This is a genomic window from Paeniglutamicibacter gangotriensis Lz1y, assembly GCF_000348945.1.
In the GTDB taxonomy this organism is placed as follows: Bacteria; Actinomycetota; Actinomycetes; order Actinomycetales; family Micrococcaceae; genus Paeniglutamicibacter; species Paeniglutamicibacter gangotriensis.
In genome coordinates this window covers 229,720-345,062 of record NZ_AOCK01000003.1, presented here as the reverse complement: position 1 = coordinate 345,062, position 115,343 = coordinate 229,720, and the positions used below count along the sequence as shown (strand labels likewise).

Sequence of the window (115,343 nt, the reverse complement as noted above, 5' to 3'; positions counted from 1 at the left end):
AGACTGTGTGTTCGGCAGCGCAAGTTCCGGTGCTCCGTGGGCACACAGCGAACGGACCGCAGGGCAAAGTTTTGAGGGAGAAGCATGGCTGAGCAGGACAAAGTGCAGACCGGCGCGCCGGATGCCCCGGCGAGTGCGCCGACAGCACCCGCCGCCAAGGCCGGGGCCAAGCCGGCAGAGGGCTCATTGAGCGCCGCAGCGGAAGCCGCCGCAGCCAAGATCGAAGCCTCGTTGGCGGCCTCCCGGGCCGCCGCGGCGGCCAAGCATTCCGCTCCAGCAGCGCCTGCCGCCTCTCCAGCCAAGCCGGAGGAAGCAACGGCGGCTACACCGGCTGCCGTGCAGCCCGCGGAAGCCAAGCCTGCCACGGCAACCACGCCAGCAGCTGCCACGAAGCCCACGGAAGCCAAGCCTGCAGAGGCAACCACACCAGCGGCCGCCACCAAGCCTGCCGCGGCCAAGGCGCCAGCACCGGCCAAGGCCCCTGCCGCGAAGCCGGACGCAACCAAAACTCCGGCTGCCGCGAAGTCGGCCCCTGCCACCACACCAGCGGCCGCCACCAAACCTGCCGCCACCAAACCTGCCGCGGCCAAGGCGCCAGCACCAGCCATGGCCCCTGCCGCGAAACCGTCCGCAACCAAGACTCCGGCGGCTTCGCCCGCTAAACCAGCAGCAAAACCGGTGAAGGACGAGTCCGAGGAGATCGAGGACATCATTGCCCAGATCCCCGTCGAACCCTTACCCCAGACCACCAAGGTCTCGGTCACCGAGGCACCTGCTGCTGCGGCGCCCGATGCGACCGCGGCCATGCAGCGTCCGGCCGCAACGGCACCCGGTGCCGGAACCCCGCCGCAAACCGCCTCGGCCATCGCCGAAGCACGCAGCCGGGTCTTCGGCGCCTACACCCCGGTCCCAGAACCAACCCCCGCAGCCCGTGAACGCCGGGCCGCACGGGAAGCGGCACTGGAGGCCAAGCCGCCGCTGGCACGCACCTTGCAGCTGCTGCTGGCCATCGCCTACCCCTTCCTCCTGCTGATCGCTGCCATCCGGCTGATCGCCAGCCCGATCTTCCTCTGGGCCGTCTACCAGCGCCCCGGTTTTCCCGCCGACGGGTTCGGGTTCAGCACCGCGGACCGCATGACCTACGGTTCCTACGGTGTCGACTTCCTGAACAACATCGCCGACAACCGGTACCTGGGCGAACTACGCGACCCCAACGGCGACCCCTTGTTCCTGGGCACCGAGGTCCAGCACATGGCCGACGTCAAAAACGTCATGTCCTTCACCTACCTCGGTGGCGTCATCTTGGCCGTCATCGTCATCATTGCGCTGGCCCACCTGGGCAAGCGCTACGCCGGAGGGATCCGCCGCGGCCTCTTTGCCGGTTCGGTGGCCACGGTGGTGCTGCTGGCCGGGCTGACGACCCTGGCGATCCTGGGCTGGGAGACCTTCTTCACCAAGTTCCACGAGATCTTCTTTTCCCAGGGCAACTGGACGTTCAACTACTCGGATACGCTCATCCGGCTCTACCCGCCGCAATTCTGGGTTGACGCGGCCATCGCCATAGGCGCCCTGGTGCTGATCACCTCGCTGCTGACCTTGCTCTTCACCTGGCCCACACGCAAGCGCCGCGAGGTCGCACGCCTACGCCAGGAAAAGCGGGTCTTCGGACTCTAACGCCTGCCCACGGCGGCAACAATAGCAATTCCTCCGGCCCTGCCCCTTGGGTGGCAGCAGTCGGGGGAATTGCTGTTTCCGGGAGGCTGCACCGAGGTGCGGGCAGCGTCCTCGATCCGCACCGGCACAGTCCTTCAGCACCGCTGCGCAGTTGAGCGGCCGCGACCTTCCGTATCGGTGCCATACAACGCGTCGACACCTGGCACTACAGCGCCGAACCGGTAGGTGCCGCGTCCCTTCAAGGCCAGCGGCTTCGCCAGCGGGCCACGGGGATTCATGCCCGACGGGCAGTTCCTTGAAGGGGCCGTGGCTCCTGCATCATCCCCAGCTGGGGATCCACAGGTGGTTCCGCCAATTTTCGTAGGTGATCATCTCGCCGGTCCAGACCGGTAGGAAGAACGCCGACACCGCGACGACCAACGCCAAGAAGAGTCCGGCAATCCACAATACGCGGCGCGAATGCCACGGAACGTGGCCGTCAGTGGGCAGGAACCTGCCCAGCACATAGACCAGCGAGAGGATCATGAACGGGGCAAAAGGCAGGGTGTAGAAGAAGAACATGGTGCGTTCCGGGTAAGCGAACCACGGCAGGAACCCTGCGGCCAAGGCCGTGAGGATCGCCCCGGCACGCCAGTCGCGGGCCCCGATCCAGTAGAAGAGCACCACCAACAGGCTCAACGTGGCGGCCCACCACATGATCGGGTTGGGCAGGTCGGTGATCGCCTGGACACAGTTCTCCGAGGCGCACCCGTACTCACCATTGCTGCGCGACTCGTAGAAGAAGAGCACCGGGCGCCCGGCAAAGAGCCAGCTCCACGGCGAGGACTCCCACCCGTGCGAGGAACCCAACCCCTCGTGGAAGGTGAAGGCCGCCCGGTGGTACTCGCCCAGCGAGCGGAAGACATTCGGGATCCATCCCCAAGTCTCCGAGGGGTTATCCACTGCCCACTGGCGGTACCTGGCATCGGTGGAGAGCAACCAGCCGGTCCAGCTCGCCAGGTAGGTCACCGCGGCGGTGGGAATGATCAGCAGGAACGCCGGGACCCCGTCACGTAGGATCCCGGCGATAAACCAATGCCGGATCCCGGCCCGGCGCCGGGCGGAAATATCCCACAGCACCGTCATCAGCCCAAAGATCGCGATGAACGAGAGCGCCGACCATTTGACTCCGGCGGCGGCCCCCAGCATCAGCCCTGCCATCAGTCGCCACGGCCGCCACCACAGCCACGGCCCGTAGGCCAACAGGTGAGCCGCGGGGCGTAAACCGTCGGCGGTGGCCAGGGCGCGAGCGAGCTTGGCCCGCCCGTGGAACCGGTCCAGGAGCAGGGCATAGAACCCGGCCAGCAGGAAGAACATCAAGAAGATATCGAGCAGCCCGGTGCGCGACATCACGATCTGGTGGCCGTCAACGGCGGCCAGCAGGCCCGCGACGCCACCGAGCAGCACCGAGGAGAACATTTTTTGCGCCACCAGTGCGCACAACAGGACGGCCAGGGTGCCAAAGAGTGCGGCGGAGAATCGCCAGCCCAGTCCGTTCTCGGTTCCAAAGAGCCACATGCCACCGGCGATCAACCACTTGCCCAGCGGGGGATGGACCACAAACGAGGCAGAATCCTCGGGTTCGGGGTGCCCGTCCACAAAAGCCTGGTTGGGATCATCTCCCCATTCCAGCTCGTAGCCGGAGTGCATCATGGTGTAGGCGTCCTTGACGTAGTACGTCTCGTCAAAGATCAACAGTTGCGGGTGGGACAGATGCGTGAATCGCAGCACGCCGCCCAGCACCATCATCACCAGCGGGACGATCAATCCCCAGATCCCTCTCCGGTGCACCGAGCCAACTAAACGGTCCATGAGGACCCGGATCCCGAAGGCGCCCTGCGGGGGCAGGATCCAGCGGCGTTGTTTCTGCGCGGAAGCTGTCGTCACCCGCAACACTCTACCGGCGAGCCAGCGCCGGAGCGGTGAGGCACACGCTGGGCAGTAGGCTTGGGGCGTGGAAACTCAACAAACCCCCGGCCAGATCGTGTTGGCGGCAACGCCCATCGGCAACCTGTCAGACGCGTCCCCCCGATTGATCGAGCTGATGACCAGCGCCGACATCGTGGCGGCCGAAGACACCCGCCGATTCCTGCACCTGGCCACGTCCTTGGGCGTGCGTGTGCCCGGGCGGCTGATCAGCTACCACGAACACAACGAGACCCACCGGCTGACCGAACTCCTTGAACTGGTCGCCGGCGGTGCCACGATCCTGGTGGTTTCCGATGCCGGGATGCCCGCGGTGTCTGACCCGGGGTTCAAATTGGTCGAGGCAGCGGTCGCTGCAGGGGTCACGGTCACCGCCGTCCCGGGGCCCTCGGCGGTGCTGACCGCGCTGGCCCTCTCCGGGCTCCCCACCGACAGGTTCACCTTCGAAGGATTTTTGCCGCGCAAGGCCGGGGAGCGCACCAAGCGCCTCGAAGATTTGGCGACCGAGCAGCGCACCATGGTCTTCTTCGAAGCCCCACACCGCCTCGAGGCCATGATCCGGGCAGTGCGCGATGTCTTTGGTACCGAGCGCAAGGGCGCCATCGCGCGGGAACTAACCAAAATGTATGAAGAGGTCATCCGCGGGGACTTGGGCGAACTGCTCGAATGGGCCGAGGGCGAAGTCCGCGGGGAAATCGCCGTGGTCATCGCCGGTGCGCCGGTGGGGGAACCTGCCCGCGCCACCGACCACGTGGCCCAGGTCCAGCAATTGGTCTCCGAGGGATTGCGCCTGAAGGAAGCCGTCGCCGCGGTGGCGGAAACCGAGCGGGTCTCCAAACGCGAGCTCTACGCCGCGGTGCTCGCAGCACGCAGTTAGCTGCGCCTGTGGCGCAGGAACCTCGGGCTTTGGGATACCTGCACAACACCACCCGGACGTCATAGTGCAGATGGAAATTTACAGCTCACCGGCCACGGCACTAGCGTTGGCAGCGAAGAGCAGCACCGTTCCCGAAGACCTTCTCCTAGCGATCAAGGAAGACCGCCGATATGACTATTACACCCACGCGTGAATCCGAACTACTTGCCTCCGTCCCCACCGGCCTATTGATCAACGGGCAGTGGCGCGACGCCTCCGATGGCGGGACCTTCGACGTCCTGGATCCGGCTACCGGCCAGAAGCTGGCGACCCTGGCCTCGGCCACCTCCGAAGACGCGATGGCTGCCCTGGACGCCGCCGACGCCGTACAGAAGACCTGGGCACTGACCGCTCCGCGGGAACGCGCCGAGATCCTGCGCCGCGCCTTTGATTTGGTCACCGCGCGTGCCGAGGACTTCGCGCTGCTGATGAGCCTGGAAATGGGCAAGCCGCTTCCCGAGGCCCGCGGCGAGGTCACCTATGGTGCCGAGTTCCTGCGCTGGTTCTCCGAGGAGACGGTGCGCGACTACGGCCGCTACCTCACCACCCCCGAGGGCAAGAACAAGATGATCGTGCAGACCAAGCCGGTCGGACCGTGCCTGCTGATCACCCCGTGGAACTTCCCGCTGGCGATGGCCACCCGCAAGGTGGCCCCGGCCATCGCTGCAGGCTGCACCATGGTGCTCAAGCCCGCCAAGCTCACCCCGCTGACCTCCCAGCTCTTCGCCGCAACCATGATGGAAGCCGGCCTGCCGGCCGGCGTGCTCAACGTCGTGTCCTCGCAGAGCGCCTCGAAGATCTCCGGGCCGCTGATGCAGGACGACCGTCTGCGCAAGGTCTCCTTCACCGGTTCCACCGCCGTGGGCAAGATGCTGATGAAGGACGCCGCGGACAAGGTGCTGCGCACCTCCATGGAACTGGGCGGCAACGCACCGTTCCTGGTCTTCGAGGACGCCGACCTGGACGCAGCAGTTGAGGGCGCCATGGCGGCCAAGATGCGCAACATGGGCGAGGCCTGCACCGCAGCGAACCGCTTCCTGGTCCACGAGTCGGTGGCCAAGGAGTTCACCACCAAGTTCGCCGCGGCCATGGGAGAACTGAAGACCGGACGCGGCACCGAACCGGATAGCACCGTCGGGCCGATCATTGATGCAGGTGCGCGCGATGACATCCATGCACTGGTCACCCAGGCCATCGAGGCAGGTGCCACGGTCGTGACCGGCGGCGCCCCCATCGAGGGGCCGGGCTACTTCTACGCACCGACGGTGCTGTCCAACGTTGCCAACGATGCCGAGATCCTGCGTCAGGAAATCTTCGGACCCGTCGCACCGGTGACCACCTTCCGCGACGAAGCGCACGCCATTGAACTGGCGAACGCCTCCGAGTACGGGCTGGCCTCCTACATCTACACCACGGATCACAACCGTCTCTTCCGCGTGGCGGAGCAAATCGAATTCGGTCTGGTCGGCTTCAACGCCGGGGTCATCTCCAACGCGGCGGCACCGTTTGGCGGAGTGAAGCAATCGGGTCTGGGCCGCGAGGGCGGCGCCGAGGGCCTGGCCGAATACACCACCACCCAGTACATCGGCATCGCCGACCCGTACGCGGCACGCTAGGCACCACACGGCACCAATTACTGCGGCGTTCCCCTGATGACCGCCTTCGCGCCCCCTTTCAAACGGATGCGCGTTGGACGGTCATCCGGGGGAGCGCCGCAGTTTGCGTTTAACCGAAGGCGACAGGATCGGCACCCTCGGGGCTACCCGGAAGCACATCAAGGATCCGCCTACGTACTCCGGTCTCCGGTGCCGTAGGAGATCTCATCTAGTGGACGCGGGGCAAAGACCGAGCGCGGCCACACCATACGGCCCAGGCGAGCCCCGAACCCCAGCCGAGCGGTCAACTCGTGTTTGACCTCGCCCAGTGCGGCCTCCATGGCTGCGGGCTCGGTGCTGGCGGGCTGTCCCGGGGCGTATCGCATCCGCTCGTAGGCGCCGGCCAGCAGCGCGACCGAATCCCAGGTCCGCGGAAGCGTGCGGCCCAGCCGCCGGGCATAGTCTCCGGCCGATTCGTCTTGGCGCATGGGCAGGGCATAGTCCAGGCCCAGGGCGACCAGTTCCGCCCACGCGGCCCCCGCCCCGGTTTCCTTGTCCTGGCGCGCCTCGGTGTCGGTGTCCCGGCGCAGGCGCGAGAACCGGGAGGCACGCTGGAAGCGGCGCAGCCCCCAGGGCACCGCCCCGGCGAGCACCACCATGAGCAAGACACGCATCGCCTCGGCCACCGGAGGCCCGGATTCCGGTCCGTTGCCGGCCGCGGAGGACCCTGCACTGGACGAAGACTCCGATGCGGATGATTCGGACGCGGAATTCGTGAGGTTTTCCAGCCGTGGGTCCTCGGCCGCGCTCGCGCTGGGCGCCGGCAGGGCCGGGGCATAGACCGGCGGGACACCGCGACCGGGGGTCGGCTCGAAACCGACCCACCCGGCACCGGCGAAGTAGAGTTCCGGCCAGGCATGCGCGTTACGGGAATTGACCTCGTACTCGTTGAGTTCGACTCCGTCCTGGCCTGTAATCGACACCCCCGTGGCGGTGCCGGGGGAGTAGCCGGTCACCAGCCGGCTGGGGATGCCCAGATCGCGGGCCATCAGGGCCATGGTGGAGGCGAAGTGGATGCAGTAGCCGGCTTTTTCCTTCAAAAATGCATCGATGACACTCATCCCACTGCCGTCGTAGCCGTCCTGCACCGGGGTGCTCTCCGAGTAGGTGAACTCGGTCGAGCGCAGGTAGTCCTGGATGGCTACTGCCTGCCGGTACGGGTCTTCCTCCGCCCCGTCAACGGCCTTCTCGGTGGCCTTGGCCAGCGAACCGGGGGTGTCTTCGGGAAGATCCAGATACACCGATTCAACCTCCCCAAAGAACCCCTGCGGCAACTGTGAGCCCAGCGAGTCCAAGGTGCCCTCGGTGATGTGGGGATTCACGCTCATCACCGTGTAGTCCTCGGCCGTCGGGCGTTGGCCCTCGGACGCGCGCAGCGTCCCGGTTTCAGGATTCCAGCCCCAGCCGGTGCCCACTCCGTTGAGCGTGACGGCGTGTGCCGGCAGCGGCATCCACTGACCGCGGTACTTGTCGGTCACCACGCGGGTGAACACCGGTTCTGCTGATTCGTTGACCGTGGGGAAGGAAAGTATCGGCAGGGACTCGGTGGCAGGGACGCGGTAGGCATCCGGGTCAGGTTCCCACCGGTTGGCGGTGAGGTCGCCGATGACCGAGGTGCGCAGGTAGGTGGGTGTCCTGGAATCGGTGAAGTAGTGCAGCACGGTCCCCGAGGCCCGGGAGCGCAGGTCGTTGCCCAACGCGATCATCGGGTCAATGTTGGTGGCCAGCTGGCCCCAGGAGGGCCGGGTGCCCTCGGTGAGCATGCCCTTGGAGAAACCAGGGATCGCGGCCGGCAGCACCAGCAGTGCGGCCAACGCACCGGCCATCAGCGCGGCGGACTGCACCACGGCACCGCTCGGGCGACGAGCGGCAAGCGTTCCGGAATCCGGCCTCTGCCCGCTTCCCGCCACCTCGACGGCACGCCGCGGGGCCCCGCGGGAGCTGGCCGGCCGGAACCTGGAGGCGGCCAGGATCAGCAGGTAGCCCACGGCCGTCACCGCCACGGCGGCCAGGCCCGCCCCGTTGGCCTCGAAGAGCGAGGCAATGACCAGCAGCATGGCCAACGGCAGCCCGGCCAGGGCCGCGGCGCGCAGCTCGAAGGCCAAGATGTCCACCGCGAGGGCAACCACCGCTGCCCAGAGACAGACGGAGAACACGATGACCCCGGTGGACTGCACCGGTGGCACCTGGGAGCCCATCTGTTCGTTGGCCAGGGCCCAGACCTTCAACAGCGCCCGGTACGTTTCCCCGGTGGGCAGCACGCCCAGGAGTGCGGTGTTGGAGAAGAACAGCACCGTCAGTCCCAGCACCGCGGCCAACGCACCGGCCACGGTGCTGAGATAGCGCCGGGCACCCAGGGCCCGGGTCAGGTTGGTGGCCAGCACGATGCCGATGACCACCACCGAGATCTGAAGCATCCAGGCCCAGCCGCTGATGACCCCGTGCAGTGCGGCTGCAGCCCCGAGCACCGCGATGATGGTGGAAACCGCGGCGAAGGACGCCGTGGCAAGAACCGTGCCGCGTGCGCTGCGGGCGGGCGCCTGCGGCTCCTCGGGTGCGGTGGGCGCGGCGGGCGAGGCCGTGGTGGTGGCGCTCATGACGCTCTGCCCAGATCGGCCCAGGCATGGGCCAGGGAGGTCTTCGGGTTCACCGCGACGGCGGCCCAACCGGCCTGCCGGAAGCGGGCGATGACCGGGGCTAGGCGTTTTTCGTGGTTCGCGACGCAGAGCACCGTGACCTTGCTGCGCACCCCGACCACCTCCAGCCAGGTATCGGCCTGGGATTCGGTGATCTCGCCCAGGATCAACACCAGTCGGTCCCCGCGCTCGCGCATGCGTTCCTTCAGGGACGTGGCCAGCGTGGCGGTGGTGCTCGCGTGCCGGGGATCAACGGCATCCTCCAAAGACAGTGCGGCCAGCGCCTGTTGCATCCGGGTTCTCGCGTGCGGGCCGGTAAAGAGCTCGGCAGCATCTTCGGTGCCCGAGGCGGAAATGCCGTTGATGGCCTTGCCCCGGTGATCGATCAGGTCGATGCCGAAACCGGTATTGGCCAGGAACGCACCAATGCCCAGTGCCGCATGCAACCCCCATTCGAAGCTCCTGCTGGACTCCCCGGCCGGCGCGGTGAACTGCGGGATGGACAGCACCGGTTCGGAGCCCACACCCTGGCCCAGGAAAGCGGCGCGGGAGCGGTCCAAGACCAGGACGGCGCGCGGGGTGGCGCGATAGTCTTCCTGCCGCACCATCAGCGTTCCTTTTTTGGCGGTGGCCGGCCAATGGATGCGCCGCACGGTGTCTCCGGGATGATACTCGCGAGTCATCACCTCGAAGGAATCGGGGGTCAGCCGGCGGTTGGATGACGCCTGCCCGTGGGCACCGTGTTCGCCGGGGATCCCGAGGGGATCCAGATCCTCGCACACCGGAACGGCCAGCAGCGCACTGGCGGAGTCGACGGCCGCGGGACGGGCGGCCAGACCGAAGACATCCGAGACCCGAGCCCGAACCGGGCCGATGGCATAGATCCCACGCATGGCCGGGCGCAGCCGGTATTCGTAGAAGCTTTCGCTGCCCTCGGGACCCTGGGTTGCGGTGCGTGAGGGGTAGACGAACTCCGGCCCGGGCCCGAAGTCCTCCGGCAGGGTGTCGCTGAGCTGGATCGTGGCAGGGCCCCGCCCGGCCGCGGAAATGTGCAGGCGCACACGCACCGAGGACCCGGTGGTGGCCTGTTGCGGGTTAAAAGACCTGGTGATCCGGAGCGCCGAGTTCCCAAAGCGCAACAGGAAGGCCGCCAGCAAAGGGGTGAGTATCAAGAAGAGTGAGATGGCCAGCAGCTCGCGCCGTCCCATGAGGAAGGCCAGGACCAAGGCCAGCACCCCGGCGGAAAACAGCCCCCAGCCGCGGGCGGTGAGGAATCCCAGGTGCACCTTTTCACGCAGCGTCGCGGGCTGATCGTCGGTGACCCACCGGGTGTGGGAGGGGGATTCACGGAATTCGTTGGCTTCCGCGGATTCGCTGATCATGGACTCGCGCCTTGCTCAAAAGGGGGTGGAAGGTGGATGCCTAGCCGCGTGCCCCGGCCCGCACCGGTATCGCGTTAAGGATGGAGCCCAGGATCGATTCGGTGTTCAGGCCTGCGGCTTCGGCCCGCCGGTGCAGGATCAACCGGTGGCCCAGTACCTTGGCGGCAATGTTGCGTACGTCTTCGGGCAGCACATAGTCCCGGCCGTTCAGGGCAGCCTCGGCCTTGGCCGCGCGTAAGAGCTGCAGCAGCGAGCGCGGGGAAGCCCCCAACCGGATGTCCGCGTGTTCCCGGGTGGCTCGGCCCAAAGCCACCACGTACTCCTTGACGGGCTCGGAGACGAAAACTGCTGCCACGGTGTTGATCAGCGTGTGCAGTGCGGCCAAGTCCAACACCGGGCGTAGGCCATCGAGCGGGGAGGAGGACTGGTGGGTTTCGAGCATCGACATTTCCGCTGCGGCGTCGGGATAACCCATGGAGATCTTTGCCATAAACCTGTCGCGTTGGGCCTCGGGCAACGGGAAGGTGCCCTCTAGCTCGATGGGGTTCTGGGTGGCGACCACCATGAACGGGCGTTCGAGCATGTACGTGGTGCCATCGACGGTGACCTGGCCTTCCTCCATGCATTCGAGCAGGGCGGACTGGGTCTTGGCGTTGGCCCGGTTGATTTCGTCCCCGATGACGATGTGGGCGAACACCGGCCCCGGGCGGAACTGGAACTCGTGGGTGTTCTGGTTGAAGATCGACACGCCCGTCACATCCGAGGGCAACAGGTCCGGGGTGAACTGGATGCGGTGCACCGTGCAGTCCACCGATTTGGCCAGGGTCTTGGCTAGCATCGTCTTGCCGACCCCCGGCACATCCTCCAGCAACAGGTGGCCCTGTGCCAGCAGGACGATCAGCGCGGTGCGTGCCACCTCCGCCTTGCCATCGATCACCGTGGCGATCCCGGCAAGCACTTTCTCGCAGACCCTGCCGAACTCATCGGCAGGAAGAATCTGGGACTCGGTGGAAAGCGACATGCAATGACCTCCTGGAAGGCATCCATACGGTGGAAGGTAGATGTTTCTCCAATCCAACGATACCGTCATTGGAGTGTTGCGCGTCACGTCAACAACGCGCGAGTGTTCCGAGCCGCGTACGCTGGGTGGGCCGCCGGGCAATGCCCCGCGCGGCGAGCAGACCACCAAGAAGGGGAACGCGGCACCCATGTCATCGTCAAACCAGCACCTGGACACCGGTCAGACCTTCGGGGTTCCGCAGGCCTACCTGCCGGCCGAGGCCGCCGCAGAAGCCGGGCCGTTGAGCCGCAGCACCAAGGACGACGCGGGCAAAAAACGCAATACCTCCTACCCGCCGGCACCCGAGCCGCTGCCGTACGGCGTGCCGGATAACCATACGCACCTGGATTTCCGCGACGGATCGGTTCACGTGACGGTCGCGGCGGCGCTGGATGCGGCAAATGCCGTCGGGGTTCCCGGTGTCATCCAGGTCGGCTGCGACGTCGAGTCCTCCGAGTTTGCTGTGCGCGCCGCCTCCGAAGACCCCCGTGTCCTCGCGGCCGTGTCCATCCACCCCAACGACGCGCCGCGCCTGGCCGAGTCCGACGATCTGGATGCGGCGATCGCGCGTATCGATGAACTGGCCGCACACGAGCGGGTGCGTGCCATCGGCGAGACGGGACTGGACTATTTCCGTACCCAGGAGCCGGGGCGTCCCGCCCAGGAGTACTCGTTCCGTGAGCACATCCGCATCGCCCGCAAGCATTCAAAAGCCCTGCAAATTCACGATCGTGACGCACATCTCGATGTGGTCCGTGTCCTCAAGGACGAGCAGCTTCCCGAGCGCGTGGTCTTCCACTGTTTTTCCGGTGACGCCGACCTGGCACGGATCTGCAACGAAAACGGCTGGTACCTCTCCTTCTCCGGCACCGTGACGTTCAAGAATTCAACCGACCTGCGCGAGGCATTGTTGGTAGCCAAGCCCGAATTAGTGCTGGTGGAGACCGATGCTCCGTTCCTCACCCCGCACCCCTACCGGGGCCGTCCCAACGCTAGCTACCTGATCCCGCAGACCGTGCGCTTCATGGCCGAAACCCTGGGGGTGGGGCTCGAGGAATATTGCCGCACTCTGGCCGATAACACCGAGCGTGTCTACGGAGCGTTCTAGTGCATTCTGTGCACAAAGCAAGCACGAGGTGCTTGCGGCATTATTACGGTTCGGTTACGGTTAGTTTCTAGTAGCCGGGATCGGGGAAGGTTCCCGGGTGCATTCGATTCTGCATGTAGCAAAGAATTCTTCGCCGCATGCACCACATCGATGAGATGAAACAGAATTGAAGTGTGCTCGCACCAACCAATGAGCACGCGGTGGGCTGTGCCAGGTCTTCTCCTGGGACAACCGTTCACCCACTGCGTGGCATTGCTGCCCCCGTGCCCGGAATCGATCTAAGTTTGGAATCCTGTGCAGAATGCCCTCAAGAATCGCTGGGTGAAGATCGGCGCGCAAGCAGCCGTATTAACCGCGTTGATCCTCGGTCTCGTGATGTTCGTTGGCTCCGGCAAGACCATCGCCGTGGCCGTCGATGGTCAAAGCGAATCCGTATCCACACGCGGTGCCACCGTGGCCGATGTCTTGAAGGACTCAGAAATCACCGTGGGCGACCTCGACGAGGTCACCCCGGCACTTGAGGCACCGGTTGCCGATGGCGCCCTGATCGACATCAAGCGCAATAAGGTCGTGAACGTGAGCATCGATGGCGTGGACCGCGTCGTGCACACCACCGGTCTGACCGTGGCAGATGTCATCGACCAGCTCGACCTGTCGGAAAAGGCACAGATTGCCCAGGGCCCCGCCCTCTCGTTGGCAGCCCTCTCCACCCCGATCGACATTTCCACTCCCAAGGACATCTCGATCAAGGCCGACGGCAAGACCAAGAAGCTGAGCACCACGGCCGAGACCGTGGCAGATGCACTCACCGAAGCCAAGCTCACGGTGGGCAAGGACGACGAACTGAGCGTCAAGCCCGGTGAAGAGATCACCGATGGCATGAAGCTGAAGATCGTGCGCATCGAAACCAAGACCATCACGGAGACCAAGAAGGTCGACCATGGCACCGATACCGTCAAGGATTCCGACGCTACGGTCGGCACCAAAAAGACCCTGACCAAGGGCGAAGACGGCGAACGCACCCTGACCTACACCCTCACCCTGCGCGACGGCAAGGAATCGGATCGCGAGTTGGCCAGCGACAAGATCACCACCAAGCCCGTTGAGGAAGAAATCTCCATCGGCACCAAGCCGAAACCAAAGCCGAAGGCTGAGTCGAAGCCGAAGACCACCAAGACACCGAAGAGCGTTTCGGGTTCATGGTCCGCCTTGGCCAAGTGCGAGTCCGGCGGAAACTGGTCGATCAACTCCGGCAACGGTTACTACGGCGGCCTGCAGTTCTCCGCCAGCAGCTGGCGCGGAGCCGGTGGCGGCAAGTACGCGGCCCTGCCGCACCAGGCCACCCCCGCCGAGCAGGTTGCCACCGCCGAGGTGCTGCGTCGCAACGGCGGCTGGGGCCACTGGCCGGCGTGCTCCAGCAAGCTGGGCCTGCGCTAGAAACCACATTGGGCGTCCACGCCCGATGCGCACCGAGCTGGCCTCGGTGCACACAACTTCACCATGGACCAGGGGTCCCGCCATCAGGCGGGGCCCCTGCTCCGTCCACCCGGCCAAACCGCATTTCCCAAGCCCCGTACAAGCGCCCCGGTTCGCGGGCGTCGGGCCCTGAACTAGGATTGAGACGTGACTTCCGTAGAATCGACCCCACCCCCGCTCCTTGGTGCCACCGAGATCCGTCGCCTCGCCGACGAACTCGACGTGCGCCCCACCAAGACCCTGGGGCAGAACTTCGTCATCGACGGAAATACCATCCGACGCATTGTGGCCTCCGCCAAACTCGATCCAGATGAGACGGTGCTCGAGGTCGGACCGGGCTTGGGCTCGCTGACTTTGGGCCTGCTCGATGCCGCAGCCCGCGTCGTCGCGGTGGAAATTGATCCAAAGCTGGCTGCCAGACTGCCGCAGACGGTCTCAGAGTTCCGCCCCGAAAAGGCCCAGAACCTCACGGTGATCCTCTCCGACGCGCTGAAGATCACCGAGCTTCCGCATGCGCCCACAGCGCTGGTGGCCAACCTGCCCTACAACGTCGCGGTGCCGGTGGTGCTGCACCTGCTCGAGCACTTCCCCTCGCTGCAACACGGCCTGGTCATGGTCCAGGATGAGGTCGCCGACCGCATGGTCGCAGGCCCGGGCAACAAAACCTACGGGGTCCCCTCGGTCAAGGGCGCCTGGTACGGGACTATGCGCAAGGCCGGGGTCATCGGAATGAACGTGTTCTGGCCCGCGCCCAAGATCAACTCCGGGCTCGTGCGCTTCGAACGAGGCCCCGAGCCCGTGACCACCGCAAGCCGCAAGGAGGTCTTCGCCGTGATCGATGCCGCCTTCGCCCAACGACGCAAGACGCTGCGGGCCGCCTTGGCCGGCTGGGCCGGTTCCCCGGCGTTGGCCGAGGTCGCCCTGCTGGCCGCCGGAGTCGATCCGCAGGCCCGCGGCGAGAAGCTGGGCATCGAGTCCTTCATTGCCATCGCCGAGGCAAAGGCCTTGGCCGAGCCCGGCACCCCATGATCCAGACCGTCACCGCCCGGGCTCCGGGAAAAATCAACGCCTACTTCAGGGTCGGACCGCCGCGAGAAGACGGCTACCACTCGGTGGCAAGCCTCTACTTGGCCGTTTCGCTCTACGAGGATGTCTCGGCCACCGGACGGGACGACGAAGAAATCCATGTTTCCCTGCACCAGAATTCCACTGCCGTGGCCGACCGGGATTCCTTCCCGCTGGGGCCAGAGAACCTGGTGGTCAAGGCCGCCACGATGCTGCGTGAACACACCGGACACTATGCCGGGGTGGATCTGTGCATCACCAAGCGAGTGCCGATCGCCGGTGGCATGGGCGGCGGATCCGCCGACGCCGCAGCCACGCTCGTGGCCTGCAACGCGCTGTGGGGCACCGGGCTGAACCGCGAGGAACTCGCCCGGCTGGGCGCCCGCCTGGGAGCCGATGTGCCCTTCGCCTTGTACGGGGGCGCCGCCGTGGGCCTGGGCGTCGGGGACGACCTGGCTCCGTTGCTGCTGCGCACCCGCACCGACTGGGTGCTGGTCCCGGCCTCCTACGGACTGTCCACCCCGCGGGTCTACGGCATGCTCGATCGGCTGCGCGCCAACGAGTCCGTCACCACCCCCACCGAGGTGGACCCCGCGATGATCGGGGCCCTGCTCGAAGGGGACCTGGACAAACTGGCACCGCTGCTGGCCAACGACATGACCCGCGCCGCCCTGGCCTTGGCTCCGGAACTCGGCGTGGTACGCGACCTCGGCGAGGCCGCCGGCGCTCTGCACGCGCTGGTCTCCGGCTCCGGCCCCACCCTCGCGCTGCTGGCCCGCAACCAGGAGCACGGCGCGCAGATCATCACCCAACTTTCCGACGAGGCGGGTGTGGCAACACTCCAGGTCCACGGTCCGGTCCCCGGCACCGTGATCCTGCCCGCATTCACCGATTCCCTCTAAACAAGGAGCACCAAACCGTGGCCCATCTGCTCGGCGCCGAAAACGTTTCCATGTCCTTCGGCACCCGTACCGTCCTTGACGCGCTTTCCCTGGGTCTCGAGGACGGGGACCGCATCGGCATGGTCGGGCGCAACGGCGACGGAAAATCCACGCTCATGCGCCTGCTGGCCGGACGCATCACCCCCGACGAGGGCCGGGTGACCAAGCGCGGTGATGTGCGGGTTGCCTACCTGGACCAGACCGACGTGCTCGACGGGGCGCTGAGCGTCGGCGAAGCCATCGTGGGGGAGGCCGCCGACTACGAGTGGGCCTCGAACCCGCTGGTGCGCGAGGTCATGGGCGGGTTGGTCGGCGAGGTCGACTGGCACGCGGAGGTTGCCTCGCTCTCGGGCGGGCAGAAGCGCCGCGTCGCCCTGGCCAAGTTGCTCATCGGTGACCACGAAGTGATCATGCTCGACGAGCCCACCAACCACCTCGACGTCGAGGGCGTCGCCTGGCTGGCGGCGCACCTGAAGAACCGCTGGCGCGCCAACGCCAACGGCCTGCTCGTGGTCACCCACGATAGGTGGTTCCTCGACGAGATCTGCACGCAGACCTGGGAGGTCCACGACGGCACCGTCGACGCGTTCGACGGGGGCTACGCCGCCTACGTGCTGGCCCGTGCCGAGCGCGACCGGACCGCCTCGGTGGTGGAGTCCAAGCGCCAGCAGCTGGTCAAGAAGGAACTGGCCTGGCTGCGCCGCGGCGCCCCGGCCCGCACCGCCAAGCCCAAGTTCCGTATCGAGGCAGCCAACACGCTCATCGCCGACGTGCCGGCCGCCCGCGACACCGTGGAACTGAACAAGATGGCCACAGCCCGTCTGGGCAAGGACGTGCTTGACCTCGAAAACGTCTCCCTGGACTTCGGCACCGGCAAACCGATTTTCAACAACATCACCTTCCGCCTGGCCCCGGGCGAGCGCGTGGGCATCGTGGGAGTCAATGGCTCCGGCAAGTCCACGCTGCTGCGCCTGCTCAACGGCGAGATCGAAGCCACCTCCGGAGTGACCAAGCGCGGCAAGACCGTGAAGACCGCGATCCTCACCCAGGAAGTCAAGGAGCTCGAGGAGGTGGCAGACATGCGCCTGCTCGAGGTCATCAAGGCCGAGCGGATGTCCTTCGAAGTGGGAGGCAAGGAAGTCTCCGCCGGAGCACTGGCCGAACAGCTGGGTTTCGGCACCGACAAGCAGTGGACCCCGGTCAAGGAGCTTTCCGGTGGCGAACGCCGGCGCCTGCAGCTGCTGCGCCTGCTCATAGGTGAGCCCAATGTGTTGATGCTCGATGAGCCGACCAACGACCTGGACACCGACACCCTGGCCGCGATCGAAGACATGCTCGACAGCTGGCCAGGCACCCTCGTGGTCGTCTCGCACGACCGCTACCTGCTCGAACGGGTCACCGACCACCAGATCGCCCTGCTGGGCGACGGCAAGATCCGGGGACTGCCCGGCGGCGTCGACCAGTACCTGGAACTGCGCTCCGGCGCACAGGGTGGCGGCAACACCGGTGCCCCCACGGATAAGACCGGATCCGGTGCGACGCCCGAATCCAGCGGACCGTCCGAAGCAGAAAAGCGTGAGGCCCGCAAGGAACTGAACCGTGTCGAGCGTCAGATGGGCAAGCTTGAAACCCTGATCAAGAAACTCCATGCCGAAATGGCCACCGCCTCCGAGGCCTTGAAGTATGACCAGGTCGCTACGCTGAACGCCACCTTGCAGGGCGTGCAAAGTGAGAAGGACGAACTGGAAATGGCCTGGCTCGAGGCAGCAGAGACACTGGGAGAATAAGTGACCGGCCACGAGGACCTCTGGTTGGACGGTAGCAGTGAGTCCGTTGTGGTGGTCACTTCGGACTGCCATCTGCTCTGAGTCCGAGGCGGTGCCTGGAGCCGGAAAACCTGTCGCGTGATGAATTTGAGCCGTTATAAGCCGAGTTCTTCTGACTCAGGGTAGGTACCAGGCCTCGCTACTCTTTTCGATGGATGGTGGTAGTGAGTTCGAATAAACCTGGCTCTCAGTGCCAGGGTGTACCGAACAAGCACCACTGGATCTCCGAACGCATCGTCGCTCCGAGAACACAATGCTTCGAAAAGTGACGGCAACGATCATCGTTAGCGGTTCCTAAAGCCTGCCCCCATTTCGCTCGCACTGCAGGTGAGCGTGGCCGCCGCCGGATGGCTCACCGCTCTCGTTTTCAGGGAAATATACGGGTAGTGTGTGCTCTAATACCTACCGGGCCTCATTGGGGATGGCCCGATATTATCCAAATCTTTGGGGGGATAGGGTAAATGGGCGTCAAATCTTCATCAATACTATGGTTGAGCCATTGGGACGGTCTGCCTTTGCATTGCTTGCAAGCCAGAAACGAACCAAGTTTGGCACGACAAGAAGTTCGGGTTCGGCTGAAAGAGCTCGTGGAGCATTCATCTCCGAATGGTTACGTAGTCAAAGGCCCGTACGGCACAGGCAAGCGTGAACTCGTCCGTGCTGCGTTCCAACAGAAAAGTCGTGGGCTAGAAGCAGTCTGGATATCTGGAAGCCTATATGGAAACGATATCCCCTATGGTGCCATCCATTTTCTGCTGACTGATCTGGACAACGACAGACTCGATTCTCCACTTTCTGTCTACAGCTGCCTGAGGCAACACTTCCAAACTTCGAATTCACCGCCTGTGGTTATTTTGGAGCAGGTGGAATTGATCGACGGATTAACCATTGCCGTGTTCTGTCAGCTGGTAAGTAACAACATCATCAAGTTAGTCGTCCTCGATGACGCGGTAGATGAACTGTCCGAGGATCTCTCGGCGTTGGTTCGGAGCGGGTCCATGGAAGTTCTCCGGCTCAATGCACTGACACTCGCAGAAGCACGAACCCAGATTTCAGAGATGCTCGGTTTGGACGTGTCCTCCTTGACTGCAGCCCGGCTCTGGGTGCACACAGCAGGAAGCCCAGAAACGTTGCGCGCCGTAGTTTTGGACTGCGAACAAGCCGGGATGTTCGAAATTTTGGGTGATGTGACAGCTCTTCAGAATGCTTCCATTCCATATGGATTCCACATGGAGCAGCACATCGCCGAGTGGCTCGGGCGATTGAGCGTCAGCCAACGGGGAACCTTAGATCGCGTGGCGCTGACCGGCGATTTGCTTGAAAACCAGGAAAAACCAAAGCATGATTCCGACAGCGACTTCCTCGCAGGCCGCGGTTTGCTCTTTGAAACAGGCGGAGCGTGGAAGCTAGCAAATCCTGCGCTCGCACAAATTCTCGTCGGTGAGCAATATCGGCTTTATCCACAGCCGCATACCGATGACACATCCGCGGTACAAAATAGCACTTTAGAACAACATGTACACATGGATAGTTGGTTTGATAGTGGTGAGGCGTGTCCCGTTGGAACAGGGGAGCGGTGGCATTCCGCAAAAATCCATGCTCTGCGGCTTAGCCAGGCTGGATCAATTGACACGGCCATAGAAACGATCAATAAGTTCCGCTCGAAACTCCCCGGAACTGAAGAATCTCGGATGGATGAAGTTCAGATAGATCGGGCCGATTCACTCCTAGTACTCATGCGGCTATTTCTTACGGACAGTCGCTTAGACGAGGTTGCAACCCTTATTACGTCGTTGGATCCCGAGGATCCTACGGGGGAGTGGGCAAGGCTCGAGCTATGCCAGAAGCATCAGGCGTTGGCCATGGTCGCGGAATATCATTCGCGGACTAACGACCATGTTGTTGCAGTTGAGCTGGTAGAAGCGTTGCTGGAGGACTTGAGTGTAAGCAGAGCAGATTCTACGGAATACAGGTTGTCTGTGTGCATGCATTCCACGGTACAGTCCCTGCTTAATACGTGTCTTGGGCTCGGGGACTGGGAACACAGTCGCAGCCTCATCAAGCTGATCCTCGCAGGCGCAATACCGAACCTTGCACTCATCGCCTACACGGAATCAGTACAGGCGGCAATGCTCGCCACGGCAGGGAATGCCGCGGAAGCCCGAAAAATCGTGGTCCCACTCCAACAGCAGCTCCGTCTGAGCGGAACATTGATGGAACAGAGACTTATTGACGCGATTGCCCAGTATGCAGCGGTAGGTAACGAACAACTTCATGATCCAGTCACCCGTGGCATCAATCGTCATCGTTTCGGCCAAAAACATGATCTGGTGCCGTTAACTGACATTCAGAGCCTTTGGGTGTCAATACACGCCGCCGTAGAATTTTCCTCCCAGCAAACGTGGAACAGTGTAGAAACCGTTGAAAGCGTGGCAAGAAGGGCCGAAGCGAAAGGGGAGAATCTGGTTGCCTCGCATTTATGGGCACTGCTCATTCGCAGCGGGAACTTTCACGTGGCGTCACGGCTACGCGCATTGCAGGAAGGCCGAGACCACGCACTCGCCAATGCCTTCAGGTTACTCAGCGATGGTGCTCAGTCGCTTGATTCTCAGACCCTGGCTACAGCAGCGGGAGACTTGGCAGCTTTGGGGTTCGTTTCCTTTGCGACTGACGATGGCGCTGAAATTTTTCGCTATATGAATGCCGCACAACGTCGACAGGCTTCCCGCAAAGCGAACAACTTCATGAATTCACAGCAGTCAAGCCGAATTCGACACGACATATACGCCGATCTTGGACGGATGACGGAACTGACTGAACGTGAGCGGTTCGTTGCCTCGGCGGCGGCGAGTGGGCTGTCCAACCAAGAAATTGCGGGACAAGCGAGTGTATCGGTACGCACCGTGGAAGGCCATCTTTATCAGGTCTATTCAAAACTCGGGATTAAAAAGCGTGCGGAGCTCAGCTCGTTGACTGAATTCCAAAACGACTTCGATATTGCCCGCTAGCATGGGGAAAGCGATTTGGAACCGACGGGAATACTCCATCATGCTTGGAGTTTTGAGATCGGATAGAAAGACCGGGGCACTACTTAGCGGAGAATTTGGTACCGGAAAATCCATGATGGTGCGAAGACTGTTGGACTCCGGTGACGTTGAGATGCCAGTCATACGCCTAATTTGTAGCTCTGCGCTCACTGGATCGCAGTATGGGGCCCTGGCTCCATTGCTCGCTGAAACTGCTGAAGAGATCAATGATGTGGTGGCGATTCGTGTCGCACTGAGTGTCGTTGCCCATGAACTGACTCACGCTGAGACTCAGTCTCAAGTGCTGATTATTGTTGAGGAAGCCCAAAGCATCGATTCGGCCAGTGCGTTTGTTTTGGGACAAATGGTACGTTCGGGCCGAATCAAACTATTGGTGCTGAGCAATGAAGAGCATCAGGACCCCAGTTCATTAGAAGCGCTGATGTCAGTGGCTCAATTAACTCGCATCGTCCTTGATCCGTGGACAGCGGAAGAAATTGCTGAGTATTGCGGTTCAATGGTTGGCAGCCGGGTATCGTCTGGTGCCGCATCACTGATCCACCAGGCGACAGCAGGTATTCAGAGCTTGGTGCAGGAATTTGTGGAGTTAGCGGTCCGCCGGGATCTCCTCGTGGACGTAGAGCGTACTTGCGTCATGAGAACTTCCTATCTGGAGCTCGACGAACACGCTGTAGAACACATCCGTGAGCTGGGGCACCGTTACAGCCCGCAAGTACTCGAGTTACTACAAATGCTTAGCTTGGCGGGCCCTCTGACGCATCCACAGTTAGAGGCACTTGGCTTGTTGAAAGTCTTGCACCGGTATCCAACGGCATTGGTGCGGGTACAGCTCGATATCGTCTCTATTTCGAGCGATTTTTTTGCTGATGGTTTAAGGAAAAGCATCCCCTCAGGACGACGCACTTCTTTGTATAAAAAATTCAGTTCGGTGTTAGGCAACGCAGTTGGCGTTGGACCTGAGATCGCCCAGTGGACATTGGAGTGTGGAGGGACACTTTCTGTTGATGATCTATGCCAGGCCGCTAGCAGGGCTCTGCAGAATCACGATCATGCCCTCGTCTTGGGGCTGCTATCGCGGACCGACACCGAACAGGGCACCGCTGTGCTGCCCCTTCGGATACAAGCACTTATTGGCTTGGGACAACTTCATACTGCAGGGACCTTGCTGGCTACGATTCCAACGAATCAATATGCCGACCATACGTCACTGATCGAAAACCTCCGATGCGTTTTGACCTGGCAACAACCCTCACCGCAAAGCCCAATTCCCGATATTCACGACGACTTTCAGTCTGTATCGTACCGACAACAGGGAAAATCAAGTGTGAATGACAATGTGCAGAAATTTGACGATTGCCAGGTCATTACGCGTATCCGACAGGCGAGGGCTCTTTATCAAAGTGGGAAAGTTAGCGAAGCGCTGAGGTTTGTCGAACCTGCTACGGCGGAATGTACTTTTGTGGCTCCCGCTTGCGGATACCGGTTGTCCTTGCTCGTTGTGGCAGTCCGCTCTCTGGTTGCCTCCACACGCTATGACAGTGCTTTTGAGCTCATTGGTGACTTCGAGCTGTCCGGTAGCTACGAGATATTCGTTTGCCATGGGACATTACAGGTGTTGCGTGCTTTGGTGCGTGTACGTCAAGGACAAATGAAATCGGCCCATGAGTACCTCACGGATGCAAGGCCAGAGCTGTCGCTCATTGACCCCGAAGGACTGGGAGCGCTTTGTATAGCTCTGGGCCTTCTCACAGGTACGCGAGATCGTGGTTTAGAAGATATTGAAGACGACACGCGTGTACATCGCGAAATACGGTCTTTCAACGATGAGGGATTGCCTCGAGGGCCCGCCAGCGATGCTTGGTGGAATGAAGACCAAGTGGAAGCCAATTTGCTCAGAGAACTGCTGGAACCTAGGCATTCCGACGCAGCAGTTGTCCAACTTCTCAACCACACCGCGGCCTATGGATTGATAGTTGAGGGGGCACTGAACTTCCATGTATGGACCCATACGCGGGCCGAAGCGTTGAGCCGTAGAAGTTCCAGTTTTTTTGCGGATCTTGTAGCACCAGAAGAATGTACGGTACTCCAACGACAGATACTGGCAATCCGTGCTGTCGAGAGCGGAAGCGTCGAGCAAATGGAGGACTACGCATTCACGGTTTATCAAGCAGGAGATCCTGTGCTTGCGTTGGAGATGATGACGCGAATTGTGGATTACTGGACGTCGAACAACAGCCAGAGGAATCGGGGATTCGCTATCCGGAAGATCCACGAATGGTTGTATCAAATGCGACAAGAACCGTGGGGGATCGTTGCTCAATCATTGGGCGAAAGCGAGCTTACGGCACGAGAAAACGAGATCGTAGAGTTGGTGCGTCAGGGATTAAGCAACCGCGAAATCGCTCGTACGTTGACGGTTTCTCAGCGGACTGTTGAAGGTCATCTCTATCGCATTTTTGCCAAACTAGGGATCTCGCAGAGAACGGAACTGAACTTTGGCGAAGAATAACCACACAAGTTTTCTGCGGTGAGATAGTGCGGCCTTGAGCATTCTGCGCGTCAGCTGCATATGGCGTGGAAGGAGCAAGATCTGAACAAACAAGCACCGCTTACAGACACGTGCTCATGTTATAAGGAAAATCGATTAATCGATCGTTCCCGCCGAGCTGGCGGTCGCATGCCAACCTCTCGGAGAGAACCCATTGTGTTGAACGCTTCTGACCTACGATAGTGAGCCAATATTCGTTACTGAACGCAGCAAGCGTAGATAGAAAGACTTGAAGTAGGCCAAATATGTAAGACGATGCCTGCTACCTGTTTCGGCCGGATCGGTTGCTTGAGTATTAGACGGTCTGGGAACCACCCCTTATGGCCGTCGGGAGCCATCGATATTGCCCTTGGGAAGCCAGTACCACCTGGAGTGGGATCCACCGGCTTCCAAGGGACCTAAGTATTCCTAGACGGCAACGAACATCTCGCGCGGGTCGAGGCGTCCGGTCGTGATCCAGATGATGGTGTGGATGCGACGGACCATGATTGCGTCGGCCCCGCGTTGTTCCCCGTCCGAGACAATTGCGTCAGTCCTTCTGCTGATACTGCGCGTAGAGCGCCGGCGAGGCCGGGCCGTGGCGGCGCTACATGAGAAAGAGTAGCCCGCGCGAAAACCTCCTGGTGGTGTGCTCCAGCAACCAGTCGTTGATCGCCAGCCGGAGGGAATCCCCGATGCACGCCAGGAACTTCACATTACCGGCGGCTTGTCTCGGGTCTGGACTCGATCCATCTCCACGATCGAGGTGGTTCACGCAGCGGGGTCGATTCCTACCTACGACAAGATAGGTCCAAACGATGCCACTGATGGTTCCCACGGAGAATATTCACGTTTTCCCAGAATGGTCCCCAAGCCGAACACTGATGGCTCCAACAGACGTAAGTAGTCGGTTGCTTGCGAACTCATTCAAGCTGTTCCATCAATGCGCCGATGCGATTGAGTATTGACTACTTAGGCATTCCTCTCAAACCGAGTAGGCGTTCCGGGTATTGGCGATTGGCTGCCAGAAACTAGGGTGACCGTTTACGCGTGAGTACTGTTCAGCGAATTCATAGACTTTCTTATAGACCAGCTTCAGCGCTGGTGAACACAATTGGGAAAATTATTGGGGAAATTCTAGGCAATTGGGGAGCCGAAGTTATTCGTGAATATTATTTTAGGTAATTGTCTATGACAAATGCCTAGTTTCACGTTTTCGACACCGCCAACAAGGGGGACGGCGTGACGCATGCTTTTGAGTCGCTGGGGAACCGGGGACTTGTAGGAAATTGGGGAAGTAGTGTTGCGGATCTTCGCAATCATTCATTAACAGATCATCGAAAGATCTCGAGTACTGGCTTTTCTGCCAGTAAGTGGAGAAAGAAATACACACGAATTCTGGTGTTTTCTGATACCGCAATCCTGCTTATGGCAAGTGGAGCAGTCCTAGGAATCTTTTCAGCCACCGCCACCACGAATCTCTGGGTGGCTGGGTGCTCAATTCTTGTATGGGCTTCCTACCTGTCACTAGCGCGTACGCGTTCACCACAGCAGATCGGCGTCGGAGCTAGAGAATATAAGAGAGTGGTTGATTCCAGCGCTTTTGCCGCGGGGACGATGGCTGTGGCGACGCTTTTGCTCGATATTGAGGGTGTACGGGAACAGATATTGGTGACCTTTCCTGCGGGGATGATGCTGCTCTTGGCTGGTCGTTGGTTATGGCGGCGCTGGTTATCGGCAAAGTCTGAAGCTGGCTATGCGTTGTCGCAAGTTGTCGTTGTTGGCCAAAGCCAAGACGTTGACTACGTGGTCCGTCAGCTACAAAAAAATGCGGGACCTGCTTACAAGATATGCGGCTTGCTCTTCGACGGTTCACAAGGTGATCCCCGGATTGAAGAGTCTGTACCTACGTTCCATGGAATTGATAACCTGGAACAGGCCGTCCAATTTGCGGGTGCCGATTCGGTGATTATTGCTGGCTCCCTGCGCGGGGGCACCGGCGCGTTGAAAGAGCTGAGTTGGCGGCTGGAGAAGACACAGACGAATATCATCGTCGTATCTTCATTGACCAATGTTGCTGGACCTCGAATTAGCATGCGACCTGTTGAAGGTTTGCCTCTGATGCATGTGGACGTGCCAAGCTTTGCCGGCGGCCACCATGTGATTAAAAGAGCGATAGATATCGTACTGTCGACTGTCGCATTGCTTGTGCTGATGCCGGTTTTCTTGATCATCAGTATTCTGGTTCGCCAGGACAGCAAAGGTCCTGCGTTCTTCAGTCAAGAACGTGTTGGACGAAACGGTCGCACCTTTAGGATGTACAAATTTCGTTCGATGGTTGTTAACGCTGAAGACGAACTGGAACAACTTAAGAACCAAAATGAGGGTAGCGGTCCGCTGTTCAAAATGAAACATGACCCACGTGTCACCAAGGTTGGAATCTGGCTGCGCAAATACTCGCTCGACGAATTGCCACAAATCTACAACGTATTACGCGGGAATATGTCTCTGGTAGGACCTCGGCCACCACTTCAATCTGAAGTAGCCAGCTATGAAGGTCATACTGGTCGACGGTTGTTCATCAAACCAGGTTTGACAGGTTTATGGCAGATAAATGGTCGCTCAGATCTGGATTGGGAAGAAAGCGTCAGACTAGATCTTTACTACGTTGAGAATTGGTCGCTAACGGGTGATCTGATGATTATGTGGCGGACTTTTAAAGTGATGGTCCAACCCACGGGAGCATATTGAGACCTCGGCGTTGTGGCGTGACAAAAAACTGAAAGACGACAAACTTGTACGGGGCGTCCACCTATGTGGGAGGACGCCCCGTATTAGTGCCTACCGCGACACAGATTCCATTTTGCCCTAGCAGCGCGATTCGGCCACCGGAACTGGTCTTGGGCCGCCACCGCGGGTTCAGAGGGTTACCTCGGGTGAAGAGTTTGAAGAGGGTTCAGGACGGCTGCTCGAGCCCCTTCCGGCGACGGTGTGCCAGTGTGGCACCAGCCAACAAAGCCAGGCTCCAGCCGAGCAGGCTCGGCCACGGTTTGGGACGGATCAAGATGCCGGGGTGAGGCGGAACGCCCTCTGCACCGTCTGCTCGGACAACTAAGGGTGTGCGATTGCGGCATCTGACGCAGCCAGCGGCACACAGCTGAGGCGGACTGGCCCAGTCGGGAAGCGATCGTGCGAAGGCCGCTGCCGACAGGCACTCATCGCCCAGACAACGCCCGGTGCGGTCGTAAAACGGCTGCCGCCAATGAATGCTCGACCGGAACAATTTCGGTGTGTCCCACAATGACCAACACATCACCGGGCATACGCCGCTGAACAGAAGATGAACCACCTAGTGATTCTTGGCGGATCAAGTACGGACTACGCGTGCGCGTCCATGTAGAGCTTTGTAGCGTGTTGATAGGTGGAGGTATGGAATTCCATCTTCGAAAGGGAACAGTGCGGGAACTGGGTGCTGAAACCGTTCAAGGTGGCAGTTCAACGATCATGAGCGTTCCCCAGACGCGATCCATTCCTTCGTCTCTTTGAACGGGACCGGCGACGAGAATCCTCCGCAATCGGAGGATTTGCCCCCCAGCCGTCGTCGGTCCCCCTTTGGCCAAATTTCACGCTATTGCAGCGAACCACAATTCGCAGGGGCCGAGTCAATCCGAGGTTGGAGCAATTACTGCTTTTCACGAAGTCCATTGTGATAACGGACTTGTGACAAGGTGACTTTTGCTTGGTTGCTGACCGCGTTATTCGACGATGGCTGAGTCGCATTGGATGCCGATGGGTTAGATGGGCTAGATCGTCATCACGACACGGAAATCGGCACGTTGCCGGGCACCTGAAAATGGCCATCAGTGCCGTTGTCATGGTGGTTCCGGTTTCGAGGCACAGCAAAGTGCAATCACATCAGATTACTGACCTGTCTGGAGGCATCGTCTTGCATCTGATTTGTCCGCCCAATCTGTTGGGCCAGTCTGGCTCGCACGGTGGCCAGGTGCTCGACGGCGACCTCCGGAGGTTTACCTCGGGTAAAGACCCCGAGGAGAGCCCAAGACGGCAGAACGGGGCTCACCCGGCGGCGCACCGGCCAGTATATTCAAGCTCCAGCCAGCAGGCTCGGCCGCCGTTTCGGACGGACCAAGATGTCGGGTCGAAGCAGAATGTGTGGTGCGTCGCCTGTTCGTGCAGCGGGCTCATCGTGGCTGCTGCGTCAGCCGCTCATTTCACAGGCCCGTACAGCGTCGGTAGGGGCGTGGTCGTGAGGGTCGAGCTGCACCACTAACTCCAGTTCTGCTGTTCTCGTCCGCCCGATACTTCGGGAGTATGCGAGCGAGAATCATTTGGTACCGGAGGAGGCCTCAAACAGTTATTATGCGTGTCCACGGCTTCCTAAGTTCGTACCGTAGAAGCGGGTGGAGTAACAATGCCGCACAGGCCAAATGCCGTCAAGAAAGCAATATGCGCTGCAGTCGGAGCACCACGGTGGGCGTAAGGGAAGCAGCGTTCCCCATGGGCTCTTGTCGCTTCGTCTCAGTAGACGGAGGCCGGTGACGAAGGTCCTCGAAAATGGCGATGCCCCAGCTTCCGCCGGCCTCATTCGAACGCAATGTTGCCGGCGGGATGTATAAGCCGATACTGCTGAGGTTATGTGGGGAAAATATGTTTTAGGGCTAGACCACGGCTACCTTCTACCGAGCTTGTACATCATGCGCAAAGGGAAACTGAGCAGTCCTGCTAGTTGCCGGTCTTTCCTCGTCATTTTCTTCCGCCAAGCCACATCAAGCTTCAACTTAACTTCACCGACCTTGAACCGCATTGGATTGCCGGCCACTGTATGGTGCGCATTGAGCACTATCTGTTGCCCTTCAAACCGCGGCAACTTCGAATCGGGCCCCAACCCAGCGAAAGAGTGGATCTGTCGCAGCGTTACGTCAGGGGCAGTCATGAAATCCTCATAATGGACGGTCATTACCGGGACCTTGAGTAGCGCCAGGGCGTGGAACATAATGCTGTACGTGGTCCAATTGAAGATCGATGCTGTGATGGAATAGCGAGGCATGTCTTCACCCCGGCTGCCGGTTTCTGGTCGCTTGACGATCTTTGACCACGAATAAGCCACCCCTCGCGGATCGCGCACCACCAGAACACACCGTAGATCAACCCTGACAGCGCGCAATAGGTAGGCGTAAGCCGGGTGCTTACTAGAATCCACGAGGATACGGTGTCCGCTGCTCTGGTAGGCAGCTTGGTACAGGCGGTTAAGTACTGCAATGAAGCGTTTGCGGGGCAGCCGGCGAGACCTGAACCCCTTCCTCAGGATCAGTTCGGGCAGGTAGCGGTTTCGTACAACCGTCTTTCGATCGGAGAGGGTTTCTTCGCGGTCCACGTGGGACCAACCGTCAAAGGCTCGACGACCGATGTCTTGCCAGAACGGGCAGTCCATGAACGCTGCGCCGCATCCACATAACTCATTGTTTTGCAGTCCCCGTTCCCAAAGGTGCACCAGCTCGCCGAGTCCAACGAAATCTTCGGACTGCGCCAAACAGCGTTCCAACAGGGTCGAACCGCTACGACCAAATCCACCCAGCATGATCACCGTTGGGGCTGATCCATTATTGGTTTCCGGTGTTTTGGCGAGAAGCGACGCACTGTTGCGGTTAGCCTCGTCGTTCGCTGCGTCGTGCTCACTTCGGTTTTTGAGTTCCCCAATAGAGTCCATGCGCCCTCCAGCTACCATGTGGTGCGCCAATTCGCTTCCCCAAGCGGCGCAAACCCTCGACTTGTTACTTAGAATGAGTCTGCCATCGCCGCCGGCTATTGGGTAGAGCATCGGTGATAATTATCGAACCTCGAGAAATATGCGGATAGATATCGTGGCTTGGGCTCGTGAGTTGTGCCACAATAGCTTGAATGGGGAAGGTTTTTTGGGGCCCCAAGCTTTGGGGGGAAAACCATGTCTTTCGATAATCCACAGGGAAATGACTTTTTTAGAAGAGCGGTCAGTCGCCGCTGGCGATGGGTGCTTTGGTTCGGAATTCTTGGCGTCGCACTGGGGACTGCAACCTTTGTTATATCCCCACGCGAATATACTTCTACGGCGAATGTCTTCCTGAGCCCGTTGATAGGAAACCCGTTTTCGCCGACTACACCGACTTCACGCACTGAACAGCTTGCCGCCATGACCACCGAATCCGGGGTCGTATTAACTGACGACGTGATCGACTCGGCGATTGTTGCAGCACAGATTCCTGGCGCGACCCGCGAATCCATTCGGCGGAACACCGGAGCCGTGGTTCCCTCGAATTCTCAGGTTATGGACGTCACCTTCACTCATCCCGATCCGGAGATCGCGCAACGTGGGGCACAAGCGGTGACCCAATCGTTTATGGATTTTAGGACCCAGAGAGCACAGAGCGTCATCAACTCACAGTCTGAGCTGTTGCAATCACGAGAGTCATCGGTAAACACGCTGCTTCAGGCCGCCAACAAAGCCTATGACGTTGCTCGCAGTGGTAACGAAGCCGGAGCCAGCTTGATCGATTTGGAACAGCAGGTGCGCCTATACGCCCAAGAGCTGGCTAACGTGAAAGTGGACCGGACGACGACGGAAACCTCCTCGATCGATCCGGGCACCATCGTCGGGCCCGCCAGTCTTCCAACGGACTCCATTGGCATTGATCCCTTGATGCTGGCCGCTGCGGTTTTTGCCGGATTACTGGCACTTGGGTTCGTTGCGACACTGGTAGTTGAACATGAAGACAAACGGATATGGGAGGCCGATGATCTAGCGCGTCACCTGGCACCACCGGTTTTAGCTGTCCTTGCAGACCCGCGCAAGGAAAAGGGCGCCGCCCGAGGAGCTGGTCATACTGGCGTCATTGAGCAGTATCTTAGAATCACTCCGGTGATCGCTTCGCAGATCAGCACCCCGGGGAGTCTGTCCCTAGTGGGCAACCAATCCGGTGATGAAATCCATTCGATCGGTATGGGTCTCGGCGCTGCCTTTGCCGCGACAGGGCGTCGAGTTTGTGTAGTGAGCACCTCCAGACGGCCCGGTGAATTGGAGAGCGTACGAGGACTGAGCGACGTCCTCGCCGACGGTGTAATCCTGCGCGATGTCATCAAAGTAGAGAAGTTTGAGCAGGGACACCTGACGGTGATGGGTTGCGGAACCAAGCCCGAGCAGTTGCCGGTCTTGCTCCAATCCGAAGCACTTCACCATTTGAAAGACCATCTGAGCTCCGGTTATGACTTAGTGATTTTTGTGGTCCATCAAACTTCGTCGTCTGTGGCCAGCGCTGTCAGTAGCGCGACCGATAAATGTATTCTGACTGCCGCGACCGGTCGAGACACCGTGACCGCGATTATTGCAAGGGCTAACTACCTTGAACTTCGCGGGTCGGCTACCTCGGGTGTTTTGTTATATTCCTCGTCTTGGGTCAGTGCCAGTGGATCGGAACTTTCCGCAGAAGTTAGTGCCAAGTCTCAGGAAATGCACGGTTTAGGGCCACAACGTGCCCAAAGATAGTGATACCCATTCGGGCTTGGGCGTTGAGGCAAGCAACCAAGCTTTGAACAAGATTGCCAAAAGCGGGGCGGCCAACTTAGGTGCCGCAGTGCTTGGCTCCGGGGCTAACTTCCTACTCATTGTGTTGGTAACCCGGTTCTGGCCGGCGGCGGATGCCGGGTTACTGTTCGCAGCGACGTCATTTTTCCTGATTGCCATTGCGTTGGCTCATTTCGGTGCGGATCAAGGGCTAGTTCGATTCATCGCTTGGAACGTAGGCCGCGGGGCAGGACATACAAATAAAGCCACGGTTATCAGCGGAATGCTTCCGGCTCTAGGAATCACGGTGCTGGTAGCCAGCCTCGGCTATGTTTTCGCTCCACAAATGGCCTTGCTTTTTGGCGCGGGGTCGGTAGCCCAAGGAACGCAAGTGGTGAGGGTCTTGGCGCTTACGCTTCCGATTGCTGTGCTTTACGAACAGTTCTTAGCCATCTGCCGAGGTTACGCCGCGATGAGACCGACGATTATCGTCGAACGCGCCCTACGCCCGACTGTTCAGATGATCCTCATTCTGATTGCGGGGCTGTCCCAGGCCGACGTCGTGCTGCTGACTGTAGCTTGGGCGGTACCCTACTTACTGTGTTTGTGCCTGGCCGTGATTGCTCTGCGCCGAACGCTCAAAGGGAACGCAGAACAATGGGAGGGCCCGGGGGCTCCTAACGCGAATCTGCGCGGGGAGTTCTGGCGATTTACGGCACCGCGGGGGCTGGCCCGCATGGCCCAAGTGATGATCCAACGTGCCGATATTGTGGTGGTCACGATACTTCTCGGGCCAGCTGCAGCAGCGATCTACACCGCTGCAACGCGATTCCTCGTTCTGGGCCAAGTAGCCACGAGCGCTCTCCAGCAGGTTAGCGAACCGCAACTGGCGGGTCTCCTGGCCAAACAAAAATTCGCCTCGGTCACCTTGATAGTGCGACAGATGACAGTGTGGTCCGTGGTGCTGGTCTGGCCCATTTATTTCATCTTTGCAGTACACGCCCATACCTTGATGTCGTGGATTTTCGGTCCGGGCTATGAATCCGGGGGAGCGGTATTGCAGCTACTTTCTGTAGCGATGTTAGTCGCCACGGCCATTGGCCCGATGGACGTCTTGCTACTGATGGCAGGAAAAAGCATCCTGTCACTGATGAATGCCACCGTCGCACTGGCAATCGACCTGATGCTGTGTCTAATCCTGATCCCGACGATGGGGATTTTTGGTGCCGGAATCGCCTGGGCCGCTGCCATCATCGTCAAGAATCTGATGTGTCTGTGGCAGGTAAAAAAGTACCTAGTAATCCACGTCTTTTCTCGAAACCTCGCAATGTGGCTGACCTCACTTACGGTGCTTTTCGGCGTCATGGGAGTATTGTCCGGATTATTGCCGGGGCAGCCCTGGGTGGGTGTCAGCTTTTCGTTTCTGACTGGGGTCTTCTACCTAGGGTTCCTGTGGGTCAAAAAGGCGGTGTTGCTGCCGAGGAGTGCCATCAAATAGCGCAAGGGAAGGACTGCGCGCTCGATTTGTGCGGCGCATGGGCTTTTCATTCGAGTCAGTACAGATTACAGTTTCGTAACGATGCGGCGGAATGATGCCGTTGAATTCGCAGGCTGGGTGTGGATTCAATAACCCAAATCTTGGAGACTGAACTTATGGCGAATGCCAAACTACTTTCAATCCCGTGTGCCAAGGGGACCCGATCTGCGGTAGCTGCTGTCATGACCGCAGCGTTCCTCGCAGCTGGTCTGTCCGCGGCTGCACCATTGGCAAGCCCAGCCCTTGCTGCGGATGTCGATGGAGCTGTCACTGCGGATACCTACAGCACATCGACCCGGCTGAGCCATACCAATGGCAGCAACTCAAAGGTGGCAGTTGGCGGAACCGACGGGGCAAATCGTGTTGCGTACATGCGATTCAACGCTGAAACCAAAGTTGGTAAGTCAACTGAACTGGAGCTGAAGCTCAGGGTCAATGGTGGAACCGAAGGGATACTTCGGATCCTCCAGGGCCCTTCGTCATGGGCAGAGAGCTCGTTGAACGCCGCCAATGCACCCGCGGCCGGTAACCTGATTAAAACCGTAAACGTCAAGGGCGGAACCGAAACGCTAACCATCGCGTTGACTGGACTAGAATCTGCCAGCAATGGTCTGAATATCGTGCTGGAACGTACCGATGGCGGTGTCACCCGCATCGACTCACGCGAAGCTCAGAGCAGCAATGCTCCAAGTCTCAGCACTAAGAACAGCACCCCACCACAGGTGGGCGGGCTCGAACCTGCCCCAGTTCCTGAAGACGTCATCGAGACCACGCCCGACGTGGACAGCGACGCGAACTGCACCGTATCGGAAATATTGGTGCCGAACTGCGGAATCTGGTTTGGGGCCGCAGCAAATCCACTTAAAGGTGAGTCGTGGGACCAGGCACTGCTGAATTTTGAGCAGACCGCCGAGCGTCCGATGGATATCGCTCACTATTACAAGCGTGGACAGAGTGCCATGTTCCCGAATAACAACGAGCTCAATCGGCAGAACGAGCAGGACGCCAACCGCATCCTGTTCTACAACTGGAAGCCGAGCGGTCTGACTTGGAAAGAAGTAGCTGACGGCAAAGCCGATACCTACCTCAAGTCCTTGGCTCAGCACATGAGCAGCAACGCATCACAGAAGTTCTTCCTGTCGTTGAACGCTGAGATGGAAGACGAGGTCAACCAGGCTGCTGGCTCCGGTCAGACCGCCAAGGATTACGCTAACTTCTACCGCCACGTTGTTAAGGTATTGCGCGACAATGGCGCATCGAACATGGTAACCGTCATGAACTACACCGGTATCCAGAAGTGGGGAGAAATGTCCTGGTTCGAGGAACTTTACCCCGGCAACGATGTCGTCGACTGGATCGCCCAAGACCCTTACGCCTTCGGTAAGCCACCGGTCTGGCTCACCGATATGGAGGGCATGGTAAACCGCACTCATAATGAGAAGACTTGGCCTGGATTCTACAACTGGGCCGCGGAGAAGTACCCGAGCAAGCCACAGATGCTCGCTGAGTGGGGCGTTGACGAAGACGCTGCATACCCAAGCTATAAAGCAGATTTCTGGGAAACTGCCAGCGAGCAGCTACAGGATCTGCCCAAGCTCAAGGCCCTGGTCTACTGGGACAGCATGGGAGTAACTCCCAACGGTGACAAGTTGAGCGTCGGCATCACCCAAGTGGATTCGAAAGCCTCTTCACTGAACGCCTTCCAAGACTTCCTCGACGAGGACTACATCAACGTGGCACGTGAGTCATTCTTGAATAAGTAAGCAATTTCTTACTGATCTTCACCGACTGGCCCGATAGCAGTCAGTGATGATTACGGTGGAGGACGGTTTCACAATTCTGGAACCGTCCTCCACCTCTTGCGTTTCCTGAACCTTGTTGCCCGACCCACGCTATGCCTGATGAATCTGGGCTGTGGGAAAAAGGCTTGGAAACCACTACCTAAGCGACCCTGCTCGGGCTAAGATCAAACTACCGAACATAGGGGTGTTCGCGGTCTAACAGTCTTTGGGGAGGCTCATCTTGAAAAGGACCGTCTTTTCTATTGCGGTTTTGGCACTGACATTGGGGCTGGTGGGGTGCACCTCCGGTGATGCAGAACCGGAAGTGATGTCAACACCGGAAGTGGTATCAACAACGGAAGCTGCATCAACGCCGGAAACGAGCTCTGCAGCGGAAGAATCGCAAGCGACCGACGGGACCTCGCTGAATCTATTAAGCGATGCTCCCACGTCCTCTGTCGATGCTCCGGATCCTAATGAACTTGAAAGTTTGGGTCTTAACGACCGTGGAAATCTTGATGTCGAAGAAGAAGCTCCGGCCGTATTCAGGGACCTAGATCATGGCACGGAATTCGCGGCATTTACCGCCAACAATGTCACGGCCAATTTCGAATGCACAGCTGACGATGCTCCGCAGAGCATTAACGGACAATTCGTAGCGCTTGATTTTGACATCGAAGCCTACGAAGAACTTGCCAAATCAGGTTTCCCGTATTTCTATCTTTCAGTGCACGAATTTAGGGCATGGGATGCCGAGGGAGAATCGGTGATTGACCCGGTGGGCAATGCGGAGGCTTGCATCACTGAGGACGAAAGAGTCCCCTCACCCATCGACCCAGGAGAACACCAAAGTGGTCTAGTTGTCTTAGATATGCCCGAAGGCGCAGGGTCAGCGAGCTTTACGCTCGGCGGATTCCAAGGATCCTACGGCTGGGAATGGAGCTGGTGAGCTCATCATCTGCTGGACCCCAAAGAATTTCAGGACCCAACCGGGCAGCTGGGGGAGCTGCTAGGCCCAACAGCGTTTTTGGGCAAGGGGATGGTTCTGGGAAAGCCACTATGAAAATCCTATTTGTTACTTCACCCGGTGGGCATCTGGCCCAACTGCTCCCGCTACGCCAGTGGTGGGAGCAACACCAACGCAGCTGGGTCACGTTCCAACGTCCCGAGGTCGAGAAAGCGCTCGCCAATGAAGAAGTCACGTGGTGTTATTGGCCGACCACCAGAAACATCCCGAATGCGGTGCGGAACTTTTTCCTAGCCATTCGAACATTACGCCGCGAACGCCCAGACGTGATTATGTCAGTTGGTGCCGGGGCCAGTGTCCCGTTTTTCGTCATCGCCTATGTAATGGGGATCAAAACAGTCTATTTGGAATGTTTTGACCGGATTACGATGCCCACACTCAGTGGCAGAATCTGTTATCCACTCAGTGATCTTTTCTGCGTGCAGTGGGAAGAACAAAAGAAGTATTATCCCGAGGCAGTGAACATTGGGGCAGTCCTGTGACTACTGATTCGGGAAAGTACCGGCTCGTAGTCTCCGTGGGGACCGACCACCACCTCTTCGACCGACTCATCGATTGGGTCGATCAGTGGGTGGAACAGCAAAGCGAAGCCCCCAGTGTCTTCGTTCAGCATGGGGCGAGCCGGATACCCCGCAACGGCGTTGGAAAAGACCGTCTGGCGCGCGCGGATCTATTGAAGATTTATCAGCAGGCGGACGTTGTCGTGGTGCAAGGTGGCCCGGGATCGATTCTTGATGTTCGCGAAGTTGGTATCATCCCGATTGCGGTGCCTCGCTTTCCACAGCTGCGCGAGGTGGTAGATGGGCACCAGATCGAATTCACCAAAGTCATGGCCGAGCATGGAAACGCGATCTATGTCGACGAGCGTGAGGCGCTTCACCAGGCACTGGATAAAGCGATGTTGGACCCTGCTGGTCTGCGCACTGAGCCTCGACTGGCCGCACCGGAAGCGGCCGGGGTGAAACTTGCCCAAGAGCTGGAAAAGACCATGAATGGATCCACAAGAAATCTGAACCGTATCCTGCGCCGGATTAAGCAGGCCATTTCTTTCTGAAGTCTCCCACGAACCGAAATATCCTCTGTTACCGGTGGCAGACATGCGCAAGTGGGAAGGGCGCAAGGCCTTCAGCGGCGGGTGCAGAATCATTTCTGTGCCTGCCGCTGGAAACTGTTTGACTAGATTCCGCGCCCTTTCTCATTCAGGCGGTTAACCACCCACTGTGGGCTGAGCGCCCCGGTGCATACTGCAAGGGCCAAATAACCTCGGGGTTGTCTGGGATTGAGCCTGATTGATTGCGTGGCGACCTTCACTGCTTCGCTGCGACGGTTTTTGAGCGAGGCCAAAGCAAAAGCCCGCTGCCCGTGCAGCCATGCCGCGGTAGGTTTAGTCGCGGTGAGTTCTGGATGTTTAACGATCAGGAAGCTGATACCGGCTTCCATGGCTTCCCAACGGCGTGAGAAGTAAGAGCCACCCTTATGCCAAAGTACGTTGACGGCCGGTTCCGGTAACAACGCCACACGTCCGTGCTTCGCCGCCCGAATGAGCAGATCATAGTCTTCCCCATAACCATAGGGAATGCTCTCATCTACCAGACCGATTTGTTCAGCGAGAAAGTGACGGTCGAAGAGATAGCTTGAAGGGTGGGCCCCGGTCAGCCGATCCCGGGTAATCGTTTCGCTGTTGAGCGAAGCAACTTGAGGTATCCGCACAATGCGTTTATCCCCATACTCGATCTCGATGCCAGACACGCAGGCTTGGGCCGACTGTGAGCTCAACAATTCCACCTGCTTGGAGAGCTTGTCAGGCTTCCAAGCATCGTCATCGTCGCAGAACGCCACCAGATCGGTCTGGGTGGCCAGGATCCCGGTGTTCCGAGCCCCAGCCAGTCCCGGGGTACGGTCATTGGAAAGTACCCGGACTTCCCGATTCTCCGCACGACGGGCCAGCTCAGGATGGGCTAGATGATTGTCGTAAACGATATTGATAGTGATAGACCCGGCATAGGACTGATTCCAAATGGCCGTGACTGCGCGCTGGAGCAGCTCAACCCGATCCTGCGTGGCAATGACTGCAGTCACAGAGGGTAAGCGCTGCGCTGAGGGTATTTCAGACATTTGAACTCCCTTGGATCCGTATTTGTTGTGATTTTTGTTCAGTTTTCGTGGGCCAGCTAAAGCCGGCGAAAACCCGTCGGCTGGGCGCGATAACGAAAGACAGAATGATGGCAAGGCCAAATGACGAGCCAATATAGATGGGTGCAGATGGCCGATTGGCGGTGGTTGGTAAGGTGGCTTGGCGTGAAATGAAGCCCGGTTCGGGAGGCAGGGTATCTATTGCCGCAATCGCGAACTGCAATTGAGTTCGCTCATTGGATAGCTCGGAGAGGAATTCCCTACGGTCAGCGCTGGAGATCTCAGTGAGGTCCAAGTCGCTGACCTGTTGCGCCAGTGAGTCTATGCTCCGCTGTAGTTCGCTGCGTCGGGTCTGAGCTAGCGTAACGAGCCGTGCCTCGCGTTCAGCCAAAAAATTTTCGGTCAGAAGGCTCACAGCAGCAAGTGCTTGATGAGGATCCTCGTTGGCCACGAACAATCGCAAGATCCTTGAATTGATTAGTGGCGAGATGCTCAGTTCATCGAGCAAACCAGTGGAACGCCCGGGATAATTCAGTTCACGGGCAGTTTCACCCACGACTGCATCCGAATAGAGAATCTGGACGGCGGAGTCGATGCTGATATCGCGGTCACTGGCCACCTGAGACGGGCCGGTAACTGCCACCACCACCAGGTCCATTCGAGCCGAATACTTAGCTGGCGTTGAGAAGTACAGTGCCGCGCAGCTGGCGAAGACCACAAGGAAACAGAGAATGGTCCGCAACGGACTGCGCAGCGGGGTGAGAAAAACACCGGTGACAGTATGGTCTTGCGGTCTGGCTTCCTGCCGTCGGCGGTGTTTACTGGATAACTTGGCAATCATTTTAGCCAGCTGGGGATAAAACCCAAATACTCGCTAAGCTGACTATTCTCACCATGAAATTCGGCCTCTAAGCTGGCACGCAGGTGCTCAGGCATCGGATCTCCAGGCCGCGCATTGGAACGAATGATTTCTTGGGGCCGCCATGGATCAAGCCCGATCTGCCCCAACAACGCGTCCCAGCCTTCCAATCCGGGGTTGAAGAACGCATCGGCGTCGAGAACGGTCAACTTACCTGGAGCCAGGGCTTTATTTGCTCGCTCAAGTTGATAGGTGTAGTGCCCGCGGGCTACATAGCCGAAGTGCTGGTGAGCGAACGACTGGTATTCGGGGTCGGCAATGATTTTAGCCTCTTCGCCCGTTAGCCGTTCTTCCTCCGAGGCTAAGGCTTCTTCAAAACCCAACGTTTCAAATCCGCGACCCTTCTCCTGCTTATAGGCCGAGAAGGCCCGTTCCACGGGGTCGCGTAACAACACGATCACCTGAGCCTGTGGCGCTGTCTGGGCAATCCGTTGCATGGCCAGCGGATGAAACAGATAGTAGGGGCTGGCTTCCCCGCTGATTCTGCGGTCGTTCCATGGGAGACGTAACGGAAAGTGCCCAGCATAGAAACTCGCGCCCCGGCTAAAGCGCTCGGCAGTGTCAAAGAAATGGATGCCCTTGTTGAGGGTAGGCTGGCGCACCTGCGGATGACGAGACAGCATCCGAAATAGGCTGGTTGTCGCGCAGCGCTGGGCCCCGGCGATGATGAATGATGGTGGCATCCGTAAGGCTGAGGTCAGCTGTCCGAAGCTCACGAGTGTAGTTCGGGCGAACTGACGTGCGGAGTGCTGAATCGTGTCTTCCACGACGAATTCTTGACTGGTCATTGTTACCTCCGATTAGCGCTTTGAATAGAGTTCTTTGAGCACGGATACGTGCCACTGTCCTAAAGCCAAGGTGTCGCCGACTGAATGACGGAACCCGTCGGTGATGAAGCGAGCAGCCATCGTCGCCAAATACATCAGCGGCAACAGTTGGGCCAAGTCGATACTTTCTGAGGAATCGGTATATTGCCGATGCAGCGAGTGGGCAGCCCGAGCCAGATGAGGATTGGTCAGTGCCGTGATGGCCGACTCGGAATCGCCGATCCGACGCAGTGACTCGTGCGAGCTAAAATGGAAAAGATCAAGTCCGAGCGGGATATCTAGGGAATATCTTTCCCAATCCCACACCATCGGTGCTCCGGAGGTTCTAGCCATATTCCATGCCCCAAAATCTCCGTGCCATGCACCGGTAGCCACCTCAAGGTGGTTGAACCGGACTGCCATGGCCCGCAATAAGTCAATCAGCGGCGCTGCCTCGGCTTCGCTAGGTAGATCTTGCAAAGTGGTCAAGAGAGTGTAGAACCACTGAGATTGATTGATCCGTTCACTACGCACCGGGGCACTGGCTATGATTGCCCGTACCGTAGCCACAGGAAGATCGATTGCCTGCTGCCATGCATCGGGACGCAACGCCGACATGATGAGCACAGGAGCGTCGTTCCACGGGGTTAGGTTCAGAACTCTGGGCACCTGGATCCCCGGATGTTGCACTTTATTCATCGCCTGCAAGGCATGGTATTCGTTCTGGACCAGGTCCTTGGCAAGTTCGGAGAAACCGACTTTGGCGAAGCCGAGCTCATTACCAGAAGAATCAAAAACACCCAGCACGGGTTTCCGATTGGCTCTGGCGGTACCGGTCATCAGACTGAAGCAAACTTCCCGACCGAACACATTTTCAAAAACTTCCAAGATGGAATCTGGCGCTGCATCGATGACAATTCCCGAAGGCATCAACCAGCGGAGCAATGGGCTGCGTAGCATTGCGGCCAGTCCATACCGGCGAACCTTGTTGCTCGCAGTGTCGCTGGCGCATGGGCGAATGGCTGACCACATGGCAGCGCTGGGCACCGTCGCCGGTACTGCTAGGCGAGGATTGCTGAGAGACGGCACCAGCCGCAGGCCCTGCTGTTGTGCCGATAGTTTTCGCACCACGCGCACTTGGGAAGACGGGTAGAGCTGTTGCACCGTCTCAAGAAGCGAATCGAGTCGTTCGTTGGTGATGCTGCTCATCGGAAGGCCCGCTCTTTCAATTGATTTGCCGTATGTTCTTCCTGAAACCAACGCCAGGACAATCCGGTGACCATCATGAGAATGAAAAGCGAGGTAGTAATCGTGTCGTAAGTGGGCAAGACACAAAGGAAGAACACTGCTGGATAAAGTAGCGCCCAATGCTCAGGATTCTTGGTTTTGAAGACAGGCAAGAAACGCTTGATGAAAAAGGCGAGAAAAAGTGCGGTTCCGAGGAATCCGGTGCAAAAAATTAGGAACCATAACGTGCCCTGAGTGCCCAGCTGCGGCGGGTTACATTGGTGGCAGTCTGCTGTGGCCCCAGCAGCGATGGAAAAGAAATTACCTTGGCGGGTTCGCGTTGAACCAAATCCGATGAGAGGGGATTGCTCCAGTGTCGTCTGTACCGTATAGCCGGCCAAATTGGCCCGGCCAGTATTGCTATGCGGATTCTCCAGTCGCGACTCAATGATGTCCCACAAGGGTGTGCTCAGCAACAGGATCGCCCCTGTGATGAAGGAAATGCAGACTGCTGCCAGTGCTGCGAAGTGTCCGCTGAGTGTCAGACGGACCACTGCGATGATTGCCAGCACTGCCAAACCCAGCCACATCGCCCGATTCAGCGAGAGCACCGCGGGCGGCAGCGCCACCAGCAGTCCCATCCACAGCAGACCCCGAGCCCACTTCTTGCTGAAGTACTTGATGGACATCAGATAGAAGGGCAGCAACAGCCCGTAATTGGCGCCCCAAGTATTCGCGTAATCGAAGGGTGCTTTCGGGCGGGGACTTGAGTACCCGAGAATGTCTTGCACTTGGGCTAGGCCCGGATGGATCTGCGTGTTCATGAAGGTGTTGGAGGCAATGGCCTGCGGAAGAACCACTTCCAGCAAGGACGGGAAATCAAATGAACTGAGGAAAATTCCGGCATAGCCGCCAATGACAGTCACGGCAAAGAGCATGCCCAGCAGGATAATCACAGTGCGATCGGGCAGCCGTTTCTGCGAGGAATTTCCTATGAACAACATGACGACAGTGCTGGACAGCAACCAGATTAGCCGGAAGGCCCAGCTCAGGACGCGGGAAGGCCCGCTCTCTGGTAACAAGCCAGGTACCGGAACCCAAAGCACCAGGACGCCTAGGAAAACGATAACTAAAAAAAGGAACCAGAGTCGAAACCCCGGGGGGACAGTAATCGAAGGCTGTTTGAGTAGCTGGTACCCCAGCAGCAGCCCGACGATAATGAAGCCGATGCTGCCGAGTCCCAGGAGCCACCAGAGCGGAAACGCTCCAAGAAAAATTACGAGTGGCCATGCCGGATTGCGGGCAAACCAAGAGTTTGTCCGCAGTCGCCACGTTGTGTGCGTGGCCGTGGCTTGCCCCCCCAGATTGCGTGGCCGCATCGGTTCTTATCCCCAGTCTTAAACCGAACCCGGAAATCCCCATCTCCGAGTTGAAATTGACGCCAGCTTACCGAGAAACAGTCGCGAATTGGAAGAGATGGCAGTCAGATGTTTATCGGGTTGCACTTACGTGCTCAAAATTTGTCGCCAACGAGTGTCTGTGGCGAAAGAAGACAAGTAGTCGTGAACCTTAACGAGTATCTACCGTGTAGTACCTCTATTCCGTGAAAGCGTATTACTGCCGATAATGGGGGACATCTGCCTAACATGTGCAGTTAAATGTCACTCGACATGGCCGACGACTTGGGGTTGGCTGGGGGAGAAAATGAGATTCAAGAGGGTTTTTGCGTTTTTAGCGGGTTTCGCAATGGTCTTGGGGATTACGGGGGTAACTGCTTTACCTGCCCTGGGCTCTGATCAGGAATACTCCACGGTCGTCTCGGCGACGCCGGCGAACAACACTCCGCACGTGTTGGACGGGATTGTGTTTTCCATTGCGGAGGTCGGAGACCTAATCGTATTGGGAGGAAACTTTACGCAAGTCCAGGCAGCCAGTGGTGGGCCGGTGCTTAACCGATCAAGAATCGTGGCCTTCAACAAAAACACTGGGACGATTAGCACCAGCTTTAACCCAACGTTCAATAGCACCGTCCGCGCTCTGGTGGCCGCACCCGATGGCAACTCGATCTACGTCGGCGGGCAGTTCGGCACCTTGAATGGTTCGTCATCACCCAAGGTGTTGCGCCTTAACATCAGCAACGGACAGCGAATCAGCCAATTTAATACCGGGCAGATCAACGCCGTCGTTCACGACATCAATCTGGTGGGTGACCGGTTATTTTTTGGTGGTGAATTCACCACCGTGGCCGGGCAATCACGGCAAGGGCTTGCCGAAGTCAACGCCACCACCGGCGCGCTCTCGAACCGAACCGTACTTCCCTTCACCGGGCAGCACAGGGGAGGTAACACCTTTGTCCATAAGTTTGACGTTGACAACGCGGGCGAAAAACTGGTCGCCACCGGCAACTTCATGGAAGTTGATGGCGAAGATCGTGCCCAGGTCGGCATGCTAGATATCAGCGGGCAGCAGACTACCGTGGCGGATTGGAAGACCGACCGCTGGAAGCCAAACTGCTACCCATCCTTCGCTTACTACCTCAATGATCTAGATTTTGCCCCGGACGGAAGCTACTTCGCTTTGTCTTCGATGGGTGGCTTTGGCAGTGGAGCACCATCGCTCTGTGATTCCATTTCGCGGTGGCAAAGTGACGACACCGGGCAGAACGTCAACCCGGTGTGGGTGGACTACACCGGTGGCGACAGCGTCTACGCGGTAGAAGCCACGCAGCACACCATTTATTTCGGTGGCCATATGCGGTGGGTCAATAACCCCTTCCGCGCCGACGCTGCCGGACAAGGCGCCGTGGGACGAGAAGGAATCGGCGCGCTAAGTGCAAGTAACGGGATGCCCATCGACTGGAACCCGGGGCGTGACCGTGGACGCGGTGTATTTGACCTGATGGCGACCGAACAGGGGCTGTGGGTCGGGTCGGATACCGACCGCATTGCCCGCTACGTCTACAAGGGCCGAATCGCTTTGTTCCCATTGGCCAATGGATCAGAAATCCCTACGGCCGAACCTCCGGTGCTGCCGGTGGATGTTATTCAGGCTGGTTCAGTAACCCAAGAAGATGACCCTCGGTACCTGTACCGGCTCAACACCGGTGGCGATACGATTCCTTCGGTTGATGCCGGAATAGATTGGTTGGGCGACAACACAGCACCGGGAAGCGACTATCGCAGTAGCGGAAATAACTCGGCTGGGTACAACGCTATCGCGTCGGTGACCGATGCTGTTCCCGATTCCACGGCTCTGGGAATCTATTCAACTGAGCGCTGGGATCCGTCGGGTGATCCACGCATGGAATTCAACTTTCCGGTGGACTCCGGAAAGAACATTGAAGTGCGTGTGTATGTGTCCGACCGGTGTACCTGCACCACGGATCCCGGAACGAGGGTTTACAACATTGATGTGGACGGCGAACAGGCATTTAGCAACGTCGATATGAACGATGACCCTGGCCACGATATTGGCACGATGCTGAACAAACAACTGGTCAGTGACGGTCAGGTGACAGTTTCATTTGACCACGTCATTGAGAACCCGGCAGTTAACGGCATCGAGATCGTTGACCTCGATGCCGACGCTCCGGCACCAGGTACCGAAAACCAGGTGACGGAGACCTACTACAACGGTAGTCTTGCCGCTTCGAAGGGGCCAGCTGAGATTACCGGTGATGTGGCCTGGGATGCGGTTCGCGGGGGCTTTGTGGCCAATGACCGAATGTATCTGGCTACGAGCAATGGCGAGTTCCACAGCCGTTCGTTTAATGGTGCGGCACTGGGCTCAGCTACTGTTCATGATCTCTATGGATTAAGTAACTATGCCGGTGAGATGCAACAGATGAGCGGCTTGGTGTTCAAGAACGATCGCATCTACTTCACTCTCAGCGGGCAGAACTCGTTGTTCATGAGGTACTTCGATTTGGACAGCGGCATTGTGGGCGCTGAGCGTTTCACAGTTGCCACCGGGGACTCCGGAATCACCTGGAGTAATGTGCACGGCATGTTCCTCGCGGAGGACCAGTTGTATTTGGCGAACTCCGAGGGACAGCTGTTGGCAGCTCCATGGACCCAGACAGTCACCGATGGTACGGCCAACGGTCCAACTCAGGTGGTCAGCGGTCCGGAAGTTGATGGAGTGAACTGGACAAGCCGGGCACTGATATCCACCGAAAGTGACGGCGCTCCACCGCTACCGAACCAATCCCCAACGGCATCGATGACCCAGAAATGTACTGATTTAGACTGTGTCTTTAGCGGTGCTGAATCCACCGACCCCGATGGAGAAATTGATTCCTATGACTGGGACTTCGGGGACGGAACCACGGCAACCGGAGAGGAAGTCGAACACAGTTACAGCCAAGCTGGTGACTTCGAAGCGACCTTGACGGTCACCGATAACGAGGGTGCCACCGCGAGCACGAGCACTACGGTGACCGTGACCGAGTCACCAAACCAGACGCCGGAAGCAGCAATCCAAAGCATCTGTAATGAGTTGAGCTGTACCTTCAACGGTGGCGGCTCAACCGACCAAGATGGTGAGATTGTCACATTCTCCTGGACAACCAGCGACGGTGGCAGTGGCGACGAGGCGGAGTTCAGCTACGAGTTCCCCTTGGCGGGTACCTACACGGTGAGCTTGACGGTCACCGATGACGATGGGGCAACCAACACCACAGAAGTGGACGTTGAGGTATCGCCGACACCGAACCAGCTTCCTGAGGCCACTTTCAGCCAAGACTGTGTCTTCCTCTCGTGCACCTTTGATGGGACGGCCTCAAACGATCCTGACGGTGAAATCATCGGCTACAGCTGGAGCACTGACGGGGTTGAAGTAGCAACCGGCACGGTGGCTACCTACGCCTTTGCTGCGGCTGGCACCTACCAGGTGACTTTGACGGTGACAGATGATTCGAATGAGACCGCCACCTTCACCTTGTCGGTGTCGGTGACAGCGGATCCTGGACCAGAACCAGGAAACGACGTCTCGTTCGTTGATTCAGCGGCAAATGCCGGGGTGGATACGGCACTGAATCATCAGGTGACCATCCCCTCTGGAGTGCAGGAAGGTGACCTGATGGTGGCAATGTTGTCAACCAATAATGGTGGCACCACCCTTGGCGCACCGGACGGTTGGGAAACCCGGGCGGATGCCTCCACCACATCGATGAGTGGCGCAGTTTACTCCAAGGTGGCGGCGAGCTCGGATGCTGGCACTACTCTGACAGTGACTACCAGTTCCTGGGTCAAAGGCTCGCTGGTCATATCGGTTTACCGTGATGCCACGGTAGACGCCGCGTCGTTTGCGATGCAGCCAGAGACCTCCAGCGGCTCCGTGCATACGACCCCTGCGCTCACTGCCCAAGAAAACAGTTGGCTGATGTCCTACTGGGCCGATAAAACCGCGACGACTGGTACGTGGGTATTGCCCGACAGCACAGTGGTACGGCAAACTGGCGCCGGCAGCGGTGCCGGACACCTGTCCTGGATGTTGGCGGACTCGAATGGCGCCGTTAGCGCCGGTGCTACCGGCGGACTGACAGCCACCGCGGATTCAACCACAGCCAATGCCGTGATGGCATCGGTGGTGCTCGCCGGAAGCCCCGATGGTGACGACGGCGGGGACAATGCAGACCCAGTGGCGGCATTCGACTGGGACTGTACGTTCCTGTCCTGCATCTTTGATGGGACAGGCTCAGCGGATCCGGACGGTTCCCTCCTGGAATACGCTTGGACCGTTGAGGGGTCGCAGCTGGCCGTGGGCGAAAGCTTCAGTCATTCCTTCCCCGAAGCCGGCAGCTATACCGTGAGCCTGGAAGTCGCCGACCCCGCTGGCGCCACCAATACCGTGAGCCAGACGGTTGAAGTTGAAGCAAATGATGCCCCACCGCCTGAATCTGATGTGGCATTCGTGGCTTCGGCCGCGAACTCCGGGACGGTCAATGCAATGACGCATTCGGTACAGATCCCAGGTGGCGTTGAAGCAGGAGACCTGCTGGTCGGGATTTTCTCGACCAATCAATTCGCCTCCGCGCCTTCGATTCCATCAGCATGGGAGCAACGGGCACATGTGGCGACGGCCTCCATGCAGGCAATGATGTTCTCCAAGGTGGCCACGGCAGCAGATGCCGGTTCCACGGTGAACGTCTCCTCCGATGGATATGCCCGAGGCTCACTGGTGGTCTCGGTCTACCGCAATGCGACTGTGAGCTCAGCGTCCTTTGTGTTTGAACCCGAAGTCGGTTCAACGGATCAGCACAAAACTCCCGAAGCTGAAGCAGCCTCAGGCGATTGGGCATTGTCCTACTGGACAGACAAGACAGCGGCAACTACCGCCTGGCAGGTTCCGTCCACGTTGGCAGTCCGACAAACCGGAGCCGGTAGCGGAGGCGGGCATCTGTCATGGATGTTGGCCGATTCGGGAGGTCCGGTCGGTGCGGGCCCAGTCGGCAACCTGACAGGGGTGGCCGACAGTAGCACCGCCAATGCGGCAATGGGTACGGTGGTGCTTGGAGCCATTGACTGAATCGCCACGCACTGAACAGGTGGCCCGGGACCCTTCAACCGGTTTCGGGCTACCTGTTTTGCTGTGGCCGATGCTAGGTGTCGAGAGCTTAACGCACCCTGTTGCACTGCGAAAGAGTATAAATCTTCATAGACTGATGCGCTTTGCTCTGCAATGATGAATCCAGTAACTGGGTTAAATTATCGAATGGCAGATTCCGGGATTCTTCTTCTTCTGCATGAGATGGACTTAGTTTGGCCGTCCATATGGGGTGGATGGCAAACAATACAGGGGGAGTATTGTGGGCTTCGACGCCGTGTTGACGCTGGCCATTGTCTTAGCGGTGCTGGTGCTATTGTCCGCCACGAGAATTGCCGCGGACATCATCTTGATGGGTGCCGCGCTAGCCCTCATGCTGATGGGCATCCTGACCCCCGTGGAGGCGTTGTCCGGGTTTTCAAACACCGGGGTCATCACCGTGGCCGTACTCTACGTGGTGGCTGCGGGCCTAAGTGAAACAGGCGCGGTGCAATGGATCGCACAAAACCTGCTGGGACGGCCTTCAAGCATCCGTGGAGCATATCTGCGAATGCTACTTCCCGTCGGAGGACTGAGCGCATTTCTGAACAACACCACTGTTGTCGCCATGCTTTTGCCCGCCATTCAGGATTGGTCGGCCCGGGTGCGCATTCCCGTATCCAAAATGCTCATTCCACTGAGTTACATGGCTATCCTTGGCGGGACGATGACTCTGATTGGTACTAGCACCAACCTAGTAATTGATGGTCTGCTGCAGGCCGAAAAGGGCGTGTCCCTGAGGATGTTCGACATTGCAGCAGTGGGCGTTCCCTTGACGGTGGTTGGCTCCATATTCCTCACCTTGTGTGGCAACCGTCTGCTACCCAACCGAGAAGACGCGGTGGAGCAAATGCAGACCGCTCGCGAATACGCGGTCGAGTTCAGGGTGCTAGCCAACGGACCCCTGGTGGGAAAATCCGTAGCGGCAGCAGGACTGCGTAGTCTGGTCCATGGATTTCTGACCAGGCTTGAGCGGGATGAACATTTGGTCGTGGAAGTCACCCCGGAGCTCATTCTGGACCCAAACGATGTCCTCATTTTCGTCGGGGCACCCCAGTGTGCAAGTGAGCTTCGTGAAATTCGGGGTCTGGAGCCCAGCGCCGGAGACGTGAACAAACTGGGTATTCGCCATTCTCAGCGTCGATTGGTTGAAGCCGTTATCGGCCCGGACTTCACCGGAATCGGTCAAACTGTCAAGGAGAATCAATTCCGCTCGCACTACCACGCCGTGATTCTGTCGATCTCTCGATCAGGACAAATGCTTCGCGGCAAGATCGGCGACGTCAAATTCAGGGTGGGAGATACTCTACTGCTGGAAACCAATGTGGACTTCGTTCGGAACTACCGTTTCCGCCGGGACTTCATGTTGGTCAGCAGTATCAGCGATGTAGCCCCCGCCAACTTCCGCAAGGCTCCCTGGGCTATATTGATTTTGCTGGGCATGGTGTTGCTGAACGCGTTCGGAGTGCTGGAAGTCATCCAGGCTGCACTGCTGGCATCGCTAGCAATGCTGGTCACCGGATGTCTCTCGGTGGGTAACGTGCGACGACATATTGACTTGCAGGTCATCATCGTGATTGCTGCGTCATTTGCTTTGGGAGCAGCGATGGTAAAAACCGGGGCCGCTGCGACGATCGCTGACACCCTGCTCATCGCCGATGTCGGCCCCAGGGGTGCACTTGCGCTCGTCTTCCTGCTCACGTTGTGCTTTACCGAGCTCCTGACCAACAACGCAGCAGCGGTACTGGTCTTTCCCATTGCCATGGCCGTGGCCGACACTGTAGGCGCCAACTTTATGCCGTTTGCCATCACTGTGATGGCCGCTGCCTCAGCCAGTTTCATTATTCCCATTGGCTATCAGACAAATTTGATGGTCATGGGCCCTGGCGGTTACCGGGTCTCGGATTTTGTCAGGATAGGCGTTCCGATGAGCTTAGTTACCGCCGCGGTGACCCTGACCGTCGTCCCGCTGGTGTGGCCGCTCTAACCGCAAGAGTAGTTGTCCCAATTAGGGTGAACTAATCAAAGATTAGTCTGCTGTGTCCGCAATAGCCCTATGACTTGTTCCGTAGCTGTCTGAACGTCTAATACCGACAAATCCAGGATCAGATCTGCATCGACCGGTTCTTCGTAGGGAGAATCTATGCCTGTGAAGTCCGTGACCAACCCGGCTCGGGCCTTGGCATACAAACCTTTGCGGTCTCGTGCTTCACATACTGCCAGAGGAGTGCTCACGTAGATGAGGTAAAAGCGGCCAACTTGCGTGGTCATTGAACGAACCGCAGCACGAGTCGCGTGGAACGGGGCGATTGGTGCACACAACGCGATACCGCCGACCTCGGAGATGCGTGCAGCAATCCACCCGATACGCTCCACATTGGTCTCGCGGTCCTCACGGGAGAACCCCAGACCCTTGGAAATAAACCGTCGGATGTCATCCCCATCGAGCAACACTGCGCGTTGTGGAAGATGCTGATGAATTTGCTGCTGAACGGCGCGCGCCAATGTGGACTTCCCGGAGCCTGACAGGCCACTAAACATGAATACAACACCTTGTGATGTAGCGGCAGCATTATCCTTGAATCCACGCAGATCGATAACCACATGCGAAGAAAGTCGTTCCATCGCCAGATGCTCGGAAGTCGAATCGGGAAGCACTAGGTGAGCGACTTTCACATCCTCGAAAATTTCTGCGGTGGCCTGCAACTGCTCTATTTGATCTATATGGGCGGGGTCACGAGACCCGGAACTGTTGCACACCAGCACGAAGCAGGTGTTGGCAGGCAAAGAAGGCCTTGAGCGTAACGCTTGGATGTCCAAAGGAGTCGGAGCCTGGTCAAATAACACCACCGGTTGTGAACCTAACGAAGAGGTGATGCGGAGTTCGCGGAATGACCCGTGCTCAGGCTTAGCCAGTGGCCAGACACCTATGACCTCGTGACTGTCTTTATCCCCGTCGTCCAGAGCCCGGTAATTCACGACCGCCAAGGCTGTGCCATCTGGATCTGCTAGTAATACGCCCTTGCTTCCATCGGCTTTCGATGGAGAGATCTCACCGATTTCGGCCCATTGGGGAATGCTTGACAGCTCAATGGAACAAGGATCCAATAACCCACCAAGGACTAACTCAAGCACGTCCAATTGCTCGAAATCGAGCTGCAACAACGGACTATTGAGTAAATCGTTGTCAAAGTTCGCCATTCTCTCCCCCAAGAAGTATCTGCCTGAAGTCCACACTAGATTCGAAAACACGTTTGTGCCAGATCAAGCTCAATTTATAACCGTGTGGTCGAACCCCTTCTATCTGAGGTACAAACATGGATAGTATTGCGGAACACCATGGGTCTTGGGGAAGATCTTGGTTTTCTTATGGGGGAATGGGGGACATTCAGGTGGGAGACCTGCAACGAGCAATTGACCTAGCGGGTAGTGCTGGGAAAAAATTACTAGAACTTCGAGCTCAAGCCGGTGAACTCGGTTTGGAAGGCCACGCGCTCAAAGACGCTGGAGACAAAGTATCTCAGCAGTACCTTGATCGCGCGTTGAGGGAACTGAATCCGGAAGACGCTATTTTATCCGAAGAAGCCTTAGACGATAAGCGTCGGTTGAAGAGCAAAAGGGTCTGGATCATCGACCCACTCGATGGCACACGCGAGTATTCCGAGTTTCGGAGCGACTGGGCCGTGCACGTCGCATTATGGGAAAATGGCTCGCTCGTTGCCGGCGCCGTTGCACTTCCCGGATTAGATTTAGTGCTGGGGAGTGACGACGGCCAGCTCGACGTGGCCGAAATCAACGGGCGACCAGTACGGATTGCCGTCTCACGCACCCGTGCACCAGAAGTGACTAACCAGCTTGCGCAACATACAAACGTGGAACTTGTTCCCATGGGGTCCGCAGGCTACAAAGTCTGCGCAGTGGCACGTGGGGAAGTTGACGCTTACATCCACGCAGGCGGCCAGTTTGAATGGGATTCGGCTGCACCAGTCGCCGTTGCCGCTGGCAAGGGACTGCACACGAGCCGGATCGACGGTAGAGCGCTTGAATACAACCGGGACGATCCGTACCTTCCCGATCTACTCGTCTGTCGCGCTGATTTGAAGGACACCTTGCTCGATGCAATCCGCGAGCACTCTTAGCCAACTACATCAAGACGTTCGATCATTGAACTTGGGGGATTCTCAATGAAAGTAAAAAATGTTACCGCTACCAGCTTGCGATTTCAGCTGGACCAGATCTCTGCACTAGAGGCTGAATCGATCTTCATTATTCGTGAAGTTGTCGCAGAACTCGAGCGGCCCGGCCTGCTTTTCTCAGGGGGCAAAGACTCGGCAGTGCTGCTGCACCTCGCAGCGAAGGCTTTTGCGCCGGCCGCTATTCCGTTTCCTGTCGTCCATATCGATACCGGACATAACTTCCAAGAAGTTCTGGACTTCCGGGACGCCGAAGTCGCCCGCCGAGGAGTACGACTTATTGTTGGTTCTGTCCAGGACGCAATTGACGCCGGGGACGTGGTCGAGGAGCGCAACGGCTCGCGCAACCGTATCCAGACTCCGGTGCTTCTTGACACCATTGAAAGTCACCAGCTTAACGCCTTGATGGGGGGCGCTCGCCGGGACGAGGAGAAGGCCCGTGCCAAGGAACGGGTGTTCTCATTCCGTGACGAGTTTGGTCAGTGGGATCCGAAAAACCAACGCCCGGAACTGTGGAACCTCTACAACAGCCGGCTGAATCACGGTGAGAGCATCCGAGTCTTCCCACTGTCCAACTGGACAGAACTTGATATCTGGAACTACATCGAACGTGAAAACGTCCTCTTGCCGTCGATCTATTTTGCGCACCGCCGCGAAGTATTTGACCGCCACGGGATGCTTTTTGCGGTCCACCCATTCTGCCAACCGCGTGAGAATGAAATCGTGCGAACTGAGATGGTCCGATATCGCACCGTGGGGGATGCCACCCTCACCGCGGCAGTATCTTCTTCTGCGACGACGTCACGAGCGATTGTGGAAGAAGTAGCTGCAACGCGCATCACCGAGCGCGGTGCAACCCGAGGGGATGACCAAGTCAGCGAGGCGGCGATGGAAGACCGCAAGAAGGAAGGGTATTTCTAAAATGGACCTGCTACGCATTGCTACTGCTGGCTCAGTGGATGATGGAAAGAGCACGCTCATTGGACGTCTACTTTTTGACTCTAAAGCGATCTTTGTAGACCAGTTGGATTCGGTTGAGAAGACAAGCCACGAGCGTGGTTCTGAATACGTCGATCTAGCCTTACTTACTGACGGCCTACGGGCCGAACGCGAGCAAGGGATCACCATCGATGTCGCCTACCGGTACTTCTCCACCCCAAATCGCAAATTTATTGTGGCCGATACACCCGGTCATATCCAGTACACACGCAATATGGTCACGGGGGCTTCGACCTCAGATTTGTCCATTGTCTTGGTGGACGCGCGCAAGGGACTGGTCGAACAATCGCGCCGCCACGCCTTCTTGGTCTCTCTCTTGGAGGTTCCACACCTGGTGATCGCCGTAAACAAAATGGACCTCGTTGATTGGTCACAGGAAGTCTTTGAAGACATCCGTCGGGAATTTACCGACTATGCGGCTCGTTTGAATATTGCAGATGTCCAAGTCATCCCAGTCTCTGCATTGACTGGCGACAACGTGGTGAGACGTTCAGAAAACATGCCCTGGTACCAAGGTGCGTCGCTGATGCATCACTTGGAAAACGTCCAGACAGCCAGCGACTCGAACATGGTTGACGTGCGATTCCCTGTCCAATACGTCATTCGTCCGCACAACAATGGACACCATGACTACAGGGGATACGCCGGCCAGGTTGCCAGCGGTGTTATGAAAGCGGGGGACAAGGTGGTGGTTTTGCCAAGCGGCATTCCTTCAACAATCAAGGAAGTGTCAACTGCTGACGGTCCGGTGGAATTGGCTTACCCACCGATGTCCGTGACAGTGCGACTGGAAGATGATCTGGACGTTTCCCGCGGCGATATGATCGTGCGGCCCAACAACCAACCTCAAGTGGCACAGAACATCGAGGCCATGATTTGTTGGATGAGTGATAAACCCATGAAAGTGGGGCAGAAGCTAGGGATCAAGCAGACGACCAAATCGACTCGGGCTTTGATTAAGGAACTGCGTTATGGGCTGAACATTAACACTCTGCACCGAGACGAGGACGCAACGAATCTGACCCTGAACGAAATAGGCCGAATCTCGATACGGACCACGCAGCCATTACTCGCGGATTCCTATCACAAAAACCGAACCACCGGAGGCTTTATTCTCATTGATGAAGTCACCAACAACACCGTAGCCGCAGGCATGATTATTGAGGCCTCGTAGAAACTTCAGTGCGATTGTGCCGACAACGGTCAAATGGGCTGACGTCGGCACATTCATTACCGAATCCTTTTCAGGGGCTCAATCGTCTTTGCTGTTGGCCCAACACGGGCGAGGTGGATTGAAGTCGTTGTTATCGGCGGAACGATCTTGAGCTGGGGAGACCGCCGCGCGATTCCACGAGTAAACCATGGCGACAATAAGTTTGTGGCTTGAGTCTTTGATGCAGCTTCTCCACGCCAAGAAATATTCAAGATGACCGTTGTGAGCCTTCTTAGCCTGTCCAAGCTATCGGGCTAGTTCTTTGGTTTCTGGCAGCTGACCACCCACACCAAGGTCCGTGCGGATTCAGGTCTTCTCCGGCGCTGGAGTCTTCAGACCTGCCTGTATCTGAGACTCTCCGGAGGTGTGCTGGCTGGCCGCGGCGCCAGTCCTCAGCGATGGGGTTCAGCACAGCCAGGAAACAGGAGAGAGCCATTGGGCGGAATCCAAAGCGGCGGGGCCCATAGGGAAAGCCCACCTTCTGAGTCTATGGAGGTCTCTGTGCAACCCTATGGCGATCTCTAAGGTCTTATTCTGCAGTAGGTATTTGCGTGTCCTGCAAGCTAGGTTCCTTGCGCAAACCGGTCAACCCGTACCAAGCAAGATTGACCACGTGCGCGGCAACGGTCCGCTTGTCCGGATGCCGGGCATCCAGCCACCACTGGGCGGTCATAGCGACCATGCCCACCAGCATTTGCGCGTAGATCGATCCATCTTCGGAACTGAACCCGCGGTGGGTAAACTCATCGGCCAGAATATGCTCGACTTGCTCGGTGACCTTGGTCAGCAGTGTCGAGTAAGTGCCTTCGGGCTGGGACGGGGGAGCATCGCGCACCAAGATGCGGAAACCCTCGGTGCACTCCTCGATGTACGTCAGTATTGCCAGTGCTGCCTTTTCCAACAGGACACGTGCGGAATCGTCACCCGCCAGCGACTCGGTGATGCGGGCAAGCAGTTCCCGATACTCATTGGTGACCACTTCCATGTAGAGCGCTTCCTTGGAACCGAAGTGTTCATAGACCACCGGTTTGGAAACACCTGCGGCCCGCGCGATTTCCTCAATAGTTGTCCCATCGACACCGCGCAGGGAGAAAAGTTGGCGTGAGATGTCGATCAGTTGCAACCGGCGTTGGACGCCGGTCATGCGCGTGCGAGGGCGTGCGGGGTGGCTCATGAACATCATGGTAAGCACAACTGTGGCCGAAACCACGTCAAACCGCGGGGTGCGAGCGGCAGATTGACACGTCCATTTGGCCAAGTCGCATCGACCACCCGAATCATGGCAGAATAGTTCACTGTGCCGACGAGGCAAGCTCAACGCACATTCCGCCCTGGTGTAATGGCAGCACCCCAGCCTTTGGAGCTGTGGAGTATAGGTTCGAATCCTATGGGCGGAACATATCACTCATTGAAATCCCGGGAATTTTCCCGGGATAGAATGATGAGGCCTGGCCCGGCCGGTCCGGCTAGCCAAAGTACAGGGAGTCCCAATCTTGAGCGTTCACGCCAACGCACCAGCCGCTGTCATTGTTCTCGCCGCAGGCGCGGGAACCCGAATGAAATCGGCGAAACCCAAGATCTTGCACGAAATCGGTGGACGCTCCATGGTGGGCCACGCACTTGCCGCAGCCGAGGGGATCGAGCCCCAAAAGCTCGTGGCCGTGGTCCGCTTTGAGCGTGAGCGAGTCGTCGAACACCTCTTGCAGATCAAACCGGACGTCGTCATTGCCGACCAGGACGAGATCCCGGGCACAGGCCGCGCCGTGCAGCAGGGCCTCGAGCAACTTGACCCGGAAATTGAGGGCACCATCGTGGTGACCTACGGTGACGTTCCACTGTTGACGAGCGGGCTGCTTGCCGAGCTGGTGGCCACCCACGATTCCGACGGGAACGCCGTGACGGTGCTGACCGCACTGCTTGATGACGCCACCGGGTACGGTCGAATCCTGCGCGCCGAGGACGGAACCGTCACCGGCATTCGCGAGCACAAGGATGCCAGCGACGACGAGCGCGCGATCCGTGAAGTGAACTCCGGCATCTATGCCTTTGATGCCCAGGTGCTGCGCTCGGCCTTGGCCGAGGTCACCACCGAGAACGCGCAGGGCGAAATGTACCTGACCGACGTCCTGGGCATCGCCCGGTCCACCGGCGGCCGCGTGGCTGCTGTGGTGACCGAAGACGCCTGGCAGGTCGAAGGTGCCAACGACCGAGTGCAGCTTGCGGCACTCGGCAAGGAAATGAACCGCCGCATCTTGGAAAAGTGGATGCGCGCCGGTGTCAGCATCATTGATCCCGACAGCACCTGGATCGACGTTGAGGTCGCCCTGTCAAACGATGTGACCATCAAGCCCGGCACCCAGCTGCACGGCACCACCGCGATCGGCACCGACGCGGTCATCGGCCCGGACACCACCCTGACCAGTACCCAGGTTGGTCAGGGCGCCAAGATCGTTCGCTCCGACGTTACCGATTCGATCATTGCCGAAGGCGCGACGGTTGGACCCTTCGCCTACCTTCGGGCTAAGACCAACCTTGGTCCCGACGCCAAGATCGGCGCCTTCTACGAAACGAAGAACATCGTGGTGGGTCGCGGATCCAAGCTTTCGCACCTGGGCTACTCAGGCGACACCGAAATTGGTGAATACACCAACATCGGCTGTGGCAACATCACGGCCAACTACGACGGTGTCAACAAGCACCGCACCGTCATCGGCTCGCACGTACGCACCGCTTCCAACACCGTATTTGTCGCCCCCGTGACCATCGGGGACGGCGCCTACACCGGTGCCGGCGCTGTCGTGCGCAAAAACGTTCCGGCGGGGGCCCTTGCCCTGTCCGTGGCTCCGCAACGCACTACCGAGGGCTGGACGATTTCCAAGCGTCCAGGCTCCGCGGCAGCGGAAGCCGCATTCAAGTCCGCATTGGATTCCGGTGTGAACCCCGGATCCGCGGACCAGGTCAAGTAACCCTCCACATCATTTCCGATCCCCGTCTGAGCGAGAAAGCGATCCCATGAGCGAACTTAGCTATAACGTCGATAAGAAGCTGGTGCTGGCTTCCGGGCGTGCCCACCCCGAGCTGGCTGAGCAGGTGGCCGCAGAGCTGGGCACCGAACTGCTGCCGCTGAATGCCTATGACTTTGCCAACGGGGAGATCTACGTCAGGTCCGACGAATCCGTGCGTGGCAAGGAAATCTTCGTCATTCAGTCGCACCCGGCACCGTTGAACAACTGGCTTATGGAGCAGCTGATCATGGTCGACTCCATGAAGCGGGCTTCGGCCCGGCGCATCACCGTTGTCGCCCCGTTCTACCCCTACGCCCGCCAGGACAAGAAGGGTCGCGGCCGCGAGCCGATCTCGGCACGTCTGGTCGCCGACATGTTCAAGGTTGCAGGCGCCGACCGGATCATGAGCGTGGACCTGCACACCGCGCAGATCCAGGGCTTCTTCGACGGTCCGGTGGACCACCTCTTTGCTATCCCGTTGCTGGCCGAGCACATCCGCAAGGAAGTCGGGGATGACCCGGTCACCGTGGTTTCCCCCGATACCGGGCGCGTCCGTGTGGCCGAGCAGTGGGCCGAACGCCTTGGCGGTGCGCCACTGGCCTTCGTGCACAAGTCCCGCGACCTCACCATGCCGAACCAGGCCGTCTCCAAGACGGTTGTCGGCCAGGTCAAGGGTCGCACCTGCGTGTTGATCGATGACATGATCGACACCGGCGGGACGATCGCCGGGGCCGTGAAGGTCCTCAAGGACGCCGGTGCCAAGGACGTCATCATTGCCGCGACCCACGCGGTCTTCTCCGATCCGGCCGCCCAGCGTCTGGCCGAGTGCGGAGCCCGTGAAGTTGTGGTCACCAACACCCTGCCGATCCCCGAATCCAAGCGGTTCGAAACGCTGACAGTGCTTTCGATTGCCCCCCTGCTGGCCCGTGCCATCAAGGAAGTTTTTGAGGACGGCTCGGTCACCAGCCTGTTCGACGGCGACGCCTAAACGGCAACAGCCCCTCGAAACACCGATGGGTGTGCGGGCCCCGGTGTTCCCCCTTCTGGGGGTGGCGCCGGGGCCCGCCGTCGTTGATGGCAGCTGCGTCAGAACCCGCAATTTCTGTCCATGGGCTTGTTCCTGATAAAGTAGCTGCTTGTGCCCAGGCGAGGGAACTCCATGAAAATGGAGGGCCGTTATCGACGAGGCTAGAAATGCACTTGGCGTCCAGCTCCTTGCAAAGGAATCGGATGATGATGCTTCTAGGCCCGAGCGGGGCAGGAAACAATCAATCATCTTCCACAAGGAGAACACCATGGCTAACATCATCAAGCTTGACGGCGAACTGCGCACCGACTTCGGTAAGGGTGCCGCACGCCAGGCCCGCCGCGGCGGCCAGATCCCTGCAGTCATCTACGGCCACGGCACCGATCCGGTCCGCGTCCTGCTGCCCGTCGCAGCCACCACCCTTGCTGTTCGTGGCTCCAACGCCCTGCTGAGCATCGCCGTTGACGGTGAAGAGACCGTCACCCTGGTGAAGGACATCCAGCGCCACGCACTGCGCCAGACCGTCGACCACCTTGACCTCCTGATCGTCAAGAAGGGTGAGAAGGTCATCGTTGAGGTTTCCGTGCTCATCCAGGGCGAACTGACCGCCGGCACCACCCTGTCGCTGGACCACCCGAGCATCGCCGTCGAAGCAGAAGCAGTTGCGCTGCCGGAGCACGTTGTGGCAAACATCGCGGGCCTGCAGGCAGGTACCCAGATCCTGGCTTCCGAGCTGGTTCTCCCGGAAGGCACCGCACTGGCCGTCGAAGGCGACGTCGTTATCGCAACCGTCGATGCAGCAATTGCAGAGGCCGAGCCGGAAGCAGAGTCGGCAGCTTCCGCCGAGTAGTCTTCACCACACGGTTCGCACATGAGTAGCGATACCTGGCTTGTAGCCGGGCTCGGAAACCCCGGGCCCGGCTACGCGCATAACAGGCACAATGTGGGTCAGATGGTCGTGGACGAACTGGCCGCCCGTATCGGCGGGAAATTCAAGACCCACTCCTCTCGCGCCCAGATATTGGAAGGGCGCATGGGGATCGGTGGGCCACGGATCATCCTGGCCAAACCGATGACCTTCATGAACCTCTCCGGCGGGCCCGTGGCCAACCTGGCGAAGTTCTTCGGCATCGATCCTGACCATGTTATTGCGGTGCATGACGAGATCGACATCCCCTTTGACACCGTCAAGCTCAAACGTGGTGGTGGCGAAGGCGGCCACAACGGCCTGCGCGACATGTCCAAGGCACTAGGCACCAAGGACTACCTGCGCGTACGCGTGGGCGTCGGGCGACCCCCGGGCCGTATGGACACCGCAGACTACGTCTTAAAGGACTTCTCCAAGGACGAAAAGAAGGATCTTGCCTTCCTGGTGGATACCTCCGCCGACGTCGTGGAGGAACTGGTGCACCATGGGCTCGACAGCGCCCAACGCAAATTCCATGTTTTCTAAACAGGGCATGTGCCCCCGAATATGACGCCTGGTTAACCGGCTACTGCCCCGAATCCGCGGATGATTCTGCACGATTCGGGGTAGGTGGCCGTTGTTCCCCGCCACCTATGCCGTGACCGCGCCTCTTGCGGCCTCTGCTGCCAGGCCACTGGGCCGGCGGCCGGCGGCCTTTCCGGGACTGGACCACCCCCGACCCGCTGCCGGGTCTTTTTTAATGCCCATTGGCTGCCTCGTGCGCGTCATGGTAAGGGTCCACTTATATGCCACGGCGGCCGGGACGTGGGAGAATTAGCGAAGTAAATGATGCCGTAATGACGTTTTGTCCTGCGAACCCGCCCGTCGGTCCCGCATGGCTGGGCTCCCGCGACGCGGTCGGCATGAAACCACCTTCGGAGGATCCCCACGTGTCAAGTGCATTGCCTACGACGCAAGATACCCTTCCCCGGCCTCTGAACGACGCCGAGGCCTCGCGACTGCGCGCCGACTTCCCGATCCTGGGCCGCAGTGTCAACGGGACCCCGCTGACCTACCTGGATTCGGGCGCCACCTCGCAGAAACCCACCTGCGTATACGAAGCCGAACAACATTTCTACGAGAACTTCAACGCTGCCGTGCACCGCGGCGCCCATTCCTTGGCCGTTGAGGCAACCGACATCTTCGAACAATCCCGCACCGATGTAGCAAGATTCATCGGAGCCAAGGACAACGAGGTCATTTGGACCTCCAACGCCACCGAGGCCCTGAACCTGCTGACCTATTCCTTCGGCAATGCCAGTGCGGGCCTCGGGGGAGAGACGGCACGGGCCTTCGCCTTGGGGCCGGGCGATGAAATCGTCGTCACCGAGCTCGAACACCACGCCAACCTCATCCCCTGGCAGGAATTGGCCCTGCGCACCGGAGCGACGCTGAAGTACATCCCCGTTGATGAAGCCGGCGCGCTGCGCATGGACCTGGCCGAGCAGATCGTCACCCCCGCCACCCGGATCCTGGCCTTCACCCACGTCTCCAACGTCCTGGGAACCGTGATCGATGTCCCGGCTCTGGTGGCCCTGGCCCGGTCCGTGGGTGCCCTGACGGTGCTCGATGGTTGCCAATCCGTCCCGCACCTGCCGGTGAACGTCAAGGACCTGTCCGTGGACTTCATGGCCTTCTCCGGGCACAAGATGCTCGGACCCACCGGAATCGGCGGCCTCTACGGACGGGCAGCGCTGCTCGACGCCATGCCACCATTCCTGACCGGCGGATCGATGATCACCTCGGTGACCATGGAAAAGGCCGAATACCTTCCCTCTCCGATGCGTTTCGAGGCAGGTACCCAACGTATCGCCCAGGCCCACGGACTGGCCACCGCCGTGTCCTACCTGAGCGAGGTAGGCATGGACCGTATCGCGGCGTGGGAAGAGCTGCTGGGCGAACGCATGCTCACCGGTCTGGGCTCCATCCCCGGTGTCCGGGTGCTGGGCCCGGGCCCGGGCGCCGCACGCATCGGCACCGCCCCGTTCATCATCGAGGGCGTGCACCCGCACGATGTGGGTCAGTTCTTGGATTCGCGCGGCGTCGCGGTGCGCGTGGGACACCACTGCGCCCAACCGCTGCACCGCGCGCTGGGCGTGGTCTCCAGCACCCGTGCCAGCACCTACCTATACAACACCACCAGCGATATCGACGCCCTGCTTAATGCGGTCGCCGATGTGCGCGGATACTTCGGAGTCGGCAAGTGAGCGATCTAGACCAGCTGTACCAACAAATCATCTTGGACCATGCCAAGACCCGGTATGGGTCGGGACTCCGCGAAGCACCCGCGGGTGTCACCAGTGGAGAGTCGGTGCAGCATAACCCGGTGTGCGGCGACCACATCCGGCTGCGCATCCAGCTCGAGGGCAGCACGCTGAAGAACGTCTCCTGGGAAGGGGACGGCTGCTCGATCTCGATGGCCTCGGCCTCGGTGCTCAGCGAGATGGCCGAAGGGATCGACCGCGAGGAGTTCCTGGTCATCCTCGACGAATTCCGTGAGCTGATGCGTTCGCGCGGCGCCCGCCCCGGGGACGAAGAAGTGCTCGGCGACGGGGCGGCCTTCGCGGGGGTCTCCAAGTTCCCCGCCCGCGTCAAGTGCGCCATGCTCTCCTGGGTGGCCGCCGAGGCCGCCCTGCTGGCGGCCAACGTGTAGGTCTGCACGCTTAAACCGGAAGGGCCGGTTCGGCTCGCCCCTGGATTTTCCGGGGGCGAGCCGAACCGGCCCTTCCTGTCGACGATGGTTCCGTTAAGCTTTGTCTTCCGGCTTCTGGAAGATATCCGGAATGCCGTCTAGATCCTCGTCCCTGGCAGCACGCTCATTCACCAGGCGATAACGGCGATCGCGCGGACGCAGCCAAATGGTGCCAAGGATCGCGGCAATCAACGATCCGGTCAGAATCGCGACCTTGGCATGGTCGTAGTGCGGCGAGGCCAGACCGAAGGACAGCTCCGAGACCAGCAGCGACACGGTGAAGCCGATGCCGGCCAGGAACGTCACGCCCAAGAGGTCTCCCCATTTGGTATCGGGATCCAGGTTGGCCTTGGTCGACCGGGTCACCAGCCACGTGGCGCCCAGGATGCCAAGGGGTTTACCGAAGACCAGGCCGAAGACAATGCCCCACAGCACCGGGTCGCCCAAGGCAGAAGCGAAGCCCTCCGCGCCGCCGACGGCCACGCCGGCGGAGAAGAACGCAAACACCGGTACACAGAATCCGCTGGAGAGCGGACGGAATCGGTGTTCAAACTTCTCGGCCAGCCCCGGTTTGTCGATTTCGTGTTTGTTCTTGCGCAGCACCGGGACGCAGAAGCCCAGAACCACCCCTGCAATGGTCGAGTGGATGCCCGAGCCGAAGACCAGTGCCCACGCGGCGATGCCCAGCGGCAGCAGGATGATCCAGGGTGCCCAGGCATTGGCGGCAAAGAACCTCGGCCACTTGTGCGTGACGAAGGCGTACAGGGCAATGGGAGCCAAGGCCATCAGGAGGTACGGCGGGCGCAGTTCGTCGGTGAAGACGAAGGCGATGATCACGATGGCAATGAGGTCATCGACCACCGCGAGGGTCAGCAGGAAGATGCGCAACGGGGAGGGCAGATTCGACCCGATGACTGCCAGCACCGCCACGGCGAAGGCAATGTCGGTGGCGGTGGGGATGGCCCAGCCGCGCAGGGTTTCCCCGCCTGTAGAGGCATTCAGGGCGACGAAGATCAGTGCCGGGACCAGTACACCGCCGAAGGCGGCGGTCACCGGGACGATGGCACGTTTCATGTCGCGAAGGTCCCCGGCGACGAATTCCTTCTTCAGCTCGAGGCCGACCAGGAAGAAGAACACTGCCAGCAGGCCGTCGGCTGCCCAATGACCGAGGGACAGGTTCAGGTCGATGCCGAAGACCTCGAAACCGAAGTGGAAGTCGCGAAGGGCGAAGTAGCTGTCCGACGCTGGCGAATTGGCCCAGATGAGGGCAACGACCGCACCAATGATCAGGACGAGGCCGCCGACGGTTTCCTTGCGCAGGATTTCCCCGATACGCAGGTGTTCGGTATAACTACCTGGGCCGAAGGCGGTCCTTGGTTTCGGCTTGGGTGTAGGGGAATCGCTCATGTGGAACATCAATTCATTTCGGGGACGCTAAAGTTATCGCCGACCAGACTTCCCGGCACACCAGAACCAACACTAACGCTTCAACGTGTTCTGATGCACATCCTCTAAGCAGGATGACAGCGCGGCCGCTTCCGGCCCACGGTATGCCGGTACCGGCCAAAACACGAGGACCGGCTCGCGACCCGCCCGCGGAGGACACCTCGGGAGCCGGTCCCATTATCGGCTTCAGCGACCGCAATCAGCAGCGGCGGAAGCTGACTATTCGATTAGCCGCGTTCGATCCACGCGGAGACCTTGGTGCCCTGCAACTTCAGCGCCTTGGAAATGAAGGGTTCCGCGGCCGAGGCGATCTTGCCGCCCACAAACGGGATGGAGGAAGAAACCGTAGCCTCCACACCCAGAGCGGATCCCGCGGCGGTGGCAGTCAGCGACTCGGTACCTGCCACCGACACCGGCAGCGAGCCGACGGTGACCTTCAAGGAGGCGGTGCGGCTTCCATCGGCGGCCGGGGCCGACCAGGATTCGACCTGGGTGATGTCCACGGTCTGCCCGACGAACTTGCGAGCGATTTCCGGGGCCCGGTCGGTGGGTACGGTGCGCACGGTGGTCAAGGTGAATGCTGCGGCGGTTTCGCCGGCAACCTCGAAGCTCTTGAGCGTTCCGCCGACCAAACCGGTCAGGTGCTCGGCAAAGTCGCGGTCGGCCAGGGTGGCGATGACGGCCTCGGGTGCGTGGGTCAATTCTGTGGTGGCGTTAAGGGCCATGGGGCAAAACTCCGTACGAAATAGATTGGCCGAACGAAATGTTCTTGGAACCCCCCAAGCGTACCGGGCTTGCGCGCGCACAGCGGTACGCTTGAATGGCGCACCCCGGGACTCATCATGGTTCCCGGGTACTTGTGTTGTGCGCGCATCAGGTCTTCGGAAAGGACCCCCAGCAGATGGCGCTTCACGGCCTGCGCACCGCCTTGCGGGAAGACACCTCCTACTCCCGCATCCATTCCAATGCGGCCACCGCCTATGCGGACCGCGCCAACGAACTGGAGATCGCCGCCCCCGCCGGGATGCGTGCGGTCATTACCACGGAGACCATCGAGGCATTGCGCTCCAGAGTCCCGGGCACAGTGGTACTGGCAATCACCGCCACCGGACGCGAGGCCGAGGAACTGGTGGCAGGGCTGCAAGGATTCCTGCCCCCAGACGCCGTGGAGGAGTTCCCCTCCTGGGAAACACTGCCCCACGAACGGCTCTCCCCGCGCTCCGACACCGTAGGACGCCGGTTGCATGTGCTGCGCCGGATGGAAACCAAGGACCCGGCACTGCAGGTCATTGTCGCCCCGATCCGTGCGGTCATCCAACCGCTGGTCGCGGGGCTGGGCAAACTGGAGCCGGTGAACCTGAGCGTGGGAGAGGACTACGAGTTCTCCGCAGTGGTCAGGTCGCTGGCCGATGCCGCCTACGGACGCGTGGACATGGTCACGCACCGCGGGGAGTTCGCCGTGCGCGGCGGCATCATCGATGTCTTCCCGCCCACCTCCAACCACCCGGTGCGCATCGACTTCTTCGGTGATCAGATCGAGGCCATGCGCTACTTCTCCATCGCCGACCAGCGCTCGCTGGAAACCGAGGCTCCCACCTCGATCCAGGCCCCGCCCTGCCGCGAACTGTTGATCACCCCCGCGGTGATGTCCCGGGCCGCCAAGCTCCAGGAGCAGATGCCCGCGGCCCGCGACCTGCTGGCCAAGATCGCCGGGGGCGTGGCGGTCGAAGGCATGGAGTCGCTGGCACCTCTGCTGGTTGATGCCATGGTGCCGCTGCTGTCCTTGCTGCCGGCCGAATCCATCGCCGTGGTGATGGAACCCGAACGGGTTCGTGCCCGCGCCTACGATCTGGAAGCCACCAACGCCGAGTTCCTGGCCGCGGCTTGGGCCACCGCTTCCGACGGCGGGGCCGCCCCGCTGGATATCTCCCAGGCCCAGGCGCAGGCCGCGGCGGCCGAGCTGGAGGCGGGGAACTTCACCTCCCTGTCCACCACCCGGACCGACGCGCACGCGGCGCAGGTCTCCTGGTGGTCGGTGACCTCGTTGGGCTCGGACACCGAGCTTTTGCCCGAGGCCGACTCGATCCGTGTCGAAGCGCGCGAACCGCGCGGCTACCAGGGCGATGTGGCGGAGATGCTCGAGTTCATCTCCTCACGTATCAAGGACGACTGGTCCATCGTGGTCGCCACCGACGGTCCCGGCCCCGCCCAGCGCCTGGCCGAGCTCTTCCACGACGCGGACATCCCCACACACCGCATCGACTCCCTGGATGATGCCCCCACCCACGGGCTGATCGAGATCACCACGGCGCAGGCCGGGCGCGGGTTCGCCCTGGATTCGCTGAAGCTCGGCTTCCTCACCGAGGCCGACCTGTTGGGCCGCTCCAGTGCCTACGCCCCGCGCGGGGCCAAGCGGATGGCTGCCAAACGCCGCAACGCGGTGGACCCGATCACGCTGACCGAGGGCGACTATGTGGTGCACGAACAGCACGGCATTGCCAAGTTCGTGGAGCTGATCGCCCGCAAGGTCGCCGGCGGCGCGGAGGCCAAACGCGAATACCTGGTGCTGGAATACGCACCCTCGAAGCGCGGTGCTCCGGGGGACAAACTGTTTGTGCCCACCGACCAGCTGGACCAGGTCACCCGCTACGTCGGCGGGGAAGCACCCACGCTGTCCAAGATGGGCGGCTCGGACTGGTCAAGCACCAAGTCCAAGGCCCGCAAGGCGGTCAAGGAGATCGCCGCCGATCTGATCAAGCTCTATTCGGCGCGCATGGCCTCGCGCGGGCATGCCTTTGGCTCCGACACCCCCTGGCAGTATGAGCTGGAGGAGGCCTTCGCCTATGTGGAGACTCCCGACCAGCTGACCACCATCAACGAGGTCAAGGCCGACATGGAGCGCGAGGTCCCGATGGACCGGCTGGTCTCCGGCGATGTGGGCTTCGGCAAGACCGAGATCGCGGTGCGCGCCGCATTCAAGGCCGTGCAGGACTCCAAGCAGGTCGCGGTGCTGGTTCCCACCACGCTGCTGGCCTCCCAGCACCAGCAGACCTTCACCGAACGCTACTCAGGCTTCCCGGTGCGCGTGAAGACGCTCTCGCGCTTCCAGAGTGCCAAGGAGTCCAAGGACATCATCGAGGGGCTGAAAAACGGTACCGTCGACGTGGTCATCGGCACCCACCGGCTGCTCTCGGACACCGTCCAGTTCAAGGACCTGGGGCTGGTGGTGGTCGATGAGGAGCAGCGCTTCGGTGTCGAGCACAAGGAGCAGCTCAAGAAGATGCGCACCAACGTGGATGTGCTCTCCATGTCCGCCACCCCGATCCCGCGCACCTTGGAGATGTCGTTGACCGGCATCCGCGAGACCTCCACGCTGGCCACCCCGCCGGAGGAACGCCACCCGGTGCTCACCTATGTGGGACCGCGCACCGATAAGCAGATCTCCGCTGCCATCCGCCGTGAGCTGATGCGCGACGGGCAGGTCTTCTTTGTGCACAACCGCGTCTCCTCCATCGACAAGGTCGCCGCCGAGCTGCGCGAGTTGGTCCCCGAGGCACGGGTCGAGGTCGCCCACGGCAAGATGAGCGAATCCCGGCTGGAAAAAATCATCCAGGACTTCTGGGAGAAGAAGTTCGATGTGCTGGTCTCCACCACCATCATCGAAACCGGCCTGGACATCTCCAACGCCAACACGCTGATCGTGGATAAGGCTGATAACTACGGGCTGTCCCAGCTGCACCAGCTGCGCGGGCGCGTGGGTCGCGGCCGCGAGCGCGCCTACGCCTACTTCCTGTGGAACGCGGAGAAGCCGCTGGGCGAGGTCGCCCTGGAGAGGCTCAAGGCCGTGGCGGCGCACAACGAGCTCGGTTCGGGCTACCAGCTGGCCATGAAGGACCTGGAGATCCGTGGGGCAGGCAACCTGCTCGGCGGGGAACAGTCCGGGCACATCGCCGGGGTCGGCTTCGATCTGTACCTGCGCCTGGTCGGGGAGGCTGTGGCCGACTTCAAGGGCGAGGCAGTGGAGAAGGCCACCGAGATGAAGATCGAACTGCCGGTCAATGCGCACCTTCCGCACGACTACGTGCCCGGTGAGCGGCTGCGTCTGGAGGCCTATCGGAAGATCGCCGCCGCCACGGACTTCCCGGAGCTCGACGATGTGCTGGCGGAGCTGGTGGACCGTTACGGGCTACCGCCCGCACCCGTGGTGAACCTGCTGGAGGTCGCCCGGATCCGCATCCGCGCCAGGGCTCTGGGGCTGTCCGATGTGGCGATGATGGGCAACATGATCAAGTTCGCTCCGGCAGCGGTGGCGAACCTGCCCGATTCGCGGCAGCTGCGCCTGGCCCGGATGTACAAGGGTGCCGCGGACAAACCGGCGCTCAACGCCATCTTGATCCCCAAGCCGAAGACTGCGGCGATCGGCGGCCGGGACCTGGTGGACGAGGAGATCCTGCGGTGGGTCTCGGATGTGCTGTCCAACATCTTTGTCGCCGAGGCCTCGCGTCCCAACGCCTAGGGCTTGGGCGCACAGGGCTACGCGCACGGATGCCGGGCACCATCGATGGTGCCCGGCATCCGGGTCAAAGCGGGCTACCGTGCGGTACCCGGGTGGGTCTTTATCAGGCCGCTGGTTCTTCGCCGTGGTGGATCAGCACCGGGCATTTGGCGTGAGCCGCCAGCGAGCTGGAGACCGACCCCATGACCAGGCCCTTGAACCCTCCGCGGCCACGGGTGCCCAGGACCACCATCACCGCACCCTTGGAGACCTCGATCAGGTTGGGGGCGGCCGGCCCCATCAGGACCTCGCGTTCCAGGTTTTTTGGTAGCGCGTCGCCGAAGGCCTGGACGATGGATTTCTCCAGGGCATCGCGGGCGTCCTGCTCCGGTGCCCAATCCGGGGTGTAGTCCTCCAACGCGACGCGCGGCAGCCAAGAGGAGAAGGCAACCAGGTCGTGGCCCAGGGAGTCGGCCAGGGAGGCGGCGTAGCGAAGGGCGGAGATCGATTGTGCCGAACCATCGATACCGACAACAATCCTGCCGCGTTCAGTGTTTTCCATGATGCATCGCTCTTTTCCATAATCGGAAGGCTGGTCAAACGGGCCCCGAAAGGACCTGTTGGGATCATCATACCCTCGCCCACCAGTACGTTTCTACAACACGTAGAAATGCGCTGGTCGGCTGCCCGCGGTGTCGTTCGCGGAGTCGCCCGGAACTCCCGACAAGCCGCCGGCGAGCGGAGCAATGACGGCGCACAAAGGGAGGCCGGCGCGCCGCACATGCTCGACTTCCCGCTCCCCGCAAGACGGCGGGTGGGAAATGAGTGTGGCGCTCCGGCCTCCCCAAAGTGGAAAGACGCTGCGGAGACTAGTCCTGCTGCTCGGCGGTCTTGGCCGGGTGCTTGTCCGACATGCCCAGAATGTGCTGCGGGATGCCAAAGGCCAGCATGGCCAGAACGAAACAGGAAATGCCCGGGATCCAGGCGTTCTCCAGCGTCCAGAACGACAGCGAGTAGAGGCAGCCAAGGAACATGATAAAGAACACCACAAAAGCGGTGATGTTACCGGCCAACCGGCCCTGGCCCGAGTGGGCTAAGTTCTTGCCGTTCGAGTACACAGCGATTCTCCTAAGGGTTTTCAGTTCTCAATGCGCGTCCGGGGAACTGGATCAGTAGCCCTCGGCGCCTTGTTCACCCTCCACAATAGCAACTCCCGAGCTCGATCCGAGCCTCGTGGCCCCGGCCGCGATCATCGCGTGGGCGGTTTCCAAGGAACGGACCCCACCGGAGGCCTTAACTCCCAGATCCGGACCCACCGTGGCGCGCATCAACGCCACGTCCTTGACGGTGGCCCCGCCTCCGGCAAAACCGGTGGAAGTCTTCACGAAGTCGGCCCCGGCACGCACCGAAGCGCGGCAAGCCAACACCTTTTCATCGTCCGTGAGCAGCGCGGTTTCGATGATGACCTTCAAGATCGCACCACCCGCGTGGACGGCCTCGGTGATCGCGGTGATCTCGGCCACCAGGGCTTCCTCATCACCGGATTTGGCCGAGGCGATGTTGATGACCATGTCGATCTCGTTGGCGCCGTCGACGATGGCCCCGCGGGCCTCGGCGACCTTCGCGGCGGTGGGGATGGCCCCGAAGGGGAAACCGATCACCGAGCAGGTCTTGACTCCGGACCCGGTCAACGCCGCGGACACCGTGGAGACCCAGATCGGGTTCACGCAGACGGAGAAGAACGCGTATGTGGTTGCCTCGGCGCAAATGCGCTCGATGTCGGCAGCACCGGCATCGGGGTTGAGGATCGTGTGGTCGATGTATGAGGCGATGTTGGTGCTCATGGCGTGTGGATCAGGCTCCTGGTCGGATCGATGGTGTGTCAAGGAATTCGGGTGGCGGTGGCGCGCTAGTTCTTGAGCAGCGCGGCAAGTTCGGCCTTGATATCCGCCAGGCCGGTGGCGGCAGTGGCTCGGGCTGCGGGCAAATCGGCGGCGTGGCGCACCGGCACAATCAGCTCAAGGTAGCACTTGAGCTTGGGCTCGGTGCCCGAGGGGCGGATGATCACCCGGGTGTCGGCCGTGGTGAGGAATCTGAGCCCGTCGGTCGGCGGCAGCACCCCGCCCACGGACAGGTCCTCGAATTCGCTGACCTCCTCCCCGCCCAGGGTTGCCGGCGGGTTTAAACGCAGCGAAGCCATCATGGTGTCCAGCAGACTCAGGTCCGCGACCCGCACCGAGAGCTGGTCGGTGGCGTGCAGGCCGTGGGCCAGCGCCAGAGAGTCGAGCACCTCCGGCAGCGACGAGCCAGCAGCCTTGAGCTCGGCGGCGTAGTCGGCCAACAGCAGCCCGGCGGAAATGCCGTCCTTGTCGCGGACCAGCGACGGGGCGACGCAATAACCCAGCGCCTCCTCGTAGCCGAAGGCCAGAGACGGAACTCGGGAGATCCACTTGAACCCGGTCAAGGTGTTCTCATGTTTCAGGCCGTGCTGCGCGGCGATGGCAGCAAGCATCCGGGAGGAGACGATGGAGTTGGCCAGCACCGAGCCCTCCGGTGCGTTGGGGGCGCAGCGCGCCCCGAGCAGCCAGCCGACCTCGTCGCCGCGCAGCATTCGCCAGCCGTTGTGCTCGAACTTCACCGCTGCAGCGCAGCGGTCGGCATCCGGGTCGTTGGCAATGACCAGGTCCGCATCCGTGATCTCGGCCAGCGCCAGGGCCAGGTCCAGGGCGCCGGGCTCCTCCGGGTTGGGGAAGGCGACGGTGGGGAAGTCCGGGTCGGGTTCGGCCTGCTCGGGGACCAGGTTCACCTGCGAGAACCCCGCGGCGCCCAGTGCCTGGGTCATGGTGTGCCCGCCGACCCCGTGTAAGGGGGTTAGCACGATCCGCAGGTTTTCCCGTGCCGTGCCCAGCGCAGCGCTGCTTGTTGCTGCAGGGAGAACCGAGGCGATGGCAGCCAGGTAGGCGGCCTCCATATCGCCGGGTTCTCCGGCGCCGGGCAGTACCTCCCAGCCTGAATTGGCCAGCGCGATGGATGCGATCGGTTCGTCGTGATCGATCTGCGCGGCGATCTGGGCGTCAACGGGGCTGACGATCTGTGCGCCCTGGCCCCAGCCGGTTTCCGCGCGACCTCCGGTGTAGACCTTGTAACCGTTATCGGCCGGCGGGTTGTGGCTGGCGGTGACCATGATCCCGGCTTCGGCGCCGAGCGCGCGCACCGCCCAGGCAAGCACCGGGGTGGGCAGGGGAGTGGGCAACAGTTGCACGGTGATGCCCGCGGCGGTGAGCACCGCGGCGGACTCTCGGGCAAAAACTTCCGAGTTGTGCCGGGCGTCGAAGCCGATGACCGCGTGCGGAACATATGCACCGGCGGCGGCATCGAGGAGGAAGCGGCCGATGCCCGCGGCGGTGCGGCGCACCACCATAGAGTTCATCCGGTTGGGACCCGGACCCAGCTCGGCACGCAGCCCGGCGGTGCCAAAGGCCAGGTTCGAAGCAAAACTATCTGCCAGCTCCGCTGCCGCATCCCCGCCGGCCGCGGCCGCGGCACACAAGTCCAGCAGCTGCGCCTTGGTGACGGCGTCCGGGTCCTGGGCGGCCCAGGCCGCGACGCGATCCAGCAATCCGGCATCCGGCTGGGGGGTGCTCATGGGCATGGGTTTCCTTTAGGTGGCGGTAGCGGGGGAGGACGTGCGGCTGGCGGTGTTTAGAGCTTGGCGACGATGTCGGCCAGCAGCGCGGAGATCCGCGGTCCTGCCGCGGTGCCAGCCTCGATGACCTCGGCGTGGCTCAGCGCCGTGGCGGAAATGCCTGCGGCCAGGTTGGTGACCAGCGAGATGCCGAAGACTTCCATGCCCGCGTGGCGGGCGGCGATGGCCTCCAGCGCGGTGGACATGCCCACCAGGTCGGCACCGATGGTCTTGGCGTAGCGGACCTCGGCCGGGGTCTCATAGTGCGGTCCGGTGAACTGCGCGTACACGCCCTCCTCGAGCGACGGATCGACCTCGCGGGCCAGATCGCGGATGCGCGAGGAGTACAGGTCGGTCAGGTCCACGAACGTGGCACCCTCCAACGGGGAGGCTGCGGTGAGGTTGAGGTGATCGGCGATCAACACCGGGGTTCCCGGTGCCCAGTTCGGATCAAGCCCGCCGCAACCGTTGGTCAGCACCAGCGTCTTGGCTCCAGCCGCGGCAGCGGTGCGCACTCCGTGGACCACCGCGCGCACGCCCTTGCCCTCGTAGTAGTGGGTGCGTGCGCCGAGCACCAGTACCCGCTTGCCTCCGGCGGTGAGCACCGAGGAAATCGTGCCGACGTGCCCCGGCACTGCTGCGGGGTGGAAACCGGGAAGGTCGGTGGCGTCAATGCGGTGGGTTATCTCGCCGATCAGGTTCGCCGCCTCACCCCATCCGGAGCCCAGCACCAGGGCAATGTCATGGGTTGGGACGCCGGTGAGTTCGGCGATCTTGGCGGCGGCGGTGTTGGCTAGGTCAAAGGGGGCAGATTCGATGTCGATCACGGGGTTAAACCTACCGGCGGAACCGCGCATTGTCAGGCCATGGGGTCCGCGGGCGGGCCCGGGCACTGAAACCACCGCCCGACGCCCGAGATCTACCGCCCGGCGTGTGCGTTGTGCACTTGGTGGCGGTTAGGGGAGAATAGGTAATCGTGAGTGCACAACGCGATACCAGTTCCCCTCGACTTGTCATCCTTGGCGGTGGCCCCGGTGGCTACGAAGCCGCCATGGTGGGCGCCCAGCTAGGCGCACAAGTCACCATTGTCGAGCGCGCGGGAATGGGTGGTTCCGCGGTTTTGACCGACGTGGTCCCCTCCAAGACCCTGGTTGCCACGGCCGATGCGATGCGCCGGGTGATCGGTGCGCGCGAGTTCGGCGTCCAGGTCGGCGACGCATCCACCGAAGCGGTGGCCGATCTGTCGGTCATGAACGCCCGGTTGCTGGAACTGGCCAGGGAACAGTCCTCGGACATCCACATGGGCCTCGAACGCGTGGGCGTGCGCATAGTCATCGGCGAAGGCAGGCTGCTGGATTCCAAGACCGTTGAGGTCACCCGGGCGGACGGCAGCGTCGAGAACATTGACGCCGACGCGCTGCTGGTCTCGGTCGGTGCGCACCCGCGCGAACTGCCCACCGCGATTCCCGACGGGGAGCGCATCTTCAACTGGACCCAGGTCTACAACCTCAAGGAAATCCCCGAGCACCTGATTGTTGTCGGTTCAGGTGTCACCGGCGCCGAGTTCGCTAGCGCGTATAACCTGCTGGGCACCAAGGTCACCCTGGTTTCCTCGCGTGACCGCGTGCTGCCCGGCGAGGACGCCGACGCCGCCGAGGTGCTCGAAGAAGCCTTCAAGAACAACGGCGTCAACGTCGTGGCCAAGTCCCGCGCCGAGGGCGTTGAACGCGAGGGCGACTCCGTCAAGGTGACCCTGAGCGACGGACGGGTCATCATCGGCAGCCACTGCTTGGTGGCGGTTGGTTCCATCCCCAACACCGCGGGTATCGGTCTGGAAGAAGCGGGCGTCAAGCTCACCGAATCCGGCCACATCCAGGTTGACGGCGTCTCGCGCACCACCGCCACCAATGTCTACGCGGCCGGTGACTGCACGGGCGTCTTCGCGCTGGCCTCGGTCTCGGCCATGCAGGGCCGCATCGCGATGGCCCACCTGCTGGGCGACTCGGTCAAGCCGCTGAAGCTCACCGAGGTTTCCTCGAACATCTTCACCTCCCCGGAGATCGCCACCGTCGGGGTTACCGAGGGCATGGTCGCCGAGGGCAAGTATCAGGCTGACATCATCAAACTGGATCTGGCCACCAACGCACGGGCGAAGATGATGAACGTGAACCAGGGCTTCGTGAAAATCCTGGCCCGCCGCGGCTCCGGAACCGTGATCGGTGGCGTGGTGGTAGCACCGCGTGCCTCGGAACTGATCTTCCCGATCGCCTTGGCCGTGCACAACAAGCTGCATGTTGATGACATCGCCGAGACCTTCTCGGTCTATCCCTCGCTCTCCGGGTCGATCTCCGAGGCCGCGCGCCGCCTCCACACCCACCTCTAAATCTCAGAGCGCATGGTGTTTGCCGCCGCGAATCGACTCTTCCCTCGGGAATAGGCGGTTTGCGGCGGCAGATGTCTTTAACGCTTGTCAGGTTCCGGATGGCGCCACGCCGGTGCGGTCGTTGCTAAAGGAGTGAGACTTGAGACACACTTGTCCAAATAGTGGAACGAGTGTCCACTCCTTGGACTTGAGTCCTAAACTTGTCCTAAACAACTTGCAGGAATCCACCAAGAGAAGCACGAGACAATGTCCAACAAGACCACGGTCACAGCACCGAAAGAAAACACACGCGGACGCGTGCTGTTTGCCAGCCTCATCGGCACCACCATTGAGTTCTTTGACTTCTACGCCTATGCCACGGCATCGGTGCTGGTCTTCCCGGCGCTGTTCTTCCCGAACGCGTCGAACGTCAATGCCATTCTCTCCTCCTTCGCGATCTTCGGCGTAGCTTTCGTTGCCCGACCAGTCGGCTCGATCCTCTTTGGGCACTTCGGTGACAGGATCGGACGCAAGGGGACCCTGGTGGCCTCGCTGCTGCTCATGGGTATCGCCACCTTCCTGATCGGCTTCCTGCCCCCGGCCCAAGGAAACTTCGTGGTGCTGGCGCCGCTAATGCTGGTGCTGCTGCGCTTCGCCCAGGGCCTGGCCCTCGGCGGCGAGTGGTCGGGTGCCGCGCTGCTGGCCACCGAGAACGCTCCGGCCAACAAGCGCGCCATCTACGGCACCTTCCCGCAGCTGGGTGCCCCCATCGGCTTCATCATCGCCAACCTGATCTTCGTGGGCCTGCAGCTGAGCCTGACCCCGGAGCAGTTCATGGCCTGGGGCTGGCGCGTGCCGTTCATCCTCTCCGCCGTCATGGTGGCCGTGGGACTCTGGGTCCGCCTGAGGCTGGTCGAATCGGTGGCCTTCACCAAGGTCGTGGACCAGAAGAAGGTGGCCAAGTCCCCGTTCAAGACCACCATGAAGTACCACTGGCGCCAGGTACTGGCCGGCACCTTCATCATGTTTGCCACCTACGTGCTCTTCTACCTGATGACCTCCTTCACCCTGACCTACGGCACCGCCGTGGACACCGTGGAGAAGGCCCAAGCGGCCGCCGAGGCCAAGGGCCAGGCCTTTGATGCGGCATCGTTTGCCCCGGGACTGGGCATTGACCGACCCGAGTTCCTCACGATGCTCATCATCGGTGTGGTGTTCTTCGGTATATTCACGGTGGTCTCGGGCCCGCTGGCCGAGAAATTCGGCCGGCGTAAGTTCCTGATCTGGGTGACTCTGGGCATCTTGGTCTTCGGTCTGGCGTGGACGCTGATGTTCGGTCCGGGCAAGGCCTCGGCCATGGTCGGCCTGATCATCGGCTTCACCCTGATGGGTCTGACCTTCGGCCCGATGGCCGCGTATCTGCCCGAGCTCTTCCCGTCCAATGTGCGCTACACCGGCTCCGCCGTGGCCTACAACTTCTCCTCGGTCTTAGGTGCTGCCCCGGCCTCGTTCGTGGCCATCGCGCTGTGGCAGTTCGGTGGAGGCAACACCGTCTGGGTCGGCGTCTATTTAGCGCTCGGCGCGGTGCTCACGCTCATCGCCCTGTTCCTGACCAAGGACACCAAGGACGTCGACTTTGAGAACAACGTCTCCTAGTAGCGTCTTCTAGCAACGGATTTCTCCGGCTGCCCGCATTCCTCGTGAATGCGGGCAGCGTGCGTTAAAGCCCAAGAGACTATTCGCCCACGGTCCCGTCGAGGCATTCGCGCAGCAGGTCGGCGTGGCCATTGTGCCGGGAGTACTCCTCGATCAGGTGGGTGAGGATCCAGCGTACCGATACCGTGCCGTGGTGCCCGGCCGCCACTGTACGTTCCAACGGTGCGGCGCCGAGGGCAACATCGGCATGGGCCATCTCCTCCTTCCATGCGGTGAAAGAGAGCTCCACCAGCTGGGCATCGGGTGCCGGGAAGTCGAAGTCGGTCTCTGTGCCGTCCTTGCCCCAGTACAGCGGCGGTGCTTGCTTCCCGGCCAGGCAGGAGCGGACCCAAAAGCGTTCCACATCGCTTAGGTGGCGCACCAAGACCAGCAAGGACAGCCCGGAAGGCGGAACCGCGCAGGTGCCCAGGGCTGTCGCGCTAAGCCCTGCGCATTTCATCTGAAGGGTGCGGCGCTGGCAGGCCAGGAACCCCCTCAAGGTCTGCCGCTCGCTGCCGCATCGCGGCGGATCGGGGCTCGGGTCCAGCGCGGGCTGTGTGCTCACGTCAGGTTTCATGCCCACCGGCCTAAGTGTACGCACCGACATGGGGAAGGCGTGTCGCGCGGAATTGCAGCCTCCCGTGGTCCAAGGCGGCAGTCGGCGCGGGACAGGCAAAAGGCGGGCCAGTCTTCCCTTGAGGAAGACCGGCCCGCCCGGATCGCTGTGCTGCGGCAGCGAGTGTTATTCGCCGATGGATGCCAGCACGGCGCCGGCGGAGACGGTGTCCCCGGGTACCGCGCTGAGTCCGGAGACCACGCCGTCGCAGTGGGCGGTCAGCGGTTGTTCCATCTTCATGGCCTCCAGGACCACGATCAAATCGCCCTCACAGACCACATCCCCGTCGGCTGCTGCGACCTTCACGATGGTGCCCTGCATGGGGGAGACCAGATCGGCGCCCGAGGCACCGGTGGTGGCCGAAGAGCGCGTGGAGCGCTTCTTCTTGCGGGTCTTGCCGTTGCTGCCCGAAGAAATCGATCCCAACGACGCCGGAAGCACCACCTCTAGGCGCTTGCCGCCGACTTCCACGGTGATCGCATGACGATCGGTGTCCTCGCCCGGGATGCCGGCGGTGGCAGGGTCCCAGGCAGGGATCTGGTTGTCGAACTCGGTCTCGATCCAGCGGGTATGGATGGAGAACGGGCCTTCCTCGGGGGTGAAGGCAACATCGTCCATGACCGCGCGGTGGAAGGCCAACACCGTGGGCATGCCCTCAATGCGGTACTCGGCCAGTGCGCGGCGGGCGCGCTGGATGGCCTGGTTGCGGGTGGCGCCGGTGACGATGAGCTTGGCGATCATCGAGTCGAAGTTCCCGGACACGGTTTCTCCGCAGACCACACCTGAGTCGATGCGCACACCGGGGCCGGTGGGCAGGTCCATCGCGGTGATGGTGCCGGGGGCCGGCATGAAACCGCGTCCCGCGTCTTCGCCGTTGATGCGGAACTCGAAGGAATGTCCGCGCACCTCGGGGTCGGTGTAGCCCAGCTCTTCGCCGCGGGCCAGCCGGAACTGTTCGCGGACCAGATCGATGCCCGTGACCTCCTCGGAGATCGTGTGCTCCACCTGCAGGCGGGTGTTGACCTCCAGGAAGGAGATCACCCCGTCCTGGCCGACGAGGAATTCGCAGGTGCCTGCTCCCACGTAGCCTGCTTCGACCATGATGGCCTTGGAGGCCTCGTAGAGCCGGGTGACCTGTTCCGGGCTCAGGAACGGTGCCGGGGCCTCTTCTACGAGCTTCTGGTTGCGGCGCTGCAGTGAGCAATCGCGGGTGGATACCACCACGACGTTGCCGTGCACATCGGCCAGGCACTGGGTCTCGACGTGGCGCGGGGCATCGAGGAAGCGTTCGACGAAGCATTCGCCGCGCCCGAAGGCGGCAACAGCTTCGCGGACCGCGGATTCGTAGGCTTCGGGGATTTCGTCCCGGTTGCGTACGACCTTGATGCCGCGACCGCCGCCACCGTAGGCGGCCTTGATGGCCATCGGCAGTCCGTGCTCATCGGCGAAGGCCAGCACCTCGTCGGTGGATTCGACAGGGTCCTTGGTGCCGGGGACCAGCGGGGCTCCGACCTTTTCGGCCAGGTGGCGGGCCTGAACCTTGTCACCCAGCTGGTCGATGGCTGCCGGTGGCGGGCCAATCCAGATCAGCCCGGCATCGATCACGGCACGGGCGAACCCGGCGTTCTCGGCCAGGAATCCGTAGCCGGGGTGCACCGCGTCGGCGCCGGAGCGTTTGGCGACATCGATGATCTTATCGATGTCGAGGTACGACTCGGCGGCGGTGGAGCCGCCCAATGAATACGCTTCGTCGGCCAACCGGCAATGCAGGGCATCGCGGTCAGGCTCGGCGTACACGGCCACCGATCCAATGCCCTCATCCCGGGCAGCGCGAATGATGCGTACGGCGATTTCTCCGCGATTGGCGATGAGAACCTTCGTCAACTGACTCATGGCAGGGGTGAACTCCTTTAAATATGCTCTTGTGGAGCCTACCCGCGGTTGTGGGATGTGTACCGCCAAACCGCCCAGTGTCGGCACCAAGTCACCATATCTTTGTAGGATTCATACAACTTCTCTCGGGCGCGGTGCCGGGTGCCGAGTTCCCGGGCCTCGAGCTGTGCGCGGCCCAGATTTGGGTGACGTGTACGCCCGCTCGCTACCGCCGGTTCTTCTTCCGGGCAGTGGCGCTGGTGGAGACCCATACTGCGCCCAGCATGGCCGCCATCGAGGAGCTCATCACGAGCATTCCGGGGGTGCTGCTCAACAGCCCGTAGATGAACAGTGCGGCCATGCAGGCGATCCCCATCGCGAAGCCGATCCATGCGTACTGGGCTCCGTTGACCCGGTTTGCTGGGGCGGTGGTGGCGATGCTGTTCGTGTTCATGGTTCCTCCTGCGTCGACGTTGTCACTTCAGCATAGAAACTACTTTCCACAATGGCAAGTACTTTCTTGGCGCAAGCTGTTTTGGCTCCCCGTGCCCTTCCCTCAAGAGGCCCAACGACCAGGAGGCCCGCACCGAGAATCGGTGCGGGCCTCCTGAAGGATGGCTAGTGCGGGTGTTTAGGCCCAGATGTCGGTTATGGACAGACCGGTCTCGTGCAGCAGCTCGCGCAGCGTGGCAACGTTCAGGCCGATGACCGTGTGCGGGTTGCCCTCGATGCTGCGGATGAAGGCGGCACCGCGCCCGTCGATGGTGAACGCTCCGGCGCACGGCAACGGTTCGCCGGAGGCTACATACGCGGCGATCTCTTCTGCTGACACCGTCTCGAAGTCCACCCGGGTGGAGGCGACCGCGCCGATGGTGGCCCCCGAGCCGCCGTCTGCTTCGTCTTCGGAACGATTATCGATGAGCCAGTGCCCGGTGTGCAGGATGCCGGACTTCCCGCTCATTGCTTCCCAGCGTTCGGTTGCTGCCTGCGCGGTATACGGCTTGCCGTAGCTGACACCCTCAAATTCGAAGACCGAATCGCAGCCAAGCACCACGGCCCCGTCCGCCGCGTCCATCGCGGCGACATCCTCGGCCTTGGACTTGGCCAGCAGCATTGCGGTGTCGGCCGGGCCCAGCTCGCCGAAGCGCTCGAGGGCGCTGGCCAGCACCGCGTCCTCGTCCACGGTGGAGACCTGCACGGCGAAGTCGATCCCGGCATCGGTGAGCACCTTGGCCCGGCCCGGGGAGGCTGAGGCCAGCACCAGCAGCGGCAGGTCCTCGGGGTTTTCGATATCCCCGAGGGCATCGGATGCGGTATTGGCGGTGGTATCGCTGTTTAGATTCTGGCTCATGCATCCACCGTATCCCGAGAGGCCGAGGCCTGCGGACCGCCCTGTTCCGGTCCGCCAGTAGGGTCGTCTTCGGCGTCCCGTGCGGCCAGGGCGGCGATCTTCGAGCCTTCCACATCCACATCCGGCAGGATTCGGTCCAACCAGCGCGGAATGTACCAGGCGTGCCGGCCCAGCAGATGCATGAGCGCCGGGGTCAGGGTCATCCGCACGATGAACGCGTCAAAGAGTACCCCGATGGCCAGCGCGAAGCCGATGGCCCGAATCATCGTCAGGTGCGAGAACACGAACCCGGCAAAGACGGAAGTCATGATCAACGCGGCGGCGGTGACCACCGGTGCCGAATGGGCGAAGCCGGAGCGCACCGCTGCGCGGGCAGGCTGTCCGTGCGCGAAGGACTCGCGCATCCCTGCGACCAGGAACACCTGGTAGTCCATGGCCAGGCCGAAGAGGATGCCGGTGAGCAGAATCGGCAGGAAGCTCATGATCGGTCCCGGGACGTTCACATCGAAGAGCGAACCGAACCAGCCGAGCTGGTACACCGCGACCGTTGCGCCGAAGGCCGCGGCCAGCGAAAGCAGGAAGCCGAAGGTGGCCAGCAGCGGCACGACGACCGAGCGGAACACCAGCAGCAGCAGAATCAATGACAATCCCACCACGATGCCGATGTACGGCGGCAACGCCTCGGCGAGCTTCTCCGAGACATCCACCTGCGCGGCAACCTGCCCGGTGACCGCGATGTGCGAGCCGGTGGCGGCCTGAATCTGAGGGGCGGCGTCGCGCAGTGCATGCACCAGCGCCTCGGTCTCGGCGCTGGCCGGACCCTCGTCCGGCAGCACCTGGATGGCCCCGAGATTGCGTTCCTCGTTGACCTGCACCGGGATTGCGGCGACTACTCCGGGGATGGCTCGCAGCTCATCTGCCACGTCCAGGTTTGCCGCATCGGCGCCCCGGGCATCCAGTCCGCCGGGCAAATCAGCCAGCACCAGCAGCGGGCCGTTGTACCCGGCACCAAACGCGTCGCTCATCTGCTCGTAGGCCTGGTAGGCGCCCGAATCCACGGGTTCGGCGCTGCCGTCGGGAAGGGCGGTGCGCAGCTGCGTGGCGGGCAGTGCCACCACCGCGAGCATGGCGATGGAGGCGATGACAGCGATCCACGGGCGGCGCGTGACCACGGCACCCCAACCGCGGTTTCCCGCGTCGTTGGACGGGGCGAGATTCTCGGCGTCCGGGGTCGAGGCCGCGGCGTCACGGCGTGCCCAGGCCCGCTTGGACACCAGCCGGTGCCCGATGACCCCCAACAGGGCCGGGGTCAGGGTGATCGCGATCAGCACCGCCATCATCACGGTGAATGCCGCGGAGAAGCCCAGCACGGAGAGGAACGGCAGGCCCGGCACGGCCAGCGCGGAGAGCGCGATGACCACCGTCAGCCCGGCGAAGACCACCGCGTTGCCGCTGGTGCCCGTGGCCCGGGCAATGGATTCGCCCAGCGGCACCCCATCGAGTAATTGGCGGCGGTGCCGGTGCACGATGAACAGCGAATAGTCGATGCCCACCGCCAGTCCCAGCATCAGCGCCAGCGCCGGGGTAATGGAGGCCATCTCGATGACCGAGGACAGCGCCAGGGTCCCGCCGACGCCTGCTCCCACCCCGAGCACGGCCATGAGCAGCGGCAGCCCGGCGGCCACCAGAGTGCCGAGCATGATCAGCAGCACCGCCGCGGCCACGGCCAGCCCGATGATTTCCGCTGCCCCGAAGATGGAGGAAAGGTCCTGCAGGATCTCCTTGGAGAAGAGCACCTCGACGCCTGCTGCCTCGGGTCCTGCGGCGATCGACTGGATGTCGGCGCGCTGCTCGGTGGTCAGCGCGTCGGTCTGCCCGACGAAGGTCACGTGGGCCACTGCGGTGGAACCATCCTCGGAGACAAAGCGCATGCCCGCAGAGGCTCCTGCCTGGCGCTTGGCGAAGGCCAGCTCGGCTCGCCCGGTGGCCAACTCCTTGGCGCCGGTCTCCAGCTTCGCCTCGGCCTGGGGCAGCTGCGCTGACTTCTCATCGACTACCTGTTGCCCGGTGAGCAGTGTGGCCTGGTTCTCTTCGATCTGCTGCTGACCATCGGCCAACTTCGCGGCGTTCGCGTCGAGCTCGGCCGCCCCGGCATTCAGCTGGGAGCGCCCGGAGGAGACCTTGGCCGCTGCTGCCTTCAGCTTGGCGCGGTTGGTGGCCAGCTCACCTGCCCCCGCGTCAAGCTTTTTCTTGGCGGCGGGGAGCTTGGCCGCTCCGGCCTCCAACTCGGCGGTCTTGGTCTTCAGGGTCTTGGTCCCGGAGGCCAGATCCTTGGCCCCGGCATCCAGCTTCGCCTGGGCAGCATCGAGTGATGCGAAGGCGGCGGTGCCCTCGGCGATTTGTTTCAGCCCGGCTTCGGCCTGGGCCTGGCCATCCAGCGCCGCCTCGCGCTGGGTGTACAGGCCCGGCGCCGTGGCATCGCCCGGCACCCCGTTGAGCGTGGACTTCAAAGCAGCAATCGTTGCTTCGAGCTCGGCGATGGCACCGTGTTGTTCGGCGGTTCGCTCCTTCTCGGGAATTTGCTTGAGCGGCTCCAACGCACCCTGGGCCTGGGCCAGTCCCTTTTCGGCGGCAGCGATCCCCGGGTTCAGCTTCGCCAGCCCGGCCTTGGCGGCGGCCAACGCCTGCGTGGCCTGCGCCTTGCCGGCGGCCAGCTCACCTTCGAGGGTGGTGCGGGACTTTCCCTGCAGCAGTTTCTTCATTCCGGCGTCGTACTGCTTTTGGCCAGCTGCCAGTTCCTTGGCTGCTGCATCAAGCTTCGCCTGCCCGGCGGCCAGCTCCTTGCGGCCCTCGGAAACCTGCTTGGCACCGGATTGGTACTCGCGGTTGCCCGCGTCCCACTTCTTTTGCCCGGCATTTAGTTGTGCCTGCCCGCTTTTCAGTGCCGCCTCACCGGTGGCAAGTTTGGCCGCCGCGGCATCGAGTTGTGCCTGTCCGTCGGCTAATTGCGCTTTGCCCTCGGCAAGCTGCGTCTTGGCGTCCCCCAGCTGCACGCGCCCGGAATCGAGCTCCGCCTGGGCGTCCTGCAAGGCCTTCTGGCCCTCTTCCAACTGCTTTTTACCGTCGGCCAGTTGCTCGGCGGCATCGTCGAGCTTCGCCTGTCCCTTGGCCAGCTCGGGAGTGGCATCGTCGAGCTGCTGTTGCAGTTCCAGCGGCTGGGCCACGTCGGTGATCTCCGACTGTCCGGCCAAATCCTGCAGCGCGGCTTCGATCGACTGATCCTGGGCGGGGGACAGTGCGGAGCCGTCCTGGGTGCGGAAGACGATGGACCCGGTGCCGCCGGCCAGATCCGGCATTTCCACCTTCATCCGGTCCAAGGTGCGCTGGGTTTCGGTGCCGGGGATGGAGAAGCTGTTGGTCAATTTGCCCATGAATGCCCCGGCGCACAGGCCGATGATCAGCAACAGGACGGCCCAGAGTGACACGACGGCCCAACGCCGGGCATAGGCCCAGGCACCGAGGCGGTACAGGAAGGAAGCCATGGTGTTCTCAGGCCTTTCGGGTGTGCTGTGCACGTTGTTGCAGGGAGGGGAAGCCGTCGCGCAATTGGGCGATGGCCTCGGCCAGAGTGGCGCGGAGCATCTGGGTGCGGCGCGGGTCGGCGGGGTCCCGGGCCTCGGTGAGTTGGCGGGACCACTGGCCGAAGGCTGCCTTGCCGGCACCGATGATGCATTGGGCGAAGACCCGGGCCGCCAGCTCGGTGCCGTTCGGTGCCCGGGCGGTGATGATCTCGGTGAGCGCCTCGGCGCAGTCGTTCCACGCCTCCAGCTGCATCCTGGCCATCTGGGGGTGTTCGGAGGCCAGCAGGTACAGATTTGCGATGGGCTCGAGCAGGGCCGGGTCGACTAGGGATTCCACGGTGGTGACGGCGGCGGAGAGCAGGTCGATGCCCGGGTCCACCTCGTCGAGCACCGCCACCGCATTCTCTAGCAAAAGCTTGGTCGGCTCGTTTAACGCGGCCTCGATGGAGGGGAAATAGTTGAAGAAGGTGCGGCGGGAGACCCCGGCGGCATCCGCAACGGATTCGGCGGTCAGCCCTTCGTAGCCGACGGACTGCAATTGCTCGAAGACGGAACGGACGATGGCCTGGCGGGTGGCGGCCTTGTTTAGTTCGCGCCGGGACACGGGGGGAGAAGAAGGAAGATCCACGTTTCTACACTACGTGCAAAGTTGCATGCCGTGCAATTTGACGATGATTTTCCTGTAACCGCTGCCGCACCCTGCCGCCTTGGCACACCCAAAAGGGCGGACCGCCCGGCCCGGCGAATGCTGATGCATCCGTCGAGCCGGAGGGCCCGCCCTGAATAAGGTGGTGACTACTCTCTGGGTCTTGTGCTCCCTGGGTTCTGGAGGGCTTAGACCGACGCGGGCGCGTCCTGGCGCACCTCGGCGTCGGCCTTGAACTCGTCGTTGAACGGGTCCCCGAGACGCGAGGCGTTGTACAGCTCCGCGTCCAAGATGCCTTCGCGCTTGGCGACGATGGTCGGAACCAATGCCTGACCGGCGACGTTCACCGCGGTGCGACCCATGTCCAGGATCGGGTCAACGGCCAGGATCAGGCCGACGCCGGCAAGCGGCAGTCCCACGGTGGACAAGGTCAGGGTCAACATGACCACGGCACCGGTGGTACCGGCCGTGGCTGCAGAGCCCAAGACCGAGACCATAGCGATCAGCAGGTAGTCGGTCAGCGTCAAATCGATGCCGAAGAACTGGGCGACGAAGATCGCGGAGATCGCCGGGTAGATCGCGGCGCAACCGTCCATCTTGGTTGTGGCGCCCAGCGGCACGGCGAACGATGCGTAGGCCGAGGGCACACCCAGGTTGCGTTCGGTCACTCGCTGGGTCAGCGGCAGGGTGCCGATGGAGGAGCGGGAGACGAAGGCCAGCTGCACGGCGGGCCAGACCCCGGAGAAGTACTGCTTGATGCTCAGCCCATGTGAGCGGACCAGGATCGGGTAGAGGCCAAAGAGCACCAAGGCCAGACCGATGTAGATGGCCAAGGTGAACTTGCCCAGCGCGCCGATGGTGTCCCAGCCATAGGTGGCCACCGCGTTGCCGATCAGTCCCACGGTGCCGATGGGGGCCAACCGGATGATCCACCAGAGGATCTTCTGGATGACGGAGAGTGTGGCGGCGGAGAAGTCCAGGAACGGGCGGGCTGCGGCACCGACCTTAAGTGCTGCGATGCCCACGGTGATGGCGATGACCAGCACTTGGAGCACGTTGAAGCTCAGTGCGGTGCTTACGTCCCCGCCCTCGGCGACCTTGGTCGTGGCGTCCAGGCCCAGGAAGTTGGAGGGGATCAGTCCGGTGAGGAACGACCACCAGTCACCGGTGCGCCCGTCATATTCGGGCGGTGCGGTTTGGCCGGTCCCGGCACCGGGGCGCAGTACGGTGCCCAGTGCCATGCCGATGACCACGGAGATGGCGGAGGTGATGGCAAACCACAAGATGGTCTGCCAGGCCAGGCGTGCCGCGTTGGTGACCTTGGCCAGGTTGGCGATTGAGGCGACGACCGCGAAGAAGATCAGCGGGATGACCGCGGCCTTGAGCAGGGAGATGTAGCTGGAGCCCAGTGTGGCCAGTGTGGTGCCCAGCCCGGTCGGGGTGTCCTTGGTGTGGCCGGTGTATTTCGCCAGTAGGCCCAGTCCGAGGCCCAGGATCAGGGCGATGATGATTTGCGGGCCAAATGCTGTGGCCCAAGCGGGGATGCGCCGCTGGGGCGTCGTCTTTGAAGTAGTCACGCTAAGAAGCTAGGCGGTGAACCATAGCAAATGACAGCCAGTATTGAGCATTGTTACGCAGGGGACCCCCATACCCGGTTATTGCGGCGTATTTGTGTTCCATTACATATCGTGGGTCCCCGATGTTAAGCTGAGCTTTCAAGCAATCGGCAATTATGGTACTTCTACGCGCCTTTCGACTGGTTCTCGGCTCCCGCAGAAGACCATTCGGGGGAGCGAGGTTTAAAGATCAGATGATCTGGGAGAGCAACGAAGAATCGATTCCACGACCACGCCTCGATGGGTTGTTCGATCGCGCACTCTCTTCCTCGGTCGTTATTGCCAGGGGGCAACGCGGCAGCGGCAAACGAGTGGCCGTGCGTGGATGGCTCTCCCGGCGCGATGCGCCGGCCAACAGCTGGAGCTGGATCGAATGTCTTCCGGATGAGACCCGCCTCGAGGAGTTGCTCGCCCACCAGTTCGCACAAGCAGCCGAGCCCGATTCCCATCTTGTGGTGCTCGCAGGCCTTGGCGCAGCCCATGAACCACAGCTCAGCCAATATCTTCAGGACATGGGACGTGAATACCCCGACCGCAGGGTTGTGATGCTGACCCGCGAGTACTTGGAGTTTGAACGCCAGCGCACTTTGTTGCCGCTGGGCATCAACGTCATCGCGCCGCACGAATTTGGCTTCACCGCAGACGAGGCCGCCGCATATTTCCGCGGGACCGCACTGGAGGACTACGCCGTCCCGCTGTCCACGGAGCTATGTGGCACCCCGGTATTGCTGCGCATGGCCAGGCTTCGTGCCGAGACGATGGAAACGCCCGTATCGGCACGGTCGGCGGGACGTCGCAGGAAGCCGCCGACCTTGGCCGGGCTGCAGGATCCAAGGTCCGCCGAGCTGTCACCCGTGGCCAAGGAATATCTGGCCGAAGTGCTCTCCGCCGTGGAGCGCGACGTCAAGATGTTGCTGGAGAACGAGGACTTCGGCCCGGGGGAGCGGGATTTTTTTGCGGTACTAGCCGTGCCCACGACGGTGCCCCACGCGCTGGTGAAGCACCTGACGTCCCAACAGCCCGACAAGTGGCTCGCGGATCTCGAGGCCCGCGGGCTGCTGTACCGTTGCTCGCGGAACCCCGATGAGGAATATTGCCTGCACCCTCTCCTGCGGCGGGTGGCTGTCAACACCTACCTCGCCTCGGATGCCGACCGGATGGGATCGCTGCACCGTATTTGTGCCCGCTACGAGATGGCCCGGGGCTCGGCGTTCCGCGCCCTGCGACATGCGTTGGCGGCGCCGGACCACCAACTGGCATCCGAGGTCTTGCGCATGCACGCCGATGAATATCTCGACGGGGAGCTGGGCACCCGCGGTTCGCTGCTGCTTGACGAGCTGCCACTGACGGTCCTGGCACGTTACCCGATGCTTGCCATCTGCTTGGCGATCGCCTACAGCTCCACGGGGAACTTCAAGCTCAAGACCCTGGAATTGTTGGCGCTGGCCTCGGCCGGGGCACGGACGGTGGGACGAAAGGCTGCGCCCGCCGACCGGCTGGTCATGATGGTGATTGAATCCGTTGCCGCCAGACTCAGCGGCATCGGTGAGCTGTCGGTCAAGGCCGCGCGCAGCGGCATCACCCTCCATCGGGAGATGTCTCTGGAACAACGCGATGACCTGGGGCCTTTCGAAGGGGCGATGCTGGTCCAATTGGCGCTGGGTCTGCATGCCGGCGGTGCCGGGGACGAGGCGTTCATCGCAGCCGAGCTGGGGGTTTCGTCGGACCATCGGCACCGCCGTGTCGACAACGACCACTACGCGACCACGGTGCAGGCCTACCTCTATGCCCTGAGCGGGGACATTCACAGGTGTTCGGCGCTGCTGTCCGAATCGGCTCCTGAGCATTGGGCCGATCCCGATACCAACCCGTATTTCGCGACCCCGTTCAGGTTGGCCTCCTTCGTCTGCGCCATGGAGGAGCAGCGGTTCGACGACGCGGCACGCTGGGTGGAGCTGGCGCGCATCGACCAGCACAACAACGAATTCTGGCCGGCCATACGCTTGGCCGAGGCGCTTCTGGCGGTCGTCAACGGGGAAACAACTACGTCGCTGGTGCGCATGCAAGGATATCTAGTGCGCGAACGAGAACAACCGGTGGCGCAGCGGGTCGGCAAGAGCATGCTGGTATCGGCTTCGTGCTTGTTGAACCTTGCGGCGGGGGACCCAATCAACGCGTTGAAGATCGCGGCCAAGTCAAACTCGGAGACCTCCAAGACGATGATGCAGGCGCGGGTCCGGCTTGCCCAGGGAGACCCTCAGGAGGTCCTGCGACTCTGTACGGCGTTGGGGGTGGCGGTGCAGCCACGTACACGCTTCGCGCAGGCCGTGTTGGTGCTCGGCGCTTCGCTGCAGCAAAACAATCGCACGGTCATTGGCGGGGCGTTTCGTACGGTGGCGGCGTTGAGCGAGGAATACGGGTTGGCCATGGCGTTGAACCTGCTTCCTGCCCCGGACCTGGAACGGGTGCTTGCCGAAAGCCGCGCGCTGGGGATCGAACTCAGGATCGATCCGAACACCGTCTCAAACATCCCCGGTGGATTGGGCAGGGCGGAGTTGAGCGCCAGGGAGCTGGCGGTTTTGGAGGAATTGGTCATGACCGGAAGTGCGGCCGAAATCGCCGGGCACCAGTTTGTTTCCGTCAACACCGTCAAGAGCCAGCTGCGCAGCATCTACCGCAAACTTGGTGTCTCGGACCGGGCTTCCGCGTTGGAAGCTGCACGAGTACAGGGTCTCGTGACGAGCCCGGAAGTGGAAAACTTCGACTAGGCCCGCAGCGTCTTTGACGCGCGGTGTGTGGCTGCGCACGACCCACAAGCCATGAGTTAGAAATTGGGGAGATGGTCTGTACCAACACTAGACTCAAAACCATCCCCCTGCCGGCACTGATGCAGCCCCCAAGCAATGCACCATGCCGCGCTGCGAATTCTCCCAGCAACTAAGGCTTTTATCCGCGAGGTGGAGTTTTCCGGTTTCCCGGGCCGTGGTCACCTCTGCGTAATTCGCAGCAACAAGTCTCACTATGGCAGGAAATGAGGTGGAATAGCAGTGATGAGAGTCGGATTCACCCTCGCCTTCACCCTCGCTCCAGGGTAATTCCATGCTCCACGTCAAGCGGTTTGCGCGTGGTGGACTAAATGCCTGTTCAGCCCGGGAATTGAATTCGATGGCTGCGTGCCGGACGGGGATGATCCGTCACGGGTCCCGGCCGCAAAACTGCAGACGGGAACCCGCCGCGCACTCATCCATGGGCGCGGGAGACGGAACTTAGGCCAACAGCGCCCGGCGCAGAGTATCCAGTCCCACCGACCCGAGCCCCAAGGCTTGGGTATGGAAGGCCTTCAAATCAAAGTCCGCCCCGGCCCGGGAAGCACGCTCATCGCGGATCTGCTCCCAGAGGCGCTGGCCGACCTTGTAAGCCGGTGCTTGGCCCGGCCAGCCGAGGTAACGGGTGAACTCGAATTCCAACTGCCCGGCCGAGATGTCCAGGTTCTTCTGCAGGAAAGCGAAACCCGATTCGCTGTCCCAAGTTCCCGTGCCCCAGGCTTCGGGGATCTCAAGTTCTAGGTGCACACCGATGTCAAAGACGACGCGGGCGGCACGCATCCGTTGGGCGTCGAGCATGCCCAGGTGGTCTCCCGGGTCATCGAGGTGGCCCAAATCGTGCATCAGGCGCTCGGCGTACAGGGCCCAGCCCTCGCCGTGCCCCGAAACCCAGCAGGCGTGGCGGCGCCAGTTGTTGAGGGTGTCGCTGGCCATAACTGCGGTGGCCACCTGCAGGTGGTGGCCCGGGACGCCCTCATGGTAGACCGTGGTGAGCTCGGCCCAGGTGGTGAACTGGTCCTCACCCTCGGGTACCGACCACCACATGCGGCCCGGCCGGCTGAAGTCCTCTGAGGGGCCGGTGTAATAGATGCCGCCCTCTTGGGTGGGCGCGATCATGCACTGGATCTGGTCCATGGGTGCGGGGATCTCAAAGTGGCTGCCACCAAGGGCAACGATCGCGGCGTCGGACTTCTCCTGCATCCAGGTTTTTAGTGCCTCGGTCCCGGCCAGCTGCCGTGCCGGGTCCTGATTCAAGATCTCCTTGGCCTGCTCGATGGTGGCTCCGGGCTTGATCTGGTCCGCCACGCGCTCCTGTTCGACGATGATGCTGGCCAGCTCGTTCACACCCCAGGCGTAGGTTTCCTCCAGATCGACCTCGGCACCCAGGAAGCGGCGTGACATCAACGCGTAGTATTCCCGGCCCACCGCATCCTTCTCGGGGGCCAGCGGCAGTAATTCCTGCTCCAGTACCGTGGCCAGACGCAGGTACGCGGCGTTCGCCGCCTGAGCACCGGAGCTCAGGCGCTCACCGAGCGTCGCATCGACTGCGGTGCCGGCCGCAGCCAAGGCATCGAAGAAGCCGCCGTCCTTGGCGTAGTCGCGTCCCTGGGAAATCACGATTTTGACCTGCCGGGCTGCGGAGACCAGGCCGCGGGCTGCGGAGTCGCGTAGCGAGGCGATGTAGCCGTCCATGGCGGTGGGCAGGTTGTGCATGCGCTCGGCAATGAACCCGTAGTCCGCGCCGGTCTCCTGCGGCATCAAATCGAAGATGGCCCGCAGTTCCTGGGCGGGGGAGGCGATGTTGTTCAGCTCGGTGCGGCGGGTTTCGGCGATTTCGATTTCCAGGCCGAGGCGCTCATTCATGGCATCGAGGGTTGTTGCATCGATTTCGTCCACAGGTTCCAAGACCTGGAGCTTGGCCAGGGTCTGGCGTGCGGCAGCGGTCAGTGCCGCGATACCCGATGGCGAGTAGTCGGAGTAGGAAGCCTCTTGTCCGGGCAGCCCCAGCTCGGTGGCGAATTCCGGGACGAGTTCGAGCAGGCTGCTAAAGAAATCGTTGGCAACGGCGTCGATGGCGCTGGGTGTGCGCACGGATGTGGTGTTGGTCATGCCACCAGCCTAAGCGCATATGAAAGTGTTGTTGAAGATTTCGGAGTGAAACTTTTGACCGGGTGTTGGGCAGATGCCGCAAGGGTCCGGCGCGAGCAGGTTTTTCTACCGCGTGCCGGACCTTTGCAACATCGCCAAGTGAACCAGTGAACCAGTAACTCATGTCCTGAGGGCGGTTCACGTCAGGCTATTGTCGGCCGACCTTCCAAGGCAGTGGGGCTGCATTGAGCGCGCGGCGCCGACGGATACGTCCACGGCGCAGTTCGGTGCCCGAAGGAGCTGTGGCGCCGTGGTCCGTCGAATCCATCGCGGAGATGATCGCGGTAAGCGCCGCGATCTCCTCGGCCGTGGGATTTCCGCGGGTGATCTGCACGGCCGCGAGCGCGTCCGGTCCCATCTGGTCGGTGCTCACAGCGGGATGTTCCCGTGCTTCTTGGCCGGCAGCGCGGCGTGCTTGTCGCGGGTGGCGCGCAGGCCGCGGACGATCTGCAACCGGGTTTCGGATGGGGCGATGACCGCGTCCACATAGCCAAGCTCGGCTGCCTGGTAGGGGTTGAGCAGTTCGGCCTCGTAGCCCTCGATGATCGCGGTGCGCCGGGCCTCCACGTCGCCGCCCTCGGCGGCCACTGCTGCAAGGTCGCGGCGGTAGAGGATGTTCACGGCTCCCTGGGCGCCCATCACGCCGATCTGCGCCGTCGGCCAAGCCAGGTTGATGTCTGCACCAAGTTTCTTGGAACCCATCACGATGTACGCTCCGCCGTAGGCCTTGCGCGTGATCACCGTCAGCTTCGGCACGGTGGCCTCGGCGTAGGCGTAGAGCAGCTTGGCGCCGCGGCGGATGATGCCCTGGAATTCCTGGTCCTTGCCCGGCAGGAAGCCCGGGACATCGACCAGGGTGAGGAGCGGGATGTTGAAGGCGTCGCAATTGCGCACGAAGCGGGCGGCCTTCTCGGATGCGGCGATATCGAGGGTGCCGGCGAACTGCATCGGCTGGTTGGCGACGATGCCGATGGTGGCGCCCTCGACGCGGGCGTAGCCGATCATCACATTCGGCGCGTACAACGACTGCATCTCCAAGAAGATACCGTCATCGACGATGTGCTCGATCACCTTGCGCATGTCGTAGGGCTGGTTGGCCGAGTCCGGGATCAGTGCATCGAGCTCGAGGTCCTCGGCGGTGATTTCGAGTTCCTCGTCGAATTCGGTGGCCGGGGCATCGGAGATGTTGTTCGAGGGCAGGAACTCAAGCAGTTCCTTGCAGAACTCGATCGCATCGGATTCGTCGGTGGCCAGGTAGGTGGCGGTGCCGGTGGTGGCGTTGTGCTGGCGCGCGCCGCCCAAGGTCTCCATGTCCACTTCTTCGCCGGTGACGGTCTTGATCACATCGGGGCCGGTGATGAACATGTGGCTGGTCTTATCGACCATGATCACGTAATCGGTCAGTGCGGGGGAGTATGCCGCGCCGCCGGCGCTGGGGCCCATGATCAGCGAGATCTGCGGGACCACACCGGAGGCATGCACGTTGTTGCGGAAGATGTCGGCAAACATCGCCAGCGAGGCGACACCCTCCTGGATGCGTGCGCCGCCGCCGTCGAGGATACCGACGACCGGGCAGCCGGTACGCAGCGCGAATTCCTGGACCTTGACGATCTTTTCGCCGTTGACCTGGGACAGGGAACCGCCGTAGACGGTGAAGTCCTGGGAATAGACCGCGACCTGGCGCCCGTCCACGGTGCCGTAGCCGGAGACCAGTCCGTCGCCCAAGGGGCGCTTCTTGTCCATGCCGAAGGCGGAGGTGCGGTGCACGGCCAGGGCATCGAATTCGACGAATGACCCCTCGTCGAGCAGCATCTCAAGGCGTTCGCGGGCGGTGTGCTTGCCGCGGGCGTGCTGCTTTTCGATGGCTTCGGCGCCCGAGGGCGCCTGGGCGAGGGCCTCGCGGCGACGGAACTCGGCGATCTTGCCCACAGTGGTGGTCAGGTCGATCGATTCCGTGGCGTCAGCGATGCGGCTCTGGGTCATCCCATGGCTCCCTTGAAGTAGTTACGTAGTAGGAAAGGCACAACAACCATGCCACCTTGGCCAGTCTAATGAGGCTATGGGCCGAATTGTGTGTAGGAATGCTACAAATTCGTACCGTGTTGGGGCGCGAGTCGTCCATAAAATAAGTTACTCACGAGTAGCAAACTGTCGGCGGTTCACGTAATGTGGCTCACATGAGTGAATCCCCCCGCGACGTCATCGCCCCCAATGCCAAGCCCCTGCAGGGCAAGACCATCCTGATGAGCGGAGGCAGCCGCGGCATCGGGTTGGCCATCGCCTTGCGTGCGGCAGCGGACGGAGCAAACGTGGCCATTATGGCCAAGACCGCCACCGCCCAGGCCAACCTCGCCGGAACCGTGTTCACCGCCGCAGATGAGATCACCGCCGCCGGAGGCGCGGCATTGGCCATCGTGGGAGATGTACGCAACGACGAGGATGTGGCCTCCGCCGTCGCCCAAACGATCGAGCGCTTCGGCGGCATCGACATGGTGGTCAACAACGCCTCGGCCATCGACCTTTCCACCACCGACGACGTATCGATGAAGCGCTACGACCTGATGATGGACATCAACGTGCGCGGTACCTTCCTGCTGTCCAAGTGCGCGCTTCCGCACCTGCGCAAGAGCGAGAACGGACACATCCTGACCCTCTCGCCGCCGCTGAACCTTGATCCGATGTGGGCAGGCAAGCACTTGGCCTACACCATGGCCAAGTACGGAATGTCCATGACCACCCTGGGCCTGGCCGAGGAATTGCGTGACACCGGCATCGGGGTGAACTCGCTGTGGCCGGCGACGCTGATCGACACCGCAGCGATCCGCAACATGCCTGGTGGAGACAAGATGGTCCAGGCCGCTCGCTCGGCCCGTATCGTCGCCGACGCAGCCCAGGCGATCCTGAGCTCCGACGCACGGAGCTGCAGCGGAAACTTCTTTACCGACGAGTCGGTGCTGGCCGCCGCGGGCATCACCGACCTGTCCGGATACTCCATGGGCGCCCCCGAATCCGCCCTGATCGGCGACATCTTCTTGTAGGCCGGTTCCCCCGGAGCCACGGATCGATAGGCTGGGAGGCATGAGCATTAAACCGCACCCGGAAACACCCGAAAACCAGCGCGCAACCTCGGATGCCGCCGCGGACCCTGTAGCCGGCGCGGCGGACCGTGTGCCGTTGGATGAGCCCCGGCTGCGCACCGTCATGGACGAACTGGGCATGGGGGAGCTGTGGGTCAGCGAGCACACCGGGTCGACGAACGATGATCTGGCGCAGCGCGCTACCCACCAGCCGTTGACCAACCTGTCGGTCGAAACCACCGAACACCAGATGGCGGGGCACGGGCGGCTGGGCCGCGGCTGGCAGGCCCCGGCACGCAGTTCCCTGGCCACCAGCATCTACTTCCGTCCCGCCCCCGGATTCAATCAGGCCGGACTGGCCTGGCTGTCGATGCTCTGCTCCACCGCGATGGTGTGGACGCTGCGTGAGGACGCCGGGGTGGGGGCCGGGCTGAAATGGCCCAACGACGTGGTGGCCGGGGGAAGCAAGGTCTGCGGGGTGCTGGCCCAGCTGGTCATGCGCCCCGAAGGCCCGGTAGTCATCGTCGGCGCCGGGCTCAACGTCTCACTCACCGCCGCGGAGCTGCCGGTAGCCACCGCCGCAAGCCTGGGCACCCTGGGTGCCGCGACCCTCGATAGAACATTGCTGCTGGAAGGTTACCTGCGCCGGGTGACGCACTTGTTCCGGGCCTTCGAAGGAGCCGGCGGCAATGCTTCGACCCCTGCCCGATACCCGGTTCCCCAGCAGCTGTCAGCCCCCGAGGCCGACTCCGTCGCCCCCATGGCGCCAAGCCAGGTGCGGGACACGTCCAGCAGCCTGCGCGAAGTGGTGCGTTCGGCCATGGTGACCATCGGACACCAGGTCGATGCGCACCTGCCCAACGGCACGGTGTTGCGCGGCACCGCCACTGACCTGGACGCCGAAGGCGCGCTGAGGGTCCGCGACGAGGCCGGGACCGAGCACCACATACTGGCCGGTGACGTCCAGCACCTGCGCCGCTCCGACGGCAGCTACGCCTAAGCGGCTGAAGATGGGTGAGGCATGCAACGGGACCGGGCCTTTGCCCCGTGAGACGGGGAAGAATGCTGGCGGCGTGCAGACGCCGCAGCACGGTGCACGGGCGGGCCGAAGACCAAAACGTGGGAGCGCTAGAACTACCATGGACAGGGAGCAAGACCGGCACGCACAACCGGTGTGTGGGTTGAAGGAGCCGGGACGTGAAATTGATACTGGAGAAACGCGAACGCGTCCTCGTCAAGACCCGTGCCCACCGCAGGGTGCTGCGCGGCCCCCTGCTGGGCTTCCTGTTTCTGGTCGCCGCCACCAGTTACCTCACCGGCCTGCTGCTGCGCGAGGACCTGGCGCCCTGGCTCGTCGAGGGGCGCCCCCTGTTTCTGGCCCTGTTGGCGGTGGTGTCGGGGGTGCTGCTGTTCGTCTGGTGCCTGCGCCCGTGGATCCGCTGGGCCAACCGCTACATCTACCTGACCACCGAACGCATCGTGACCAAACGCGGACGCCGGGCCGCGGGGCAACATTCCATCGGGTTGTACGCAATCCACGATATCGTTGCGGTGGTGCGTCACAACGCGCCGCAACTGGCCCCCGGGACGTTGCGGATCGTGCTGGGTGAGGACCGGGTGGACATCACCCACGTTCCGGCAGTGGCCCGCATGCGCGGCCATTGCGTCGGGGCCATCACCGCCCTGCCGCACTTCCCGGCGGTGGATGGTGTAAACATGGTAGAAGGAAACGGCGGGCTCCCGCCGATGAGGCCGACGAACGAAGCGCATGAGCAGCAGCACCAACACCCCCAGAACCCCAGAGAATGGACTGAGCATGAGTGAGCGGTCGCCGGCGACGGGCACCCAAGCCGTTGCGCCCACCGCTGCCCGTGACGCGGCACGTGCCCATCGTCATCCCCCCACAAGCCCCGATACCGCGGTCACCGGGACCACGGTGGGCCCCGCCGAGGAACCGACGGCTGCCGTTCCGGCCGGGGCAGTTGAGCTTGAGCCAGCACTCGCGGACCCGTTGGCCGACTTGTTGGAGGCCATGAAGCGCCCCGAGCAGGTCAACCGGACCACCCCGGGACCTGCCCGCGACTCCGTGCGTGAGCTGGAACGGCGCCTGCTGGGAGCCGACCGCACCATGCGCAGGCGTGAAATGGCCGCCGGGGCGGGGGTCTCGCTGCTCTCAGCGCGCAAGATTTGGCGCGCCCTGGGCTTCCCGAACCTGGGCGACGAAGAAGTCTTTTTCACCGGCGTCGACCAAGATGCCCTCAAATCCATCCTGAACATGGTCCGCGAGGGCACCCTGACCGAGGAAACCGCGATCTCGCTGACCCGCTCGGTGGGCCAGATGACCGACCGCATGGTGGTCTGGCAGGTCGAGGCACTGGTCGAAGACATGGTGCAGAACCAGAAGATGAGCGACCCCGAGGCGCGCCGGAACCTGGTGAACCTGCTGCCGGAGATCATCGAACCGCTCGAGGACCTGCTGGTCTATTCCTGGCGCCGGCAGCTCAACGCCGCGGTGCACCGGCTGGTGTTGCGCGCCGAGACCGGCCTGGCAGCCTCCGCCGAGGGCCGCGACGGCTCCGAGGATGATGCCCCGCTGCCGCTGGCTCGCGCCGTGGGCTTCGCTGACCTGGTCTCCTACACCGCGCTCTCGCGCCGCATGAATGAACGCACGCTGGCGCAGTTGGTGCAGCGCTTCGAGTCCAAGTGCGCCGAGATCATCTCCATCGGCGGTGGCCGGTTGGTCAAGACCGTCGGCGATGAGGTGCTCTTTGTGGCCGAGACCCCACAGGCCGGCGCGCAGATCTCCCTGGCGATGTCCAAGGAGTTCGCCGCCGACGAGCTGCTGCCCAACACCCGCGTCGCTCTGGTCTGGGGCAGGGTGCTTTCCCGACTAGGAGACATCTACGGTCCGACGGTGAACCTTGCCGCGCGGCTGACCTCGCTGGCCGAGCCCGGCACGGTGCTCACCGACGAGCTCACCGCCTCCACGCTGGCCGGGGATGCGCGCTTTGTGCTTGAACCTCAGGAAACCACCGCGGTGCGCGGCTTCGGCGATGTCACCCCGGTGCGCCTGGCACCTGGTACCGGATCGGGACTGGTGTTGGACTAGATGGACTACGGATTCGGGCAGGTGCATGCCACTGCGGCAACAGATATCGGGCTGCGCCGGGCCGTGAATGAAGACGCGGTGCTCGACGCCGGAACGATCTTTGCCGTGGCCGACGGCATGGGTGGTCACGAGGCCGGGGACCTGGCCTCCCGGCTGGGCATCGCCGCCCTGGCAGAACTTGCCGATACCGCGGGGGCAAACTCTGGTTCCCCGCGCACGCTGCCGCACGCCAGCGACGTGCTGGCCCGGGTCAACGCAGCCGACGAGTCCATTCGTCGGGCCATCGGGGCCCGCGGCGGAACCACGCTCTGCGCGCTGGCGCTGGTGCGCACGGAACAGAACGGCGGCACCTGGCCCGTCTCGGGGGACCACGCCCCGGAGTCTTCGCCGGGCCAAGGAACGCATCCGGCTCCCGCCACCGATGTGCTGCGCCTGCCGATGCCTGCCCTGGGCGAGCCGCGCTACCTGCCGGGCACCGACGAAGCGTTCGAGGCCGCACACGCCTCGACGCCCCCGACCCCCGGTCCCGACGAGGAACCACTCAGCGACCCGGCCACCGCCGATCACCCGGAACCTACCACCGATGTGCTCCCGCGCGCCGAACTCGAAGCCGCACTGGCTGAGCCTGCCCCCGTGCCGCCGGTGGTAGTCACCTCCGCCAAGGTCACCCCGATCCCCGGGGCCCAGGCACCTGATACCCCTGCCCCGGCAACCACCCCCACCGCCACCACGGCCCCCACCGGGCAGGTGCGGCTGATGCTGCTCAACGTCGGGGATTCGCGCGGCTATCGGCTGCGCAACGGTGTGCTGACCCAGCTGACCCGGGACCACTCGGCGGTCCAGGAACTTCTGGACGCCGGGATCATCACCGAGGCCGAAGCCCGCATTCACCCTCAACGCAACCTGATCACCCGCGCTCTGGGCGCCGGCGGCAACGCGGTGCCCGACACCCAGTTCCACATCCCGCGCCCGGGGGATCGCTACCTGCTGTGCACCGACGGGCTCACCGGAGAGGTCGAGCACTCCGCCATGGAACAGATCCTCGCCCACGTCCCGGATCGCGCCGCAGCGGTTCACCAGCTCATCGACGCCGCCCTAGCCAGCGGCGGCCGGGACAATATCTCGGTGATCATCATCGACGTCGAGTCTCCCTGACAGAAACTTCGGTGCCCGCCCCCGATGGCTGACCCCCGGGTACCTGCCCCTTCCCGGGCGGCATCCGAGGACAGGCTCTTACCGGAGCCCCCTAGGCAACCGGGGGCCCACGCGCCACCAGCACTCGGGAGCCCGTAGGAGCCCACCGAAGCGCCGCGCCACACGCGCACCGCGCCCGGGCACCAACTCGTCGGTGTTCTGGGGCAAAATGGAGAGGTGACTGACCAAGAACCGACCATGCAGCCCGATACGCTCCAAACTCCCGATGCGGATGTGCCCGATGAGGCACTGCGCCAGGAGTACCAGGAGCTGACCGAGACGATCCGCAAGCACCGCGCTGCGTATTACAACGACGATGCCCCGCTGATCTCCGACGCCGAGTTCGACGTGCTCTACTCGCGCCTGGAACTCATTGAAGCGCGCCACCCTGCCATCGTCGCCAATGACTCGCCCACCCAGGAAGTTGGTGGCGAGGTCTCCGCTGCCTTCGCACCGGTCGAGCATCTCTCGCGCATGTACTCGCTGGAGGATGTGTTCTCCCTCGATGAGGTCACCGCCTGGGGCGAGAAGACCGCGGCCAACGCCGCGTTGCGAGCTGCCGGACACGAGCTCAAATGGCTCTGCGAGGTCAAGATCGACGGGTTGGCGGTGAACCTGCTCTACCGCGACGGCAAGCTGGTGCGCGCGGCAACCCGCGGGGACGGTACCACCGGCGAGGACGTCACGCACAACGTGCTGACCATCAAAACGATCCCGACCCAGCTGGCGGGGGAGAACTGGCCGGCAGAGGTCGAAGTGCGTGGGGAGATCTTTATCCCCTCGGTGGACTTCGCCGCCTACAACGAGGCCCTGATTACCGCCGGCAAGGCCCCGCTGGCCAACCCGCGCAACGCAGCGGCAGGTTCCATCCGGCAAAAGGACCCGTCGGAGACCGCCAAGCGCCCACTGAAGATGTTTGTGCACGGCTTCGGGGTGCGCGCCGGGCTCGCCGCCGCCACCCAGTCGGAAACCTATCAGCTGATGGAGTCCTGGGGGCTGCCGGTCTCCCCATATTTCAAGGTCGTCGACACCCTGGATGAGGTGCTCGGATTCATCGCACACAACGGTGAACACCGCCACGACCTGCTCCACGAGATCGACGGCATCGTGGTGAAGACCGATTCATTCGAGATCCAGCGCAACCTGGGCAACACCTCCAGGGTCCCGCGTTGGGCCGTCGCCTACAAGTACCCGCCCGAAGAGGTCAACACCAAGCTCATCGACATTCAGGTGCAGGTGGGCCGCACCGGCCGGGTCACCCCCTTCGGCATCATGGAACCGGTGCTGGTCGCCGGGTCCACCGTCAGCCGCGCGACGCTGCACAACCAGGACGTGGTCAAGGCCAAGGGCGTGCTCATCGGGGACACCGTGATCCTGCGCAAGGCCGGGGACGTGATCCCGGAAATCGTCGGGCCCGTCCTGCCGCTGCGCGACGGGAGCGAACGCGAATTTGTGATGCCCACGCACTGTCCTTCCTGTGGAACGGCACTGGCCCCGGCCAAGGAGGGGGATGTGGATATCCGCTGCCCCAATGCGCGCTCCTGCCCGATCCAGCTCACCGAACGCGTTGACCACTTGGGCGGGCGCGGCGCCTTCGACATCGAGGCGCTGGGCTACGAGGCAGCCCAGGCACTGACCGTGGGCCCGGGAGACGACCCGGCGGAAAACGGTGGGATCATTGCCCCGGCAGGCCCCGGTCCGATCACCTCCGAGGCACAGATCTTCGATCTGGCAGCCGGCAACCCGGATGACACCTTGCGCCGGAGCCTGGCAGAGGTGCAAGTGTGGCGTGAGATCCGTTCCAAGGGAGCGGGCACCGGAAAATTCGCGCTGGTCCCGTACTTCTACTCCAAGGCCACGGCCAAGAAGGAATCGGGCCCGACCAAGACCACACTCAAACTCTTCGATGAGCTGGAGAAGGCCAAGACCAAGCCGTTGTGGCGGGTGCTGGTCGGATTGTCCATCCGGCACGTGGGGCCCACTGCCTCACGCGCCATGGCGACCCGCTACGGGTCGATGGACAAGATCATCGATGCCCTGGAAACCGAGGGCGCCCGCGAGGCCCTGGCCGAGGTCGACGGGGTCGGAACCATCATCGCCGACGCGCTGATCGAATGGTTCAGCATCGACTGGCACCTGGAAATCGTGCGCGCCTGGGCGGCAGCTGGCGTCGCGATGGAAGATGAGCAGGACGAATCCATCGTGAAGCATCTTGAAGGCATGAGCATCGTGGTCACCGGCACCCTGCCGACCTACAGCCGCGACGCCGCCAAGGAAGCGATCATCATCCGCGGCGGTAAGGCTGCCGGGTCGGTCTCCAAGAACACCGCTTACGTGGTGGCCGGCGAGGCCGCCGGTTCCAAGCTGGACAAGGCCGTCTCGCTGGGCATCCAGGTGCTTGACGAGGAAGGCTTCGTGCTGCTGCTCGAAGGCGGCCCCGAGGCGGTCGAAGGCCGGCCCAACCCCGGCGCCTAGCACCGACCCGGCGCACGCTCCTGCCCGCCCATCCCCGCACCGACACGCACCCCCCCACACACGTTCCAAGGAGCACCAGATGAGCACCAATCCACAGCCCAAGCACCTGCAAGGCGCACCGTCGGCCGGCAAGCCAGAGACCGGGGCCCCGCAGGTGCGCCGCGAACTGTTGGCCGTGGCCCGTGAAGCCGCAGCGGCCGGCGCCGCGGTGCTGGCCGAACGCGGCCGTGGACGGGTGGCCGCCGACACCAAGTCGGCTGCGGGGGACTGGGTCACCGACTTTGATCGGCGGGCGGAGATGGCGGTGCGCGATGTGATCGCCGCGGCTAGGCCGCATGACGCGATCACCGGGGAAGAATACGGGCACACCGACCCCGCCGAACCCTCCGGGTACCGTTGGTCCATCGACCCGTTGGATGGCACAGCGAACTTCGTGCGCGGCATTGTGTACTACTGCACCTCGGTGGCGGTCTTCGGTCCGGTGGATGGGCCAGCGGTTCCTGCCGCGGGTGCACACCCGGCGAAAATGAAAACCGCGCCGGCCCAGGGCGCCGTAGCGCCGGAAGACGGCAATTCGCTGGCCGCCGACGGAGCCGCGATGGATACCGGAACCCACGGCTGGCTTGCCGGGGCGATCAACGCCCCAGCCTTGGGCACCGAATACTACGCCGCCGCCGGGGACGGGGCCTGGCTCATCGATTCCACGCAGGTCGCCGGCAGCGGGTCACGGCGCGGCGGCAGCGCAACCCGTGCCCAACGGTTGCACGGCGGAGACCAGAACGAAGCAGGCAAGTTGCTGGCCACGGGATTCGGTTACGACGCGGATCGGCGCCAGTTCCAGGTCGGTGCGCTGCTGGGGCTGATGCCCGGCTTCGCGAATGTCCGCCGCATCGGATCGGCTGCCCTGGATCTGTGCCTGGTCGCCGACGGCACCCTTGACGCCTACGCCGAATACGGGACCCAGGAATTTGATTGGGCGGCAGGGGCGCTGATCGCCGCAGAAGCGGGGCTGCCGGTGCTGCGCCCGCGCACCAATCCGGGCTGGCAGGCCGCCGGCTACCTAGACTTTGATGCGTTGCCGGCCGAGCAGGCCACACACTAGAACCGTCGAAGGGCCGAGTGATGGGCCGGGCGCCGGGCGCCGGGCCTGGCGCCGGGCCGGGCGCTGGGCTGGGCGAAGGTTCAGCGAAGGTTTGGTGCCTCTTGGGGCACATGCGAAGGACCCGCCGCTCCGGGGAGTGATCCACGGTGCTGCGGGTCCTTCGTCAGATATTCCCTCACGGGAAAACGATCAGTGTGTCCGGAAGCCTCGGGGCCGCGGAACGAATGAAACCTAGATGCCGAACTGCAGGCCGGCGGCCGAGTCGTCATAGTAGAGGCGGTTCTTCAGGCCGGCGGCGGCAGCCTCATCCAAGACAATCACTGCGTCGGGGTGCAGCTGCACGGCCGAACCCGGGCAAGCGGAGGACAGCGGGCCCTCGAGCGCCGTGGCAATGGCTTCGGCCTTGTTGGAACCGGTGGCGATCAGTACCACGCGGCGGGCTTCCAAGATGGTGCCCAGGCCCTGGGTCACCGAATGTGTGGGGACCTGATCGATGCCATCGAAGAAGCGCGCATTGTCCTCGCGGGTCTTGTTGGACAGGCGCTTGATACGTGAGCGTGAACGCAGCGAGGATCCGGGCTCGTTGAAGCCGATGTGGCCGTTGGTCCCGATGCCCAGGATCTGCACGTCGACACCTGCCGCCACGATGGCCGCATCGTAGGCAGCTGCCTGTTTGCGGATCTGTTCCTCGGAGTCGCCGAAGCCGTTGGGGGTGTTCAAGTTGGCTTCGGGCAGGCCGATGACCTTGCAGAGTTCCTGGATCAGGGTCTGGCGGTAGGACTGCTTATGGGTGCTCTCCAGCCCGACGTATTCGTCCAGGGCGAAAGCAATGGTGTTGCTGAAGTCAGCCTCGCCGTTCTTCACGGCCTTGGCCAGTTCTCCGTAGAGTCCCAGCGGGGTGGACCCCGTGGCCACTCCCAGTACGTTGTGGCCCTCGGTGCGCGTTTGCAATCCCTCAAGCACCGCTTCGGCTGCGAACTGAGCTGCTTCTTCGGGGGTTGCGGCGATCAAAACTTCCATGGGTGTGTTCCTTATGGGTGGGGCCGGAATATCGTTACGGGTGCGGCAAAGCAGGCCTAGCCAACGTCATAGAGCGTATCTTGTGCGAGGCTGGGTCTTCCACTTCGTGGGTGCGTGGGCCCGGACAAGCGGGCGCGCTGGGGTCCGCGGGCGGGGTCCGGTGGCCAGCATCCACCGGTCGGGCGCTTCACTCAAAAGGTCCTGGGATGCAGGTCGGAGCCAGTAATTGGCCCAGGGCACGGGAGACGCTGCGGGAGGCCCCGAACGTGTAGAGGTCCGCTGCCGAACGTGGCCAACCGCATTCAACAACCATGACCGTGCGTTCGTCGGCCCGCAGCTGATCGGCAAGCGCCCAAATCGGGTGACAGGTATCGAGTCCGCGGCCGCCGCGGCGGTGGTTGCTTCGTCATTGATGCGGCCGAGCACCGCGTTGCCCGGCTGGTTGGGCCCGGTGAGGTAGTGCAGGCGGGTGACGTCCCCGCCCTCCTCGTCCATGGTCAGCAGCACGGTGTCGGAGGAGTCGCGCAGCTGACCAAGCAATGCCTTCAGCTGGCCGGGTGAAACGACGTTGGTACCGTAGATGCACACCGACCCCATCCCGGCGGCCAGTGCGTCGACGATCCAGCCGGGCATGGTGGTGCCGCTGAATCCCGGCATCAAGGTGGCGGCGGCCAACGTGCGTAGCCGCGGCTCGTGCGGGCGGGCAGCAACGATTGCTGCTGGTTCCGCCGTCGAATGCCGTCGAATTCTCGGCGACGTCTTGTGATTGCGGGTCGAAGTTGGGGAACATCATTAGTCCTTCACCGCACCGCCGACCAGCCCCGAGGACATCTTGGACTGCACGATCATGAAGAAGGCGATCACCGGGACCGCGACCATCATGGAGGCGGCCATAACCATGCCCCAGTCGGTCTCGCGGGTGGCCGAGGCCTGTACGAAGCCGCGCAGCCACAGCAGGAGGGTCTTCATCTAGTCCTCGGTCATCCCCACCAAGGCAACGGTCAATTCGTTCCACGCCTGCAGGAACGCGTAGACACCCGAGGCCACCATGCCCGGGGGCCGGCGGCGCTGGTGAGGTTCGCAACAAGTAGCCGAAGCGTACGGGACAGCAGGGGCCCGGGCTGGCACACTTGAAGATAATGACTACGACAACCATCGCACCCGCAAATACCCTGGTGATCCGTCCGGCCACCGAAGCCGATTACCCGCATATCGCGCGGATCACGTTGGACTCTTACCTGCATGCGGGGCACTTCGATGATCCCGACCACGAATACCTGCAGTTCGTGGCGCAGGTTGCCGCACGCCACGCCGCGGCCGAGATCCTGGTCGCTGAACGCGACGGGAAGGTCATCGGATCCGTCACGCTGGTGCGTCACGGGAGCGAATACGCGGACATCGCACTGCCCGGCGAACTCGAATTCAGGATGCTCGTTGTTGACCCTGAGGTGCAGCGCTCGGGAGCCGGACGCGCACTGCTCAACGCGGTGATTGCCCGTGCCCGGGAAATCGACGAGGTGCACACCATTTCGCTGACCACCGGAGGACACTGGATCGCAGCCCGCGCACTCTACGAGGCCGACGGGTTCACCCACGCCTCAGAACGCGACTGGTATGTCCCGAACACCGAGATCGTCCTGGTCGTCTACACCTACGTGCTCTAGAACTACCCACGCTGATTCCTGTGTTCTTTTCCTGCCGCTCGCTTCCCGTGCGGGGTACGGGGAAATGAGCGGGGACGCGGGCCTCTGACATCGAGAATTTCCGGTGTCAGGGGCCTTCTGCACCTAACCAGCAGCTCCGAGGGTGTCTCCCTCCGAGTGCCGTCGGTCCGATGCCCGGCGCGTGTGGCTAGGGTGGGGGTCGGGCATCGGTGAGGATTCACAGGTATCGCCGGCCCAACAGAGGTTTCATCCGTCGACGTCGTGCAGGAGAACAACATGAGCGAGATTTTCAACACCACCATGGATCCGACCAAGCACCAACTGATGGCCGCGTGGCTGCCCCAGCAGGACTGGTTCGCCGGCGAGGGCGAACCGGTGTTGGAGACCTTGGGCGGGTTCCGTCTTGATGATCCGGCCGGCGAGGTAGGCATGGAATTCATCGTCGTGGCCGATACGGCTACGGAAAGCCCGGTCATTTACCACGTGCCGTTGAGCTACCGCGGGCAAGAACTGCCTGGAGCGGAAGCCTCGCTGCTGGGTACCAGCGAGCACGGGGTGCTGGGCAAGCGCTGGATCTACGACGGCACCGGCGACCCCGTGTGGCAGGCACAGGTCAGGGCCCTGTTGGCCGGCCAGGTCGAGGCGCAGCACCAAAACACCTCCTTCACCCTCGAGCCGCTGGTCAAGGTGCAGCGCCCTGCGCAGGACGGGGTGGAGCAGGCGGACACCGAGATCCGCGTGATCCGCCGGCCGGTGGCCGGTGGCTCCGCGTCGGACGCGGCCACCGCATGGGTCAGTTCGCCCTGGAGCGAAAACGGTGTGGCCGTCGACGGGGCAGTGCTCGAATTCTCCTAGCTGAGAGACCCCGACAACCCGCGGGTTGCCGGGGATAACGATGGCGCGGGCGATGGTCCCGCAGACGCCATCGAGGGCCGGTGGGGCGTACTAGACTAGGGGGGAAACCCCATCCGCCCCACCTAGGGAGATATATGTCTGCCATCAGCCGTGAGGACGTTGCGCATTTGGCGCAGCTGGCCCACATCGAGATGAGCGATGCCGAGCTGGAGAAAATGACCGGCGAACTCGGTGTCATTGTCGAATCAATCGCGTCGGTCTCCGAGGCCGCCTCGGCCGATGTTCCGGCCACCTCGCACCCCATTGCCCTGACGAACGTGTTCCGCGAAGACGTCGTGGGAACGACGCTTACCGCCGAAGAAGCGCTGATGAACGCACCGGACTCCGTCGATACCCGCTTCAGGGTGCCGGCCATTTTGGATGGAGAGTAATTCATGAACCAGATCATCCAACTTTCCGCCACCGAGCTTGCAGCCAAGCTGCGTGCCGGCGAAATCACGTCCGTCGAAGCCGTGCAGGCGCACCTGGACCGCATTGCCGAGATTGACGGCGGGGAGCGCGGAGTTCACGCCTTCCTGCACGTGAACACCGACGAAGCACTGGCAGTTGCCGCCGAGGTCGACGCCATTCGCGCCGCCGGCGGAGCCGAAGCCGAGGCACTGCACCCGTTGGCCGGCGTGCCGATCGCCATCAAGGACCTCATCGTCACCAAGGGGCAGCCGACCACCGCCGCCTCGAAGATGCTCGAGGGCTGGATGAGCCCCTACGACGCAACCGTGATTTCCAAGATCCGCGCGGCGAAGCTGCCGATGCTGGGCAAGACCAACCTGGACGAATTCGCGATGGGTTCCTCCACCGAGCACTCGGCCTACGGCCCGACCCGCAACCCGTGGGACCTGGACCGGATCCCCGGTGGCTCCGGCGGCGGTTCCGCTGCAGCGGTGGCCTCCTTCGAAGCTCCGCTGGCCTTGGGCACCGATACCGGCGGATCGATCCGCCAGCCAGGTGCTGTCACCGGCACCGTCGGCGTGAAGCCGACCTATGGCGGAGTCTCGCGCTACGGAGCCATCGCGATGGCCTCCTCGCTGGATCAGATCGGACCGGTCGCCCGTACCGTGCTTGACTCGGCCTACCTGCACGAGCTGATCGGCGGGCACGACCCGGCCGACTCCACCTCGCTGAACGAACAGGTGCCGGCGCTCATCGCCGCCGCCGAACAGGGCGCAACCGGTGACATGACCGGGGTGCGCGTGGGCGTCATCAAGGAGCTGCAGGGCGAAGGCTACGAAGCTGGAGTCCAGGCACGCTTCGACGAATCACTGGAGGCACTGCGTGCCGCCGGAGCCGAGATCGTGGAGGTCTCCTGCCCGAACTTCAAGTACGCGCTGGCCGCCTACTACCTAATCATGCCCTCGGAAGTATCCTCCAACTTGGCCAAGTTCGACGGCGTGCGCTTCGGCACCCGTGTGCTGCCCGAAGAGGGTCCGCTGACCATCGAACGCGTCATGGGTGCTACCCGTGCCGCAGGCTTCGGCGAGGAGGTCAAGCGCCGCATCATCCTGGGCACCTACGCGTTGAGCGCGGGCTACTATGATGCCTACTACGGCTCGGCGCAGAAGGTCCGCACGCTGATCCAGCGCGACTTCGACGCCGCGTTTGCGCTCGCCGACGTGCTGATTTCCCCGACTTCCCCGAACGTCGCCTTCGAGCTGGGCTCCAAGATCGATGACCCGTTGTCGATGTACCTCAACGACGTGGCCACCATCCCGGCGAACATGGCCGGGATCCCGGGCATCACCGTTCCCGGTGGACTGTCCGAGGGCCTGCCGGTCGGGATCCAGTTCCTGGCCCCGGCTCGCGAAGACGCGCGTCTGTACCGTGTCGGAGCGGCACTTGAGAAATTGCTGGAAGACTCTTGGGGTGGCCGTCTATTGGATCAGGCCCCCGAATTGTCCGCCACCACCACCGGAGGGGTTGCCTAACATGGCCATGCACCAAGAAGAACTTGTCGACTTCGATGTCGCACTGGAAAAATACGACCCGGTGTTGGGCTTTGAGGTCCACGTCGAGCTGAACACCAAGACCAAGATGTTCTCCTCCGCACCGAACGTGTTCGGCGATACGCCCAACACCAATGTGACCCCCGTCTGCCTGGGCCTGCCCGGCGTGCTGCCGGTGGTCAACAAGACCGCGGTGGAATACGCGATCATGATCGGTCTGGCGCTGAACTGCAAGATCGCCGAACGCTGCGGTTTCGCCCGGAAGAACTACTTCTACCCGGACACCCCGAAGAACTTCCAGACCTCCCAGTACGACGACCCGGTCGCGTACGACGGCTGGATCGACATCGAGCTGTCCGACGGCGAGGTCTTCCGCGTGGAGATTGAACGCGCACACATGGAAGAAGACGCCGGCAAGCTCACCCACATGGGCGGGGCCACCGGCCGCATCCAGGGTGCCGACTACTCGCTGGTGGACTACAACCGCTCCGGCGTGCCGCTGGTGGAAATCGTCACCAAGACCATCGAGGGTGCCGGCAAGCGCGCCCCCGAGCTGGCGAAGGCCTACGTCGCGGCGATCCGCGAGATCGTCAAGGCACTGGATGTCTCCGACGCGAAGATGGAGCGCGGCAACGTGCGTTGCGACGCCAACGTCTCGCTGATGCTCAAGGGAGCCGAGAAGTTCGGTACCCGCACCGAGACCAAGAACGTGAACTCGTTGCGCGCCGTGGATCACGCGGTGCGCTTTGAGATCGAGCGCCACGCAGCGGTGCTTAACTCGGGGGCTGCCATCGTGCAGGAAACCCGCCACTGGCACGAGGACACCCGCACCACGACCTCGGGCCGCCCGAAGTCGGACGCGGATGACTACCGCTACTTCCCGGAACCGGACCTGGTGCCGATTATCACCACGCCCGAGTGGATCGAGGAGCTGCGCGCCCGCCTGCCCGAGCCGCCGGCCGAGCGCCGTAAGCGCCTGCAGGCAGCCTGGGGTTACTCGGATGCCGAGTTCCGCGACGTCGTGAACGCGGGTGTTACCGAGCAGATCGAGGAGACCATTGCCGCTGGAACCACCGCCGCGGTGGCCCGCAAGTGGTGGATGGGCGAGATTGCGCGCCTGGCCAACAACGCCGATAAGGACGTTGCAGATCTGGGTGTCACTCCGGCCACGATCGTGGAACTGAACTCGCTGATCGGCGCGAAGAAGATCAACGACAAGATCGCCCGCCAGGTGCTCGAGTTTGTGGTTGCCGGCGAGGGAACGCCCTCCGAGATCGTCGAGAAGCGTTCGCTTGCGGTGGTGAACGACGATGCGGCACTGGGTGCCGCAATCGACGCTGCCATGGAAGCCATGCCCGACGTCGTCGCCAAGGTCAAGGGCGGCAAGCTGCAGGCCATCGGTGCGCTGATGGGCCCGGTCATGAAGGCCACCCGCGGACAGGCCGATGCCGGCCGCGTGCGCGAATTGGTGCTGGAGAAGCTGGGCATCGAGGGCTAGTTCCCGAAGTTTTCCGCTTCAGACAGCCTCGAGCCCCGGTCACCCACTGAAGTGGGGGCCGGGGCTCGAGGCCGTTAAGGGTGTTCCTTGTCCGGGTGCGGGCAGGGCTCAGAACAATGGCAGGGCATTGGGGGCTTGGCGCCAATAGGTGTTGCGTCGTGGTTTTTGCTCCGGGTCAAGGTACTTCGGCAGGATCACGGAATAGAGCCCGTCGGTGTCCCGGATAACGCTGAGCTGTCCGGTGTGTCTGGCGTGGTGGTGTCCGGAACACAAGGCCCGCCCGTCGTTGATCCGGGTGGTTCCGCCCTGGGACCATTCGTCGTCATGGTCGATCTCGCAATGTTCCGGTGGCACGGTGCACCCGGGGAAGATGCACCCGCCATAGATGGCGAGGATTGCCTTGCGCATGTAGTCAGGGAAGTAGCGCTGCTCGGTGCCCAGATCCAGGATCCGGCTTTTGCCGTTCATCGTGATGGGGATTGCCCCGCCAATACACAAAGCATGTCTGAGTTGGGCCGGGGTGTATTTTTGGCCGTGCAGGGTGAGGCCAGTTTGGGCAGCTTTACCCTCGAGCTCGGCCAGCGTCGTGATGATGAATATTTCCGGAGAAGGAAGCCCCGCGGTCTTGGTTCCCTTCGGTGCTCTGCCGTTGGTTTTGAGCAAGTTCATCAAACCTTGAAGATGCCGCTGCGGCGGGGTGAGGCCGTCGGAACCATAATCGGTGTTGTTCATGGCTTCGAGGAGGTTGGCTTCGGAGGGCACTGGGTCCAAGGTCAGTTTGTTGGCTTCGGCCGGGTCGGTCAGCGGGAGGCCGGTCGCCGGATCGATGAGGAAGTCGGGGAAGTCCGGCAGCATGGGCGCGGTGTCGGCGTGAGTGTCGTTTCCGGCGTCGTCGGCGATGGCTTCTGGTGCTTCGGGCGATTCAGGGGGTTCGGTGGAGTCGGAGTCGAAGTTCGCGGAAGCGTCGGAATCCTTCGAATCCACGAAACCATTCGATCCGTCGGTCCCGTTCGCGCCGTCGGTTTCCTTGGGCACTCCGGTGGCTTGCTGGCGCAGTGCGTCGCGGTCACCGGCTTTGGTCCGCGCGTTGTCCAGCTGGGCAAAAAGCGTGAGCAGGAGCTCGGCATCGGCCGCCCGGACACGCAGGATGAACTCCGCGATGCCCGCGTTGGTGCCGCGGTAGAAGGCACCGAGTTTGGTGCGCAGCACTTCCTCGGTGGGTTCCTTGACGCCATGATCGAGAGCGACCTGGATGGCGTTGAAGAGCTTGTTGGTGGTGCGTGGAACTTGTTCCTTCACCGAATCGGCGACTTGCGCCTCTAACTCGCTGGCTAGCTCGTCGGAGTTGGGGTATTGCTTGATCTCCGGCCGCATCCGCTCAAGCTTTTTGGCGGCATCGGCGAGCTGCTGGGGCGAGGCCTTGCCGCTCGCGAGCGCATCGGCCAAGAGCGGGAACGCCGGCGGATGCTCGATGCCGTGGATATCGATACCCGGGAACAAGCGCGTGGCTGCCTGCACGCGGTCCCGGGCCTCGTTGAAACCGATGCGGAACGTGTTTTGTAGGAACTCGACGGTGTTCTTGAAGGTGGGCCGCCCCTTGGGAGGAGTGGCGGGAGCTTCGGGCATCTCGAGGGTTCCGGCGATGTAGGCAGGCGGGTCCGTGAGGCACTGGTTGATGCCGACCAAGGTGTCTTCGGGTAGCTCGTGGACCAGAGTGCGCTGGGCCAGGCCGGTGGCCGAGAGTTGGGTGAAGCCGATGTTGCGGTGGGTACGTTCGACCACCTGGACGAAGTAGGCGGCGTCGGCAGGCGAGGTAGTGTGCTTGGCGATGCGCGGCCCGAGTTCCTCGAGGGCCAACGCCAGAGCGGTGTAGGCGCGCAACTCATCGTCCGGGGTAGCTGGGTACCTCGGATCCTCGCGGTCTCCCGCGAGCAGGGCGATGGCTGCTGCTGTGGTCATGGGTCTAGCATGCGCCACGGGCTGAGGCAGTGGTGCGGAGCATCGGGGAATGTGGATAACTCGGAGGGCACCTGTGCCTGAGGATGGCTTGCGTGAGTTTGGGGGAGTCCGAGAGTGCCGGAAATCCCGCGGACTTCCTGACGAAAGCACCGTGGAAGCCAATGGGGTGGGGCCGTCCGGCTTAGAGAGGATGTTGGTTCTTCTCCGCGAGTATTCTCGGGAGTCATGGCGAGCGGATATTATGCGTTGAACACGGCCCCTCTCATCCCGGGCCAGTGGGCCACCGCGGTGGGACAGGAGTTGCAGGTTGCTGCGCTGTCCACGGGACCAAACCACGACTTCAGACGAAGGACCGAACCATGAGAATCCACCTCGCCAGTATCTTCGTAACCGACCAGGCCCAGGCGCTGGAGTTCTACACCACGAAGCTGGGCTTCGAGAAGAAGACCGAGGTCTCGATGGGCGAGTTCTCCTGGTTGACGGTGGTCTCGCCCGAGGCCCGCGACGGGGTCGAGCTGGTGCTGGAACCGGCCAACCACCGTGCTGTCGGACCGTTCCGTGACGCGCTGGTGGCCGACGGGATCCCGTTCACCGCCTTCGCCGTCACCGACGTGCAGGCCGAGTACGAACGGCTCACCGGGCTCGGCGTCGTCTTCACCCAGCCGCCGACCAGCATGGGGCCGGTGACCACCGCGGTGCTCGATGACACCTGCGGGAACCTGATCCAGATCCAGGCCATGAACGAGACACCGGGGGTGTGAACGCCGAACCAGCACCACCGCCACCGACCCGGCCCGCGGCCGACGTCCACATCGATGGGGAACTGGTGCAAGCGCTGCTGCGCGCGCAATGTCCCGAGCTTGCCGGCCTCGGACTGGAGTTCCTCGACGACGGCTGGGACAACGTGATCTACCGGCTGGGCCCGGAGTATGCGGTTCGGCTGCCGCGCCGGGAGTCGGCGCACGTGCTGTTGCTCCGAGAGGTGCGCTGGTTGCCGTTCCTGGCGCCCAGGTTGCCGCTTCCGGTCCCGGTGCCGGTGCATCGCGGGAAACCGGGGGAGGGCTATCCCTACCACTGGGCGGTGATGCGGTGGCTGCCCGGGATCAGCGCGGCGTCGGTGCCCGCTGTGGCACGCGATGGCTATGCCTCAACGCTGGCCGCATTCTTCAGGGCGCTGCATGTGCCGGCGCCGGCCGATGCGCCGGTGAACCCGGTGCGTGGGGTGCCGCTGCGGGATCGCGACCTGGCGGCCCGCACTCGGATGGAGGCCGTGGCCGAACCCCAACGCACCGGGCTGTTGGAGCTGTGGGAGCAGGGGCTGGCCGCACCGGAGCGTGTCGGTCCGCGCCTGTGGCTGCATGGGGATCCGCACCCGCACAATATGCTCATTAGCGGTGCCGGGAAGGCTGGACCACGTGGCGCCGAGGGCCTGGGGCAGGCTGTTGTCGGCACCGCCCCGGAGGTTGCGCGATTGGAAGCGGTGATCGACTTCGGGGACCTGACCGCCGGTGACCCTGCCAGCGACCTGGCCGTGGCCTGGCTGCACTTCACACCTCAGGGCCGGAGGCAACTGCGCGCAGGACTGGAGCGCCACGGGCTGTATTCAGCGGGCATCTGGGAGCGGGCCCGTGCCTGGGCGGTGAACTACGCGGTGTTGATGTCTTCCCTGGAGGACGGGGACCCTCTGCGGGAGGTTGGCATCCACGGCATCGAGCAATTACTGGACGAGGGTTAGAACGGGGAGCGAAAGAACTGGTGCAGACCCGTACGGACCTGGCTCGGAGCAGGGGGTGTCGAGGGGCGTTTCAGGGAGTGCTGAGCTCGGCCATCGCCTCACCCATGGCCCTGGCCACCAGCTGCACGCTGAGCCGTTGCATGGATTCGGGTCGCGCCAACAAATCGATGCGTCGCCGGTTGGCGATCCCCTCCAAGGGGCGCAGCACCACCGAGGTGCCCAGCACGGCTCCGGCGGTGTAGCGCGGGATGATGCCCAGAACTTCTCCCGCGGCCACCAGCGTGGCGACGGTCGCGTAATCGTTGATGCGGTGGACGATCTGCGGGGCCACCCCGGAGACGGCGCTGATGGCCAGAAGGACATCGGCCGGGGAATAGCCCTCGCGGCTGACGACCCAACGCTCCTCGGTCAGATCGGAGGGGACCAGCGTGCGTTTGGCCGCGAGCCGGTGTCCGGCCGGAAGTGCGATGTCCAAGGGTTCGTGGGCGAGGGCCGAAACCACCACCTTGTCCGCCGGCCACACCGGGGAGAAGTCCATGCGGTGGGCCAGCACCAGATCATAGCGGGCCGTGAGCGCCGGGAAGTCCTGCTGGGCAACGTCCTCGTCGAAGAACCTCGGCACCGGTGCCCCGTGGGCTTCCAGCTTGGCCAGCAACGGGGCAAAGAGCGCCTGGCCCACGGAGTGGAACCCAGCGACCGACACCGCTGCGGCAGGGCTTTCCTGGAAGTCGCCGATCGCGGCGCGAGCGGCCGCCAGCGAGGAAATGACCGAGGCTCCCGCCGCCGCCAGCACCTCGCCGGCCTCGGTCAGCACCAGATTTCTGCCTTCTTTTCGGGTCAAGGGGACCTGGATATTGCGTTGGAGCAGGGCCAGTTGCTGGGAGACGGCGGAGGGGGTGACGTACATGGCGTGGGCGACGGCCGTGACCGAACCGAGGTCGCCGAGTTCACGAAGGATCTGCAGCTGACTGACTTCCATGTAGTGAATCCTAAATCGTTGTTTGAGAAACATGCGTATCTTCTAAGGTATCTACCGTGGGGCCAAGATGCCAGACTGGAGTCCAATCGTCTGTTGAACGCGCTGTGGCGGCGCAATATGAGGAGCCATCGATGAAGGCACTGTACAAGTCCGGACCGCATGCAGGTTTTGAGCTGGTTGACCGCCCCGAACCGGTCCCCGGCGTGCACGACGTCAAGATCCGCGTGATGACGGCAGGGATCTGCGGCACCGACCTGCACATCCAGGCCTACGATGATGCCGCCAAGGCCATGATCAAGGCCCCGATGATCCCCGGACACGAGTTCTACGGCGAAATCGTTGAAATCGGCGACGAAGTGCACGACGTGAAGGTCGGGGACAGGGTCTCTGGCGAGGGCCATGTGGTGTGCGGGATGTGCAGGAACTGCCGGGCCGGTCGACGCCATATGTGCATCAACACCGTCTCGGTCGGTGTCCAGCGCGATGGCGCCTTCGCCGAATACGTGGTCATCCCCGAGGCCAACGTCTGGGTCCACCAGGATGAATCGATCTCCCCGGAACTCGGTGCGATCTTCGACCCGTTCGGCAACGCCGTGCACACCGCACTGTCCTTCCCGATGGTCGGCGAGGACGTGCTGATCACCGGAGCCGGGCCCATCGGGCTAATGGCCATCGCCGTGGCCCGCCATGCCGGGGCACGCAAGATCGCCATCACCGATGTCTCCCCGCAGCGCTTGGAATTGGCCCGCGGGATGGGCGTGGATTTGGCCATCGACGTGTCCAAGACCCGCATCAAGGACGCCCAGCGCGAGCTGTGCATGCGCGAGGGCTTCGACTTCGGCATGGAAATGTCCGGTCATCCCACCGCGCTGCCGGAAATGATCGAGAACATGAACCACGGCGGGCACATCTCGATGCTGGGTCTGCCCTCCAGCTCCATCGACATCGACTGGGGCAAGGTCGTCACCCACATGCTCACCCTCAAGGGCATCTACGGCCGCGAGATGTTTGAGACCTGGTACGCCATGAGCGCCATGCTCACCTCCAACCCGGTCTTGCGCGAGCGCATCTCCTCGGTGGTCACCGACTACCTGCCGGCCACGGACTGGGAGGCAGGCTTCGCCGCCGCCCGCTCCGGCCACGGCGGTAAAGTCGTGCTTGACTGGACCGTTTTCTAGCCCCTACGCATCTTCCCCCCTCCACCCGCGACTTCCAGGAGAAGCACATGTACACCATGAAAAACGAGCTGGCAGCCGAACTGGCCCAGCTGCGCACCGACGGCCTGTTCAAGTCCGAACGCCACATCGACTCAGCCCAGTCGGCCAGCATCTCCGCCGGCGAGCTCGGTGCCGCCTCCAAACAGGTGCTGAACTTCTGCGCCAACAACTACTTGGGCCTGGCCGACGATGAGCGCATCATCCAAGCGGCCAAGGACGCCATGGACACTCGCGGCTTCGGCATGGCATCGGTCCGCTTCATCTGCGGCACCCAGGACCTGCACCTGGAACTCGAGGCCGCGGTCTCAAAATTCTTGGGCACCGAAGACACAATCCTGTTCTCCAGCTGCTTCGACGCCAACGGCGGGGTCTTCGAATCGCTCTTCGGCGCGGGAGATGCGATCATTTCCGACGCGCTGAACCACGCCTCGATCATCGACGGCATCCGCCTGTCCAAGGCCGAGCGCTTCCGCTACAAGAACCAGGACATGGCGGACCTGGAGACCCAGCTGCAGGCCGCAGCGGCGATGAACGACGGGGCCGGGGCACGGCGCACCATCATCGTCACCGACGGTATCTTCTCCATGGACGGTTTCATCGCACCGCTTCAGGCCATCTGCGATCTGGCTGATAAGTACGGTGCACTGGTGATGGTCGATGACTCCCACGCGGTGGGCTTCATGGGCGCCACCGGCGCCGGCACCCCCGAGCACGCAGGGGTCTCGGAGCGCGTGGACATCTACACCGGCACCTTCGGCAAGGCCCTGGGCGGTGCCTCGGGCGGCTATGTTGCAGCACGCAACGAGATCGTGGCGATGCTGCGACAAAAGGCCCGGCCCTACCTGTTCTCCAACTCGCTGGCCCCGGCCATTGTTGCCGCCACGCTCAAGGCCCTGGAACTGGTCGAGGGATCGGGCGAACTGCGCACCAAGCTCTTCGAAAACGCAGCGCACTTCCGGACCCGGATGACCGAGGAAGGCTTCGACCTGCTCGATGGCGAACACGCCATCATCCCGGTGATGTTCGGAGATGCGGTCAAGGCCGCCGAGGTCGCGGACAAGATGCTCGAGCACGGTGTCTTTGTCACGGCCTTCAGCTTCCCGGTAGTGCCCAAGGGCGCGGCGCGTATCCGCGTGCAGCTCTCGGCAGCGCACTCGGCCGAGGACATCGAGGCCTGCGTGAAGGCGTTCGTCGCCAGCCGCTAAAAGCAAAAACAGGCATCGCCCGGATTCCCCCTGGCCGGGGGAGTGCGGGCGATGCCTGTTTCAGTGGTGGTGGGCCAGCTGTCGGAGCCGGCAAGGATGCCACCGTGCATCCGGTGCGGACGGGTCCTACCGGCCGGCCAGGCTCGCCGCGGGGGCCGCGGTTTCGGAGCGAGAGCGGCGAATCAAGGCCCCATAGATCAGCGCCGCCAAGACCGGGGTGGCCAGCGAGCCGATGTTCGAGGCCCAGGGGCTGCCGGATTGGATCAGCGTGATCCCGGCCGCTGCCGAGAGCACCCAGGCCGCGACCCCGGCCCGGTTCAGCGCAGGGAAAGCTGAATCGGGAAGGGAACCACCTCGGCAGGGGGGGACACCCGCCGGCGAATCCTTCGGGCCCCTAGGAAGGCGGTGCGGCCGGGCGGAAGGGGCGCGAAGCCGCCGGGAAACCAGGCTGCTTTCCGGACCCCCTCCGCTTGGCGGCGGTGGGCCGGCGGCTAGTGCCAGTGGGCCGATGAGCGGCGCTTCATCAACTGCCGGTACTCCGCGGTGGTGTTTTCGTATAGTTCGCCGGTGCCCCAGTCCAGGATCACGCCGTGGCGGCGGATGACATCGAGCATGCCCGTGGTGCCGTTGCGGTAGCGTTCGGCGACCGCGTGCGCATCCTCGGTGAGCCAGCCCGGCCGCGCGACACGGATCTGTTCGCGCAGCGCGGTGGTGGCGGCCTCGTCGATCTCGAACTCGTCGAGTTCCGCGTCGATCTCGCGAATCACCACGCCGTAGTCCTTGGCGGCGCGTTCGATCGAGACGTAGCCGTCGATGACGTCCTCCCGGACCTCGTCGGCGGTGCGCAGCAGCGGGTCGCCGAAGCCGCCGCCGCCGGCGGAGGGCCGGGTGAAGGTGTCCCCGGACTGGACCGGCACGGAGGAGAAGTTCGAGCCGAGGTAGCGTTCCTGCTCCGTCCCCTTGTTCAGCCAG

The 115,343-nt window shown here is 62.1% G+C and carries 83 protein-coding genes, 1 tRNA gene and 1 pseudogene (1 of these 85 running past the window's edge); 49 read left to right on the top strand and 36 right to left on the bottom strand.

Features of this window, described 5'->3' with window-relative positions:
- The first annotated feature begins 84 nt into the window (after nt 1–84).
- Nucleotides 85–1,674, top strand: coding sequence for a TIGR01906 family membrane protein (locus tag ADIAG_RS22370; RefSeq protein ID WP_007270591.1), 1,590 nt, complete (start codon nt 85–87; stop codon nt 1,672–1,674).
- A 318-nt stretch (nt 1,675–1,992) separates the two neighbouring features.
- Here the strand turns inward: ADIAG_RS22370 and ADIAG_RS06760 are convergent, their stop codons facing one another.
- Complete coding sequence (locus tag ADIAG_RS06760; protein ID WP_007270590.1) at nt 1,993–3,600, bottom strand: dolichyl-phosphate-mannose--protein mannosyltransferase; 1,608 nt, start codon at nt 3,598–3,600, stop codon at nt 1,993–1,995.
- Nucleotides 3,601–3,667: 67 nt separating this feature from the next.
- Between ADIAG_RS06760 and rsmI the strand changes: the two genes are divergently transcribed.
- Both rsmI and ADIAG_RS06750 read left to right on the top strand, forming a co-directional pair.
- Nucleotides 3,668–4,516, top strand: coding sequence for a 16S rRNA (cytidine(1402)-2'-O)-methyltransferase (gene rsmI / locus ADIAG_RS06755; RefSeq protein WP_007270589.1), 849 nt, complete (start codon nt 3,668–3,670; stop codon nt 4,514–4,516).
- Nucleotides 4,517–4,686: 170 nt separating this feature from the next.
- Nucleotides 4,687–6,171, top strand: coding sequence for an NAD-dependent succinate-semialdehyde dehydrogenase (locus ADIAG_RS06750; protein ID WP_007270588.1), 1,485 nt, complete (start codon nt 4,687–4,689; stop codon nt 6,169–6,171).
- A gap of 170 nt (nt 6,172–6,341) precedes the next feature.
- Here the strand turns inward: ADIAG_RS06750 and ADIAG_RS06745 are convergent, their stop codons facing one another.
- The 3 genes from ADIAG_RS06745 to ADIAG_RS06735 are packed head-to-tail and all read right to left on the bottom strand — an operon-like array spanning nt 6,342 to nt 11,249.
- Nucleotides 6,342–8,807, bottom strand: coding sequence for a transglutaminase TgpA family protein (locus ADIAG_RS06745; RefSeq protein WP_007270587.1), 2,466 nt, complete (start codon nt 8,805–8,807; stop codon nt 6,342–6,344).
- Nucleotides 8,804–10,228, bottom strand: coding sequence for a DUF58 domain-containing protein (locus tag ADIAG_RS06740; protein WP_007270586.1), 1,425 nt, complete (start codon nt 10,226–10,228; stop codon nt 8,804–8,806). Before ADIAG_RS06740 ends, ADIAG_RS06745 begins: the two co-directional genes overlap by 4 nt.
- A gap of 40 nt (nt 10,229–10,268) precedes the next feature.
- Nucleotides 10,269–11,249: an AAA family ATPase gene (locus ADIAG_RS06735; RefSeq protein WP_007270585.1), complete on the bottom strand. Its 981-nt coding sequence runs from the start codon at nt 11,247–11,249 to the stop codon at nt 10,269–10,271.
- 40 nt (nt 11,250–11,289) lie between these two features.
- Here ADIAG_RS06735 and ADIAG_RS06730 point away from each other — a divergent pair, with 40 nt between their 5' ends.
- The 8 genes from ADIAG_RS06730 to ADIAG_RS06695 all read left to right on the top strand — a co-directional run bounded on the left by ADIAG_RS06730 (nt 11,290) and on the right by ADIAG_RS06695 (nt 26,029).
- Complete coding sequence (locus ADIAG_RS06730) at nt 11,290–12,396, top strand: TatD family hydrolase (RefSeq protein WP_007270584.1); 1,107 nt, start codon at nt 11,290–11,292, stop codon at nt 12,394–12,396.
- Nucleotides 12,397–12,717: 321 nt separating this feature from the next.
- The gene (locus ADIAG_RS22365; protein WP_321162811.1) at nt 12,718–13,833 is read left to right on the top strand and encodes a transglycosylase family protein; all 1,116 of its coding nucleotides are present in this window, start codon (nt 12,718–12,720) and stop codon (nt 13,831–13,833) included.
- 186 nt (nt 13,834–14,019) lie between these two features.
- Entirely contained in the window at nt 14,020–14,901 is an 882-nt protein-coding gene (rsmA, locus tag ADIAG_RS06720; protein WP_007270582.1) for a 16S rRNA (adenine(1518)-N(6)/adenine(1519)-N(6))-dimethyltransferase RsmA, read from the top strand.
- Nucleotides 14,898–15,839 (top strand): 4-(cytidine 5'-diphospho)-2-C-methyl-D-erythritol kinase, encoded by a 942-nt coding sequence (locus tag ADIAG_RS06715; RefSeq protein ID WP_007270581.1) that lies wholly within the window; start codon nt 14,898–14,900, stop codon nt 15,837–15,839. Before rsmA ends, ADIAG_RS06715 begins: the two co-directional genes overlap by 4 nt.
- Nucleotides 15,840–15,856: 17 nt before the next feature.
- Entirely contained in the window at nt 15,857–17,665 is a 1,809-nt protein-coding gene (locus tag ADIAG_RS06710; protein ID WP_007270580.1) for an ABC-F family ATP-binding cassette domain-containing protein, read from the top strand.
- Between the two features lie 500 nt (nt 17,666–18,165).
- Nucleotides 18,166–20,712, top strand: coding sequence for a helix-turn-helix transcriptional regulator (locus ADIAG_RS06705; RefSeq protein WP_007270579.1), 2,547 nt, complete (start codon nt 18,166–18,168; stop codon nt 20,710–20,712).
- Between the two features lies 1 nt (nt 20,713).
- On the top strand, nt 20,714–23,260 hold the full coding sequence (locus tag ADIAG_RS20035) for a LuxR C-terminal-related transcriptional regulator (protein WP_051059846.1): 2,547 nt from the start codon (nt 20,714–20,716) through the stop codon (nt 23,258–23,260).
- A 1,260-nt stretch (nt 23,261–24,520) separates the two neighbouring features.
- Complete coding sequence (locus ADIAG_RS06695) at nt 24,521–26,029, top strand: sugar transferase (RefSeq protein WP_007270577.1); 1,509 nt, start codon at nt 24,521–24,523, stop codon at nt 26,027–26,029.
- Nucleotides 26,030–27,968: 1,939 nt separating this feature from the next.
- Here the strand turns inward: ADIAG_RS06695 and ADIAG_RS06685 are convergent.
- Entirely contained in the window at nt 27,969–29,006 is a 1,038-nt protein-coding gene (locus ADIAG_RS06685; protein WP_007270576.1) for a sulfotransferase, read from the bottom strand.
- Nucleotides 29,007–29,240: 234 nt separating this feature from the next.
- Here ADIAG_RS06685 and ADIAG_RS06680 point away from each other — a divergent pair, with 234 nt between their 5' ends.
- The 6 genes from ADIAG_RS06680 (at nt 29,241) to ADIAG_RS06655 (ending at nt 36,232) form a co-directional block, all read left to right on the top strand.
- A complete protein-coding gene (locus ADIAG_RS06680; protein ID WP_152426072.1) occupies nt 29,241–30,815 on the top strand; it encodes a hypothetical protein in 1,575 nt (524 codons plus the stop codon).
- 43 nt (nt 30,816–30,858) lie between these two features.
- Complete coding sequence (locus tag ADIAG_RS06675) at nt 30,859–32,331, top strand: oligosaccharide flippase family protein (protein WP_161623944.1); 1,473 nt, start codon at nt 30,859–30,861, stop codon at nt 32,329–32,331.
- 221 nt (nt 32,332–32,552) lie between these two features.
- Complete coding sequence (locus tag ADIAG_RS20030) at nt 32,553–34,133, top strand: CBM96 family carbohydrate-binding protein (protein WP_051059845.1); 1,581 nt, start codon at nt 32,553–32,555, stop codon at nt 34,131–34,133.
- Between the two features lie 259 nt (nt 34,134–34,392).
- Complete coding sequence (locus ADIAG_RS21380; protein WP_007270572.1) at nt 34,393–35,100, top strand: hypothetical protein; 708 nt, start codon at nt 34,393–34,395, stop codon at nt 35,098–35,100.
- A gap of 110 nt (nt 35,101–35,210) precedes the next feature.
- A complete protein-coding gene (pssD, locus tag ADIAG_RS06660) occupies nt 35,211–35,660 on the top strand; it encodes a PssD/Cps14F family polysaccharide biosynthesis glycosyltransferase (RefSeq protein WP_007270571.1) in 450 nt (149 codons plus the stop codon).
- A complete protein-coding gene (locus tag ADIAG_RS06655; protein ID WP_007270570.1) occupies nt 35,657–36,232 on the top strand; it encodes a glycosyltransferase in 576 nt (191 codons plus the stop codon). The genes pssD and ADIAG_RS06655 overlap by 4 nt, the downstream gene beginning before the upstream one ends.
- A 122-nt stretch (nt 36,233–36,354) precedes the next feature.
- Here ADIAG_RS06655 and ADIAG_RS06650 read toward each other — a convergent pair whose 3' ends face one another.
- The 5 genes from ADIAG_RS06650 to ADIAG_RS06630 are packed head-to-tail and all read right to left on the bottom strand — an operon-like array spanning nt 36,355 to nt 41,267.
- A complete protein-coding gene (locus tag ADIAG_RS06650; protein WP_007270569.1) occupies nt 36,355–37,293 on the bottom strand; it encodes a glycosyltransferase family 2 protein in 939 nt (312 codons plus the stop codon).
- Nucleotides 37,286–38,152 (bottom strand): GumC domain-containing protein, encoded by an 867-nt coding sequence (locus tag ADIAG_RS06645; protein ID WP_007270568.1) that lies wholly within the window; start codon nt 38,150–38,152, stop codon nt 37,286–37,288. Before ADIAG_RS06645 ends, ADIAG_RS06650 begins: the two co-directional genes overlap by 8 nt.
- Nucleotides 38,149–39,018, bottom strand: a complete 870-nt coding sequence (locus ADIAG_RS06640) for a sulfotransferase family protein (RefSeq protein WP_007270567.1) — start codon at nt 39,016–39,018, stop codon at nt 38,149–38,151. Before ADIAG_RS06640 ends, ADIAG_RS06645 begins: the two co-directional genes overlap by 4 nt.
- Nucleotides 39,019–39,030: 12 nt before the next feature.
- Entirely contained in the window at nt 39,031–40,245 is a 1,215-nt protein-coding gene (locus tag ADIAG_RS06635; protein WP_007270566.1) for a hypothetical protein, read from the bottom strand.
- Nucleotides 40,242–41,267, bottom strand: coding sequence for a hypothetical protein (locus ADIAG_RS06630; RefSeq protein WP_152426071.1), 1,026 nt, complete (start codon nt 41,265–41,267; stop codon nt 40,242–40,244). The genes ADIAG_RS06635 and ADIAG_RS06630 overlap by 4 nt, the downstream gene beginning before the upstream one ends.
- Before the next feature lie 961 nt (nt 41,268–42,228).
- On the opposite strand from ADIAG_RS06630, the gene ADIAG_RS20025 reads away from it, so the two are divergent.
- Complete coding sequence (locus ADIAG_RS20025; RefSeq protein ID WP_051059844.1) at nt 42,229–46,791, top strand: PKD domain-containing protein; 4,563 nt, start codon at nt 42,229–42,231, stop codon at nt 46,789–46,791.
- 280 nt (nt 46,792–47,071) lie between these two features.
- The gene (locus tag ADIAG_RS06620; protein ID WP_007270563.1) at nt 47,072–48,835 is read left to right on the top strand and encodes an SLC13 family permease; all 1,764 of its coding nucleotides are present in this window, start codon (nt 47,072–47,074) and stop codon (nt 48,833–48,835) included.
- A 35-nt stretch (nt 48,836–48,870) separates the two neighbouring features.
- On the opposite strand, the gene cysC is transcribed toward ADIAG_RS06620, so the two are convergent.
- Entirely contained in the window at nt 48,871–50,049 is a 1,179-nt protein-coding gene (gene cysC, locus ADIAG_RS20020; RefSeq protein ID WP_007270562.1) for an adenylyl-sulfate kinase, read from the bottom strand.
- A 116-nt stretch (nt 50,050–50,165) separates the two neighbouring features.
- Between cysC and ADIAG_RS06610 the strand changes: the two genes are divergently transcribed.
- Genes ADIAG_RS06610 through cysN form a run of 3 tightly spaced genes read left to right on the top strand, consistent with a single transcriptional unit; the run spans nt 50,166 to nt 53,214 of the window.
- Complete coding sequence (locus ADIAG_RS06610) at nt 50,166–50,987, top strand: 3'(2'),5'-bisphosphate nucleotidase CysQ (RefSeq protein ID WP_007270561.1); 822 nt, start codon at nt 50,166–50,168, stop codon at nt 50,985–50,987.
- Between the two features lie 45 nt (nt 50,988–51,032).
- Nucleotides 51,033–51,962, top strand: coding sequence for a sulfate adenylyltransferase subunit CysD (gene cysD, locus ADIAG_RS06605; protein ID WP_007270560.1), 930 nt, complete (start codon nt 51,033–51,035; stop codon nt 51,960–51,962).
- A gap of 1 nt (nt 51,963) precedes the next feature.
- Nucleotides 51,964–53,214, top strand: a complete 1,251-nt coding sequence (gene cysN, locus ADIAG_RS06600) for a sulfate adenylyltransferase subunit CysN (protein WP_007270559.1) — start codon at nt 51,964–51,966, stop codon at nt 53,212–53,214.
- A gap of 568 nt (nt 53,215–53,782) precedes the next feature.
- On the opposite strand, the gene ADIAG_RS06595 is transcribed toward cysN, so the two are convergent.
- A complete protein-coding gene (locus ADIAG_RS06595) occupies nt 53,783–54,427 on the bottom strand; it encodes a TetR/AcrR family transcriptional regulator (RefSeq protein WP_051059860.1) in 645 nt (214 codons plus the stop codon).
- A 151-nt stretch (nt 54,428–54,578) separates the two neighbouring features.
- On the opposite strand from ADIAG_RS06595, the gene ADIAG_RS06590 reads away from it, so the two are divergent.
- From ADIAG_RS06590 to sufU, 7 genes are all read left to right on the top strand, one after another.
- Nucleotides 54,579–54,650 (top strand) — tRNA-Gln (locus ADIAG_RS06590).
- A 96-nt stretch (nt 54,651–54,746) separates the two neighbouring features.
- Nucleotides 54,747–56,219, top strand: a complete 1,473-nt coding sequence (glmU, locus tag ADIAG_RS06585) for a bifunctional UDP-N-acetylglucosamine diphosphorylase/glucosamine-1-phosphate N-acetyltransferase GlmU (RefSeq protein ID WP_007270557.1) — start codon at nt 54,747–54,749, stop codon at nt 56,217–56,219.
- 46 nt (nt 56,220–56,265) lie between these two features.
- A complete protein-coding gene (locus tag ADIAG_RS06580) occupies nt 56,266–57,246 on the top strand; it encodes a ribose-phosphate diphosphokinase (RefSeq protein ID WP_007270556.1) in 981 nt (326 codons plus the stop codon).
- A 307-nt stretch (nt 57,247–57,553) separates the two neighbouring features.
- Complete coding sequence (locus ADIAG_RS06575; protein WP_007270555.1) at nt 57,554–58,135, top strand: 50S ribosomal protein L25/general stress protein Ctc; 582 nt, start codon at nt 57,554–57,556, stop codon at nt 58,133–58,135.
- Nucleotides 58,136–58,156: 21 nt separating this feature from the next.
- Nucleotides 58,157–58,738, top strand: coding sequence for an aminoacyl-tRNA hydrolase (gene pth, locus ADIAG_RS06570; RefSeq protein WP_007270554.1), 582 nt, complete (start codon nt 58,157–58,159; stop codon nt 58,736–58,738).
- A 377-nt stretch (nt 58,739–59,115) separates the two neighbouring features.
- A complete protein-coding gene (locus tag ADIAG_RS06565; protein ID WP_051059859.1) occupies nt 59,116–60,459 on the top strand; it encodes a SufS family cysteine desulfurase in 1,344 nt (447 codons plus the stop codon).
- Nucleotides 60,456–60,905 (top strand): Fe-S cluster assembly sulfur transfer protein SufU, encoded by a 450-nt coding sequence (gene sufU, locus ADIAG_RS06560; RefSeq protein WP_007270552.1) that lies wholly within the window; start codon nt 60,456–60,458, stop codon nt 60,903–60,905. The genes ADIAG_RS06565 and sufU overlap by 4 nt, the downstream gene beginning before the upstream one ends.
- A 93-nt stretch (nt 60,906–60,998) precedes the next feature.
- Here the strand turns inward: sufU and nhaA are convergent, their stop codons facing one another.
- Together nhaA and ADIAG_RS06550 are read right to left on the bottom strand one after the other, a co-directional pair.
- The gene (nhaA, locus tag ADIAG_RS06555) at nt 60,999–62,351 is read right to left on the bottom strand and encodes a Na+/H+ antiporter NhaA (RefSeq protein ID WP_007270551.1); all 1,353 of its coding nucleotides are present in this window, start codon (nt 62,349–62,351) and stop codon (nt 60,999–61,001) included.
- Nucleotides 62,352–62,617: 266 nt separating this feature from the next.
- On the bottom strand, nt 62,618–63,115 hold the full coding sequence (locus ADIAG_RS06550; protein WP_007270550.1) for a DUF2505 domain-containing protein: 498 nt from the start codon (nt 63,113–63,115) through the stop codon (nt 62,618–62,620).
- A gap of 176 nt (nt 63,116–63,291) precedes the next feature.
- Here ADIAG_RS06550 and mfd point away from each other — a divergent pair, with 176 nt between their 5' ends.
- Nucleotides 63,292–66,906: a transcription-repair coupling factor gene (gene mfd / locus ADIAG_RS06545; RefSeq protein WP_007270549.1), complete on the top strand. Its 3,615-nt coding sequence runs from the start codon at nt 63,292–63,294 to the stop codon at nt 66,904–66,906.
- A 103-nt stretch (nt 66,907–67,009) separates the two neighbouring features.
- Here mfd and ADIAG_RS06540 read toward each other — a convergent pair whose 3' ends face one another.
- The 5 genes from ADIAG_RS06540 to ADIAG_RS06520 form a co-directional block, all read right to left on the bottom strand.
- A complete protein-coding gene (locus tag ADIAG_RS06540) occupies nt 67,010–67,447 on the bottom strand; it encodes a universal stress protein (protein WP_007270548.1) in 438 nt (145 codons plus the stop codon).
- 307 nt (nt 67,448–67,754) lie between these two features.
- A complete protein-coding gene (locus tag ADIAG_RS06535) occupies nt 67,755–68,003 on the bottom strand; it encodes a hypothetical protein (RefSeq protein WP_007270547.1) in 249 nt (82 codons plus the stop codon).
- 51 nt (nt 68,004–68,054) lie between these two features.
- The gene (gene deoC, locus ADIAG_RS06530; RefSeq protein ID WP_007270546.1) at nt 68,055–68,729 is read right to left on the bottom strand and encodes a deoxyribose-phosphate aldolase; all 675 of its coding nucleotides are present in this window, start codon (nt 68,727–68,729) and stop codon (nt 68,055–68,057) included.
- A gap of 65 nt (nt 68,730–68,794) precedes the next feature.
- Nucleotides 68,795–70,537 (bottom strand): phospho-sugar mutase, encoded by a 1,743-nt coding sequence (locus ADIAG_RS06525; RefSeq protein WP_007270545.1) that lies wholly within the window; start codon nt 70,535–70,537, stop codon nt 68,795–68,797.
- Nucleotides 70,538–70,587: 50 nt separating this feature from the next.
- On the bottom strand, nt 70,588–71,427 hold the full coding sequence (locus ADIAG_RS06520) for a purine-nucleoside phosphorylase (protein WP_007270544.1): 840 nt from the start codon (nt 71,425–71,427) through the stop codon (nt 70,588–70,590).
- A 119-nt stretch (nt 71,428–71,546) separates the two neighbouring features.
- Here ADIAG_RS06520 and ADIAG_RS06515 point away from each other — a divergent pair, with 119 nt between their 5' ends.
- Both ADIAG_RS06515 and ADIAG_RS06510 read left to right on the top strand, forming a co-directional pair.
- On the top strand, nt 71,547–72,953 hold the full coding sequence (locus tag ADIAG_RS06515) for an NAD(P)H-quinone dehydrogenase (protein WP_043473708.1): 1,407 nt from the start codon (nt 71,547–71,549) through the stop codon (nt 72,951–72,953).
- A 246-nt stretch (nt 72,954–73,199) separates the two neighbouring features.
- On the top strand, nt 73,200–74,588 hold the full coding sequence (locus tag ADIAG_RS06510; protein ID WP_007270542.1) for an MFS transporter: 1,389 nt from the start codon (nt 73,200–73,202) through the stop codon (nt 74,586–74,588).
- Nucleotides 74,589–74,667: 79 nt separating this feature from the next.
- On the opposite strand, the gene ADIAG_RS06505 is transcribed toward ADIAG_RS06510, so the two are convergent.
- From ADIAG_RS06505 to ADIAG_RS06475, 7 genes are all read right to left on the bottom strand, one after another.
- On the bottom strand, nt 74,668–75,192 hold the full coding sequence (locus ADIAG_RS06505; RefSeq protein ID WP_235045849.1) for a DinB family protein: 525 nt from the start codon (nt 75,190–75,192) through the stop codon (nt 74,668–74,670).
- A 177-nt stretch (nt 75,193–75,369) separates the two neighbouring features.
- Nucleotides 75,370–77,136, bottom strand: coding sequence for an acetyl/propionyl/methylcrotonyl-CoA carboxylase subunit alpha (locus tag ADIAG_RS06500; RefSeq protein WP_007270540.1), 1,767 nt, complete (start codon nt 77,134–77,136; stop codon nt 75,370–75,372).
- Between the two features lie 205 nt (nt 77,137–77,341).
- Nucleotides 77,342–77,569: a hypothetical protein gene (locus ADIAG_RS06495; RefSeq protein WP_007270539.1), complete on the bottom strand. Its 228-nt coding sequence runs from the start codon at nt 77,567–77,569 to the stop codon at nt 77,342–77,344.
- Between the two features lie 177 nt (nt 77,570–77,746).
- Nucleotides 77,747–78,466, bottom strand: a complete 720-nt coding sequence (locus ADIAG_RS06490; RefSeq protein WP_007270538.1) for a Maf family protein — start codon at nt 78,464–78,466, stop codon at nt 77,747–77,749.
- Nucleotides 78,463–82,008, bottom strand: coding sequence for an MMPL family transporter (locus ADIAG_RS06485; protein WP_007270537.1), 3,546 nt, complete (start codon nt 82,006–82,008; stop codon nt 78,463–78,465). The genes ADIAG_RS06490 and ADIAG_RS06485 overlap by 4 nt, the downstream gene beginning before the upstream one ends.
- Before the next feature lie 7 nt (nt 82,009–82,015).
- Complete coding sequence (locus tag ADIAG_RS06480) at nt 82,016–82,675, bottom strand: TetR/AcrR family transcriptional regulator (protein ID WP_043473707.1); 660 nt, start codon at nt 82,673–82,675, stop codon at nt 82,016–82,018.
- A gap of 206 nt (nt 82,676–82,881) precedes the next feature.
- Nucleotides 82,882–84,270 (bottom strand): dicarboxylate/amino acid:cation symporter, encoded by a 1,389-nt coding sequence (locus tag ADIAG_RS06475; protein WP_007270535.1) that lies wholly within the window; start codon nt 84,268–84,270, stop codon nt 82,882–82,884.
- 233 nt (nt 84,271–84,503) lie between these two features.
- On the opposite strand from ADIAG_RS06475, the gene ADIAG_RS22065 reads away from it, so the two are divergent.
- A complete protein-coding gene (locus tag ADIAG_RS22065; RefSeq protein ID WP_007270534.1) occupies nt 84,504–87,077 on the top strand; it encodes a LuxR C-terminal-related transcriptional regulator in 2,574 nt (857 codons plus the stop codon).
- A 498-nt stretch (nt 87,078–87,575) separates the two neighbouring features.
- On the opposite strand, the gene ADIAG_RS06465 is transcribed toward ADIAG_RS22065, so the two are convergent.
- The 3 genes from ADIAG_RS06465 to ADIAG_RS06455 form a co-directional block, all read right to left on the bottom strand.
- The gene (locus tag ADIAG_RS06465; RefSeq protein WP_007270533.1) at nt 87,576–89,243 is read right to left on the bottom strand and encodes a DUF885 domain-containing protein; all 1,668 of its coding nucleotides are present in this window, start codon (nt 89,241–89,243) and stop codon (nt 87,576–87,578) included.
- 187 nt (nt 89,244–89,430) lie between these two features.
- Entirely contained in the window at nt 89,431–89,655 is a 225-nt protein-coding gene (locus ADIAG_RS06460) for an acyl-CoA carboxylase subunit epsilon (RefSeq protein ID WP_043473706.1), read from the bottom strand.
- The gene (locus ADIAG_RS06455) at nt 89,652–91,265 is read right to left on the bottom strand and encodes an acyl-CoA carboxylase subunit beta (RefSeq protein WP_007270531.1); all 1,614 of its coding nucleotides are present in this window, start codon (nt 91,263–91,265) and stop codon (nt 89,652–89,654) included. Before ADIAG_RS06455 ends, ADIAG_RS06460 begins: the two co-directional genes overlap by 4 nt.
- A gap of 194 nt (nt 91,266–91,459) precedes the next feature.
- Between ADIAG_RS06455 and ADIAG_RS06450 the strand changes: the two genes are divergently transcribed.
- The 7 genes from ADIAG_RS06450 to ADIAG_RS06420 all read left to right on the top strand — a co-directional run bounded on the left by ADIAG_RS06450 (nt 91,460) and on the right by ADIAG_RS06420 (nt 100,239).
- Nucleotides 91,460–92,320 (top strand): SDR family oxidoreductase, encoded by an 861-nt coding sequence (locus tag ADIAG_RS06450; RefSeq protein ID WP_007270530.1) that lies wholly within the window; start codon nt 91,460–91,462, stop codon nt 92,318–92,320.
- 40 nt (nt 92,321–92,360) lie between these two features.
- Complete coding sequence (locus ADIAG_RS06445; RefSeq protein WP_007270529.1) at nt 92,361–93,359, top strand: biotin--[acetyl-CoA-carboxylase] ligase; 999 nt, start codon at nt 92,361–92,363, stop codon at nt 93,357–93,359.
- Between the two features lie 197 nt (nt 93,360–93,556).
- Nucleotides 93,557–94,183, top strand: coding sequence for a hypothetical protein (locus ADIAG_RS06440; protein ID WP_007270528.1), 627 nt, complete (start codon nt 93,557–93,559; stop codon nt 94,181–94,183).
- Nucleotides 94,176–95,468: an adenylate/guanylate cyclase domain-containing protein gene (locus ADIAG_RS06435; RefSeq protein WP_007270527.1), complete on the top strand. Its 1,293-nt coding sequence runs from the start codon at nt 94,176–94,178 to the stop codon at nt 95,466–95,468. The genes ADIAG_RS06440 and ADIAG_RS06435 overlap by 8 nt, the downstream gene beginning before the upstream one ends.
- Nucleotides 95,469–96,623, top strand: a complete 1,155-nt coding sequence (locus tag ADIAG_RS20015) for a PP2C family protein-serine/threonine phosphatase (protein WP_007270526.1) — start codon at nt 95,469–95,471, stop codon at nt 96,621–96,623.
- 237 nt (nt 96,624–96,860) lie between these two features.
- Nucleotides 96,861–99,137: an NAD-dependent DNA ligase LigA gene (gene ligA / locus ADIAG_RS06425; protein ID WP_007270525.1), complete on the top strand. Its 2,277-nt coding sequence runs from the start codon at nt 96,861–96,863 to the stop codon at nt 99,135–99,137.
- Nucleotides 99,138–99,216: 79 nt separating this feature from the next.
- Nucleotides 99,217–100,239: an inositol monophosphatase family protein gene (locus ADIAG_RS06420; protein ID WP_007270524.1), complete on the top strand. Its 1,023-nt coding sequence runs from the start codon at nt 99,217–99,219 to the stop codon at nt 100,237–100,239.
- 231 nt (nt 100,240–100,470) lie between these two features.
- Here the strand turns inward: ADIAG_RS06420 and ADIAG_RS06415 are convergent, their stop codons facing one another.
- From ADIAG_RS06415 to ADIAG_RS20825, 3 genes and pseudogenes are all read right to left on the bottom strand, one after another.
- Nucleotides 100,471–101,259 carry a glucosamine-6-phosphate deaminase gene (locus tag ADIAG_RS06415; protein WP_007270523.1) on the bottom strand — a complete coding sequence of 263 codons (789 nt, stop codon included), beginning with the start codon at nt 101,257–101,259 and terminating at the stop codon, nt 100,471–100,473.
- 66 nt (nt 101,260–101,325) lie between these two features.
- Nucleotides 101,326–101,934, bottom strand: a complete 609-nt coding sequence (locus tag ADIAG_RS06410; RefSeq protein WP_007270522.1) for a hypothetical protein — start codon at nt 101,932–101,934, stop codon at nt 101,326–101,328.
- Nucleotides 101,935–102,051: 117 nt separating this feature from the next.
- Nucleotides 102,052–102,315, bottom strand: a pseudogene (locus ADIAG_RS20825) (carbohydrate ABC transporter permease); the annotation flags it as partial.
- A gap of 83 nt (nt 102,316–102,398) precedes the next feature.
- On the opposite strand from ADIAG_RS20825, the gene ADIAG_RS06405 reads away from it, so the two are divergent.
- The 5 genes from ADIAG_RS06405 (at nt 102,399) to gatB (ending at nt 107,276) form a co-directional block, all read left to right on the top strand.
- Complete coding sequence (locus ADIAG_RS06405; protein ID WP_007270520.1) at nt 102,399–102,923, top strand: GNAT family N-acetyltransferase; 525 nt, start codon at nt 102,399–102,401, stop codon at nt 102,921–102,923.
- A gap of 276 nt (nt 102,924–103,199) precedes the next feature.
- Nucleotides 103,200–103,778, top strand: a complete 579-nt coding sequence (locus tag ADIAG_RS06400) for a maltokinase N-terminal cap-like domain-containing protein (protein ID WP_007270519.1) — start codon at nt 103,200–103,202, stop codon at nt 103,776–103,778.
- Between the two features lie 134 nt (nt 103,779–103,912).
- Nucleotides 103,913–104,209 carry an Asp-tRNA(Asn)/Glu-tRNA(Gln) amidotransferase subunit GatC gene (gene gatC, locus ADIAG_RS06395; RefSeq protein WP_007270518.1) on the top strand — a complete coding sequence of 99 codons (297 nt, stop codon included), beginning with the start codon at nt 103,913–103,915 and terminating at the stop codon, nt 104,207–104,209.
- A 3-nt stretch (nt 104,210–104,212) separates the two neighbouring features.
- The gene (gene gatA, locus ADIAG_RS06390; protein ID WP_007270517.1) at nt 104,213–105,760 is read left to right on the top strand and encodes an Asp-tRNA(Asn)/Glu-tRNA(Gln) amidotransferase subunit GatA; all 1,548 of its coding nucleotides are present in this window, start codon (nt 104,213–104,215) and stop codon (nt 105,758–105,760) included.
- Nucleotide 105,761: 1 nt separating this feature from the next.
- A complete protein-coding gene (gene gatB / locus ADIAG_RS06385; protein WP_007270516.1) occupies nt 105,762–107,276 on the top strand; it encodes an Asp-tRNA(Asn)/Glu-tRNA(Gln) amidotransferase subunit GatB in 1,515 nt (504 codons plus the stop codon).
- A 108-nt stretch (nt 107,277–107,384) separates the two neighbouring features.
- Here gatB and ADIAG_RS06380 read toward each other — a convergent pair whose 3' ends face one another.
- Nucleotides 107,385–109,235, bottom strand: coding sequence for an HNH endonuclease signature motif containing protein (locus ADIAG_RS06380; RefSeq protein WP_007270515.1), 1,851 nt, complete (start codon nt 109,233–109,235; stop codon nt 107,385–107,387).
- A gap of 359 nt (nt 109,236–109,594) precedes the next feature.
- On the opposite strand from ADIAG_RS06380, the gene ADIAG_RS06375 reads away from it, so the two are divergent.
- Complete coding sequence (locus tag ADIAG_RS06375; RefSeq protein WP_007270514.1) at nt 109,595–109,996, top strand: VOC family protein; 402 nt, start codon at nt 109,595–109,597, stop codon at nt 109,994–109,996.
- Nucleotides 109,993–110,970, top strand: coding sequence for an aminoglycoside phosphotransferase family protein (locus tag ADIAG_RS06370; RefSeq protein ID WP_007270513.1), 978 nt, complete (start codon nt 109,993–109,995; stop codon nt 110,968–110,970). The genes ADIAG_RS06375 and ADIAG_RS06370 overlap by 4 nt, the downstream gene beginning before the upstream one ends.
- A 70-nt stretch (nt 110,971–111,040) precedes the next feature.
- On the opposite strand, the gene ADIAG_RS06365 is transcribed toward ADIAG_RS06370, so the two are convergent.
- Nucleotides 111,041–111,949 (bottom strand): LysR family transcriptional regulator, encoded by a 909-nt coding sequence (locus ADIAG_RS06365; RefSeq protein WP_007270512.1) that lies wholly within the window; start codon nt 111,947–111,949, stop codon nt 111,041–111,043.
- Nucleotides 111,950–112,080: 131 nt separating this feature from the next.
- On the opposite strand from ADIAG_RS06365, the gene tdh reads away from it, so the two are divergent.
- Nucleotides 112,081–113,127: an L-threonine 3-dehydrogenase gene (tdh, locus tag ADIAG_RS06360; protein WP_007270511.1), complete on the top strand. Its 1,047-nt coding sequence runs from the start codon at nt 112,081–112,083 to the stop codon at nt 113,125–113,127.
- Between the two features lie 47 nt (nt 113,128–113,174).
- On the top strand, nt 113,175–114,371 hold the full coding sequence (locus ADIAG_RS06355; RefSeq protein WP_007270510.1) for a glycine C-acetyltransferase: 1,197 nt from the start codon (nt 113,175–113,177) through the stop codon (nt 114,369–114,371).
- 126 nt (nt 114,372–114,497) lie between these two features.
- Here ADIAG_RS06355 and ADIAG_RS21600 read toward each other — a convergent pair whose 3' ends face one another.
- Both ADIAG_RS21600 and ADIAG_RS06350 read right to left on the bottom strand, forming a co-directional pair.
- Complete coding sequence (locus ADIAG_RS21600) at nt 114,498–114,665, bottom strand: hypothetical protein (RefSeq protein WP_161623943.1); 168 nt, start codon at nt 114,663–114,665, stop codon at nt 114,498–114,500.
- A 197-nt stretch (nt 114,666–114,862) separates the two neighbouring features.
- Nucleotides 114,863–115,343, bottom strand: the 3' portion of a protein-coding gene (locus tag ADIAG_RS06350; RefSeq protein ID WP_007270509.1) for a hydantoinase B/oxoprolinase family protein. 1,517 nt of this gene lie beyond the right edge of the window; only the last 481 of its 1,998 coding nucleotides appear in the window; its start codon lies off the right edge, out of view; it ends in the stop codon at nt 114,863–114,865.

Coding starts and splice junctions, on each gene's coding strand:
- gatA (WP_007270517.1), top strand. CDS start 104,213: ATGAACCAGATCATCCAACTTTCCGCCACCGAGCTTGCAGCCAAGCTG.
- ADIAG_RS06740 (WP_007270586.1), bottom strand. CDS start 10,228: ATGATCAGCGAATCCGCGGAAGCCAACGAATTCCGTGAATCCCCCTCC.
- ADIAG_RS06435 (WP_007270527.1), top strand. CDS start 94,176: ATGAGTGAGCGGTCGCCGGCGACGGGCACCCAAGCCGTTGCGCCCACC.
- ADIAG_RS06455 (WP_007270531.1), bottom strand. CDS start 91,265: ATGACCCAGAGCCGCATCGCTGACGCCACGGAATCGATCGACCTGACC.
- ADIAG_RS06540 (WP_007270548.1), bottom strand. CDS start 67,447: ATGGAAAACACTGAACGCGGCAGGATTGTTGTCGGTATCGATGGTTCG.
- ADIAG_RS06630 (WP_152426071.1), bottom strand. CDS start 41,267: ATGTTGTTCATAGGAAATTCCTCGCAGAAACGGCTGCCCGATCGCACT.
- ADIAG_RS06355 (WP_007270510.1), top strand. CDS start 113,175: ATGTACACCATGAAAAACGAGCTGGCAGCCGAACTGGCCCAGCTGCGC.
- ADIAG_RS06745 (WP_007270587.1), bottom strand. CDS start 8,807: ATGAGCGCCACCACCACGGCCTCGCCCGCCGCGCCCACCGCACCCGAG.
- ADIAG_RS20035 (WP_051059846.1), top strand. CDS start 20,714: ATGGGGAAAGCGATTTGGAACCGACGGGAATACTCCATCATGCTTGGA.
- tdh (WP_007270511.1), top strand. CDS start 112,081: ATGAAGGCACTGTACAAGTCCGGACCGCATGCAGGTTTTGAGCTGGTT.
- ADIAG_RS06705 (WP_007270579.1), top strand. CDS start 18,166: ATGGGCGTCAAATCTTCATCAATACTATGGTTGAGCCATTGGGACGGT.
- nhaA (WP_007270551.1), bottom strand. CDS start 62,351: ATGAGCGATTCCCCTACACCCAAGCCGAAACCAAGGACCGCCTTCGGC.
- cysN (WP_007270559.1), top strand. CDS start 51,964: ATGGACCTGCTACGCATTGCTACTGCTGGCTCAGTGGATGATGGAAAG.
- ADIAG_RS06580 (WP_007270556.1), top strand. CDS start 56,266: ATGAGCGAACTTAGCTATAACGTCGATAAGAAGCTGGTGCTGGCTTCC.
- ligA (WP_007270525.1), top strand. CDS start 96,861: ATGCAGCCCGATACGCTCCAAACTCCCGATGCGGATGTGCCCGATGAG.
- ADIAG_RS06450 (WP_007270530.1), top strand. CDS start 91,460: ATGAGTGAATCCCCCCGCGACGTCATCGCCCCCAATGCCAAGCCCCTG.
- ADIAG_RS20015 (WP_007270526.1), top strand. CDS start 95,469: ATGGACTACGGATTCGGGCAGGTGCATGCCACTGCGGCAACAGATATC.
- cysC (WP_007270562.1), bottom strand. CDS start 50,049: ATGGCGAACTTTGACAACGATTTACTCAATAGTCCGTTGTTGCAGCTC.
- ADIAG_RS06715 (WP_007270581.1), top strand. CDS start 14,898: ATGATCCAGACCGTCACCGCCCGGGCTCCGGGAAAAATCAACGCCTAC.
- gatB (WP_007270516.1), top strand. CDS start 105,762: ATGGCCATGCACCAAGAAGAACTTGTCGACTTCGATGTCGCACTGGAA.
- ADIAG_RS06415 (WP_007270523.1), bottom strand. CDS start 101,259: ATGGAAGTTTTGATCGCCGCAACCCCCGAAGAAGCAGCTCAGTTCGCA.
- ADIAG_RS06405 (WP_007270520.1), top strand. CDS start 102,399: ATGACTACGACAACCATCGCACCCGCAAATACCCTGGTGATCCGTCCG.
- ADIAG_RS06565 (WP_051059859.1), top strand. CDS start 59,116: ATGAAACCACCTTCGGAGGATCCCCACGTGTCAAGTGCATTGCCTACG.
- ADIAG_RS06380 (WP_007270515.1), bottom strand. CDS start 109,235: ATGACCACAGCAGCAGCCATCGCCCTGCTCGCGGGAGACCGCGAGGAT.
- ADIAG_RS06375 (WP_007270514.1), top strand. CDS start 109,595: ATGAGAATCCACCTCGCCAGTATCTTCGTAACCGACCAGGCCCAGGCG.
- ADIAG_RS06420 (WP_007270524.1), top strand. CDS start 99,217: ATGAGCACCAATCCACAGCCCAAGCACCTGCAAGGCGCACCGTCGGCC.
- ADIAG_RS22065 (WP_007270534.1), top strand. CDS start 84,504: ATGATCTGGGAGAGCAACGAAGAATCGATTCCACGACCACGCCTCGAT.
- ADIAG_RS06400 (WP_007270519.1), top strand. CDS start 103,200: ATGAGCGAGATTTTCAACACCACCATGGATCCGACCAAGCACCAACTG.
- ADIAG_RS06365 (WP_007270512.1), bottom strand. CDS start 111,949: ATGGAAGTCAGTCAGCTGCAGATCCTTCGTGAACTCGGCGACCTCGGT.
- ADIAG_RS06550 (WP_007270550.1), bottom strand. CDS start 63,115: ATGGCCCTTAACGCCACCACAGAATTGACCCACGCACCCGAGGCCGTC.
- pth (WP_007270554.1), top strand. CDS start 58,157: ATGAGTAGCGATACCTGGCTTGTAGCCGGGCTCGGAAACCCCGGGCCC.
- gatC (WP_007270518.1), top strand. CDS start 103,913: ATGTCTGCCATCAGCCGTGAGGACGTTGCGCATTTGGCGCAGCTGGCC.
- ADIAG_RS06680 (WP_152426072.1), top strand. CDS start 29,241: ATGTCTTTCGATAATCCACAGGGAAATGACTTTTTTAGAAGAGCGGTC.
- deoC (WP_007270546.1), bottom strand. CDS start 68,729: ATGAGCACCAACATCGCCTCATACATCGACCACACGATCCTCAACCCC.
- ADIAG_RS06640 (WP_007270567.1), bottom strand. CDS start 39,018: ATGACCAGTCAAGAATTCGTCGTGGAAGACACGATTCAGCACTCCGCA.
- ADIAG_RS06495 (WP_007270539.1), bottom strand. CDS start 77,569: ATGAACACGAACAGCATCGCCACCACCGCCCCAGCAAACCGGGTCAAC.
- ADIAG_RS06520 (WP_007270544.1), bottom strand. CDS start 71,427: ATGCGCGGTTCCGCCGGTAGGTTTAACCCCGTGATCGACATCGAATCT.
- pssD (WP_007270571.1), top strand. CDS start 35,211: ATGAAAATCCTATTTGTTACTTCACCCGGTGGGCATCTGGCCCAACTG.
- ADIAG_RS22370 (WP_007270591.1), top strand. CDS start 85: ATGGCTGAGCAGGACAAAGTGCAGACCGGCGCGCCGGATGCCCCGGCG.
- ADIAG_RS06510 (WP_007270542.1), top strand. CDS start 73,200: ATGTCCAACAAGACCACGGTCACAGCACCGAAAGAAAACACACGCGGA.
- ADIAG_RS06750 (WP_007270588.1), top strand. CDS start 4,687: ATGACTATTACACCCACGCGTGAATCCGAACTACTTGCCTCCGTCCCC.
- ADIAG_RS06735 (WP_007270585.1), bottom strand. CDS start 11,249: ATGTCGCTTTCCACCGAGTCCCAGATTCTTCCTGCCGATGAGTTCGGC.
- ADIAG_RS20030 (WP_051059845.1), top strand. CDS start 32,553: ATGACCGCAGCGTTCCTCGCAGCTGGTCTGTCCGCGGCTGCACCATTG.
- cysD (WP_007270560.1), top strand. CDS start 51,033: ATGAAAGTAAAAAATGTTACCGCTACCAGCTTGCGATTTCAGCTGGAC.
- ADIAG_RS06645 (WP_007270568.1), bottom strand. CDS start 38,152: ATGATTGCCAAGTTATCCAGTAAACACCGCCGACGGCAGGAAGCCAGA.
- ADIAG_RS06730 (WP_007270584.1), top strand. CDS start 11,290: ATGTTTCTCCAATCCAACGATACCGTCATTGGAGTGTTGCGCGTCACG.
- ADIAG_RS06575 (WP_007270555.1), top strand. CDS start 57,554: ATGGCTAACATCATCAAGCTTGACGGCGAACTGCGCACCGACTTCGGT.
- ADIAG_RS06465 (WP_007270533.1), bottom strand. CDS start 89,243: ATGACCAACACCACATCCGTGCGCACACCCAGCGCCATCGACGCCGTT.
- ADIAG_RS06650 (WP_007270569.1), bottom strand. CDS start 37,293: ATGTCTGAAATACCCTCAGCGCAGCGCTTACCCTCTGTGACTGCAGTC.
- ADIAG_RS06445 (WP_007270529.1), top strand. CDS start 92,361: ATGAGCATTAAACCGCACCCGGAAACACCCGAAAACCAGCGCGCAACC.
- ADIAG_RS06490 (WP_007270538.1), bottom strand. CDS start 78,466: ATGAGCCAGAATCTAAACAGCGATACCACCGCCAATACCGCATCCGAT.
- ADIAG_RS06595 (WP_051059860.1), bottom strand. CDS start 54,427: ATGAGCCACCCCGCACGCCCTCGCACGCGCATGACCGGCGTCCAACGC.
- ADIAG_RS06610 (WP_007270561.1), top strand. CDS start 50,166: ATGGATAGTATTGCGGAACACCATGGGTCTTGGGGAAGATCTTGGTTT.
- ADIAG_RS06635 (WP_007270566.1), bottom strand. CDS start 40,245: ATGAGCAGCATCACCAACGAACGACTCGATTCGCTTCTTGAGACGGTG.
- ADIAG_RS06525 (WP_007270545.1), bottom strand. CDS start 70,537: ATGCCCATGAGCACCCCCCAGCCGGATGCCGGATTGCTGGATCGCGTC.
- ADIAG_RS06485 (WP_007270537.1), bottom strand. CDS start 82,008: ATGGCTTCCTTCCTGTACCGCCTCGGTGCCTGGGCCTATGCCCGGCGT.
- ADIAG_RS06500 (WP_007270540.1), bottom strand. CDS start 77,136: ATGAGTCAGTTGACGAAGGTTCTCATCGCCAATCGCGGAGAAATCGCC.
- mfd (WP_007270549.1), top strand. CDS start 63,292: ATGGCGCTTCACGGCCTGCGCACCGCCTTGCGGGAAGACACCTCCTAC.
- ADIAG_RS06685 (WP_007270576.1), bottom strand. CDS start 29,006: ATGGACTCTATTGGGGAACTCAAAAACCGAAGTGAGCACGACGCAGCG.